This is a genomic window from Roseivivax sp. GX 12232 (assembly GCF_021272185.1).
Taxonomy (GTDB): Bacteria; Pseudomonadota; Alphaproteobacteria; order Rhodobacterales; family Rhodobacteraceae; genus Roseivivax.
Genome location: NZ_JAJSEC010000001.1, coordinates 56,891 through 172,233 on the forward strand (window position 1 = coordinate 56,891; position 115,343 = coordinate 172,233).

A 115,343-nucleotide genomic window follows, 5' to 3' on the forward strand; every position below is an offset into this window, starting at 1 on the left:
ATCTCGCGGGTGAGCCGGATCGCGGTGCGGAAGTCCTGCCAGTCCTTGTCGTGGCTCATGTAGTTGAACCGGATCTTCGGCGCCGCCTCGGGATCGGCGGAGCCCAGGCTGACCGAGCCGCGCGAGGGCGAGCGCATCGGGCCGACATGGGCCTGGAACCCATGCCCCTCGGAGGCCGCCTGCCCGTCGTAGCGCACCGCCAGCGGCAGGAAGTGATACTGGATGTCGGGGTAGTCGACACCCGGCGCGCTGCGGATGAAGGCCGCGCTTTCGAACTGGTTCGAGGCGCCGGGGCCGGACTTGTTCAGCAGCCAGCGCAGCCCGACGTAGGCCTTCCCGAAGAGGTTCCAGTAGCTGTAGAGGCTGACCGGCTTCTTCGAGGCCATCTGGATGTAGAGCTCGAGGTGGTCCTGCAGGTTCTGCCCGACGCCGGGACGGTCGGCGCGGACCTCGATGCCGTGTTCGGCCAGATGCGCCGCCGGGCCCACGCCCGAGAGCATCAGGAGCTTCGGCGAGTTCAGCGAGGAGGCGGCGAGGATCACCTCGCGGCTGGCGCGCACGGTCTCGACCGAAGCGCCGCGGGCGATCTCCACGCCGCTGGCGCGGCCCTCCTCGAAGGTGATCCGGCGGGCGAGGCCGCGCACCACCTGCGCGCCCATCTTCTCGGCCGGGCGCAGGTAGGCATGGGCGGCGGACCAGCGGCGGCCCTTGTGGATGGTGGCCTCCATCGGGCCGAAGCCTTCCTGCTTCTCGCCGTTGTAATCCTCGGTGGTCTCATAGCCCGCCTGGGCTCCGGCCTCGACGAAGGCGCGGGTCAGCGGGTTGTTGCGGGGCCCGCGGCTGACGTGCAGCGGCCCGTCGGTGCCGCGCCAGCCCTCCTGGCCGCCGTGGCTGGTTTCCATGCGCCGGAAATAGGGCAGCACGTCGGCATAGCCCCAGCCGTCGGCACCCTGGTCGCGCCAGTGGTCGTAGTCGCGCGCGTGGCCGCGCACGTAGACCATGCCGTTGATCGAGGAGGAGCCGCCCAGCACCTTGCCGCGCGGGCAGGCCAGCCGGCGCCCGCCGAGGTGCGGCTCGGGCTCGGACTGGTAGCCCCAGTCGTAGCGCGACATGTTCATCGGGTAGGAGAGCGCGCCCGGCATCTGGATGAAGGGGCCGCCGTCCCAGCCGCCGTGTTCGATCACGATGACCGACTTGCCGGCCTCGGCCAGCCGGTAGGCCATTGCACAACCGGCGCTGCCCGCGCCGACGATGACGTATTCCGCCTGCATGTTGAAACCTCCGTGGAAGCTGTCCCGGCGGCGCAAGGGGCCCTCCCCCTTCGCGCCGCCGGGGCGAAAGCCAGCGCCTAGAAGGGCGCCTCGACGCGGCCCATCCGCACGTAGACGGACTTGAGCTGCGAGTAATGGTCGATCGCCGCCTTGGCGTTCTCGCGGCCGACACCGGACATCTTCACGCCGCCGAAGGGCATCTCGACCGGCGCGTCGTTGTAGGAATTGATGTAGCAGGTGCCCGCCTCGAGCCGGGAGATGACCCGGTGCGCGCGGCTGATGTCGCGGGTGAAGACCCCCGCCGACAGCCCGAAGGCCGTGTCGTTGGCGCGGGCGACGGCCTCCTCTTCGGTCTCGAACTCGAAGACCGACAGGACCGGGCCGAAGATTTCCTCCTGCGCGATGGTCATCTCGTCGGTGACCCCGTCGAAGAGCGCCGGCGTCATCCAGTAGCCCGCGCGGTCGAGGGTCTCGCCGCCGCAGACCAGCCGGGCGCCTTCGGCTTTGCCCTTCTCGAGGTAGCCCTGCACGATCTCGAGCTGGCGGGCGCTGACGAGCGGGCCGAAGTTGGTGTCTTCGTCCATCGGGTCGCCGATCACCGCGCCGCCGAGGCGCTCCTGCATGCGGGCGATGAAGCGGTCCTTCAGGCCCTTCTGGACGAAGACCCGCGTCCCGTTCGAGCAGATCTGCCCCGAGGAGTAGAAGTTGCCCATGATCGCGCCGCCGACCGCGTCGTCGAGATCGGCGTCATCGAAGACCACCATGGGGGACTTGCCGCCCAGTTCCATGGTCACATGCTTCAGGCTGTTGGCGGCGGCGGCATAGACCTTGCGGCCGGTCGGCACCGAGCCCGTGAGCGAGACCTTGTCGACCTTGGGGTGGGTGGTCAGAGCCGCGCCGACCGAGCCCGCGCCCTGCACCACGTTGAAGAGGCCCGCGGGCAGGCCCGCCTCGATCAGGATCTCGGCGACCTTGAGCGCCGAGAGCGGCGTGGTCTCGGAGGGCTTGAAGATCATCGCGTTGCCGCAGGCCAGCGCCGGCGCGGCCTTCCAGCAGGCGATCTGGGTGGGATAGTTCCAGGCGCCGATGCCGACGCAGAGGCCCAGCGGCTCGCGCATGGTATAGGCCCAGTCCTCGCCCAGCGGGATATGCTCGCCGGTCAGCCCCGCGGAGATGCCGCCGAAATACTCCAGCGCATCGGCGCCCGAGGTCGCATCGGCCACCAGCGTCTCCTGCAGGGGCTTGCCGGTGTCCTGGGTCTCGAGGACCGAAAGCGCACGGTTGCGCTCGCGCATCAGCGCGGCGGCGCGGGCCAGCACCCGGCCGCGCTCGCGCGGCGGGGTCGCGGCCCATTCGGCCTGCGCCCGGCGGCCGCTTTCCACGGCCTTGGCGATCACCGCCTCGGTGGCCTCATGCACGCGGGCGATCACCTCGCCGGTGGCCGGATAGACCACCTCGATCTCGGCGCCGGCGGTGTCCTCGACATAGGCGCCGTCCACGAAGTGGCTGGCTTTCGGTTGGGGGTCGTATCTCAGCTCGTCCATCACTTATTCGCCTCTCGGAAAGCGTTGATTTTCCTCGACAACATTGAGGTCCATGTGGTTGCGCATGTAGCGGTCCGAGGCCTCTCGGAGGGGTTGGTAATCCCAGGGGTAATAGCCGCCCTCGCGCAGGGCCTCGTAGACCACGCGGCGCCGGGCCTGGCTTTCGCGCACCTCGGCGTCGAAGGTCTCGAGGTCCCAGCGCAGCGCCGCGGCCTTGCGGAACTCCTCGAGCACCTCGGCGTGTTCCGGCGCCTCGGCCAGGTTCTCCTGTTCGTGCGGGTCGGCCTCGAGGTCGAAGAGCTGCTCGGGGTCGAGCGCGCAATTGGTGTATTTCCACCGCCCCGCGCGCAGCGCGACCAGCGGCGAATAGGAAGCCTCGGCGGCATATTCCATCGCCACCGGCGAGCGGCGCGCGCCGCCCTTGCCCAGGGGCACCAGGCTTTCGCCGGTGGTCCAGGGCATGACCTCCTCCATCGAGACGCCGGCCAGCTCGCAGAGCGTCGGGCAGAGGTCGATGGTGGAGACCGGCGCAGTGACCTGGCCCGGGGTCATCCCGGGCGCGGAGACCATGAGCGGCACCCGCGCGGAGCCCTCGAAGAGGCTCATCTTGAACCAGAGGCCGCGCTCACCCAGCATGTCGCCGTGATCCGAGACCAGGACCACGATGGCCTCCTGCCGGGTGCGCTCGAGCACGTCGAGGATGCCGCCGATCTTGTCGTCCAGGTAGGAGATATTGGCGAAATAGGCCCGGCGCGAGCGGCGCACGTCCTCGCGGGTGATCTCGAAGCTGCGCCAGTCGTTGGCGTCGAAGATGCGCTGGGAATGCGGGTCGTGGTCCTCGTAGGGCAGCGCCGGCACCTCGGGGTCGAGATGGTCGCAGTCCTCGTAGAGGTCCCAGTATTTCTTCCGCGCGACATAGGGGTCGTGCGGATGGGTGAAGCTGACGGTCAGCATCCAGGGCCGCGCGTCATGCCCGCGCGACAAGTCGTAGAGCTTCTGCTCGGCCTGGAAGGCGACGTCGTCGTCGTATTCCATCTGGTTGGAAATCTCGGCCACGCCCGCGCCGGTGACGGAGCCGAGGTTGTGATACCACCAGTCGATGCGCTCGCCGGGGCGGCGGTAGTCCGGGGTCCAGCCGAAATCGGCGGGGTAGATGTCGGTGGTCAGCCGGCTCTCGAAACCGTGCAGCTGGTCGGGGCCGACGAAATGCATCTTGCCCGAGAGGCAGGTCTGGTAGCCCGCCCGGCGCAGGTGGTGGGCATAGGTCGGAATCGCCGAGGGGAACTCGGCGGCATTGTCATAGACCCCGGTCTCCGAGGGCAGCTGCCCGGACATGAAGGCCGCCCGCCCCGGCGCGCAGAGTGGCGAGGCGGTATAGGCATTGGCAAAGCGCGTCGAACGCGCCGCCAGCCGCTTGAGGTTGGGCGCGTGCAGCCAGTCGGCCGGGCCGTCGGGAAACAGCGTGCCGTTCAGCTGGTCGACCATCAGGACAAGTATGTTCGGACGGGACATGGGTCGCCTCTTCCTTCCACGGGATGCCGGGTGCGGGAGAGAAGCTAGGCATTTCTGATTGACTCGTCAATCAATACCCGGGGCGGAATGCCGCCGAAGACAAAGAAAAAGCCCGGTCGCGGATGCGGCCGGGCGTCAGAAATCGTGGTATGTCATGTGGTTGTTCAGTCCTCGATATGGCCGATCACGCACATCTGCGGCAGGCGCGCGACCTCGTATCCGGCCTCGGTCTGGCGCAGGTTGTAGCCGAACCCGCGCATCCGGAAGCGCCATTCGGTGTCCGAGACCACCTTGCACCGCTCCTGCAGGGCGAAGTGGCGGATGTCGTCGAAGTTCTCGGTCAGTGTGTTCTCTGCAAACATGGGTCAACTCCGTATCCAAAACACTGGGAACAAGCCCGATGCCCCGAGGATCGGCGCGAATTGGGGCAATACGGTGCCCAAGGCGTGATTATTTATGGAACGGAAACAGTCAAAGCGGGGCTAATGTTTTGTCGCATGGATCGGCGGGGTGACCCCCTGCCGCTTCAGCTGCGCCTCGCGCCAGGTGATGAAGCTCACCGCCGCGATGATGATGCCGCCGCCGAAGATCACCCAAGGATCGGGCGGCTCGGCGAAGAACAGCGCCCCAAGCGCCACCGACCAGACGAGCTGCAGGAAGGTCACCGGCTGGGTCACCGTGACCGGTGCCGCCGCGAAGGCCAGCGTCATGGTGTAATGCCCCGCCGTGGCGAAGGCCGCGACGGCGAAGAGAAAGCCCAGCTCGGTCCAGCTGGGCCAGACCCAGTTCAGAAGCGCAAAGGGCATCAGCGCCAGCATCACCGTGACCGACAGGAAGGCCACCACCACCGGGGCCTCGGTCTCGTCCGAGAGGATCTTGGCCAGGAGGTAGCTGCCCGAGAAGGTGCCCGCGGTGATTAGCATGGCAAAATGCCCGGGGTCGAGCTCGCGGAAGCCCGGGCGCAGGATGAAGAGCGCGCCCGCCAGTGCCGCGCAGATCGCCAGGATGCGCCGCGCGGCGATCTTTTCGCCCAGAAGCAGCACCGCCAGCACGCTCACCCCGATCGGGTTGAGGTAATTTAGCGCCGTCACCTCGGCGATGGGAATGCGGGTCATGGCGAAGAACCAGCAGATCACCCCCGCCGCATGGGCCGCGCCGCGCAGGGTGAAGAGCCCCAGCTGCCGCTTGGTGAGCCGCGTCGCCGCCAGCACCCGCCAGAGCGGCAAGAGGAAGACCAGCCCCATGAGATAGCGCAGGAAGGCCATCTCGGCCGCCGGGATGCGCGGGCCGAGGGTCTTCACGAGCGCGGTGACCATCACGAAGCAGAAGCCCGTCACGACCATCCAGAAGATGCCTCGGAGCGGGCTTTGGGGCTTTTCCGTCATGCGGTGCATCAAGCGCGCGGGCGCGGCGGATTGCAAGGGCGCGCGCTACCCAAGAAGCAGCGAAGCCGCGATTGCGAACATCGTGCAGCCGACCAGCGCATCGAGCACCCGCCAGGCCCGGGGCCGCGCGAAGACCGGCGCGAGAAGCCGCGCGCCGAAGCCCAGAAGGAAGAAGAAGGTGAAGGAGGCGGTGACCGCGCCGGCCCCGAAGAGCACCGGCGCCGCGTATTGCGCCGAGATCGCGCCCAGCAGCACCACCGTGTCGAGGTAGACATGCGGGTTCAGCCAGGTCAGCGCCAGGCAGGTCAGGAGCGAGGCCCGGAGGCTCGGCGCGGCGTCGCCCGCGCGCATCCCCTGCCCGCCCCGCCAGGCCGCCCTCAGCGCCAGGGCGCCATAGACCACCAGGAAGGCCGCGCCGCCGTAGCGCATGACGCCCACGAGCCAGGGCGCGCGGTCGACCAGCACCCCGAAGCCCGCGACCCCCGCGGTCACAAGCAGCGCGTCCGAGATCGCGCAGGTCAGCACCACCGGCAGGACGTGCTGGCGCAACAGCCCCTGGCGCAGAACGAAGGCGTTCTGCGCGCCGATGGCGAGGATCAGGGAGAAGCCGAGCGTGAAGCCCGCGAAGGCAGCCTGCATGGCGCCCAGTTCTGGCCGCTCGGGCCCGGCGAGACAAGCGGTTTTGCGCCCTTGCCCCCTGCCCCCGGTAGCCCGTATATGTCCCCAGATTTTCAGACATCACCCGAATGAGGCAATCATGGCCGGCCATTCCAAATGGGCGAACATCCAGCACCGCAAGGGACGGCAGGACGCCGCCCGTTCGAAGCTCTTCTCCAAGCTCTCCAAGGAGATCACCGTCGCCGCCAAGATGGGCGACCCGGACCCCGAGAAGAACCCGCGCCTGCGCATGGCGGTGAAGGAAGCCAAGGGCCAGTCGATGCCCAAGGACAACATCGAGCGCGCGATCAAGAAGGCGACCGGCGGTGACGGGGATTCCTACGAGGAGATCCGCTACGAGGGCTACGGCCCGAACGGCGTCGCGGTGATCGTCGAGACGATGACCGACAACCGCAACCGCACCGCCTCGAACATCCGCTCCACCTTCTCGAAGAACGGCGGCAACATGGGCGAGACCGGCTCGGTCGGCTTCATGTTCGAGCGCAAGGGCGAGGTGGTCTATCCCGCCGAGGTCGGCAACGCCGAAGAGGTGCTCGAGGCGGCGATCATGGCCGGGGCCGAGGACGTGGAAAGCTCCGAGGACGGGCATATCGTCTGGTGCACCGACACCGACCTCAACGATGTCTCCAACGCGCTGGAAGAGGCGCTGGGGGAATCCGAGACCACCCGGCTGGTCTGGAAGCCGTCCAACACCACCGAGCTCGACCTGGAGGGGATGCAGTCCCTGATGAAGCTGGTCGACGCGCTGGAGGACGACGACGACGTGCAGCGCGTCACCACCAACTTCGAAGCCTCCGACGAAGTCATGGCGCAGCTCTGAGCCGCGCCTGCCCGAGACATGAAAAACCGGCGCGGGGGGGCCCGCGCCGGTTTTTTCTTTGGTGGGGTTTGGTGGTCGGGCCGCTTTGCCGGGGTTCTGGTGACCGGGCCGTCATGTCGGGCCAACGCCCGCGCGGCTATTTCTGAGAAAGGGATGGCGCCCGGGCCCACGCCCCGCAGCTCTCCGATCTCCATAGGGCCGGTCGCGCCCGCCCGCCCCGCTCAGAGGTCGAAGCGCCCCTGCTCCACGTTCTTGTCGAGCCGCTCGGCCGGGAAGACCCGGCCGTTCATCACGCCCCAGACACCGGGGCCGAGGATCTGCGCGGCCACCACCGCGCCGCCGAGGTTGAACTCCCCGTCCGAGGCATAAAGCGAGAAGGGCCGCATCGCGCCGGTGAGCACCACGGTCTTGCCCGTGCCCTCGATCTGCGGCGCAAGATCGCGCGCCGTCTCGCCCATGGTGCCGGTGCCATGGGTCACGACCAGCGCGGGCTCGGGCGCGCGCAGCACCGCCTCGGCGATGGCGGCGCGGTCGGCGGCGTCGAAATAGAGGCTGTCCTTCAGGAGCACCTTCTCGACCTCGGCGAAATGGCACCGCCCGATGCGCAGCATCTCGGGCAGATGCGTGGCCCCGTCGGGCGAGAAGCCCAGGCCCTCGGTCCGGGGGTCATGCACCTTGTCGATCGTCCCGCCGGTCACGAGGACGCGCAGCGCACGGGCCTCGGGCGCACCGCTCACTGGCTCTCGCTCGCGCGTTCGGCCTCGATGGCGCGCCAGCGCGCGACGTTGTCGTTGTGCTCGGCCAGGGTCTGGGCGAAGGCATGCCCGCCGGTGCCGTCGGCCACGAAGAACAGGTAGTCCGTCAAAGCCGGGTTCAGCGCCGCCCGGATCGACGCCCGGCCCGGGTTGGCGATGGGCGTCGGCGGCAGCCCGTCGATCACATAGGTGTTGTAGGGCGTCTCGCCGCGCAGCTCGGACTGGCGCAGCCCGCGGCCCAGCACGCCCTCGCCGTTGGTGAGCCCGTAGATCACCGTCGGGTCGGTCTGCAGGCGCATGCCCTCCTCGAGCCGGTTCACGAAGACCGAGGCGACCTGCGGGCGCTCTTCGGGCACGCCGGTCTCCTTCTCGACGATGGAAGCCAGGATCAGCGCCTCCTCCGGGGTCTCGATCGGCAGGCCGTCGGCGCGGTTGGCCCATTCCTCTTCGATGATGATCTCCTGCGCGCGGCGCATCCGGTCGATCAACTCGGCCCGGCTGTCGCCCTCGGAGACCTCGTAGCTGTCGGGCGCGAGCGAGCCCTCGGGCGGCACCTCGACCTCGCCGTCGAGCACGTCGACGGATTTCAGCTCCTCGACCACCTGCCAGGAGGTCACCCCCTCGGCCAGCGCGATGCGGTAGCGGGTGTCGGCGCGGCCGCGCACCTCGGTATAGGCCTCGGGCGCGGGAGCCTCGGCGGCGGGGTCGAACTCGGCCAGCTCCACGAAGCGCCCGGTGGCGGGATCGAGCTCGCGCACCTCGACCTCGGCCGAGGTCACGCCGATGCGGTAGACCACTTCGGTGCCGCAGGTGGAGGCGCCGCCGCGGGTCACGATGTCGACGATCTCGCGCATCGAGGAATTTTCCGGCACCAGGTAGCTGCCGGCCTTCAGCTCGGCGGTCTTGTCGCTGTAGTCGGCGCCCAGGCGGAAGATCGTGGGCGAGCTGACCGCGCCGCGTTCGGCGAGGTTCTGCGAGACCCGGGACATGTTGGTGCCGCGCGGCACCTCGAGGCAGATCGGCTCGGACAGGGGGCCCGCGCCGTCATACTGCTGCTGTCCCCAGATCAGCACGCCGCCGAAAAGGAAGATGATCACGACCAGGAAGGTCAGCGCGTTGGAGGCGATGTTGCGCCACATGGGTCTCTGCCTGCTCTCGTTCTTGTCACCACGCCGCCCCGGCCCGGCCAGGGGCGGCACGGCGCGTTTATCGCCCGGATGGCGCCGCCGGGAAAGTCCGGCGGGCTGCTCTGCGGGCGGGAATCAGCCGACCTTGCCGAAGATCACGCTGGCGTTGGTGCCGCCGAAGCCGAAGGAGTTCGACAGCGCATAGGTGATCTCGCGCTCGCGCTTGGCGTTGGGCGCGAGGTCGACCTTGGCCTCGACTGCGGGGGTGTCGAGGTTGATCGTCGGCGGCGCCACCTGGTCGCGGATCGCCAGGATCGAGAAGATCGCCTCGATCGCGCCGGCGGCGCCCAGAAGGTGCCCGGTCGCCGATTTGGTCGAGGACATGGTGACCCGCGGGGCGGCCTCGCCCAGGAGCCGCTCGACCGCGCCCAGTTCGATCACATCGGCCATGGTCGAGGTGCCATGGGCGTTGATGTAGTCGATCTCGCCGGGTTCGAGGCCCGCGTTCTTCAGCGCGGCGCGCATGGAACGCTCGCCGCCCTCGCCGTCCTCGGCCGGCGCGGTGATGTGATAGGCGTCGCCCGAGAGGCCGTAGCCCTTGACCTCGGCGTAGATCTTGGCGCCGCGCGCGACGGCGTGGTCGTAGTCTTCCAGCACCACGACGCCCGCGCCCTCGCCCATGACGAACCCGTCGCGGTCGGCGTCATAGGGGCGGCTCGCGGTCTCGGGCGCATCACCGCGCTTGGTCGAGAGCGCCTTGCAGGCGTTGAAGCCCGCGATGCCGATCTCGGAGATCGCCGCCTCGGCGCCGCCGGCCACCATGACGTCGGCATCGCCGTGCTGGATCAGCCGCGAGGCGTCGCCGATGGCATGGGCGCCGGTCGAGCAGGCGGTCACCACCGAGTGGTTCGGCCCCTTGAAGCCGTAGCGGATCGAGACCTGGCCCGAGATCAGGTTGATCAGCGCGCCGGGGATGAAGAAGGGCGAGACCCGCCGCGGACCCTTCTCGCGGATCAGAATGGCGGTCTCGGCGATGGAGTTGAGCCCGCCGATGCCCGAGCCGATCATCACGCCGGTGCGCAGGCGGTCCTCTTCCTCCTCGGGCATCCAGCCCGAATCCTTCACCGCCTGGTCGGCGGCGGCCATGCCGAAGAGGATGAACTCGTCGACCTTGCGCTGCTCTTTCTTCTCCATGAAGGCATCGGGATTGAAGGTCCCGTCAGAGCCGTCCCCGTAGGGCACTTCGCAGGCATAGGTGGTGGCCAGATGCGAGGCATCGAACTTGGAGATCGTGCCCGCGCCGGACTTGCCGGCCAGGAGCCGCGACCAGCTCTCCTCCATGCCCGAGGCCAGGGGTGTGACGAGGCCCATTCCGGTGACGACGACTCGACGCATGGCGTGCCCTTTTCACTTCAGCATTCCTGTTCGGGCAGGCTCTTACCGGTTGGCCCGTTTCGGGGCAAGGGCGGCGTCCCCGGCGCTCACGCCCAATCGGGGCCGAGATCCGCCGCCGCGCGGTCGATCCAATGCTCGCGCAGCCAGTCGCAGGGCTTGGAATAGCGGATCAGCGAGCCGCGGTAGCCCTCGATCGCCTCGTCCATCTTGGGATGGCCGTGGAAGCAGACGACGCGCGCCGCCTCGGGCAGGCGCGGGGCGTTCAGGTAATTGCCCGGGAAAGGGTTGCAGTCGTATTTGAACGAGACGACCCAGTCCTCGGGGATATATTCGAAGACCCCGCGGTCCATGGCCTTGTGGCTGGTGTAGCGCTGCTCCGAGCCGCGCGCGGCCTCGACCTCGGCATAGGGGTTTGCGGCGATCTCCTCGTAGAGAAAGCCGTGATGCGCCGGGTCGTAGCGGAAGACCGAGCCATGCCCGGTGGGCCTTCCCTTGCGCTTCTCGGTCCAGTCGTGGCGCATGGCGACCTTGCCGGGGGCGAGATCGAGCAGGGGATCGAGCGGCCCGGTGATCACCACGTCGAGATCGAAGCCGAGGATCGGGCCTTCGAGGTCCGGCACCAGCCCTTCGCGGAAGAGCGAGACCTTGCGCATGGCGCCCTGCCGGTTGGCCACCGCGAGCGCCCGGTCCATCTCGCCCCGGAAGGGTTCCTCGGGCAGCGGCAGCACCTCGATGTCGGGGTGCAGGCCCTCGGCGTGTTCGGTCATGCAGAGAAAGCGCACCGGCCGGTCGAGGTTGCGGCGCACCCCCGAGTAGAGCCGGTTCACGTATTCGGGCCCGAAGAGCGTGCCCCATTTGATGCAGGAGATGGTCGCGCGGCGCATGGCCGGGCTCTAGCAGGTGCGGCAAGCGGGGGGAAGATGGGTTGGTGGGGGGATGGGCGAGTGCGTGCGCTGGGGCGCGCGCCTTGACGACAGGCCCAATTTCAACCCAGAGCTTATATGGACCACCCCTCATCACCCGAGAAATCTGAGGTCACATGCTTCTGTTGAAAATGTCATTCTGGGGGACATTGGCTGGCAGCGTGATCCTTGTGGTGATGGCCGCCGCCTCCGCTCAATGGTCGCTTCTCGCATTGGCCTTCGGTGCCTTCGTCTCGGCCTCAGTGATTGCTGGGCTCGACCGGATCGTGGAGCTTCTGACGCCAGCTCAGGCTGACCAGCCAGAGGCTTCTGCGGTCGACTCCCAAGGCACGGTCGAGGCGAGTCCCACTGCTATCGACGCGCTAGAGAAACGGCTGGCGGCTGCGAAGCGGAGCTGACGGCGGGCGAGTGGACGGGCCGAGCGGATCGGGCTTCGGTCGAAGACGCCGAATGAGTGGATGCGGCGCAAATTTCCCCGCGAGGTCTTCTGCGCACCGCCAACCAACCGCGCGCAACCTGCGCCCGAACAGCACCGAAGGTGCCGGGCGCGCGCCGGACCGGCCCCTTGGGCCGGCGCTCCTTGGGGTGGCGTGCATAGCTCACAGTGAGCGATGACCTTGCTGCCATAAAGCGCCTCGCTCGAAGGGCAGCAGCGCCGGCCCCCGGTCCGGCGCGCGCCCTCTGGTGCGAGGGGTGAGAGGGGGACAGGGAGCTGCAGTGGGGATCGGGTTGCAGGGTGCGATCTTCCGGGGGCGTGGGCGGCTTCGCTAGAGGCGGCCTCGGTTCAGCGACGCGGGGGCGTTGCGCTTCCTGGCAGGTTTCAGGGCCTCGGTTCCGGGGTGTCGCCCCTCTTCTTAGGTTTCAGGGCCTCAGCTCCGGGGCACCAAGGCGTCGCGCCTGCTCGCAGGTGTCAGGGTCCCGGCGCGTCCTGCCCGGCGCCGCGCACTAGGGTGCACCCTGCCCCGCGGCACACCACCTTCACAGGTCCAACCACCCTCACAGAACCAACCGCCCTCACACCACCAACAACCGCACCCCGCCCCTCACAGCGACGGCCCCTGCTTCTCCATCTCCGTGCGGATCCGCCGGATCATCCACCAGACCGCGCCGACCACGGGCAGCACGGCGGCGGCGGTCAGCACGCCGCGGGAGACCCCGGCGAGCTCGGCGGCGGGATAAAGCAGATAGGCCACCAGCGAGACCGCGTAATAGCTGATCGCCACCACCGAGAGACCCTCGACCGTCTTTTGCAGCCGCAGCTGCATGTCGGCGCGCTGGTTCATCGATTCGAGCAGGTCCTGGTTCTGCGCCGAGCGCTGCACCTCGACCCGGGTGCGCAGGAGGTCCCCGGCCCGCATCGCCCGTTCCGCCATGGTGCCGAGCCGCCGCTCGGAGGATTTCACCGTCCGCATCGCCGGATCGTAGCGCCGGGTCATGAACTCCTCGAAGGTCTGCCGCCCGCGCCAGCGCTCCTCGCGCAGGACCTCGATGCGCTGGCCGACGATGGCCTCGTAGGCGCCGGTGGCCCCGAGCCGGAAGGAGGTCTGGGCCGAGAGGCTCTCGAGCTCGGCCGAAACCGCCAGAAGCGCCTTCAGCGTCTCCTCGGCCGGGCCCTCGCCATGGGTCATGGCCTCCATCAGCCGGGTCAGCTCGCTGTCGATCTCGCCCATGCGCGGGCTGATCGCCCGGACCCGGGTGAAGCCCAGCATGGACATCGACTTGTAGGTCTCGATCTCGGTCAGCCGCTGGACGATGCGGCCGACCCGGCGCTCGCCGACATGCGGCCGGGCGAAGACCGCGAAGCGCATGTGCCCCGAGGGGTCGATGCGGAAGTCGCCGGCGATCACCGCCTCGTCGTCGATCACCGAGGAAACCGCGAGGCTCTCGGGCACGAACCAATCGGCCAGTTCCTCCTCGAAGCCGTCGCCCTCGGGGCGCACGCAGCAGCGGATCAGGCAGGAGGTCACCCGCACCCCCGGCGCGGCATCGAGCCATTCGCTGGGGAAGACCTCGAAATCCGAGGGGTCATAGGGCCGCTCGCCCAGCCCCTCGAGGAAGACGGTATAGGTGACGAACTCGGTGTGCTGTTCCCATTTCAGCATGTGCCGCCCGATCCGGCCCTGGAAATGCGTGGCCCCGGGCTGGGGATGCGGCGCGCCGTAGCGGTCGAGCAGGTCGGTCAGATGCGCGAGATCGAGCGAGCGGTCCCGCGAGGCCGCGCCCCGGGGCTTCTTGATCGCCAGGAAGACCGCCCGGCAGGGCGGCGTCAGCGCGGGAAAGGGGCGCGCGTGCAGCTCGTTGGCGAGCTTGTAGCGCAGCGGATGATCCTGGATCGGCGGCATGGGCACTTCTTCTGACGGCTGGGTCTGAGTGTAAGGCTTAGTCCGCTCCGGTCGCGCAGCAAAGGTATTTTTTATTCATTTTCAATAGCTTGCGCGGATGCAACGGTATACAGCGGGGGTTGGGGTGGGTTTTCCTGCGTGATTTCAAGCGGTTGGGGTTGAGGGTAGCGCGGCGGGGTGTGTGCGCTGCGGCAATGGGTGGCGGGGGTGGTTCGGGTGTGGCGGTTGCTCTGGAGGGTGTGCCGGCGGTGGGTCGGCAGGGCTGGCGCGTGGCGGGTCGGCCTGCTGGCGCGTGTTGAAGACGGTCATGTGCCCGCTTTGGATGCGCTCACCACTTGGGGATCGATCACCTCCCCGCAGTGAGAGGGCGCGTCTCCCCCCCCTCCCCACTAGCCCCGACAGAGGGCGCGCGCCGGACCGGGGGCCGGCGCTGCCGACCTTTGAGCGAGGCGCTTTATCCACGCAAGGTCAGGACTAGGGCTGATCTATGCACGCCACTCCAATGAGCGCCGGCCCATCGGGCCGGTCCGGCGCGCGCCCGGCACCTTCGGTGCTGTTCGGGCGCAAGGAGGGGCGCGGCAGGATACGCGGGGTGTGGCACCCGCCGCGTTTCGGCCTTGGAGAAAACGAAAGAGGCGCCCCGGTGTCGCGGGGCGCCTCTTCTTTTTTCAATGCCGGTTGGCTTTGGGCGGGGTGCGGGCGTCTGGCGCCTGGCCGTTCTCAGGGCCTCCCAGCCCTCAGCGCCCACCAGACGCACCCCCAATCACCCACGCGCCGCCGACCCGCTTTCAACCGCCGGCCGGCGCCGCGCCACCTGCCCTCCTCAGCCGAGCTTGCTCAGAAGGTCGGTGATCGTCGCCTTCGCGTCACCGTAGAACATCCGCGTGTTGTCCTTGAAGAACAGCGGGTTCTCGATGCCCGAATAGCCCGTGCCCTGGCCGCGCTTGCAGACGAAGACGTTCTTCGCCTTCCAGACCTCGAGCACCGGCATCCCGGCGATCGGCGAGTTGGGATCGTCCTGCGCCGCCGGGTTCACGATGTCGTTCGAGCCGATCACGATGACCACGTCGGTGTCGGGGAAGTCGTCGTTGATCTCCTCCATCTCGAGCACGATGTCATAGGGCACCTTGGCCTCGGCCAGGAGCACGTTCATGTGCCCCGGCAGACGCCCGGCGACGGGGTGGATGGCGAAGCGCACCTCCTTGCCCTTGCCGCGCAGCGACTTGGTAAGGTCGGAGACCGCGTTCTGCGCCTGCGCCACCGCCATGCCGTAGCCCGGCACGATGACCACGCTGTCGGCCTCGTCGAGCGCCTGGGCCACGCCGTCGGCGTCGATCGCCACCTGTTCGCCCTCGACCGCCATCTGCTCGCCCGAGCTGCCGCCGAAGCCGCCCAGGATCACCGAGACGAAGCTGCGGTTCATGCCCTTGCACATGATGTAGGACAGGATCGCACCCGAGGAGCCGACCAGCGCGCCGACCACGATCAGAAGATCGTTGCCCAGCGAGAAGCCGATCGCCGCCGCGGCCCAGCCCGAGTAGGAGTTCAGCATCGAGACCACCACCGGCATGTCGGCGCCGCCGATGCCCATGATCAGGTGGTAGCCGATGAAGAAGGCCAGGAGCGCCATGATGAAGAGCGTCCAGGAGCCCGATCCGCCGAGGTAGAGCACCAGCATCAGGACCGAGCCGATCAGCGCGGCGAGGTTCAGAAGATGCCCGCCGGGCAGCTGCTTGGCGGCGCTGTCGACGCGGCCGGCGAGCTTGCCGTAGGCGATGATCGAGCCGGTGAAGGTCACCGCGCCGATCCAGATGCCGAGCGAGAGCTCGACCATCAGGATGCCGATCTCGACCGGGGTCTTCTTGGCGACGAGCTCGGCGAAATTGCCCTCGACGCCCTCACCCGCGGCCTTGGCCGCCTCGACCATGTTGATGGTGAAATCGGCGTTGAAGCCGACGAAGACCGCCGCGAGGCCGACCAGCGAATGCATCGCCGCGACCAGCTCGGGCATCTGCGTCATCTGCACCCGCGTGGCGAGCTGCCAGCCGATCACGCCGCCCATGGCGATCAGGATGACCGAGACCACCCAGAGGCCCGAGCCGGGCCCGATCAGCGTCGCGATCACCGCCAGCCCCATGCCGACGATGCCGTACCAGATGGCGCGTTTCGCGCTTTCCTGCCCGCTCAGACCGCCGAGCGAGAGGATGAAAAGAACCGCCGCGACCACATAGGCCGCCGTCGTGAATCCGAAGTCCATTGTCCTGCCTCCCGCTTACGATTTCTGGAACATGGCGAGCATGCGCCGGGTCACGAGGAAACCGCCGAAGATGTTGATCCCGGCCATGAAGACCGAGACGGCGGCGAGGAGGATCACCAGGAAGGAGCTCGATCCGATCTGCATCAGAGCCCCGAGAATGATGATCGAGGAGATCGCGTTGGTCACCGCCATGAGCGGCGTGTGCAGCGAATGGCTGACGCCCCAGATGACCTGGAAGCCGACGAAGACCGACAGGACGAAGACGATGAAATGCTGCATGAAGCTGGCCGGCGCGATCAGGCCCACCGAGAGGATCGCCGCGGCGCCGATGCCGAGCAGCGTGATCTGCTGGGTGGTCTGCTTCTTGAAGGCGGCCAGTTCCTCGGCGCGCTTCTCTTCTGGCGTCAGCTCCTTTTCCTTGGGCTTGGGCTTCTGCGCCGCGATCGCCTTGGTCTTGGGCGGCGGCGGCGGGAAGGTGACCTCCTTGCCATGCGCGATGGTCGCGCCGCGGATCACGTCGTCTTCCATGTCATGGTTGACCGTGCCGTCCTTCTCGGGCGTCAGATCGGTCATCATGTGCCGGATGTTGGTGGCGTAGAGCATCGAGCTCTGCTTGGCCATCCGGCTGGGGAAGTCGGTGTAGCCGATGATCGTCACGTCGTTGTCGGTGACGATCTTCTTGTCCTTCTGGGTGAGCTTGCAGTTGCCGCCCTTCTCAGCGGCGAGGTCGACGATCACCGAGCCGGGCTTCATCGCCTTGACCATGTCCTCGGTCCAGAGCTCGGGCGCCTCGCGGTTGGGGATCAGCGCCGTGGTGATGACGATGTCCACATCCGGGGCCAGCTCGCGGAACTTCGCCAGCTGCGCCTCGCGGAACTCCGGGCTCGAGGGCTTGGCGTAGCCGCCCGATTCCGCGCCGTCGGTCTGTTCCTCGTCGAAGTCGAGGTAGACGAACTCCGCGCCCATCGACTCGACCTGTTCGGCCACCTCGGGGCGGACGTCGAAGGCCAGGGTGATCGCGCCGAGCGAGGTCGAGGTGCCGATCGCGGCCAGACCCGCGACACCGGCGCCCACGACCAGCACCTTGGCCGGCGGCACCTTGCCCGCCGCCGTCACCTGGCCGGTGAAGAAGCGGCCGAAGTTGTTGCCGGCCTCGATCACCGCGCGGTAGCCCGCGATATTCGCCATCGAGGAGAGCGCGTCCATCTTCTGCGCGCGCGAGATGCGCGGCACCATGTCCATGGCGATGACCGAGGCGCCCTTGTCGGCGGCGGATTTCATCAGCTCTTCGTTCTGGCCGGGCCAGAAGAAGGAGATCAGGAGCTTGCTCTCGCTCAGGTGGCCGATCTCGGCCTCGCTGGGCGGCTGCACCTTGGCGACGACATCCGCGCCGCTCCACAGCGCCTCGGCGCTGGCCACGATCTCGACGCCGGCCTCTTCGTAGGTCGCATCGGGATAGCCGGCCTTCTCGCCGGCGCCGGTCTCGATGGCGCAGTCATAGCCGAGCTTCTGGAGCATCTTGGCGCTGTCGGGCGTCATCGCGACCCGCGCCTCGCCCTCCAACACCTCTTTTGGCGTACCAATCTTCACGGTCTCAAGTCCCCTTTCGGTCCGTCGTTCATGCGCATGTCAGCAGCCCCGCGATCCCCGAGCCCGGGGTCGCGCGTTGCTGCGCATTTGCAGACCGTAGAGCATAGCTTCACGCGGAGTTAAAGCCACCTGTTCGTTTGTTGCGCGCGAGCGAGGGATTGCGACATAAAACTGTCGCGGAAATGCGCAGGCCGGGCATGGGTGTTTCACGGGCGGCGCGCGGCGGGGTGGATCGGCGGTTTGCGCGGCACGGGCCGAAGCCGCGATTTCACACGCTTTTCCAAAGGCTTGCCCCTGCGTCAGCCGACCGCTCGCGCGGCACGTCCCCCGCCCCGCACCCTGCCCCGGCGCGCCCGACCGCTGACGCCGCGTCGACCGAGGCGCCGCCTCTTGTGGCCCCCGTGCGGCTCACCCTAGGCTCGCGGCAATCGAGAGGAGGACGTCCATGCATCTTCAGGGCAAACACGCGCTTGTCACCGGCGGCGGCACCGGCATCGGGCTGGCCATCGCCCAGGCCCTGGCCGAGGCCGGGGCCGAGGTCACCATCACCGGCCGCCGCGAGGCCCCGCTGCGCGCCGCCGAGGGCCCGCGCATCGCCGGCCAGGTCATGGATGTCTCCGAGGAGACCTCGGTCGAGGAGGGCGTCGCCGCTGCCGTGGCCGCGCGCGGGCCGGTGCAGATCTGCGTCGCCAATGCCGGCATCGCCGAGGGCCGCGCCCTGCACAAGACCGACCTCGCCTTCTGGCGGCAGATGATGGGCATCAACCTCGACGGCTGTTTCCTGACCATCCGCGCCTGCCTCGCCTCGATGCGCCAGACCGACTGGGGCCGGGTCATCGCGGTCTCCTCCATCGCGGGCATCCGCGGGCTGAAGGGCGCCCCGGCCTATTCGGCCTCGAAACACGGGATGGTGGGGCTGATGCGCGGGCTGGCCGCCGATTACGCGGGCAAGCCGATCACCTTCAACGCGCTCTGCCCGGCCTATGTCGACACCAATATCGTCTCCTCCAACGTCGAGAAGATCATGCAGCGCACCGGCATGTCCCAGGAGGACGCGACCCAGGCCATGGTCGGTGTGAACCCGCATGGGCGGCTGATCACCCCCGCCGAGGTCGCCGAGGCGGCGCTGTTCCTCTGCGGGCCGAACTCGGGCAGCATGAACGGCCAGGCGCTGCAGGTCGCGGGCGGCGAGATGTGAGCGGGGGCGGGCACAAGAAGTTGCCCCATTTAACCCCAAGTTAGGCCATCCCGGCCTTCTATGGCGAAAGTCCCGGCGCCGGGCATGTCTCCGGCGGCGGGGGCGTGCCCGCGACCCGCGGCGCGCCACGGGTGCAAACATAGCGCGGCGGGCCCTGACGGGGCCTTTCCCCCCGCGCCTTTTCGACCGGAGTTGCTGATCGATGCCCAGCTACGACGTGCGCTTCTACACGATCAACGCCTTCGGAACCGTGCCCACCGGCCGGGGGTCGAGCTTTACCTGGAACGGGCCCGCCACGCCCGAGGGCCGCGCCCGCATCACCGACGAGGAATCGGGCATCGAGGGGCGCACCCTCGACGACGATTCCGCGGGCTCGGAAAGCGCGCGCGCCGATGTGCAGACCCCTTCGGGCAGCTCCAGCGGCAGCCGCGTCGACGCCGAGGCCGTCTGGACGGTGATCGACACCGTCACCGGCGAAAGCTTCCAGATCGTCGCCTTCGACGTCGAACAGGGCAGCGCCGCGGGCGACTACATGCTGAGCGAGGTGCCCCTGGTCCAGGGCCGCAGCTACCGGGTCGAAAGCTACGACAGCAACCCCAACGCCGCCTCGGGCGACGCCGCCTTCAGCTACGCCGATTACACCGAGGAAAACGGCGTCGTCGAAGGCACCGAGGGCGGCGATGTGATCGACGCCTCCTACCGCGACTACGGCGGAGAGGGCATCGACCATGGCGCCTCGCCCGACGATTCGATCCTGGGCTTCGGCGGCGACGACACGATCTACGGCGGCGCGGGCGGCGACACGATCGACGGCGGCAGCGGCGCGGATGTGATCTACGGCGGCAGCGGCAAAAGCGACGGCGGCCCCGCGCCCGAGCGCCTCTCCGAGATGCTGCGCTGGAACGAGCAAGGCGGCAGCGGCACCAATGTCGCGGGCGGCTTCACCCAGAACACCGGCGCGGTCGATGTCTCGCTCTCCTTCCGCAGCGACGGCAACAACGACCCGAGCTTCCTGATCGACAACGGCACCACGCAATACGGCGGGCCCGAGGATTTCGCCGCCAATTCCTCGCTCCGGCTCTACGGGCGCGGCGACGGGGAGACCTCGACCTCGACGATCTCCTTCTCCTCGGCGCGCGACGGCTATGCCGACACGGTCGAGAATGTCTCCTTCCGGATCAACGACATCGACTGGGGCCGCGACAACCACACCGATATCGTCACGGTCAACGCCTATGACGCGGCCGGCAATCCCATCGACGTGGTGCTGACGCCCGGCGGCGGCGACCGGGTGGACGGCAACACCGTGACCGCCAATACCGTCGCCAACAGCGCCGCCCAGGCCGACGGCTCGGTGCTGGTGGAAGTGGCCGGGCCGGTCGCCTCGATCGAGGTCAGCTATGCCAACGGCCAGGGCAACACCCAGGCGATCTGGCTCACCGACATGCGCTTCGACGCGGTTCCCGTCGAGGATGGCGGCGACCTGATCTCGGGCGGCACCGGCGCCGACCGGATCTTCGGCGAGGCGGGCGACGACACGATCTCCGGCGGTGCCGATGGCGACACGATCGAGGGCGGGACCGGCAGTGACAGCCTCGCGGGCGACGGCGGAGCGGACAGCCTTTCCGGCGGCGACGGGGCCGATACGCTCTCGGGCGGTGACGGCGGCGACACGCTGGCAGGCGGCGCCGGGGCGGACAGCCTCGACGGCGGCGCGGGCGCGGATGCCCTCGACGGCGGCGGCGGCGCGGATACGCTCTCGGGTGGCGCGGGCGATGACACACTCGCAGGAGGCGCGGAGGCCGACCGCCTCGACGGCGGCGAGGGCGACGACAGCCTCTCGGGCGGCACCGGCTCCGACACGCTTTCGGGTGGCGCGGGCGCCGACGATCTGACCGCCGCCCAGGGCGATCAGGTCTCGGGCGGCGCCGGCGACGACCGGATTTCGCTCGCCGATCTGAACGAGGACGGCCGCGGCGAGATTTCCATCGACGGCGGCACCGAGGACCAGCGCGCGGGCGACACGCTCGACCTCGCAGGCCTCGCCGACCGCAGCACCCTGCGCTTCACCACCGACGAGACCACCGGCGAAAGCACCGGCAGCGTCCAGATGCGCGACGGCACCACGGTCAAGTTCCGCAACATCGACCGGATCGTCTGTTTCACCCCCGGCACGCTGATCCGCACCGCCGCGGGCTGGCGCCGGGTCGAGGTGCTGGAGCCGGGCGACCTGCTCGAGACCCGCGACCGGGGCCTCGCGCCGCTGCGCTGGGTCGGCCGCGAGCGCGTCACCGGCCAGGGCGCCACCGCCCCGGTCGAGATCCCGGCGGGCGCCCTGCCCGGCCTCCGCCGCCTGATCCGGGTCTCGCCGCAGCACCGCTTCGTGCTGGGCGGCAAGGCGGCCGAGCTGCTTTTCGGCACGCGCGAGGTTTTCGTGACGGCGCTGCATCTCGCCGGCTGGCGCGGCATCCGGCAGCGCGCCTGCCGCCGGGTCGACTATTTCCACCTGGCGCTTGACCGTCACGAGGTGATCTTCGCCGAGGGCGTCCCGACCGAGAGCTTCTTCCTCGGCCCGACGGGCCTTGCCACCCTGCGGCCCGAGACCCGCAAGAGCCTGCAAGCCGCCCTGCCCGCGCTGGTCCATCATCCGCAGGACTTCGGCGAGACCGCCCGCCCCTGCCTGCGCGCCCATGAGACCCGCGCGCTTCTGCGCGCGCTCGACGGAGAGGTGACGGAGGGCGCTTCCAGGCGTCGGAGCCCTCAGCCCGTGGGGTGATTGCAGGTCGAGCCCTCTCCGGGGGGGGCTCACGCCCAAGCTAAAGGCACAGGGACGGGCTCAAGCCCAGGCACAGCACAGGCACAGGCACAGGCACAGGCACAGGCACAGGAAAACTGCCCCGCTCCCGGTCGGCGCACCATCCAAATTCTCGGAAAATCGACGCCAGCCGGCCCCGCCAGTCACGCCGGGCCGTGCAGCCTCACATGGCACCTGTCCTCAACCAGAGCCGCAGCGCCCCGTGTGCTACACCCACCGCTCAATCCGACCGGCGCAGCGCCCCGCCCCTCAGGCCGAGACCCGCAGCCCGGCCCGGCGCGAGGCCGCCCAGTCGCGCGCCGCGGCCCCGAAGGCGCGGAAGAGCGGCCGCGAGACAGGATCGTTGCAGGCATCCCACTCCGGGTGCCATTGCACCGCCAGGGTGAAGCCCGAGGCGCCCTCGATATAGGTGGCCTCCGGCGTGCCGTCCGGCGCATGGCCGTCGATCCGCACCCGGTGGCCGGGCGTCTTGATGCCCTGGCCGTGCAGCGTGTTGGTCATCACCTCGCGCGCGCCCAGCACCCGGTGGAAAGGCCCACCCTCGGTGAAGGTCACCTTGTGGCGCAGGGCGAACTTCTCTTCCAGCGTGCCGTCGGGCGGCATCCGGTGGTTCATCCGCCCCGGAAGGTCGCGGATCTCGGGGTAGAGCGTGCCGCCCATGGCGACATTGACCTCCTGGAAGCCCCGGCAGACGCCGAAGACCGGCTGGCCGCGCTCCACGCAGGCGCGCACGAGCGGCAGCGCGATGGCGTCGCGATCGCGGTCGAAGGCGCCATGGGCCTCGGTCGGCTCCTCGCCGTATTCCTCGGGATGCACGTTGGGCCGCCCGCCGGTCAGAAGGAAGCCGTCGCAGGCCTCCAAGAGCTCGGGCACGGTCACCACCCGCGGATCGGCCGGGATCAAGAGAGGCAGCGCCTCGGCGACCTGCGCCACCGCCTCGGAGTTCATCGACCCGCCGGCATGGGCGGGATACTCATCGTTGATGAGGTGGTGGTTGGTGATAATCCCGACGACCGGACGGGTCATGGCGGCCTCTTTTTCCAGCGTGCTCCGCAGATATCTAGGTCAAAGCGGCGCCGAGGTGAAGCCCGCTCAGACCTTGGGCACCAGCCCCGCGGCCTCGATGCCCGCCGCGCCGGCCTTGGCGTCGTTGTCCGAGGTATCGCCGGTCACGCCGACGCTGCCGAGCGTCCGGCCCCGGCTGTCCTGGACCAGGATGCCGCCCGGCACCGGCACCAGCGCGCCGCCCAGCGCGCCATTGGCGCAGGCGATGAAATAGGCCTGGTCTTCGGCCCGCTGCATCTGCGCCGAACCCGGCATGCCCAGCATGACCGCGCCATAGGCCTTGCCATGGGCGATCTGGTAGCGCCCCGGGCTCGCGCCGTCGCCGCGCTCGAAGGCGATAGGGTTGCCGCCGGCGTCGAGCACGATGACCGACAGCGGCTTCATCCCCGCCTCCTTGCCGTGCTCGAGGGTCTTGCGGATGATGGTGCGCGCGCGGCGCAGCGAAATCTCGGCCATTCAGAAAATCCTTTCCTCTCCTGTCACGTCGTCAGTTGAAACCGGCCCCGGGACCGAAGCGCCCCCGCCCCTGGCATGACCGGGCCCCAAATACTCCGGGAGCGCGAGGGCAGCGCCCTCGCTCCGGTCGGCCCGGCCGCAAGGCCGGGGCGATCGGACCCTCCCGACCCAAGCCACCGTGCCCAGACCAAGCCCCCCGAAGCGCCCCGCCCCTCGCATGACCGGGCCCAAAATACTCCGGGAGCGCGAGGGCAGCGCCCTCGCCCGGGCCGGCCGCACAGGCCGGACCGGACCCAAAGCCAAAACCTCAGCCCGCCGCCTTAAGCTCCAGGCGGCGACGGTGCAGCACCGGCTCGGTGTAGCCCGAAGGCTGGGCGCGGCCCTCGAAGACCAGCTCGCAGGCCGCCTGGAAGGCGATGCCGTCGAAGCCCGGGCCCATCGCGCGATAGGCCGGGTCATCGGCGTTCTGCACGTCGACCACCTCGGCCATGCGCTGCATGACGCCCATGACCTCGTCTTTCGAGACCACCCCGTGATGCAGCCAGTTGGCGATATGCTGGGCCGAGATCCGGCAGGTCGCGCGGTCCTCCATGAGGCCCACGTTCTCGATGTCGGGCACCTTGGAGCAGCCGACGCCCTGGTCGACCCAGCGCACCACGTAGCCCAGGATGCCCTGGGCGTTGTTCTCGATCTCGCGGGTCACGGCGTCGGCGTCCCAGTTGCGCCCCTCGGCGACCGGGATGGTCAGGAGCGGCTCGAGCCCCGCGCGCGGCCCGCCCTGGGCGATCTCGTCCTGGCGGGCGGCCACGTCGACCTGGTGGTAATGCGTCGCATGCAGCGTCGCCGCCGTCGGCGAGGGCACCCAGGCGCAGGTCGCGCCGGACTTGGGGTGGCCCACCTTCTGCTCGAGCATGGCCGCCATGCGGTCGGGCATGGCCCACATGCCCTTGCCGATCTGCGCCCGGCCGCGCAGCCCGCAGGCGAGGCCGATGTCGACGTTGCGGTCCTCGTAGGCGGCGATCCAGTCGGTGCCCTTCATCTCGCCCTTGGGCACCATGGGGCCGGCTTCCATGGCGGTGTGGATCTCGTCGCCGGTGCGGTCGAGGAAGCCGGTGTTGATGAAGGCCACGCGCTTGCGCGCGGCGCGGATGCATTCCTTGAGGTTGGCCGAGGTGCGGCGCTCCTCGTCCATGATGCCGAGCTTCACGGTGTTGGGCGCGATGCCCAGCGCCGCCTCGACTTCCGAGAAGACCTTGTCGGCAAAGGCCACTTCGGCGGGCCCGTGCATCTTCGGCTTGACCACATAGACCGAGCCTGCGCGGGAATTGCCGCGACCGGCGTCCTGCAGGTCGTGCTTGGCGATGAGCGTGGTGACCATGGCGTCCATCAGGCCCTCGAAGACCTCGGCGCCCTCGGCATCGAGGATCGCGGGGCTGGTCATCAGGTGGCCGACGTTGCGCACCAGCATGAGCGCCCGGCCCGGCACGGTCAGGGTGCCGCCGTCGGGCGCCTGGTAGTCGCGGTCCTCGGCGAGGCGCCGGGTCACGGTCTTGCCGCCCTTCTCGAAGCTCTCCTCGAGGTCGCGCTTCATCAGCCCCAGCCAGTTGCCATAGGCCAGGGTCTTGTCGGGCCCGTCGACGCAGGCGACCGAATCCTCGCAGTCCATGATCGCCGAGACGGCGCTTTCGAGCTCCACGTCGGCGAGGTTCGCCGGGTCGGTGCTGCCGATCTGGTGGTCGGGGTCGATCACCAGTTCGATCTTCAGCCCGTTGTGCTCGAGCAGGTGGCGCGTCGCGCCGCCGGTCTCGCGGCTGCCGCGATAGGCGGCGGGTTCGGCCAGCGGGCCCTTGTCGGTCACCAGCGCGCCGCCCTCGATGCGGTAGGCGGTGACATCCCCATGCGAGCCCTGGGCCAGCGGCACCGCGCGGTCGAGGAAGTCCTTGGCCCAGGCGATCACCCGCGCGCCGCGCTTCGGGTCATAGCCGCCGCCCTCGGGCAGGTCGCCCAGCGCGTCGGTGCCGTAGAGCGCGTCATAGAGCGAGCCCCAGCGCGCGTTGGCGGCATTGAGCGCGAAGCGCGCGTTGGTGATCGGCACCACCAGCTGCGGGCCCGCGATGGTGGCGATCTCGGGATCGGTATCGGCGGTCTCGATCTGGAAGTCATCGCCCTCCTCCACGAGGTAGCCGATCTCGCGCAGGAAGGATTCGTAGACTGCGGGGTCCGAGATCGTCCCGGGGTGCTCGCGGTGCCAGGCGTCGAGCTTGGCCTGCGTCTCCTCGCGCTCGGCCAGGAGCCGGCGGTTCTCCGGCGTCATCTCGGCCAGAAGGGCGGCAAAGCGGGTCCAGAAGTCCTCGGGCGCGATGCCTGTGCCCGGCAGGGCCTTTGTCTCGATGAAGTCGCAGAGCCCCTTTTCGACCTGCAATCCCTGCCGCTCGCTGCGCTCGACCATTCCGTGCCTCCCGGTTTCCTAGATTCGGCGCAGAACCTAGCAAGAGGTTTCCGATAGGCAACATGCGTTTCTTGGGAGGAGGGGTGGTGTGGGGGGCGGCGGGTCGTTTTGCGTGGTGTGCCGGGTGGGCTAAGGAGGGTCGATGCGGTTTTCTGCGGAATGAGGGGTCTGGGGAATGAGGGTTCTGGGGAATTTCTGCGAATGGGCGGGTTCGATCGCTCCGCGGCGGCATGGGCTTGGGACGGCTGTCGGGCCGACGGGCGTGGGTTCGGCTCGCTGCTCAAGCCAAGACGGCGCCCGGCCCCGCTCCACGCAAGAGACACCCCGGCACCGGAGCGCCCAAGCCCCGCCACAACAAGCGCCCAAGCTCACTTGCCCGACACCAACCGCGCCACAAGCCCCTCTCCCGCCGCAACCTCACGCAACGGAGGGCGCGCGCCGGACCGGGGGCCGGCGCTGCTGACATCTGAGCTGCGCGCTTTATGGCAGCAAGGTCTGGACTAGGGGTAAGTTAGGCGCACCACCCCAAGGAGCGCCGGCCCAAGGGGCCGGTCCGGCGCGCGCCCGGCATCTTCGATGCTATTCGGGCGCAAGTTGGGCGTGGGTGGTTGGTGGGTGGGCGTTACCCCGGCCGATCAGGCGCCGCGCCTCTGCATGATCGGGCAGGCAATCTCGGCCCAGTGCGCCCCTCCAAACTTCACTCCCCCGCATAGGCACAAAGCGCATGCACCTCCATGCCCAGCGCTTCGAGCCGGGCGCGGCCGCCGAGGTCGGGCAGATCCACGATGAAGGCGCAGCCGATGACCTCGGCCCCGAGCCGCTCGCAGAGCTTGATCCCGGCCTCCGCCGTGCCGCCGGTCGCCAGGAGGTCGTCGACGATCAGCACCTTCTCGCCGGGGCTCAGCGCGTCGTCATGCACTTCGACCACCGCCTCGCCGTATTCCAGCGTGTAGCTCTCCGAGATCACCCGCCCCGGCAGTTTGCCCTTCTTGCGCACCGGCACGAAGCCGGTCGAGAGCTGATGCGCCACCGCGCCGCCGAGGATGAAGCCCCGCGCCTCGAGGCCCACCACCTTGTCGAAGCGCAGCCCCGCATAGGGATGCAGGAGCTGGTCGATCGCCATGCGAAAGCCGCGCGGGTCGGCAAACAGCGTGGTGACATCGCGGAACATGATGCCTTCATGGGGAAAATCCGCGATCGTGCGGATGTAGTCTTCGACCTTGGTCATCGGGATCGGGCCTCTTCGAGGGTCGCTGGGTCAGGGAAAATTCAAGGGCTCAGAGCACGCGCCCGGCCACCGCGTCGAGCTTGGCCAGAAGCGCGGGGTCGCGGGCCTCGGGGGCGGTCAGGATGGCGTGGTCGAGCGCATGGTCGCAGCCCTCGGGACAGGGCGCGGGCCGCTCAGAGAGCCGCCCCGGCAGCGCCTTGACCAGCGCGCGGGCATTGGCGGCATTGGCCTTCAGCACCTTGACCACCTCGGCGACCGAGACCGCTCCGTGCCCGGGGTGCCAGCAGTCGTAATCGGTGACCATGGCGACCGAGGCGTAGCAGATCTCGGCCTCACGGGCGAGCTTGGCCTCGGGCAGATTGGTCATGCCGATGACATCGGCGCCCCAGGCCTCGCGGTAGAGCCGGCTCTCGGCATAGGTCGAGAACTGCGGCCCCTCCATGGCGAGATAGGTGCCGCCGTCATGCACGGTGACGCCCGCCGCGCGGGCGGCCCCGGCGGCGGCCGCGGAAAGCCGCGCGCAGGTCGGATGGGCGAAGGAGACATGCGCCACGCAGCCCGAGCCGAAGAAGGAGTTCACCCGCGCGAAGGTCCGGTCGATGAACTGCTCGACCACGACGAAATCGCCCGGGCGCATTTCCTCGCGGAAGGAGCCGCAGGCCGAGACCGAGACGAGGTCGGTCACCCCCAGCCGCTTCAGCGCGTCGATATTGGCGCGGTAGGGCACATCGGTCGGCGCATGCACATGGCCCCGCCCGTGGCGCGGCAGAAAGGCCATGGGCTGGCCCTGAAGCGTGCCGGTGAGGATCCGGTCCGAGGTCGGCCCCCAGGGGGTCTCGACCTGCACCCAGTCGGCATCTTCCAGGCCGTCGATCTCGTAGACGCCCGATCCGCCAATGATTCCAAGCCGTTCGACCAAATGCGCCTCCCCCTGCACACGCCGGGCACATGGAAGCAGCTTGCCCGCGCTTTGGCAATGCCGGCGCGGGACGGCGGGGCCCGGGGGCGGCCTATCTGCCGATGCGCCGGCGCAATTCGCCCACAAGTTCGGCGCGGTCGCGCCCGCTGCGCTCGGAAAGCGCCTTCAGCCCGAAATGCACATGCGCCATTTCCTGGTAGTAGCTCGTGTAGGCGTAGTTGGTGGCCGCCCCCGCCGCGGCGCCGAGCACCGGCACGGTCTGTGCGGCGAGCTTCTGGCCCAGCACGGTGGCGAGCCGCGGCGCGACCCGGGCGATGATCCCGTGCACCGTGGCGCCGGTCAGCGTGACCCGGGCCGAGAGGAAGGCCATGTCGGCGCCGTCGTCGGCCTCGAGCGGGCCTGCCGAGCCGAAAACCAGGAGGCACTCCTTGCGGATCTCGGGCGCGTCGGGGTCGAAGCCGTGTTCGGTGGCGATGCCCTGGATCGCACGCAGAAGCACCGTGGTGGTGACCGGCAGTTCCGCCAGCGCCGTCGGCAGCCCGCCCGCGCCGCCCGCGGCCCCCATGGCGGTGGTCAGCGCGGTGTTGAGCCAGCCTTGCTGGTCCGGCAGATGCGTCCGCGAGCGCGCCGCCGCCTGCAGCGCGGTCTCGAGCGCGCGTTCGGTGGCGCCTTCGAGCCGGTCCTTCACCCGGTCCGGCAGGCGCTCGATCAGGTTCTCGGCCAGGCTGCCGAGGATGTTGAGGAGCTGCAGCCCCACCCCGCCCGCGCGCCGGTGCCGCCGCGCCAGCGCGTCGAGATCGGCGGAGAGGTCGGCGGGCACGAGGTCGGTGGTGGTCATGGGCAAAAGATCGGCGCGGTCGGGCGGGGTTTCAAGGCGGCTGGGCGGGGTTGAGCGGTGAGGCGCGGGTTGGGGGAGGAGGCGCGGGTTGAGGGTGAGGCTCTTTTGGCGGGACGGCATAGGCCGCGCAGACATAGGACCGCTCACGCGCCCCTCCCCGCCGCCGCCCGGCACCACTAGCCCCCAGCCTCGCACCTTTGGGCGCTCCCTCCCCTCCGCACCGCTGGCACCGCCCCCAAAGGGCGCCCCCTCCCCCCTCTCCACAAGCCCCGCCAGAGGGCGCGCACCGGACCGGGGGCCGGCGCTGCTGCCCTCTGAGCGAGGCGCTTTATCCCAGCAAGGTCAGGGCTAGGACTGAGCTAGGCACACCGCCCCAAGGAGCGCCGGCCCATCGGGCCGGTCCGGCGCGCGCCCGGCATCTTCGATGCTGTTCGGGCGCAAGGCGCGATGGGTGGACCCGAGGGCTTTTGTGCAACCGCCTGCGCGGTTCACCTTGCGCAGAAGAGGCGCCTTCGACCCTCTCCACAAGCACCGCCAGAGGGCGCGCGCCGGACCGGGGGGCCGGCGCTGCTGACCTCCAAGCGAGGCGCTTTATCCCGGCAAGGTCAGGACTAGGGGATAGCTATGCGCGCCATCCCAAGGAGCGCCGGCCCATCGGGCCGGTCCGGCGCGCGCCCGGCATCTTCGGTGCTATTCGGGCGCAAGAAGAGCGCTCAAATTTCAGGCTCGGTGCAAGCATTCGAACCGGGGACCAGCCAGCCCCCTCACACCGCCTTCGACACCTCGCCCGCGACCCCGTCCCAGGCGCCGGGCTCGAGCGCCAGGCCGAGCACCCGGTCGGGGTTCGTCGGCGGCGGCATCCGCACCGCGTCGAGACGTTCGAAGCCGAACCGCCCGTAGTAGGGCGCATCGCCCACCAGCAGCACGCGGGGGCAGATCTCCCGGGCCCGCTCGACGGTGTCGCGGATCAGCGCGCCGCCCATGCCCTCGCCCTGGGCGGTGGGATGCACGGCCACGGGGCCCAGAAGCAGCACCTCCGCCCCGCCCACGCGCACCGGCCAGTAACGGATCGCCCCGCCGATCGCGCCGCCGCCCTCCCAGACCGCGACGCGGCAGAGCGTGGCGACCGGCGCCACGTCCTCGCGCAGGCGATAGGAGGACAGCGCCGTCCGCCCGGGCGCGAAGCTCAGGTCGTAGAGCGCCTCGATTTCCCACCAGTCGCCCGGTTCTTCCTCTCGGAGGCTGTACAAGGTCCGCCCCAGCTGCCCGATCTACCGACGCCCCGCCTAGCACGGCCCGCGAGGGGCGGCAAACCTGCCGCGCGGCTTGCCCTCGGCGGCGCGACGCGCTCTATCTGCGGCACGGACGACGCCAAGGAGGTTCCATGTTCTACCGCCCCGAAGACGGCCACGGCCTGCCCCACAATCCCTTCAACGCGGTGGTCACCCCCCGTCCCATCGGCTGGATCTCGACCCGTGCCTCGGACGGTTCGGAGAACCTCGCGCCCTATTCCTTCTTCAACGCGGTCGCCTATGTGCCGCCGCAGGTGATGTTCGCCTCGACCTCGGCCAAGGCAGACCGCGGCGACACCAAGGACAGCGTCGCCAATATCCGCGACACCGGGGTCTTCTGCGTGAACATCGTGGAATATGCCCTGCGCGAGGCGATGAACACGACCTCGGGCCCCTGGGACAAGGAAAAGGACGAGTTCGAGCTCGCGGGCCTCGAGAAGGCCGAATGCGACACCATCGCCTGTTCCCGGGTGGCCGCGGCGCCGGCGAACCTCGAGTGCAAGCTGACGCAGATCCTCGAGCTGCCGGGCGAGGCCAATTTCGCCGTCTTCGGCGAGGTCACCGGCGTGCACCTGCGCGACGACTGCCTGGTCGACGGGATCTTCGACGTCCTGCGCTTCAACCCGCTGAGCCGCATGGGCTACCGCGACTACACCGTGGTGCGCGAGAAATTCTCGCTGAAGCGCCCCGGCGAATAAGGCGGCTCGACGGCGCGCACGAAAGCTGGCACTAAGGGCGGGCACGTAAGGGAGGGAGCGATGGACCAGCACCTTTGATCGAGAACCCGAGTTTTTGTTCCGTCGAAGGAGGCTCTCCATGCCTGCCCGTCTGCCCGACCCGCGCGCCGCGCATCCCATCACCCTGCCCGATGGCACCCTGCACCGGGGCACCGTCTTCCTGAACCAGGTGATCGACCATCCCCGGATGGAGATCGGCGATTACACCTATGCCTCGGATTTCGACCCGCCGCCCGAGGGCGGCTGGGCTTCGCGGCTCGCCCCTTATCTCTTCGATTTCGCCGAGGAGCATCTGCGGATCGGCCGGTTCTGCCAGATCGCCCACGGGGTGCGCTTCGTCGGCGCCTCGGCCAACCACGAGACCCGGGCGCTCTCGAGCTTTCCCTTCCAGGTCTTCGACCCCGAGGCCATGCACGGCTATGCGCCCGACCGCCGGGACACCGAGGTCGGCCATGACGTCTGGCTCGGCTACGGCGCGCTCGTCTGCCCCGGCGCGCGGATCGGCAACGGCGTCTTCGTCGGCGCGGGCGCGGTGGTCCGGGGGGAGGTGCCCGACTACGCGGTGGTGACCGGCAACCCCGCGCGGGTGGTGCGGATGCGCTACTCCGAGGGTGAGGTCGCCACGCTCAACCGCCTGGCCTGGTGGGACTGGCCCGCCGCGCGCATCGCTAAAGCCCTGCCTGCGCTGACCGCGGGCGACGTGGCCGCGCTGGAGCGGGTGGCGGAGGCGAACGGGTGAGGATGAGGGGCGTGGGGCAGAGACCTAGGTTTTTGCCGCGCGCCCCTCACACCCCTCGCACCAGAGGGCGCGCGCCGGACCGGGGGCCGGCGCTGCTGTCCTCTGAGCTGCGTGCTTTATCCCAGCAAGGTCAGGACGAGAGACGATCTAAGCGCGCCACCCATAGGAGCGCCGGCCCATCGGGCCGGGCCGGCGCGCGCCCGGCACCTTCGGTGCCGTTCGGGCGCAAGAAGGCGCGGGCTTTGCCTCCCGCGCCAACCGGAAGCCCTCAGTGCCCCCCGATGATCCCCGTCCGCACGCCGTAATGCGCGGCGATGCCGTAGTCGGGGTCGTCCTCCGCCGGCACGATCAGGTGGCCCGAGCGCTTCAACAGCCAGCGGCAGTCGCGCGAGAGGTGCCGCAGCTCGATCCGCTTGCCCAGGGCCTCGTATTTGCCCGCGACGGCCTCGATGGCCTGCAGCGCGGACTGGTCGGCCACCCGGCTCTCGGCGAAATCGACGATCACAAGGCTGGGGTCCTTCTCGGTGTCGAAGAGCTCGATGAAGCCCTCGGCGGAGCCGAAGAAGAGCGGGCCCTGCACCTGGTAGACCTTGGCGCCCTCGGGGGTGTCGTAGCTCTTGGCGTGGATGCGCCGGGCATTGGTCCAGGCGTATTCGAGCGCCGAGGCGATCACGCCGACGACCACCGCCACCGCGAGGTCCTCGAGCACGGTGACCACGGTCACCAGCAGGATCACGAAGGCGTCCATCTTGGGCACCCGGGTCAGGATCTTCAGCGAGTTCCAGGCGAAGGTGCCGATCACCACCATGAACATCACGCCCACCAGTGCCGCCAGCGGGATGAGCTCGATCAGCGGCGCGGCGAAGAGGATGAAGACCAGCAGGAACAGCGCCGCAGCGACGCCCGCGATGCGGGTCCGGCCGCCGGATTTCACGTTGATCATCGACTGGCCGATCATCGCGCAGCCGCCCATGCCGCCGAAGAAGCCGGTCAGCGTGTTGGCCGCGCCCTGGGCGATGCACTCCTGGCTGGCGCCGCCCTTCTGGCCGGTCATCTCGCCCACGAGGTTCAGGGTCAGGAGGCTCTCGATCAGGCCGATGGCAGCCAGGATCACCGCGTAGGGCAGGATGATCTCGAAGGTCTCGAGGGTCAGCGGCACCGCGGGGATGTGGAAGCTCGGCAGCCCGCCCTGGATCGAGGCCAGGTCACCGACCCGCGGCACATCGATGCCGAAACCGATCACGATGGCCGCGGTGACCGCGATGCCGGCAAGCGGCGCGGGCACCACGCGGCTGATCTTCGGCAGGCCCCAGATGATGCCCATGGTCAGCGCCACGAGCCCCAGCATCGGCACCATCTGCGTCATCGGCAGCCAGGCCCCGCCCGAGGCACCATGGCCCGAGACCTCCGCGGTGCCGGGCACCTGGAACTGCGAGAGCTGCGCGAGGAAGATCACGATGGCGAGCCCGTTCACGAAGCCCAGCATCACCGGATGCGGCACCAGCCGGATGAACTTGCCCCAACCGAGCGCCCCCGCCGTGACCTGGATGATGCCCATCAGGACCACGGTGGCGAAGAGATATTCCACCCCGTGCTGGGCGACGAGCGCCACCATGACCACCGCCAGCGCGCCGGTCGCGCCCGAGATCATGCCCGGCCTGCCGCCGATCAGCGCGGTCACGAGGCCCACGAGGAAGGCCGCGTAGAGGCCCACCAGCGGGTGCACGCCGGCGACGAAGGCGAAGGCAACCGCCTCGGGCACCAGCGCCAGCGCCACGGTCAGACCCGAGAGGATCTCGGTCTTGAGCTGACCGGCAGAGGCCTGCGCGATGGGCTTGTAGTGAAGCTCGGTGGAGGTGAGCGTATCGGCGAAGCGGGCCAGGAGAGCGCGGGTCATCGGAGCCTCGTGCGGTTCGGAACATCTGCAGCGAAAGGCGCGCGTTTAGACCATTTCCGCCGCGCGGGAAACCGCCGAGAGAGGTTTTCCCGCGAATGCCGCCATGCGGTGGGTGCATGGCGGATATAGTTTGGCGTGGGAGGTGGGGGGTGGAGGGGGCGTGAGCGGGAGTATTGGTGCGAGGTGTTGGCGCGGCGGCTTACACAACCTTTCCAGCACCTTACACCTCAAACTTGAAGCGAGCTCAGTGCCGCCACTACGACCCGCTCTGCCCCCGAAATGCACCACTTCCTGACCGCACAAACCCCAACCTCAAAAATCCTTCCTCCCGCTCTATCGAAGTGCCCCCGCATCAAATCGCGCCACCCTCACCACCCCAACAACACGCCCCGCCAGAGGGCGCGCGCCGGACCGGGGGCCGGCGCTGCCGACCTCTGAGCAAGGCACTTTATCCCAGCAAGGTCAGGACTGGCTTTGAACTAAGCACGCCATCCCAAGGAGCGCCGGCCCAAGGGGCCGGTCCGGCGCGCGCCCGGCATCTTCGATGCTGTTCGGGCGCAAGGAGGATCGCCGGGGCCCGCGCGGCGTCTCGACCCGAGGCGCGCCCGGCACCTTCGGTGTCATTCGGGCGCAAGGGGCATCGCAGGGGGCCGCGCGGCGTCTCGAACCGAAGCGCGCCCGGCATCTTCGATGCTATTCGGGCGCAAGGGGGATCGCCGGGTGCAGCGCGGCGTTTCGAACCGAAGCGCGCCCGGCATCTTCGATGCTGTTCCGGCGCAAAAAGGTGCGCGAGGGAACAAATGTCGGGCAGGACAGCCCCGCCCCGCCCTAATCCAACTCCCGCAGGTGCTCCATCACCGCCGGGCGCACGCTCTGCGCGCCGCCGTCGCGGGCATCGTCGATCACGGATTTCAGCGCCTTCAGGTCCACCCGCATCATCAGGTGCTTCACCGGCCCGATGGAAGCCGGGCGCATCGACAGGGTCTCGACCCCGATGGCGGCGAGGCAGAGCGCCTCGATCGGCCGGCCGGCGTCCTCGCCGCAGAAGGACAGCGGCGTGCCGATCTCGCGGCAGCGCGTCACGATGCCCTCGACGAAGGTCAGGAAGGAGGTGTTCAGCGTGTCGTAGCGCCGCCGCACCCGCTCGTTCTCGCGGTCGGCGGCAAAGAAGAACTGCTTGAGATCGTTGCCCCCGATCGAGAGGAAATCCACCTCCTCGAAGAACTTGCGCGGCGCGTAAGCCAGGCTCGGGGTCTCGAGCATGGCGCCGACCTCGATGTGCTCGGGGATCGGATGGCCCAAGCGCCGCTCGCGGGCGATGGCCTTGTCCATCTCGGCCCGACCGGCGCGGAACTCGTCGAACTGCGCGATGAAGGGGAACATCACCGTCAGCGGCCGCCCGTCCGCGGCGCGCAGAAGCGCCTGCAGCTGCATCCGCATCACCCCGGGCCGGTCGAGCCCGACCCGGATCGCCCGCCAGCCCAGCGCCGGGTTCGGCTCGTCGTTGGGCTTCATGTAGGGCAGCACCTTGTCCGAGCCGATGTCGAGGGTGCGGAAGTTCACCCGCTTGCCCTTGGCCGCGTCGAGCACCCGGGCGTAAAGCGCGGCGAGCTCGGTGCGCTTCGGCATCTGGTTGCGGACCAGGAATTGCAGTTCGGTGCGGAAGAGGCCCACGCCCTCGGCGCCCGAGCCCTCGAGGCTCGGCAGATCGGCCATGAGGCCCGCGTTCATGTTCAGATGCACCCGGGTGCCGCAGGCCGCCACGCAGGGCGTGTCGCGGATCGAGGCGTAGCGCTCCAGCGCCTTGGCCTGCATCGCCATCTTGTCGCGGAAGGCGCCGACCACGGTGTCGTCGGGGCGCAGGTGCACCAGCCCCTGGTCGCCGTCGACCATGATGTGATCGCCGTTCAGCGCCTCGGTGGTGACGCCGCCGGCATGGATCACCAGCGGGATCGCCAGGGCCCGGGCGACGATGGCGGCATGGCTGCCGACCGAGCCCTCCTCGAGGACGATGCCCTTGAGCGCGCGGCCGTATTCCAGAAGCTCGCCGGGGCCGATGTTGCGCGCCACCAGGATCGGGTCGGCGGGCATCTCGGCGCCGGTCTCGTTGCCCTGCCCGGTCAGGATGCGCAAAAGCCGGTTCGACAGGTCGTCGAGGTCCTGCAGCCGCTCGCGCAGGTAGGGATCGGGCGCCTGCGCCAGCCGCGCGCGGGCCAGAGACTGCTGCTTCTCCACCGCCGATTCCGCCGAGAGGCCGCGGTCGATGTCCTCTTCCATGCGGCGCATCCAGCCCTTGGAGGCGGCGAACATCCGGTAGGCTTCCAGCACCGCGCGCTGTTCGGGATCGACCGCCGAGGCCAAGAGGTCATCGACCGAGACCTGCAGGGATTGCACCGCCTCCTCGAGCCGGGCGCGTTCCTTGGTGGGATCGTCGGCGACAAGGTTGGTGACCACCACGCGGGGCTCGTGCAGCCAGACATGGCCCTCGGCGGCGCCCTCCTGGCCCATGGTGCCGCGCATCAGCCGCGGCTCGGTGTGCCGGGCGGCCAGCGCCGCGCCCTCGCCCACGAAGGCGCCCAGCTCGGCCATCTCGGCCAGCACCATGGCGACCACCTCGAGGGCATAGACCTCGTCCGAGGTGAACTCCCGCGCGGTGCGGGACTGCACCACGAGCACGCCGAGCTTCTCGCCCAGCCGTTGAATCGGCACGCCGAGGAAGGAGGAATAGATCTCCTCGCCGGTCTCGGGCATGTAGCGGAAGCCGCGCGCGGCGGGCGCATCGGCGGTGTTGACCACCTTGCCGGCCTTGGCGACCCGGCCCACGAGGCCCTCGCCGAGCTTCATCCTCGTTTGGTGGACCGCAGCCTCCTTCAGGCCCTCGGTCGCGCAGAGCTCCAGCGTGACCTCGTCGCGGAAGAGGTAGATCGAGCAGACCTCGGTCCCCATGGAATCGGCGGTCAGATGGGTGATCTTGTCGAGCCGCGCCTGGCCCGCCGCCTCTTCGGCCATGGTATCGCGCAGACGGCGCAGGAGCTTCCGGCTCTCGCTTTCTCCGACCCCGCGATCTGGCATGTCATAAACCCATGAAGAAAAATCCGCCCACCACTCATAGGGCATGCGGCGCGGAAAGGAAAAGGGGACTCCCGCGTAAGGCGAGCGGGTCGCCCCGCCCTGCCCTGTCTTTGGGCGTCAGGCCTCAGCCAGCTCGAAGGCGTCGTGCAGGGCCTGCACGGCAAGCTCCATGTACTTGCGCTCGACCAGCACCGAGATCTTGATCTCGGAGGTACCGATGACCTTGATGTTGATGCCTTCCTGGGCCAGCGTCTCAAACATCTTGGCGGCCACGCCGGCGTGGCTGCGCATGCCGATGCCCACCACCGAGACCTTGGCGACCTCGGTTTCGGTCTCCAGCCGCTCGAAGGTGATCCGGCCTTCGCTGCGCGCCGCCTCCAGCGCCTTCTCGGCGCGGGCGAGCTGGTCGTTCGGGCAGGAGAAGGTCATGTCGGTCACGCCTTCCTTCAGCCCCTGGTAGCCGGTCTCGGAGACGTTCTGCACGATCATGTCGACGTTCACCCCGGCATCGGCCAGCGTGCCGAAGATCGAGGCCGCGATGCCGGGCACATCGGCGATGGTGACCAGCGTGACCTTCGCCTCCTCGCGGGAATAGGCGACACCCGAGACGACCTTGCTTTCCATGATCAATTCCTCCGGACAAACGAGGGTCCCCGCCTCGTCGGACTGTTCCTCGAAGCTCGAGAGCACCCTGAGCTTCACATTGTAGCGCATCGCCAGCTCGACCGAGCGGGTCTGCAGCACCTTGGCGCCGAGCGAGGCCAGCTCCAGCATCTCCTCGAAGGCGATGCGGTCGAGCTTGCGGGCCTTCTCGCAGATCCGCGGATCGGTGGTATAGACCCCGTCGACGTCGGTGTAGATGTCGCAGCGCTCGGCCCCGAAGGCGGCGGCGAAGGCCACCGCGGTGGTGTCCGAGCCGCCCCGGCCCAGCGTGGTGATCCGGCCCTCGGGGCTGACGCCCTGGAAGCCCGCGACCACGGCCACGCGCATGCCCTCGCCGAACTTGGCGGTAATATTGTCGGTCGGGATCTCCTCGATCCGCGCCGCGCCATGCGCCGAGGTGGTCTTGAGCGGCACCTGCCAGCCCTGCCAGGAGCGCGCGGGCACGTCCATCTCCTGCAGCGTCAGCGCCATGAGGCCCGCGGTCACCGCCTCGCCCGAGCTGACCACGGCGTCATATTCGCGCGCGTCGTAGAAGGGCGAGGTCTCGTTGACGTAGCCCACGAGCTTGTTGGTCTCTCCGGCCATGGCCGAGACGATGACGATGACGTCATAGCCCTTGGCGACCTCCACGCCGACGCGCTTGGCGGCGCGGCGGATGCGGTCGGGGGTGGCGACGGAGGTGCCGCCGAACTTCATCACGAGAACGGGCATGGAGGGCTCCCGGTGGTCGATTCGTCCGGCGGTGTAATCGCGGGGGATAAGCCGCGCAAGAGAGCGCGATGGCCTGCGCCTCAACCTGATGTGCGGTAGTCGACAGCCCCGAGCCCGTCGCGGTTCACATGGGTCTCGGCGCCGGGGGCGATGTCGGTGTTTTGGGCGGCCAGGGCGATCCAGCCCTCTTCGCGGCGTTCGAGCACGAAACTGAGGATCGTGGCACGCGGCCCCGCCGGGCTGCCGTCGGGCGCGGTCTGTCCGGTCAGCCGGAAGCGGCACTGCACCAGCGCGTGATCGGGGCCGAGCGCGCGCACCCGGGTCGCCCCGGCGCTGAGCGTGGTCTCGGCGAAGAAGCTTTTCAGCGCGTAGTCATGCGCCCGGGCGATGGCCTCCCGGTCGTGCCACCAAAGGCCCACGACGTTCACGAACTCCGCGTCATGGGCAAACAGCGCGCCGATCTCCGCGCCCTCGCGGCTGGCCCAGGCTTGGGCGAAGGCCTTGGGGAAGTCCTCGGGCGCTTCGGGCAGCATCAGAAAGGATGCAGCCGACCGTCCCAGGTCTCGAACCGGCCGGTGGTGTCGAGGGAGAGCCCGTCGATGCGGTCGGCGAGCCCCCGCGCGCTGTCCTCCACGGAGATCTCGGCGGTCTCGCCGCCCATGTCGGTGCGGACCCATCCGGGGTGGTAGATGCCGACGGCCACGCCTTCCTCCTGCAGGTCGGCGGCGAGGTTCCGCCCGAGGTTCACCGCCGCCGCCTTGCTGGCGCGGTAGATGTAGCTGCCGCCGGGCGCCCGCTCCGACGAGCCCATCTGCGAGGAGATGATCGCCACCCTCCCCGCCTTGGCGCGGCGCAGCGCCGGCAGGAAGGCCTGCACGCTCTGGAAGACGCCGAAGACATTGGTGGCGAAGGCGTCCTCCCACATCTCGCGGGGGTAGCCCTCGGCCAGGTCCTCGCCCTTGTCGGGGTAGATGCCGGCGTTGCAGACCAGGACGTCGAGCTCTTCGCCCTCGAGCCGGGCGGCGACGTCGCGGACCGAGACCGGATCGGTCACGTCGAGGCCGATCTGCCCGCCCGATCCCCTCGCGGTGGCCAGGACCTCGGCGCCTCGGTCGGTGAATTCGGCACAGAGAGCCGATCCGATTCCACGATTTGAACCGGTTACCAGGATGCGCGTCATATGGGCCTCAGTTGCTTTTGCGGCTGGGTGTGAAGGGCAGCGGCGCCACCTGCACCCCGTCCTCGACCAGGCGGCGGGCCTCCTCGGCGCGGGCCTCGCCCCAGATCGGGCGCTGCGGCTTCTCGCCGTCGTGGATCGCGCGGGCCTCGCGCACGAAGTCGCGCCCGACGTAATCGTGGTTCTTCTCCACATGCGCCTTGAGCGCGGCCAGCGCCTTCTCGGCCTGCGACCGCGGCTCGGAAAGCGCGCGCTTGGGCTGCGGCTCGGGCGTGCCGCGCGCCTCGGACTTCGAGAGCGCGGGCGCCATGAGCGCCTTTTCCACCTGTTCGGAGCCGCAGACCGCGCAAACCACATGGCCCTGCGCCGCCAGGGCGTCGAAGGCCTTGGCCGAGGCGAACCAGCTGTCGAAGCTGTGTCCCTCGGCGCATTTCAGGGTGTAGTTGATCATCCTGCTGCCCGTAAGCGTTTATACTGTAATATTTATTGCGGAGGGGCCTTTGATCAAGACGCCCTCCCCGCCGCGTTACCGCGGCAAAACCGCCGTGATCCGCGCCATCAGCCGCTCGAGGTCCTCCTCGGGGCGCAGGGCGCTGCGGGCGGCCTCGCCGGCGCGGGCCTGGTCCTCGGGGTCGGCCAGGGCGGTCAGCGCCTGGGCGAGGTCCTCGGCCTCCTCGACCTCGACGGCGGCGGCCTCGGAGAGGAGCCGCGCGAAGGGCCGGGCGAAATTGGCCACGTCGGGCCCGTGCAGGAGCGCCGCGCCGAACCAGGCGGGCTCGAAGGGCGTGTGGCCGCCCCGGTCGGTCAGCGTGCCGCCGATGAAGACCCGGCCGGCCAGCCGATACCAGCGCGGCATCTCGCCCAGGGTGTCGACCAGGAGCACCTCGGCCGGCGCATCTCCGCGCGAGCGCAGCGCGTAATCAAGCCCCGCCGCGCGCAGAAGCGCCGCCACCTCGCCCGCCCGATGCGGGTGGCGCAGCGCCAGGATCAACCGCAGCCCCGGCTCGGATTTCCGCGCCTCGAGGTGGGCGGCGATCACGGCCTCCTCCTCGCCCTTGTGGGTCGAGGCGGCAAGCCAGGTCCGCCCGCGTGGATAGGCCGCCTCGAGCGCGGGATCGGGCGGGCCCTCGGCGGGCGGGTCGTAGAGCGCCTTCAGCTCGGTCACCGGGCCCGCCGCCGCCTCGGGCAGGCCCAGCGACAGGAAGCGGTCGCGCGAGGCGCGGTCCTGCGCCGAGAGAAAGGCGATGCGCCCGAGGAGCCGCGCGGCGAGCTTCGGCAGCCGCGCCCAGTTCTCGGCGGTCTTGGCGCTCATCCGCCCGCCCAGCACGAGGACCGGTCCGGGGGTCAGCAGGACGCGGTTCGGCCAGAGCTCGGATTCGAGCGCCAGATGCGCCACCACGCCCCAGCCCTTCAGGAAGGCGCGGGTGGTGCTGACCAGGTCCACCGGCGCCAGCCGCGCCTCGAGCCCCATCTCGCGCGCCAGCGCCACGCCGCTGTCGGAATTGCAGGTCACCACCAGCCCCAGGTCGGGCCGCGCCTGCCCCAGCGCGCGGATCACCGGGCGGACCGAGGAAAGCTCTCCGTTCGAGGCCGCGTGCAGCCAGATCCGCCGCGCCCCGTCGCGCGGACCGCCGCGCCCGAGCCGCGCCGCCAGCGCCGCGCGCCCCTGGCGCAGCGCCGCGCGGGTCAGCACGACCGCCGCGAAAAGCGTGATGAGAATCCGGTAGATCAGCATGGAGCCGCGCCTTCTGTCGCTCCCTCGGTGCTTAGCCCGGGGTGCGGGGCGCTGTGAAGCCCGGCCCCGCCGCAAGCGTGTCGCGGATCGTCGTCTCGAGCTTGGCCAGAAGCCGGTCGTTGTCGAAGCGCGCCTCGGCCACGGCGCGGGCCCTTGCCGCCATTTCCGCCCGGTCGGGCGCGGTGAAGGCGCGGGCCATGGCGCGGGTGAAGCCCTCGGCGTCGTGTTCCTCGACCAGGAAGCCGGTCTCGCCCTCGTCGATCGCCTCGGGGATGCCGGCGTGGCGGGTCGAGACGGTGATGCAGCCCGCCGCCATGGCCTCCTGGATGGCGGTGGGCAGCCCTTCGGTATTGCCGTCGGCGGCGGTCACGGAATGCTGCAGGAAGAACTCGGTCTCCGAGAGTTTCTGACGGACAAACTCATGCGGTTGCGCGCCGTGGAAGGTGACCTGGCCGCTCACGCCGAGCCGCGCGGCCTCGTCCCGGGCGGCCTGGTAGAGCGGCCCGTCGCCGACGAAATCGAGCCGCGCCTCGGGCAGATCGCGCGTCGCCTCGGCGAAGCTCTGCAGGGTGGTGAGCGGCGCCTTCTTCTCGACGAAACGCCCGACCGCCAGGCAGGAGAGCGGCCGCACCTCGCCCGGCGTGAAGCGCCGCACGTCGACGCCCGAGGGGATCACATGGGCGTTGGGGTGCCTCACCCCATGGGCCGCAAGGTTGTCGAGCAGGAACTGGCTGACCGAGATCACCCCCGCAAGCCGCGGCATCATCAGCCGGTAGGCCGCCTGCATCCGCGCGGGCCTGAGCGCCTTCGAAGCATCGGTGCCCCGAAAATAGGAAAAGATCGGCAGGCCCATCTCGTTGGCCAGGGGCGCCAGCGCCAGTGCCTGGGTGCCGAACTCGGCCAGGATCACCTCGACCTTCTGGTCGCGCAGGAACTGCGCCAGCGCGCGCTTCTGCGCCCCGAAGGGCAGCCGCGTGGTCTTGTGGCGCAGCCGGTTCCAGCCGGTCCAGAAGGGCATCTGCGCGAGGTCGCCCGCCGCCATCCGCGCGCGGCGCTCGAAGACCGGCTTGTCGTAGGGGTTGGCGCCGTCCCAGCGCCCGGCGATCACGCAGGTGTCGCCGCCGAAGAGATGGGCGATATGGCGGTTGATGAAGGTCTCGCCGGGGACATGGTAGTCGCTGGTGCCGATCGCTGCGCGCATGGGGTCTCCTTGGGGGCCTGCGCCCTGCCGATCCTCTGCGCCTAGCAACAGCGCCACAGCACGGCAAGCCTTGCGTCGAATCGCCGTCCCAGGCGGCGGAAGTCTTTGCGATTCGGGCCGTCTTGCGATAATGCAAAAGCGATATACCGGAAATGGAGCAGGCCATGACCGACGAGGAAGAGCAGATCCGCGCGCTGGTCCGTGACTGGTACCTGGATCTGTCCGATTTCGCCTTCGACGACATGGGCCGCCTGCCCGACCGGACGGAATATGCCGCCTTCGAGCTTTGGGCCTTTCTGGAGAACCGCGAAGACCTGCTGGGCCTCTGCGAGACCCGGTTCGGGCGCGAGGCGCTCGTGGGCTGGTTTCTCGACGAGGTGCACCGGCAGGCCGCGGCCAATACCGACGCGGCGCTGCCTTCGGCGCGCCGCGCGCAGGGCTGATCCCTAGGGGGCTAGAGAGCCCGCGAACGGAGGCGCCAGCGCCCCGCAACACTTGCCCGAAACGCAGAACGGCCCGCCGTCTCCGGGGGGCCGCATCGCGGGTGTCAGTTTTCTTCGGAGAGAAAATGGTGCGGTCGAGAAGACTCGAACTTCCACGGGTTTTACCCCACAGCGACCTCAACGCTGCGCGTCTACCAATTCCGCCACGACCGCACTGTCTGTGACTTGGTAGCGGGGCGTATAGACGAGCGATTCCAGCTTGTGAAGGGGGGCCCGCGCGATTTTTTCGCCCGGGCGAAATCCGCGGCTCAGAGGCTTTGCCAGAGGCCGTTTTCCTTGCGGAATCGATGCGCCGAAAGCCGGGTGAAGCCGGTCTCCCGCGCGCCCGCGCCGTAGCGGTCGAGCGCGAGACCTTCGGCGTCGATGTCCATGACGTTGAAATCATTGGGCTCGCCCCGCCCCCGGGTCGACAGCCCGGTGCCGACCTGCAGAATCAAGAGCCCCGCGCTTTGCCGCGCGGGCCGCGCGCGCCAGACGTGCAGGTGCCCGCAGAGCACCACGTCGGCGCCCATCTCCGAGAGCCGGTGCAGCCCGCGCCGCGCGCCCTTCATCGGGCGCTTGCGGTCGCCTTCCAGCTGCTCGGGCGGATGGTGCATCATCACCAGCCCCGTGCGCCCCGTCTCGCGCGCCTCGGAGAGCGCGCCGCGGATCCGCGACAACCCGCGCCCGGCGAGCCGCCCGCGCTGCCAAGCCTTGGGGTCGGCGGTGTTCAGCCCCGCCACCACGCAGTCGGCCCCGCGCCATTCCGGTTCGGTCTGCCGCGAGAGATAGCGCCGCCAGCGGCTCCAGGGCCGGGCGAAGCGCAAAAGCGGATTGTCGAGCGGCGTGTCGTGATTGCCGGGCACCGCGATCCAGGGCATCGGCAGGAGGTCGAGAAAGCGCCGCGCGGCGCGAAACTGGCCGGGGCGCGCGCGCTGGGTCAGATCGCCCGAGACGCAGACGAGGTCCGGCCCGGCGCGGTCGATGGCCTCGAGGAGCGGGCGCAGAAGCTCGGGCCGGTCGCGCCCGAAGTGCAGGTCGGAGATATGCACGAGCCGGGTCACGCCGCGGCGCTCCCGCTGCCGCCTCCCCCGGGGGCCGGATCGCTGGCCTGCCCTGCGCTGTCGCCGGTGGCCTCGGCGGGATCGGGGGCCACCACGCGCAGCGCGTCGGGGCGCATGGTGAAGCGGAAGGGCCCGGTGATCCGCCGCCGCTCACCGTCCATGGCGACCGAGCGTGCGCTGCTGCCGGTGGAAATCTCGATGTCGGTGCCGGTGAAAAGCTCGAAGTCGCGATTCAGCACCATGCCCTTGGAGGCCAGCCGGAGCGCCCGCATGAGCAGCTGCCAGCGGGTGCTCTCGGGCGCGAGATAGAGCGCGAAGGCGCCGTCCCGCACCGCCTCGGCGCCTTCGAGCCCGTAGTGCTCGAGCTGGAAGGCCGAGCGGCCGATAAAGGCCAGGGGCGTGCGCCGGCGCACCTCCTTGCCGCCGATCGAGACCCGCATGCGCAGGGGGCGGCGGAAGGTCAGGAAGGTGACGAGCACCGACCAATGCGCCGCCAGCCGCGAGCGGCCCCAGCGGCGGTAGGTGCCCTCGCGCTCCTTCAGGACCTGCGGGTAGACCCCGAGCGAGGCGTTGTTCACGAAGAGATGCCCGTTGAGATCACCCAGCGGAAAGGGCCGCGTTGTGCCCCGGGCCAGAAGCGCCACGGCCTCTTCGAGGTCCTCGGGGATGCCGAGCCCGCGGGCGACGAAGTTGAAGGTGCCCTGGGGGATGATGCCGAGGTGGTGGTCGGAGCCCGCCAGCTCCTGCGCGACGCCCGAGATCGTGCCATCGCCGCCCGCGGCCACCACGGTGCCGAAGCCCTCGCGCATGGCGCGGCGGCACTCGGGGATCAGCTCGCTGCCCTTGTCGAAGGCAAACAGCGCGAAGAGGTCGCCATGCGGGGCGAAGGCCTTTTTGAGGCGGGCCTCGACGTCGCCCTTGTCCTCGGCGCCCGAGGCCCGGTTCAGAAGCACCGCGATGCGGTGGGTGTTGCTGTGGGTCCCGGTCATCGGCGCGGCCTTCCTGTCATCCTCGCCTCAACCGGGCCGGGGCCGCCCGGGTTCCACCCGCCGCCGCTTGGCGCTAAGGGAGGCAGCAGGGGCGACGGGCCCGGCACGAGGAAGGGGCGCGAGACATGGTCGAATGGCGCATCAGCGAGGGGCTGACCGGCTACGAGGAGGCCGTGGCCTTCATGGAGGCCCGCGCCGAGGCGATCGCCGCGGGCACAGCCGAAGAGCTGGTCTGGCTGGTCGAACATCCGCCGCTCTACACCGCCGGGACCTCGGCGCGGATCGAGGACCTGCGCGAGCCCGAGCGGTTTCCGGTGCACGCCAGCAAGCGCGGCGGGCAATATACCTACCACGGGCCGGGGCAGCGGGTCGCCTATGTGATGCTCGACGTCGGGCGCCGGGGTCGCGACGTGCGCCGCTTCGTGGCCGAGCTCGAGGCCTGGGTGATCGGCGCTTTGGGCGAGTTTGGGCTGACCGGCCATATCCGCGAGGGCCGCGTCGGGGTCTGGATCGAACGCCCCGAGAAGCCGCGGCTCGCGGACGGGCGCCTCGCCGAGGACAAGATCGCCGCGATCGGCATCCGCCTGCGCCGCTGGGTCAGCTTCCACGGCCTGTCGATCAACGTGGAGCCGGAGCTGGAGCACTTCGAGGGCATCGTGCCCTGCGGGATCACGGACTACGGGGTGACGAGCCTGGTGGATCTCGGCCTGCCGGTGAGCATGGCGGATGTGGACGTGGCGCTTCGGAAGAGTTTCGAGGAGGTGTTCGGGGAGGTTTGAGCGGGGGGTTGGCTGGAGGGGCTGGTTGCGGTCGGGTTCTGCTGAGAAGGTCGACGCCCCGCTGTTACAAACCTCGGACAATTGCCCCAGCCTGATCGCCTGTTCCGATCCATCCGGCGCACGCACCTCGTCGCGAAATCAATCCGTCCCTGCCCGGCCCGTCTTCCGCCCAGACCTCACTGAAAGTGCAAGGCACCAGCAAGCCCAGTCTGGGCTTCCTCCCACCGCAAGACACCCCGCGCCTCTTGCGCCCGAACAGCACCGCAGGTGTCGCGTTTGGGCCAAAGCGCTCTCTTGCGCCCGAATAGCACCGAAGGTGCCGGGCGCGCGCCGGACCGGCCCCTTGGGCCGGCGCTCCTTGGGGTGGCGTGCTTAGCTCTCAGTGAACAATGACCTTGTTAGTATAAAGTGCTGAGCTCAGAGGTCAGCAGCGCCGGCCCCCGGTCCGGCGCGCGCCCTCTGCTGTGAGGGGTGGCAGGCGGGGCCGGTTGCGGGGGCTGCGGTTCAGTTCCGCAGGCTCGCTTGAGTTGGACATGCAGAAAGAGTCTGCACTTGTCTCGGGCACGCCAATGGAACTGCGGCCCCCTGAATGGAACTGCGGACCCCTGCGCGGAATGCCTGTTCGTCGCCATTTCTTCAGCGAAATGGAGCGACAGAGCTTGCCCGGCCTCGCTGCCCTCACCCCCACCCCCCACCCAAAAAACCGCCCGCAAACCCAGCGCCCTCCCCTTCCACCACCAAAAATCCGCCCTCTCCCCCGGATCCCCGCTTGATCTTCCGTCACATCTCGCCAGTTTCGCGGCCAATCACAGTGCGACCCCAAGACCGACCAGAGGACAGGCATCATGCGTGAATGGTGGAAAGACGGCGTCATCTACCAGATCTACCCCCGCTCCTTCCAGGACACGACCGGCACCGGCGTGGGCGATCTCAAGGGCATCGAATCCCGGCTCGACTACCTCGAAAGGCTCGGGATCGACGCGATCTGGATCTCGCCGATCTTCCCCTCGCCGATGAAGGACGCGGGCTATGACGTCTCGGATTACACCGGGATCGACCCGACCTTCGGCACGCTCGAGGACTTTGAGAGCCTGACCGCCGCCGCCCACGCCCGCGGCATGAAGGTGCTTCTCGATTTCGTGCCGAGCCACACCTCGGACCAGCACCCCTGGTTCCAGGAGGCCCGCGCCTCCAAGGACAGCCCCAAGCGCGACTGGTACGTCTGGCGCGACCCGGGCCCGGACGGCGGCCCGCCGACCAACTGGATCAGCGAGTTCGCCGGCCCCGCCTGGACGCTCGACGAGGCCACGGGCCAGTATTACCTGCATATCTTCCTGACCGAGCAGCCCTCGCTCAACTGGCGCAACCCCGAGCTGCGGGCGGCCATGTACGACGTGATGCGCGTCTGGTTCGACCGCGGCGTCGACGGCTTCCGGGTCGACGCGGTCGAGAACATGGCCCCCGACCCCGAGGCGGGCGACAACCCGCCCAACCCCGAGTGGGTCGAGAGCATGGGCCCCGCGCGCTCGCATCTCGGCACCAACACCAAGCACCTGCCGGTGATCTTCGAGATCGCCCGCGAGATGCGCGCCGTGGCCGAGGAATACGACCCGCCGCGGCTTCTCGTGGGCGAGGCCTACGGCGAGATCCCACAGGTGATGAAATACTACGGAGATGCGCTCGACGCCTTCCAGCAGCCCTTCAACTTCCTCCTGATCGAGGCGCCCTGGGAGGCCGAGACCCTCGCGGGACTGATCGCCGATTACGAGGCCGCCCTGCCCGAGGGCGCCTGGCCGAACTGGGTGCTTGGCAACCATGACCGGGCCCGGATCGCCAGCCGCGTCGGCCCCGCCCAGGCCCGCAACGCCATGCTGATGCTGCTGACCCTGCGCGGCACGCCGACGATCTACCAGGGCGACGAGCTGGGCATGGAGAACGTCGCGATCCCGCCCGATCGCGTCCAGGATCCCTGGGAGAAAAACGTGCCCGGCCAGGGACTTGGCCGCGACCCGGTGCGCACGCCCATCGCCTGGGAAGAGGCCCCCTTCGGCGGCTTCTCGACGGTCGAACCCTGGCTGCCGATGGACCTCGGCGCGGCCCGCATCGTCGCCCGCCAGGAGGAGGACGAAGCCAGCATGCTGGCCTTCACCCGGGCGCTCCTGGCGCTCCGCAAGGAGACCCCGGCGCTGACCCGCGGCAGCCTCGAGGAGGTCCGGGCCGAGGGCGCGGTCCTGCGCTACACCCGGCGGCTCGGCGAGACGCGCCTCGAGGTGGCGCTCAACACCGGCACGACCCCGGCCGAGATCGACTTGGCGGGGGCGCTTCTGGTCTCCACCCATCCCGGCGCCGAGGCCGGCGGCCCGCTCCGGCCCGGCGAGGGACGCGTCACGCGGGCGGGCTGAAGGGCCCCCCGCCGGACAAAGGCGCGGCAAACGTGCGACAAATTTATCCCCGCTGCGACGAAAGCGGTCATTGCCGCCCGGCAGCGATTTGCCTAAAACGACCCGCGATTAAGGGGGCGCGCCGCGCGCCCCCCATTCCGTCACGCTGAGGAGGCTTATATGGCAGACGCCGCCATTCACGGCCATGAACACGAAGACAACCGGGGCTTCTTCACCCGGTGGTTCATGTCCACCAACCACAAGGACATCGGGATCCTCTATCTCGTGACCGCCGCGCTGGCGGGCTTCATTTCCGTCGCCTTCACCGTCTACATGCGGATGGAGCTCATGGAGCCCGGCGTGCAGTACATGTGCATGGAAGGCGCCCGCCTCCTGCCTGCCGCCGCGGGCGAATGCACGCCCAACGGCCACCTCTGGAACGTGATGATCACCGGCCACGGCATCCTGATGATGTTCTTCGTGGTGATCCCGGCGCTCTTCGGCGGCTTCGGCAACTACTTCATGCCGCTGCAGATCGGCGCGCCGGACATGGCGTTTCCGCGTCTGAACAACCTCAGCTACTGGCTCTACGTGGCCGGCACCACGCTGGCGGTCTGCTCGGTCTTCTCGCCGGGCGGCAACGGCCAGCTGGGCTCGGGCGTTGGCTGGGTGCTCTACCCGCCGCTCTCGGTGCGGGAAGGCGGCCTGTCGATGGACCTGGCGATCTTCGCCGTGCACGTCTCGGGGGCCTCCTCGATCCTCGGCGCGATCAACGTGATCACCACCTTCCTGAACATGCGCGCGCCGGGCATGAGCCTCTTCAAGGTGCCGCTCTTCGCCTGGTCGGTCTTCGTCACCGCCTGGCTGATCCTGCTGGCGCTGCCGGTCCTGGCCGGTGCAATCACCATGCTGCTGACCGACCGCAACTTCGGGACCACCTTCTTCGATCCCGCGGGCGGCGGCGACCCGGTGCTCTACCAGCACATCCTGTGGTTCTTCGGCCACCCGGAAGTCTACATCGTGGTCTTGCCCGGCTTCGGCATCATCAGCCACGTGATCGCGACCTTCTCGCGCAAGCCGATCTTCGGCTACCTGCCGATGGTCTGGGCGATCATCGCGATCGGCGCGCTCGGCTTCGTGGTCTGGGCCCACCACATGTACACCGTGGGCATGTCGCTGACCCAGCAGAGCTACTTCATGCTGGCGACCATGGTCATCGCGGTGCCGACGGGGGTGAAGATCTTCTCCTGGATCGCGACGATGTGGGGCGGCTCGATCGAGTTCAAGACGCCGATGCTCTGGGCCTTCGGCTTCCTGTTCCTCTTCACGCTCGGTGGCGTCACCGGCATTGTGCTGAGCCAGGCCGCCGTCGACCGTGCCTATCACGACACCTACTACGTGGTCGCGCACTTCCACTACGTGATGTCGCTGGGCGCCGTCTTCGCCATCTTCGCGGGGATCTACTTCTACTTCCCCAAGATGACCGGCAAGATGTACCCCGAGTGGGCCGGCAAGCTGCACTTCTGGACCTTCTTCATCGGTGCCAACATCACCTTCTTCCCGCAGCACTTCCTGGGCCGCCAGGGGATGCCCCGCCGCTACATCGACTATCCCGAGGCCTATGCCCTCTGGAACTACGTCTCGAGCTGGGGTGCCTTCCTCTCCTTCGCGTCCTTCCTGTTCTTCTTCGGCGTGATCTTCTACGCGCTGTTCAAGGGCAAGGAAGCCAAGGAGGCGAACCCCTGGAACGAATACGCGGACACGCTCGAGTGGACCCTGCCCTCGCCGCCGCCGGAGCACACCTTCGAGCAGCTGCCGAAGCAGGAGGACTGGGACAAGGGCCACGCCCACTGATCCTTCCTTCGGGTTGAGTTTGAGAATGAGGGGCTCCGCTGCGGCGGGGCCCCTTTTGTTTGGGGGGGGTGTGGGGGTCCGGTTTGGGTTTGGAGGGTGTTTCTGAACAGAGCGCGCGCATGGGCTCGGGTGGTCACGTGTGATCAGGAGACAGACGCTGAAGGCGGGCGAGTTCCAGAGCCTTCCGATGGAAGTTGGCCTTCCCTCCTCCCGACCAGCGATGAACGAAGTCTTGAGACGCAACGCCTCGAAACGCGGTCCCGGGACCAACAGACGGTCTCTCTCAAACTCACCAAAGGCCGCACCCGCCCCCCTCCCACCCCGCCCGAACAGAGGGCGCGCGCCGGACCGGGGGCCGGCGCTGCCGACCTCCGAGCGAGGCGCTTTATCCCAACAAGCTCAGGGCTAGCGATGAACGAAGCGCGCCACCCACAAGGGCGCCGGCCCATCGGGCCCGTCCGGCGCGCGCCCGGCATCTTCGATGCTGTTCGGGCGCAAGAAGGCGCAGATGGTCGGCGTTGTGCTGGGAGCCCAAGTGTTCCAGAGAAAGCAGGGTGACGTCGCAGCTGCCCACGTCCTATCCAGGATGGAACAAGAGCCTGAGACGCAGCGCTTCGAAGCGCGGGCCCGGCACGAACCTACGGCGCCACGTGCATTCATCAATGACCGCACCCGCCCCCCTCTCAACCCGCCCGAACAGAGGGCGCGCGCCGGACCGGGGGCCGGCGCTGCCGACCTCCGAGCGAGGCGCTTTATCCCAACAAGGTCAGGGCTAGAGGCGAACGAAGCGCACCACCCCAAGGAGCGCCGGCCCATCGGGCCGGTCCGGCGCGCGCCCGGCACCTTCGGTGCTATTCGGGCGCAAGAAGGCGCAGATGATCGGCGTTGTGCGGAGTGTCAGTGGATTTGAGAGAATGTGTGGTGAGGTCTAACCCGCCCGCCCTCTCAACCAGTCCGAACAGAAGGCTCGCACCGAACCTCCTGAACAGCATGTTTTGCAGTTTCTGGAAAACTGCGAGACGCCGCGGGCAGCACCAGCGACCCTGCGCACCACCCGAGGCGCCCCACCAGACCACGCCCCACCGCAATCCATCCCCCCATCCCGCGACAAATCACCGTTCGACACCCACGCGCGGGGTGCTAAAACCCGGCCATGCCCTACCGCTGGACCCATGACGACGCCTTGGCCCCGACCGGAGAGCTCACGCTCTGGCCGCATAACTCGCTGCCGCCCAAGGGCTTCGCGGCCTTCGTCCTCGCGACCTTCACCATGGCCACCCTGCCGCTCTACGGGCTCCTCGGCACGGCGCTTCTCTGGGGGCTCCTGCCCTTCTTGCTCCTGGCCACGGCGGGGCTCTACTACGCGCTGAGCCGCAACGCGGCGGACCGGCGGATCCTGGAGATCCTGAAGATCACGCCAGAAGAGCTGCAACTCGTGCGCTACGATCCCAAGGGCGACGCGCGCGACTGGGCCTGCAATCCCTATTGGGCGCGGGTGGCGCTGCATCAGACCGGTGGGCCGGTGCCGAACTACGTCACCCTGACCGGCGGCGGCCGCGAGGTGGAGATCGGCGCCTTCCTCTCGGAGGACGAACGCAAGGCGCTTTTTGCAGAGCTGAGCGAGCGGCTCGGCCGGATCGGGCTCGCCTGATGGCCCAGGTGCCCGCGACCCCCAAGACCATGCGCTGGCAGCGGCTGACCGCGGCGCGGCTTTTCGGGCCGAAGGCGGTGGCGCGGTCGGGCGGGCTGCAGGCCTCGGAACGCGCGGCGCTGGCGCTGCGCGCGGCCCGCGACGGCACGCCCCGGCGCCCGGCGCAGAAGGTGATCTTCCTCATCCCGCTGGTCGCGCCCGCCCAGGTCGGCGACTGGGCGGCGGTGACCGCGCGGCTCGCGGGCACGATGCAAAGCTTCCGCGCCCAGGACAACCCGAACTGGGAGGCGGTGATCTGCTGCCAGGTGGCCCCGCCCCTGCCCGAGGACGCCCGCATCCGCCACCTGCCCTTCGACGACCCCACACCCGGGAACGACAAGTGGCGCAAGCTCGCGGCGCTGGCCCGCGACCTCGGCCAAAACGCCGGTGCCCCGGCCTTCGCCATGAGCTTCGACGCCGACGACCTTCTGCGCCAGGGCACGGTCGCGCGGATGCTCGAGGGCCAGGGGCCGGGCTGGCTGGTCGAGACGGGCTTTGTCCGCGATGTCGCCACGGGCGAGGTCGCGGTGGCCCGCCCGGCGAGCCTCGCGGCCCCGCGCCAGCGCGCCTTCTGGAAGCTCTGCGGCTCCTGCGCGGCGCTGCATCACGACCCCGAACTGCCACAAAGCGCGGAATTCCTCGGGGCGATGTGGCAGCACGAACACCGGATGTTCCCCTATCTCGCGCGGCTCGCGGGGCTGCCGCTCCGCGCGCTGCCGGCACCGGCGGTGCTCTATGAGTTGAACCACGGGGAAAACTTCGGGGCCCGGCGCGGGCGGGTCTCCTTCAAGACCCGCTTCGTGGCGAAATACGCCACCCGCGCGGCGGCCCATCGGCGCGCCGTCGCGGAGGAGTTCGGCTGAGCCTCAGCCCGCCAGCCGGTCCTTGACCCGGGCGCCCACGGCGCCGAAGTCCATCTGGCCCGAGTAGCGCTGCTTCAGCTCGCCCATGACCCGGCCCATGTCGCGGATCGAGGAGGCGCCGGTGTCGCGCACCACCTTGTCGATGGCGGCATCGACCTCGGTCTCGTTGAGCCGGCGCGGCAGATATTCCTCGATCACCGCGATCTCGGCCTCTTCGCGGGCGGCGAGGTCGAGCCTCCCGCCCTCTTCGTAGGTCTTCACGCTCTCGCGGCGCTGCTTGACCATCTTCGAGAGGATCGACAGCACCTCCTCGTCGCCGACGCCGTCCTCGCGGCCCTCGCCACGGGCGGCGATGTCGCGGTCCTTGATCGCGGCGTTGATCAGGCGCAGCGTGGAAAGACGGGCGGCATCCTTGTCTCTCATCGCCTGTTTCATCGCGGCGGTGATGCGTGTGCGCAGGTCCATCGGGTGAGCTGTCCTTCGAAGTTATGCCAAAGGCTGAACCTACTGATTTCCCGCTCCGCGCGCAACATCGCGGGCCGCAATGCCAAACCATTGAAAACGCTTGACTTTGCCAAAATTCCGCGCACTTGACCGCATGCGCGGCTCTCCTTAGATACGGGTCAATTTACCGACACAGCAGGAGCGCCCCCATGACCAAGCCCACAGCCTGCCTCGCCCTGGCCGATGGAACGCTGTTCTACGGTCACGGGTTCGGCGCCACCGGGGACACGGTGGCCGAGCTCTGCTTCAATACCGCGATGACCGGCTACCAGGAGATCATGACCGATCCCTCTTATGCCGGGCAGATCGTGACCTTCACCTTCCCGCATATCGGCAACACCGGCGTCACGCCCGAGGACGACGAGACCCGCGACCCGGTGGCCGCCGGCATGGTGGTGAAATGGATGCCGACGCAAAGCTCGAACTGGCGCGCCGCGCAGGAGCTCGGCGACTGGCTCGCCAGCCGCGGCCGGATCGCCATCGGCGGCGTCGACACCCGGCGGCTGACCCGGGCGATCCGCCAGCAGGGCGCGCCGCATGTGGCGCTGGCCCATGACCCCGAGGGCAACTTCGACACCGAGGCGCTGGTCGCCAAGGCGCGCGGCTTCGCCGGGCTCGAGGGGCAGGACCTGGCGCGCGACGTGACCTGCGCCCAGAGCTACCGCTGGGACGAGATGCGCTGGGCCTGGCCCGAGGGCTACCAGCGCCAGGAGGCGCCCAAGCACAAGGTCGTCGCCATCGACTATGGCGCCAAGCGCAACATCCTGCGGTGCCTCGCGAGCGCCGGCTGCGACGTCACCGTCCTGCCCGCCACCGCCAGCGCCGAAGAGGTCCTGGCGCTGAACCCCGACGGCGTCTTCCTGTCGAACGGCCCGGGCGACCCGGCGGCGACCGGGGAATACGCGGTGCCGATGATCCGCGGCGTCCTGGAGAAGGAGCTGCCGGTCTTCGGGATCTGCCTCGGCCACCAGATGCTGGCGCTGGCGCTTGGCGCCAAGACGGTGAAGATGAACCACGGCCACCACGGCGCCAACCACCCGGTCAAGGACCACGAGACCGGCAAGGTCGAGATCACCTCGATGAACCACGGCTTCGCGGTCGACAGCCAGTCCCTGCCCGCCGGGGTGGAAGAGACGCATGTCTCGCTCTTCGACGGGTCGAACTGCGGCATCCGCCTTTCCGGCAAGCCGGTCTTCTCGGTCCAGCATCACCCCGAGGCGAGCCCCGGCCCGCAGGACAGCTTCTACCTCTTCGAGCGTTTCGCCACCTCCATGGCCGCGCGCAAACCCGAAGCCGCGCAGGTTTGAGCCGAATTTTATCGGCCCCGTTAAGGGGTCGTTAAGCCTGGGCGCGCCTATGCTGCCCCCGTGACTTGTCGCGGGGGCGCATGTGCAGGTTCAACGGCAGACAGAGTTTCGACAGGACCATGACCGGGCGGTTGGCGCCACGGCGCCGGGGCTTCTGCTGGCGCGCGGGCGGATTTCGGCCCGGGACTTGGTCTCGGCCCTGCAGGAGGCCGCGCGCACCGAGGTGGCGCTGTCGCAGGTGCTCCTGGCGCGCGGGCTCGCCTCCGCCGCCGAGCTGGCGCAAAGCCGCGGCGCGGCGGCCGGGGCGCCTTACCTCGACCCGCTGCGCGACCCGCCCGACCCAGAGCTGGCCGGGCTTCTGCCGGTGGATATCGCGCTTTCGGCCTCGGCCCTGCCCTGGCGGCTGCGCGGCAAGACGCTGCTGATCGCCGCGGCCAGCGAAGAGGGTTTCGCCGAGGCCGCCCGGGCGCTCGAACCGCTGGGTTTCGCCATGCGCATGGGCATGGCCGCCGAGGCCGACATCCTGGCCGAGATCGGCGCGCGCCACGGCGCCAAGCTGGTCGACCGGGCCGAGACGGCCCTGCCCGAGCCGCTCTCCTGCCGCGAGTTCGGCGCGACGGGCCCGGGCCGCCGGGCGCTGGCGCTCGGTATCGCGGCGCTGGCGGTGGGGCTTCTGTGGGTGGCGCCGCTGGCGCTTTTCGCGAGCCTCCTGGCGCTGGCGACGCTCTCGCTTCTGGCCAGCCAGGCGCTGCGGGTCGCGGCGCTGATCGCCAGCCGCCGCCCCGATCCGCCCGATCCCCCGGCCGAGCCGCCGCTGCCGCGGGTGGCGCTCCTGGTGCCGCTTTTCCACGAGTCGGACATCGCCCCGGCGCTCGCCCAGCGGATCGGGCGGCTCACCTACCCGCGAAGCGCGCTCGAGGTGCTCCTGGTGCTCGAGGACAGCGACCGGATGACCGCGGAGGCGCTGGCGCGGGCCGATCTGCCGGGCTGGTGCCGGATCGTGACGGTGCCCGAGGGGCGGCTGCGCACCAAGCCGAGGGCGCTGAACTACGCGCTGAACTTCACCCGGGCCGAGATCATCGGCGTCCTCGACGCCGAGGACGCGCCGGCCCCCGACCAGGTCGAGCGCATCGTCGCCCGCTTCCGCGCCCGCGGCCCCGAGGTCGCCTGCCTGCAGGGCGTGCTGGATTTCTACAACCCCAAGGCCAACTGGCTCTCGCGCTGCTTCGCCATCGAATACGCGAGCTGGTTCCGCATGCAGCTTCCGGGTCTCGCGCGGCTCGGGGTGCCGGTGCCGCTGGGCGGCACGACGGTCTATTTCCGCCGCGCCGCGCTCGAAGCGGTGGGCGGCTGGGACGCCTTCAACGTGACCGAGGACGCCGACCTCGGCATCCGGCTCGCGCGGCAGGGCTTCCGCACCGAGATCGTGCCGACGGTGACCCGCGAGGAGGCCAACAACCGCCCCCTGCCCTGGGTCAAGCAGCGCTCGCGCTGGCTCAAGGGCTACGCGATGACCTGGGCGGCGCACAGCCGTGCGCCGGGGCGGCTCGTGCGGGACCTCGGGCCCTGGCGCGCGGGCGGGGTGCAGATCCTGTTCCTCGGCGCGCTCCTGCAGTTCCTTCTGGCGCCGGCGCTCTGGTCCTTCTGGCTGATCCTCGCGGGGCTGCCGCATCCCGCCCAGGCGGTGCTGGCGCCCGAGGCGCTCGGCGCGCTTTTCGCGCTGTTCATCACCGCCGAGGGCGTCTCGGTCCTGGCGAGCCTGATCGCCGTCTCGCGCACGCCGCACACCGGGCTGATGCCCTGGGTGCCGAGCCTGATCCTCTATTACCCGCTGGGCACCGCGGCGGCCTGGAAGGCGATCTGGGAGGTCATCTGGCGGCCCTTCTACTGGGACAAGACCCAGCACGGCGCCTCGGCGCCCGATGCCCCCGGCGCGGATGTGCCGAAGGGGTGAGGCTGAAGGGCTGGGGTGTCGGGCGTTAGGTGCGGCTCAGCGCGCGCGGGTGCTACGGGTAGGTTGCGGCGCACGAGCGTTACGGGCAGGTCGCGGCGCGCTGGCGCTACGGGCAGGCCATGACGTTCGGGCCGCGCGCGATGCGCTGCCGCCCCGCCGCAGCCCCCGCTCAGCCGTCGCGCGCGGCGTCGAGCTTCAGCCGGGTCACGAAGGCCACCGATATATGATCCCGAAGCGCCCGGTAGGCGGCATCCTCGTCGCGCCGACGGATCGCGTCGACGATGCTGGCGTGTTCGGCCAGCGCCTTCTCACCCCGCCCCTCGGCGGCCAGCGACGTGGTCGCCATCAGCGCCATGGAGCGATGCACCAGGTCGAGCTGCTGCACCAGGAAGCGGTTGTGCGAGGCCAGGTGGATCTGCTTGTGAAACCGCCGGTTGGCGCGCGACAGCGCCGAAGGATCGGAAAGCCGCGCGCGGTCCTCCTCGACCATGCCGCCCAGCACCTCGATCTCTTCCTCGGTGGCGTGGCGCGCCGCGAGCCGCGCGGCCAGCCCCTCGAGCTCGGTGCGCACGGCGTAAAGCTCGGACATCTGGTTGTGATCGAGCGAGGCCACGATCAGCGAGCGCCCGTCGCGGGTCAGGAGCGACTGCGTCTCGAGCCGCTGCAGCGCCTCGCGGATCGGCGTGCGGGAGACGCCGAAGCGCTCCGCCAGGTCGCTCTCGACCAGCCGGTCCCCGGGGCGGAAGGTGCCCATGTCGATGGCTTCGAGGATCAGCGAATAGGCGTCGCGCTGGGGCAAGGGTTTGTCTCGCATGATGAATTTGTGAACCGAACCGGGTGACGATAGGCCCCGGCGCGCCCCGCTGGCAATGCCCGCCATTGCGCATCCCCGCGCATCGGCTTAGCTCGGAGGCCATGAAGTCACGCTTTTCCCACGTCGAGACCTGGATCTTCGACCTCGACAACACGCTCTATCCGCCCGAGGCGCGCCTGTTCGACCAGATCGAGGTGCGCATGACCGACTGGATGATGCGCGAGATCAACGTCACCCGCGACGAGGCCAACCGCCTGCGCAAGCGCTACTGGGCGGATTACGGCACCACGCTGGCCGGGCTCATGGCGCTGCACGGCGTCTCGCCCGAGGGCTACCTGGTCGATGTGCACGACATCTCCTTCGACGGGCTGACGCCCGATCCGGGCCTCGCCGCGGGGATCGCCGCGCTGCCCGGGCGGCGCATCGTCTATACCAACGGCACCGCGCCCTATGCCCGCCGGGTGATCGAGGCGCGCGGGCTCGAGGGGCTCTTCGACGCGGTCTACGGCGTCGAACACGCGGATTTCGCCCCGAAGCCCGAGCGCCGCGCCTTCGAGGCGATCCTGGCGCGCGACGGCATCGAGCCGACCCGCGCGGCGATGTTCGAGGACGACCCGCGCAACCTCGCCGCGCCGCATGCCATGGGGATGCGCACGGTGCATGTCGCCCCCGAGCCCGCCCCGGCGGAGCACATCCAGTTCCACACCGACGACCTCGCGGGGTTCCTCGGGCGGGTGGTGTGAATTCGGGCGGGCGGGTCTCAGCCTGCGCGGGTGGCCTGAAGGCGCCTGCACGTTGTGCATTCGCAAGCCTGGCGTGACGGAACGGCTATCCGGCGCGGCTGCGGCAAAGGCCCGCGCGGGTCTGGTCCCCGCCGCGCGCCGCGCCTAACTTTCCGCAAAACGAAAGGCATGGGCATGGACGTCGACATCCTGATCTCGGGCGGAGGCATCGCCGGGCTGACCGCCGCCTCGGCCTTCGGGCGGGCGGGCTTTTCGGTCTGCGTGGTCGATCCCGCGCCGCCGGTGACCGACCGCGCCGCCGAGGGCGCCGACCTGCGCACCACCGCCTTCCTGCAGCCCGCGCGGGCCTTCCTCGAACGCGCCGGGCTCTGGGAGCGGCTCGCGGATCACGCCACGCCCCTGCAGATCATGCGCATCGCCGACGCCAGCCAGGACCCGGTGATGACCCGCGATTTCGACGCCGGCGACATCTCCGAGGCGCCCTTTGGCTGGAACCTGCCGAACTGGCTGTTGCGCCGCGAGATGGCCGCGGCGCTGGAGGATCTGCCCGGGGTCGACTACCGGCCCGGCACCGCGACCGAGCGGCTCTTCACCCGCACCCGCGAGGCGCGGGTCGGGCTGTCGGACGGCACCCGTGTCCGGGCCCGGCTGGTCGTGGCCGCCGACGGGCGCGGCTCGCCCATGCGCGAGGCCGCGGGCATCGGCGTCTCGACCACGCGCTTCGGGCAGAAGGCGCTGGCCTTCGCGGTCACCCATGAGGCGCCGCATGGCAATGTCTCGACCGAGATCCACCGCGAGGGCGGGCCCTTCACCCTGGTGCCGCTGCCGGATTTCGAGGGGCGCCCCTCCTCGGCGGTGGTCTGGATGACCGGCGCGGGCGAAGCCGAGCGGCTGGCGGGGCTCGAGACCGCGGAGTTCGAGGCCGAAATGACCGCGCGGTCGGCGGCGATGTATGGCCCCCTGCGCCTGGCTTCGCGGCGCACGCTCTGGCCCATCGTGATCCAGTCCGCCGAGCGGCTCGCGGGCGAGCGGCTGGCACTGGTCGCCGAGGCCGCCCATGTGATGCCGCCGATCGGCGCGCAGGGGCTGAACATGTCGCTGAAAGATCTCGCGACGCTGCTGGAGTTGGCCGAGGCCCGGCCCGAAGGGCTGGGCGATGCCGCCATGCTCTCCGATTATGCCCGGCGGCGGGCGCCGGATATCAAGCTGCGGATGCAGGGGATCGCGGTGCTGAACCGCGCCTCGCAGCAGGGCCTGCCGATGCTGCAGGCGGCGCGCGCCAAGGGCCTGGGGCTGTTGCACGACGCAGCACCCCTGCGGCGGGCGCTGATGGAGCTGGGGCTCGGCGCGAAGGGGGCGTGAGCCGGGGGCGTGGTGGCTGCGGGTGATGTGGGGCGGTATCGGGAGGCTTGGTGCTGCGGGGGATGTGGGGCGATAGCGGGAGGCTTGGTGCTGCGGGTGATGTGGGCGAAGTGGCGCGGTATAGGTTGCGTTCGCTTTCGAGCGTGAGTGGGCCTGCGGACGTGGAAGCTGCCTGCGCGCGGTGGTGCGGATTGCGGCTCGGGACATGACCTGACTTTGGAGGGCCGCGCTTAAGGCACAGAACAGACCGATGCCTTCTCCGCGGCACTCCCCTCCCCCAAAACCACGAATGACGCCTCAAACCCCAGCCCACCCCCTTGCGCCCGAATAGCACCGAAGGTGCCGGGCGCGCGCCGGACCGGCCCCTTGGGCCGGCGCTCCTTCGGGTGGCGCGCTTAGCTATCCCCTAGTCCTGACCTTGCGTGGATAAAGCGCCTCGCTCAAAACTCAGCAGCGCCGGCCCCCGGTCCGGTGCGCGCCCTCGCTGAGAGGACGGGATCGGGCGTGGTTGATCCCTGCGTGCCTCGCTGACAGGGCGGGATCGGGCGCGTTGGAGACCTACGCGCTTTCGTGGAGAGGGTGGGACCGGGCGCAGTGGAGACCTGCGCGCCCTTCTTGAGAGCGCGAGATCCGGCGTAGTGGAGACCCGCGCGCCCTCGCTGAGAGGGCGGCGGGATCGGGCGCGGTCCAGACCTGCGCACCCCACCGCGCCGCCCATAGCCTACCACTCAAGCCCCACAGGGCCCGAAGCCCCGCGCAGCCCCTCAATGATAGGACAGCTCGCCCACCACGCTGCGCCACTCTCCCGGCGCGATCATCTTGCGGTGGGTGAAGCGCACCGAATGCAGCGGGCCCTCGATGCGGTCCTGCCAGAACTCGATGAAGCCGAAGAGCTTGGGGTGATCCGGCGCCAGGTCGTATTCCTGCCAGACGAAGGTGTTCAGCACGTTCTTGTAGTCGGGCATGCGGTAGAATATCTCCGCCGTCGTCAGCCCGTAGCCCTGCAGCATGAGTTCGGTCTCGCTCGCAGCCATTTTTTTCTCCTCGTTGACCTCTGGGAGAAGAATCCTTGCCACGAAGCGCTGAAAAATCAACAAAAACAGGTTGTTAGCATCACTCCCTGCCGGCTGCCAACACATGCGGAAATCGCGCGGCGCATTGCACCTTTCTGTTGCGGTCTGTTATACAGAGATCAACAACATATAGAATACTCACAGGCAGACCGCATCCGTGACCGATACCCCCGAACCGCCTGAAAACGAAGGCCAGACGCCGCCCGAGCCGGCGGCCCCGAGCGGGCCCTCGATCTCCATTCTCGACGAGATGAAGTCGTCCTACCTCGATTACGCCATGAGCGTGATCGTGAGCCGGGCGATCCCGGATCTGCGCGACGGGCTGAAGCCGGTGCACCGGCGGATCCTCTATGCCATGCACGAGACCGGCAACACCCACGACAAGGCCTACCGCAAGTCGGCCCGTCCCGTGGGCGACGTCATGGGTAAATACCACCCGCATGGCGACAGCGCGATCTACGACGCGCTGGTGCGCATGGCGCAGGACTTCTCGATGTCGCTGCCGCTTCTCGACGGCCAGGGCAACTTCGGCTCCATGGACGGCGACAACCCGGCAGCCATGCGCTACACCGAGGTGCGCATGGACAAGCCGGCAAGCTACCTGCTGGCCGACATCGACAAGGACACGGTCGACTTCCAGGACAACTACGACGGCAAGGACCGCGAGCCCACCGTCCTGCCGGCGCGCTTCCCGAACATGCTGGTCAACGGCGCGGGCGGCATCGCCGTCGGCATGGCAACCAACATCCCGCCGCACAACCTCGGCGAAGTGGTCGAGGCGACGCTGGCGCTGATCGACGAGCCGGACCTCTCGACCGAGCAGCTGATCCAGTATGTCCCCGGCCCCGATTTCCCGACCGGCGGGCTGATGCTGGGCCGCTCGGGCGCGCGGAAGGCCTATCTCGAAGGCCGCGGCTCGGTGATCATCCGCGCCAAGACCCGCGTCGAGGAGCTGCGCCGCGACCGCTATGCGATCGTCATCGACGAGATCCCCTACCAGGTGAACAAATCGGCGATGATCGAGAAGATCGCCGAGGCCGCGCGCGACAAGAAGATCGAGGGCATCGCCCACGTCCAGGACGAGAGCGACCGCTCGGGCGTCCGCGTGGTGGTCGAGCTGAAGCGCGACGCGACCCCGGACGTGGTCCTGAACCAGCTCTTCCGCTTCACGCCGATGCAGACCTCCTTCGGCTGCAACATGCTGGCGCTGAACGGCGGCAAGCCCGAGCAGCTCACCCTGCGCAAGTTCCTGACCTCCTTCATCGATTTCCGCGAGGAAGTGGTCGCCCGGCGCACCGCCTACCTGCTGCGCAAGGCGCGCGAACGCAGCCATATCCTCTGCGGTCTGGCGGTCGCGGTCTCGAATGTCGACGAGGTGGTCGCCACGATCCGCGCCTCGCAGGACGCCGCCGAGGCCCGCGAGAAGCTGATGACCCGGCGCTGGCCCGCCGAGGAGATCGCCACCTACATCCGGCTGATCGACGACCCGACGCATACGATGAACGACGACGGGACCTACAACCTCTCCGAGGCGCAGGCCCGCGCGATCCTCGAGCTGCGCCTGCAGCGCCTGACCCAGCTCGGCGTCAAGGAGGTCACCGACGAGCTCGAGGAGCTGGCCGGCAAGATCAAGGAATACCTCGAGATCCTCGGCTCGCGCGAGCGCATCATGGGCATCATCTCCGACGAGCTGCGCGAGGTCCGCGACCTCTTCGCCGTGCCGCGCCGCACCGAGATCGTCGAATGGTCCGGCGACATGGAGGACGAGGACCTCATCGAGCGCGAGGACATGGTCGTCACCGTGACCCAGGGCGGCTACATCAAGCGCACGCCGCTGGCCGATTTCCGCAGCCAGAAGCGCGGCGGCAAGGGCCTCTCGGGCGGCCAGCTGAAGGAAGACGACGCGGTCACCACGCTCTTCGTCGCCAATACCCACACCCAGCTGCTGTTCTTCACCACCGACGGGATGGTCTACAAGCTCAAGACCTGGCGGCTGCCGCTCGGCGGGCGGACCTCGAAGGGCAAGGCGATCGTCAACATCCTGCCGATCCCGACGGGCGTCTCGATCGCGGCGATCATGCCGGTCGACCGCCCCGAGGAGGAATGGGCCGACCTGCAGATCGTCTTCGCCACCTCGGCGGGCGACGTGCGCCGCAACGCCCTGTCGGATTTCACCAATGTCATGCGCAACGGCAAGATCGCCATGGATCTGCCCGAGGACGTGAGCCTGGTGAACGCGCGCATCGCCTCGGAAGAGGACGACGTGATGCTGGTCACCGACAGCGGCCGGGCGATCCGCTTCCCGACCACCGCCGTGCGGGTCTTCAAGGGCCGCAAGTCCACCGGCGTCCGGGGCATCCGGCTGACCAACGGCGACCACGTGGTCTCCATGGCGGTGATCCGGCACTTCGAGGCGGATTCCGACGAACGCGCCGCCTACCTCAAGATGCGCCGCCTGATGGCCGGCGTCACCGAGGAGGGCGAGGCCGACGAGGACGAGAACGGCAATGCCGACAGCCCGCTGCCGCAGGAGCGTTACGCCGAGATGTCGGCGGCTGAGAACCTGATCCTGACGATCACCGCGGGCGGCACCGGCAAGCTCTCGTCGAGCCATGACTACCCGGTGCGCGGGCGTGGCGGCATGGGCGTGCAGGCCATGGACAAGAACATGCGCGGCGGCCCGGTCGTGGCGGCCTTCCCGGTCGAGATCGACGACCAGATCATGCTCGCCACCTCGCGCGGGCAGTCGATCCGGGTGCCGATCGAGGGCATCTCCTTCCGGTCGCGCTCGGCCGGCGGGGTGAAGGTCTTCAACACCGGCAAGGACGAGACCGTGGTCTCCGTGGCCTGGATCGCCGAACAGGACGAAGAGGCCGAGGGCGACGGCGACGGCGCGGCGGGCTCCGAGGAGAGCTGACGGGCCGGGCCGCGCGGGCCCACTGGACAGGCAGACAAGCAGGCCCGGCCGCAAGGTCGGGCCGCTTTTGTCTCGGGGCCGGGGTTCCCGCGCGGCACTAGGCCCCGGAAAACCCGACCCGAAACCCAGACTTAACGCTTTTTGCAATTGCGCGATTGCGATCTCCCTGCGATATTGCAACCGCAGAAACACCTCGATCCAATCGGTGTGCCGCGTCGGTTGAACGCGGTCTCTCTGCCCCGGAGGACGCCGCGGCGCACCCCGGGCACGGCAGGCAGTTTGGGGATCCGCGCGATCATGGACAACTGGGACGACCTCCGATTTCTCGTGGCGCTGGCGCGCACCGGCACGATGACCGCCGCCGCCAAGATGCTGGGCACCAACACGGCCACCGTCTCGCGCCGGATCGAACGGCTCTCCGAGACGCTGGGCGAAGCGGCCTTTGTGAAGACCGCCCATGGCTGGCAGCCCTCCTCCTCGGTGGAGAAGCTGATCGAACTGGCCCAGACCTTCGACGGAGAGCTGCAGACCGCGCTCAACGCCCGCGCCTCGGCGGGCAGCGACCACGTGGTGCCGATCACCATCGGCTCGCCGCCGGTGATCACCTCGCAGGTGCTGATCCCCTTCATCCAGGAGCGCGCGGCGGACCTCGCCGGGATCGAGATCACCTTCAACGACCGGCTCATCCGCGAGGGACTGGGCGAACATGACGTGGTGGTGCAGTTCGGCGCGCCCGAGGCCGGGCGGATCATCACCCGCAAGGCCGGGGCGCTGAACTTCAACCTCTTCCGCACCGTCGCCGGCCCGCAGGAGGGCAAGGGCTGGATCGGCCTTGCCGAGGCTTTCGACGAGACCCCGGTGCAGAAGATGGCGCTCGATGCCATGGGCTGCGACCCGGTGGTGCGGACCGAGAATTTCGGCGCGCTCTACGGGCTGATCAAGGTCACCGGGCTCTGCGGCCCCCTGCCCGACGTCATGGCGCTGAACGACCCGGACCTGACCTATGCGGACCCGACGCTGCCCTCCTACGAGGCGGAGTTCTGGGTGATGTATCACGAGACCCGCCGCTCGGACCCGGTGATGCGCCGGGTGGTCGACTGGATCATGTATTGCTTCAGCCAGATCGAAGGCACGCAGCGCACGTTCCGCCGCAGCGCCTGACCTCCCATTTCTGCAAGCGCGGGTTTGATGGCCCGCATCTTGCCGGGAATGGCAAAGACGGTAACTCTTTTCGCTAGAGTTCAGTTTCCCGGTAACCAGTTCCGCTTGTGCTGCGGGGTCTCGCGTCCTCCATGACGCGCCGTTTTGCGTGGTCCGCTTATTTCGGCGGGCAGCCCTTCAGGCCACAGGCACCACACTTGCACACCGTAGACCTGACGCGGCCCCCAAGGGGGCCGTTTTTTTGTGTCACGCGGGGGGTGTCGCCGGGGTGCGGCGCGGGCCCGAAGGCCCGCCCCTTACAGATCGTAAAGGTCGCCGAACTTCGCCTCGAGGTAGTCCAGAAGCGGGCCTTCCTCGGGCTCGGCGCCAGTGGCGTTGCCGATCGTCTCGCGCGGGGTGAAGCGCCCGCCGTGCACCTGAACCTTGTCGCGCAGCCAGTTGGTGGCGCTCGACAAATCGCCTTTGGCCAGATCGCCGTCGAGGCCCGGCACCGCCTGCCGCAGCGCCTGGTGCAGGCAGCCCGCGTAGACATTGCCCAGCGTGTAGGTCGGGAAGTAGCCGATCAGCCCGACCGACCAATGCACGTCCTGCAGGACGCCGTTCGAGGCGCGGTCGACCTTGTAGCCGAAGTCCGCCTCGAAACGGTCGTTCCAGGCCACCTCGAGGTCCGCCACCTCGAGATCGCGCGAGATCAGCGCGCGTTCGAGATCGTAGCGCAGCAGCACATGCAGGTTGTATTGCACCTCGTCCGCCTCGGTGCGGATGTAGCCGTTGTGCACCCGGTTCACCGCCCGGTAGAAGCCGCGCGCGTCCTCGACGCCCAGCGGGCCGAAAGCCTCGGTCATCCGCGCGTGCAGCCAGGAGCAGAAGGCCTCGCAGCGGCCGAGCTGGTTCTCGTAGATCCGGCTCTGGCTTTCGTGCACCCCCATGGAGGCGCCCTGCCCGATCGGCGTCAAGAGATGCGCGGGGTCGATGTTCTGCTCGTAGCTGCCGTGGCCGACCTCGTGGATGGTCGAATACAGGCAGTTGAACGGATCGTCTTCGGCGGTGCGGGTGGTGATCCGCACGTCCATGCCCGAGCCCGAGGAGAAGGGATGCACCGCCTTGTCGACGCGGCCCCGGCTCATGTCGTAGCCGAAGACCTTGGCGATCTGGCGCGACAGCTGCATCTGGCGGCTCTCGTCGAACTGCCCGCTTAGCGCCTGCGGCTGCGGCGCGCCCAGGACCTTTTCGCGCAGCGCCACGAGACGCGGGCGCAGCGCGCCGAACATCGCGTCGAGGCTCTCCGCCGTCGCCCCGGGCTCGTAATCGTCGAGAAGCGCGTCGTAGACATGGCCGCCATCGGCCAGGGCCGCGCCCTCTTCGCGCTTCAGCGCCAGGACGTTTTTCAGCGTCGGCGCAAAGGCTTGGAAGTCGTCCTTCGCGCGGGCTTCGGCCCAGACGCCCTGGGCGACCGAGGTCACCCGGGCCAGTTCCGCGGCCAGTTTCGCGGGCACCTTGGCGGTGCGGACATGGGCGCGGCGGATCTCGCGCAGGTTGGCGCGGGCCACCTCGTCGAGCGCGCCCTCCTCGATCCGGTCCAGCCATTCGGGGATGCGCGGGTCGATGCGGCGGGCGTGCAGCATGGCCTCCATGGCGGCCATCTCCTCGGCCCGCTGGTCGGCGGCGCCCCGGGGCATCACGGTCTCCTGGTCCCAGCCGAGCCGCCCGGCCACCTGGGCCAGGGCCTCGGTCTCGCGCTGGAATGCCATGAGATCGGAATAGGCGGTCATGCTTGGCCTCGCAGGGATTGCGGTTTCGGGTAACCCGCGCCGAAGCGCGCGCGGATGATCAGCACCCAGAGCGCCACGGCGCCGAGCTGGTGCACGATGGCGATCTCGAGCGGCGCGCCGTAAAGCACGGTGACCACGCCCAGCACCATCTGAAGGGTCATCATCGCCATGACCGCGTTGAAGCGGAAGCGCGTGTCGGCATTGGGCGAGCGGCGTGCGCGCAGCCAGGCGACCACGCCGAAGATGAACAGCAGGTAGCCCGCGACGCGGTGCATGAATTGCACGGTGCCCGCGTTCTCGAAGAAGTTGCGCCAGATCGGCTCGATCTCGAAGGGCGTGGGCGGGAAGATCCCGCCGGCCATGAGCGGCCAATCGGTGTAGTTGCGGCCCGCGTCGATGCCCGCGACCAGCGCGCCCAGGAGGATCTGCAGGAAGGCGAAATGCATGAGCCCGGTGCCCATGGAGAAGAGCTTGCCCTCGCGGTTGCGGCGGCGCTGGAGCAGCTCGCGCTCGGGCTGGCCGAGCTGGAAGACCTGCCAGGAGATCACCCCGAGGATCACGAAGGCGAGCCCGAGATGCGTCGCCAGCCGGTAGCTCGCCACGTCGATCCGGTCGCCCGAAAGCCCCGAGGAGACCATCCACCAGCCGATCGCGCCTTGCGCGCCGCCGAGGACGCCCAGCAGGAAGAGCCGCCCGGTCCAGCCCGGCGGGATGCTGCGGGTCGCCAGGAAACCCAGGAAACCGACCGCCCAGACCAGGCCCACGACCCGGCCGAGCTGCCGGTGACCCCATTCCCACCAGTAGATGAACTTGAACTCCTGCAACGTCATTCCGACGTTTTGCAGGCGATACTCCGGTATCTGCTTATACTTTTCGAACTTTTGATCCCAGGTGGCCGCATCCATGGGCGGCAGCGCCCCGGCGACGGGCGCCCATTCGGTGATCGACAGCCCGCTGTCGGTCAGCCGGGTCAGACCGCCGATCAGGATCATCAGCGCGACCAGGCCGAAGAGCATCATCAGCCAGATGCGGATCGCGCCCCGCGCGCCGCGCCGGCCCTTGTCGATCAGGCCGGTCTCGCGCGGGCGGTCCTTGGCGCTTTCCGCGCCGACTTCCTCAAACAGCTTGCGGGATTTGCTCATGGAAAAGGCCCTCGAGATGTCGGCTGGACAGTAGGCCCGGGGACATGGGGCTTCAAGTCAGCCCCCCCGGTCTTTCCACCGCACCATTTGACGCAGGATGCCGTGCAGGGTCTGCACGTCCGAGCGGGTCAGCGGCATGCGGCTCCAGAGGTTGCGAAGGTTGAGCTTCATGCCCTCGGCCTTGTGCTCGGGGAAGAAGAAGCCCGCCGCGTCCATGCGCTCCTCGTAGTGCCGCGCGAGTGCGGCGACCTCGGCCTGGTTGGCCCAGTCTGTGCCCGCCAACGCGGTGGCGCGCGGGGTGACCTCGGCGGTGGCGCGGCGCCATTCGTAGGCGGTCAGCAGCACGCATTGCGCCAGGTTGAGTGAAGGGAACTCGGGGTTCACCGGCACCGAGACGATGCCGTTGGCCAGCGCGATGTCGGCGTTCTCGAGCCCCGCGCGCTCGGGCCCGAAAAGCACCGCCACCCGCTCGCCGCGGGCGGTGCGCTCGGCGGTCTCGGCCAGGGCCGCCTCGGGGGAATAGACCGGCTTCGTCAGCCCGCGCGGCCGGGCGGTGGTGGCCAGGACAAAATCGGCGTCGGCCACGGCCTCGGCGGTGCTGGGATAGACCTGCGCCTCGTCCAGAAGCCGCCCGGCGCCGCTGGCCATGGCGTCCGCGGCGGGGTTGGGCCAGCCGTCGCGCGGGGCGACGAGCCGCATCCGGTCGAGCCCGAAGTTCCACATCGCCCGCGCCGCCGCGCCGATGTTTTCGCCCATCTGCGGGCGCACGAGAACGTAGTCGGGTTGGGGCGTCGGGCTGGGCATGGCGCGCCTATAGCCGCGCCGCCGCGCCCCCGCAAGCATCGCCGCCCTGCCCCCTTTGGCTGAAACGCCGCGCGCGTCACGTCTGGTCAGCCGCTTTGGCTTTCGATAAGAGGTCGCGGCAGTCTGAAGGAGCGCGCGCCATGGCCGAGACCGATCGCCCGCAAATCTACCTGGTCACCCCGCCGGAGATCGACCTCTTCGCCTTTCCCGAGGCGCTGTCGCGGGTGCTCGACGCCGAGGAGGTCGCCTGCCTGCGGCTTTCGCTGGCGACCCGCGACGAGGACATCCTGACCCGCGCCGCCGACCAGGTGCGCGAGGTGGCCCATGCCCATGACATCGCCCTGGTGATCGATACCCATATCGTGCTGGCCGAAAGGCTCGGGCTCGACGGGGTGCATCTGACCGACGGGGCGCGCTCGGTCCGGGCCGCGCGCAAGGAGCTGGGCAGCGACGCCATCGTAGGGGCCCATTGCGGCACCTCGCGGCACGACGGCATGACCGCCGGTGAGGCCGGGGCGGATTACGTCAGCTTCGGCCCGGTGGCGGGGACCGCGCTTGGCGACGGGCGGCTTGCCGAACGGGAAATCTTCGAGTGGTGGTCGCAGATGATCGAGATCCCGGTGGTGGCCGAGGGCGGGCTCTCGCCCGAGACCGCGCAGGGGCTGGCCCCGGTGGTCGACTTCATCTCGGTCGGCGAGGAGATCTGGCGCGCCGAGGATCCGGCGCAGGCGCTGAGCGCCATCGTGGCGGCCATGGCCCCGCGTTAAGCGCGGGGCGCAAGCCTTTCGGGAAAAACGGTTTTACGCGATGCGCGCCGCCCCTTCCGGGCGGCGCTTTCGTTTCCCGCTCAGGGGTAGCAGGGCGCCAGCATCAGGCCCGTCGTCTCGGGCAGGCCCAGCATCAGGTTGGCGTTCTGAAGCGCCTGGCCCGAGGAGCCCTTGGTCAGGTTGTCGAGCGCCGCGACCACCAGCGCGCGGCCCGGGATGCGGTCGGCGACCACGCCCAGGTGGCAGAAGTTCGAGCCCCGCACGTGGTGGGTCGAGGGTGTCTCGCCCAGGGGCAGCACCTCGAGGAAGGGCTCTTGGGCATAGGCCTCGGTCAGCGCGGCATGGATCGCCTCGGCCTCGCCCTTGAGGTAGGCGGTGGCGAGGATCCCGCGGTTCATCGGAATGAGATGCGGGGTGAAGCGGATCTTCACCTCGCGGCCCGCAATGTCGGAGAACTCCTGGTCGAACTCGCCCAGGTGCCGGTGGGTGCCGCCGGTGGCATAGGCATTGGTCCCCTCGGAGAGCTCGGCGTGCAGGAGGTTCTCTTTCAGCGACCGCCCGGCCCCGGAGACGCCGCACTTCAGGTCGAGGATGATGTCGTCGAGGTCCACCACCCCCGCGGCGATCAGCGGGCGCAGCACGTATTGCCCGGTCGCGGCGTTGCAGCCGGTGCCCGCGACCAGCCGGGCCTCGGCGATCTGCGACCGGTAGAACTCGGTCAGCCCGTAGACCGCCTCGGCCTGCAGCTCGGGCGCGGCGTGGTCGTTGCCATACCAGCGCTTGTAGGCTTCGGGGTCGCGCAGACGGAAGTCGGCGGAAAGATCGACGATCTTCAGATGCCCGGGCAGCGCGGCGATGACCTCCTGGCTGGTCTTGTGCGGCAGGGCGCAGAAGCAGAGGTCGATGCCCGAGAAGTCGATCTCTTCCCAGGTCACCAGGTCCGGCAGGTCGAGATGGCGCAGATGCGGGAAGACCTGGGCCATGCTCTGGCCCGCCTTGGAGTTGGCGGCGAGGGCCCGGATCTTCAGTTCGGGATGGGTGGCGATCAGCCGGACAAGTTCGGCCCCGGTGTAGCCCGAGGCCCCGATGATGGCGATGTTCTTGGTCATTCTGGCGTCTTTTCTGGCGGTGTGGCGGAATCAGGCGGCGTCGAAGGCGATCTCGCGTCGGAGAAAGCGCGTGGCCTGGCCCGAGACCCGGCGCGCGTCGCCGGTGGTCAGGTAGCGCGGGGCGCTGCCGCGCCCGCCCATCTCGGGGTGCCGCGCGAGGTAGTCGGCGAGGCTCTCGGCCACCACAGAGGGCTGGGAATAGACCGAGACCTCGGGGCCCAGCGCGTCGCGGAAGACCTCTTCCAGAAGCGGGTAATGGGTGCAGCCCAGCACCGCCGCCTGCGGGTCGGGCATCTTGCGCTTGAGCGCGTCGACATGGCTGCGCACCAGCGCCTCGGCCAGGATCATGTCGCCTTCCTCGATGGCGTCGACCAGCCCGCCGCAGGCCTGGGCCTCGACGTCGACGCCGACCGCGCGGAAGGACAGCTCGCGCTGGAAGGCGCGGCTGCGCACGGTGGCGGGCGTGGCGAAAAGCGCGACCGAGTTCACCGCCACCTCGCGCGGGGGCGAGTTGTCGCCCCACTGCCGTTCGGTCAGCGCCTCGATCAGCGGCACGAAGACCCCCAGCACGCGCTTGTCGCGGGGCACCCAGGTCTCCTGCATGCGGCGCAGCGCGGCCGCCGAGGCGGTGTTGCAGGCCAGGATCACCAGGTCGCAGCCCTCGTCCCAGAGCCGTTCGACCCCGCGGGTGGTCAGCTCGTAGATGTCCTGCGCCTCGCGGGTGCCATAAGGCGTGTTGGCGTTGTCGCCGTAGTAGACGAAGGGCTGGTCGGGCAGCCTCCGGGTCACGGCCTCGAGCACGGTGAGGCCGCCGAGCCCCGAATCGAACACGCCAATCGCCATCGTCACGTCCTGCCCTCTGGGCCGCGCGCGCCCTTCAGGGATTGGGCCGCGGGCGGTGTCTGCTCTCGAACTCGTAGCCCGCAAGATCGGGCCGGAGCGGTGTCGGGGACAGCTCATATGTGGATTTGCGAAGGAAATCCATCATCGCCCGCGCATCGCCCGCCCGGGCGGCGATCTCGGCGCGCGGGATCGGCGCGCCGACCACCAGCCGCACCGGCTTGTCGACCCGCCGGCGGAACTCGCGGATCAGAAGCCCCATGCGCAGCGTGTAGTGCAGATGGCTCGCGAGCTGGAAAAGCCGCGAGTTCTGCCCGTCGAAATAGACCGGCACCACGGTGGCGCCGGATTTGGCAATCATCCGGGCGGTGAAGCTGCGCCAGCCCGGGTCCATCGGCCGGGCAAAGGGCGTGAGCCCGGTCGAGACGGTGCCGCCCGGGAAGACCCCGATCGCCCCGCCCTGCCCGAGGTAGTCCAGCGCCTCGCGCCGCACGGCGAGGTTCTCGGCCACGGCCTCCTTGGTGTCGTCGAAGTTGACCGGCAGGATCACCCGGTCGAGGTCGGCGGCCTTCTGGAAGACCTTGTGGGCGAGGATGCGGAAATCGCCCCGCTGCGCCGAGAGGAGATGCCCCAGCATCAGCCCGTCGAGGATGCCGTAGGGATGGTTCGCCACGAGGACCAGCGGGCCCTCGCGCGGGATGTTGTCGAGGCTGCCGCCCGCCACTTCGAGGCTCAGCCCGTAGCGCGCCACCATGACCTGCCAGAAGTCCGCGCCACCCGCGACGTCGCGCTCGTAGCCCGCCGCGCGGCGGATCATCCGGGGCCGGCCGGTGGCGTTTTCCATGAAGCGGATCAGCGCCCTGCCGCCGCGGCTGCGGGCGGAATGGGCGTAGCTGATGTCGCGGGCGACCTGGGGATCGGGCATGATCACGCGCGCTGTCCTTCCAAGCGGGGATGAGGCTGGCGGCGGGTTTGCGACATTCACGTAACAGCCCGATGACAGGGATGCTTGCGGGCCGCGCGAGGATGACCCCCGCGCGGCCCGAGGGCGGGGTTACTCCGCCGCCTTGGCAAAATCGGCCCCGCCGGCCCGGAGCGCGGCCAGGATCTCTTCGCGGCGCTTCTCGGCGCGGGCGAGATTATCCGCCTTGACCGGGCCGAAGCCGCGGATCGAGAGCGGCAGTTCGGCCAGGGCCACCAGCGCCTCCATGCGCTTGTCGTCGGCCTGCGGCAGCCATTCGGCCATGTCGGCCTCATACTGCTTGATCAGCGCGCGCTCGCTGCGGCGCTCCTCGGAGTGGCCGAAGGGATCGAGCGGCGTGCCGCGCAGCATCTTCATCCGCGCCATGATGCCGAACCAACGCAGCATGCCCTCGCCGTACTGCTTCTTCTGCGGGCGCCCGTCGCTGCCCTCCTTCGACAGAAGCGGCGGCGCGAGGTGGAAGGACATCTTGAAGTCGCCGCCGAACTCCTGGCGGGCCTTCTCGCGGGTCGCGAGATGCAGCCGGGCGACCTCGTATTCGTCCTTGTAGGCCAGGACCTTGTGGTAGCCCTTGGCGACCGCCTCCTTGAGGCGCGGGTCGGAGATGCCCTCGAGCCGCGCGCGGTAGCGCTTGGCCAGCCGCTTGCCCTGGTAGTCGACCAGGTGGCGGGCACGGGCCTCGATGCGCTCGTCCAGCGTCTTTGGCTTGGCGACGACCTTGGGGGCCGAGATGCTGTCGGCCTCCTCGGGGTGCAGCGCCGCCCAGCGGCCGATCTCGAAGGCGCGCAGGTTGCCCTCGACCGCGGCGCCGTTCAGCTCGATCGCCTGCTTGATCGCCTCATGCGGCAGCGGGATGCGCCCGAGCTGCCAGGCCGCGCCCAGAAGCATGGTGTTCGAGAAGATCGAGTCGCCCATGACCGCGCGGGCCAGCTCCGAGGCGTCGAAGAAGACCACGTCGTCGCGCAGGCGCCGCTCGACCGCGAGGCGCAGCTGGTCGGCCGGCAGGGTGAACTCGGTGTTGCGGGTGAAATCGCCGGTGATGATCTCGTGGCTGTTGACCACGCCGCCGGTGCGGCCCGTGGCCGTCAGCCCCAGCGTCTTGGAGCCCGCCGAGACCACCAGGTCGCCGCCAATCAGCGTGTCGGCCTCGCCGGTGGCGACGCGGATCGCGCTGATGTCGTCGGGCGACCGGGCCAGCCGCAGGTGGATATGCACCGCGCCGCCCTTCTGGGCGAGACCGGCCATCTCCATCATGCCGGCACCCTTGCCGTCGATCTGGGCGGCCTGGGCCAGCACCGCGCCCACGGTCACCACGCCGGTGCCGCCGACGCCGGTGATCACCATGTTCCAGGTCTTGCCGATCTCGGGCAGCTGGGGCTCGGGCAGATGCGGCAGGTCGATGTCGGTGCCCGCCTCCTTCTTCCGGCGCGCGCCGGTCAGGGTCACGAAGGAGGGGCAGAAGCCGCGCAGGCAGGAGTAATCCTTGTTGCAGGACGACTGGTCGATCGCGCGCTTGCGGCCGAACTCGGTCTCCTTCGGGACGATGGAGACGCAGTTCGACTGCACGCCGCAGTCGCCGCAGCCCTCGCAGACCTCCTCGTTGATGAAGACCCGGGTGTCGGGATCGGGGAAAAGCCCGCGCTTGCGGCGGCGGCGCTTCTCGGCGGCGCAGGTCTGCACGTAGATGATCGCCGAGACGCCCTCGACCTCGCGCAGGGTCTTCTGGACGTGCTCCATGTCGGCGCGGGGGTGCCAGCCGACCGAGCCGGGGAAGTCCGAGCGTTCGGGCTCTTCCTTCTCGTCGTAGACCACCTCGATCCGTGAGACGCCCATGGCGTCGAGCTCGCGGGCGATGCGGTCGGGCGTCAGCCCGCCCTCGTTCTTCTGCCCGCCGGTCATCGCCACGGCGTCGTTGTAGAGGATCTTGTAGGTGATGTTCGTGCCCGCGGCGAGCGCGGCGCGGATCGCCTGCACGCCCGAGTGGTTGTAGGTGCCGTCGCCGAGGTTCTGGAAGACATGCGGCGTCTTGGAAAAGGGCGCCTCGCCGATCCAGTTCGCCCCTTCGGCGCCCATATGGGTGAAGCCCTCGGTGTTGCGGTCCATCCACTGCACCATGTAGTGGCAGCCGATCCCGGCGTAGCCGCGCGAGCCCTCGGGCACCTTGGTGGAGGTGTTGTGCGGACAGCCCGAGCAGTAATAGGGCAGCCGCGCCGCGATTTCCTGCACGTTGTCGGCCTTGCGCGCCTCGGCGAGCTTGGCGAGGCCGGCCTGCACGCTGTCGGTGCCGCGCCCCTCCTCGATCAGGATCTCGCCCAGCTTCTCGGCGATCCAGACCGGATCGAGCGCGCCGCGGGTCGGGAAGAGCTCCTCGCGGTGCATCCCGCCGGCGCCGCCCTTGTACCAGCCGTAGACGCGGCGGCCGCGGCGGTCGTCGAAGATCGCCTCCTTGACCTGCACCTCGATCAGCTTGCGCTTCTCCTCGACGATGACGATCAGCTCGAGGTCCTCGGCCCAGTCGTGGAAACCCTTCATGTCGAGCGGGAAGGTCTGGCCGATCTTGTAGGTCGTCAGCCCCAGACGCTCGGCCTCGGCGGCGTCGATGCCCAGAAGGCTCATGGCATGGGTCAGGTCGAGCCAGTTCTTGCCCGCCGCGACGAAGCCGATCTTGGCGCCCGGCTTGCCCCAGACCCGCTGGTCCATCTTGTTGGCATGGCTGAAGGCCTCGGCGGCGTAGCGCTTGAAGTCGATCATCCGCGCCTCTTGCAGGTGCGGCGTGTCGCCGAGGCGGATGTTCAGCCCGCCCTCGGGCATGGCGAAATCGGTGGGCGGCAGGGCGCGCACCCGGTCGATGCGGCCATCGACCACGGCGGTGGCCTCGACCGTGTCCTTCATGGTCTTGAGCCCGACCCAGAGGCCCGCGTAGCGCGACAGCGCGTAGCCGTAGACGCCGTAATCGAGGATCTCCTGCACGCCCGCGGGCGAGACCACGGGCATATAGGCGTCGACCAGCGCCCATTCGGACTGGTGCAGCACGGTCGAGCTTTCGCCGGTGTGGTCGTCCCCCATGGCCATGAGCACGCCGCCATGCTTGGAGGTGCCGGCCATGTTGGCGTGGCGCATCACGTCGCCCGAGCGGTCGACGCCGGGGCCCTTGCCGTACCAGAGCCCGAAGACGCCGTCGTATTTGCCCTCTCCGCGCAGCTCGGCCTGCTGGCTGCCCCAGAGCTGGGTCGCGGCCAGGTCCTCGTTCAGCCCTTCCTGGAAAAGCACGTTGGCGCCGGCCAGATGCTTGGCCGCGCGGTTCATCTGCAGGTCCACCGCGCCCAAGGGCGAGCCGCGGTAGCCGGTGACGTAGCCCGCCGTGTTCAGCCCCGCCGCCCGGTCGCGGGCGGACTGGGTGAGCATCAGCCGCACCAGCGCCTGGGTGCCGTTCAGGAGCACCTGATCGGCCTCCAGGTTGAACCGGTCCTCGAGGGAAATCTCTTGCTTCGACATTGCGTGCCTCCCGTCACTTAATGTAGCTGCATTTGAGGCGATTTTAGGTCACTATCGCTGACCTGAACAGCGTTTTGACGTGCATTTGCACGAATTCGCGCGTTGCAATGTTTATATTTTGCAATGTTTTCCGTAGAGGGTCAGCGTGGGTCAAAGAGATAAGCCATGGATTGGGACAAGCTCAGAATATTTCACGCGGTGGCGGACGCCGGCAGCCTGACACATGCCGGAGATGCCCTGCACCTGTCGCAATCGGCGGTCTCGCGGCAGATCCGGGCGCTCGAAGAGGCGCTGGATACCACCCTGTTTCACCGTCACGCGCGGGGACTGATTCTCACCGAACAGGGGGAGCTTCTCTTCGACGCGACCGTGGCCATGGCCAAGCGCATCGAGGCGGCGACCGCACGCATCCGCGACAGCGAGGAAGAGGTCTTCGGCGAGTTGCGGGTGACGACCACCACCGGCTTCGGCTCGCTCTGGCTCGCGCCGCGGCTCTCGAAGCTCTATGACAAGTATCCCGAGCTGAACATCGACCTGATGCTCGAGGAGCGCGTGCTCGACCTGCCCATGCGCGAGGCCGACGTGGCGATCCGCATGAAGGAGCCCTCGCAGGCCGACCTGATCCGCAAGCGGCTGATGAACATCCGCATGCGGCTTTACGCGTCGCCGGAATACCTCGAACAGCACGGCACGCCGAAGACGCTCGAGGATATGGCCGACCACCGGCTGATCTGCCAGAACACCCGCTCCGCGCAGGTCCAGGCGGGTCTGCACCTGGTCCAGGAGCTGCTGACCTACGACGTCCAGACCACGCTTTCGGTGAACAATTACTTCGGCGTCCTGCAGGCGGTGATCTCGAACCTCGGGATCGGCGTGTTGCCGGATTACATCATCGAGGATTTCCCCACCGTCGTGCGCGTCCTGCCGGACGTCGAAAGCAACGATGTGCCGGTGTTTTTGGCCTACCCGGAAGAACTTCGGCATTCCAAACGGATAGAAGCCTTCCGTGACTTCGTGCAGGACGAAATCATCGCCCACAGGCGCACGCGGCAGGCGATGGGCACCGAGTGACAGCCCCGGTTATGTCGAGACCGCATAGCGGCCATGATGCAGCTGCGGCATAATTTGAGTTGAACGACTCAAAACCGATTACTAATTCATCAGCATGTCGATGGCGCGGTCAGCCGCGCATCATCTTCATACCTCCCTGTTGGACTTCGGCCGAGCTTTGTGCTCGGCCTTTTTTTTGCGCGGGGCCCCGGGGGCCACCGCGCCATGCGCCGCGCATGGCGGGCTCTCAGCGTTTTGGCGGCAGCGAATAGGTCAGATTCGCGCGGGCCACCGGCTCGGGCGTGCCTTCCGAGAACAGGAGCACGTCGCAGACCGACAGCGCCTTGCCGAGCTTCAGCACCCGGCATTCGGCCAGCACATCCGCGCCCGAGACCGGCTTGCGCATGAAATCGATCGAACAGTTGGTGGTGACCGCCAGCGCCTCGCGGCCGATGCGCGCCATGGTGGCCACATAGGCCGAGACATCCGCCAGACCGAACATCGCCGGGCCCGAGACCGTGCCGCCGGGGCGCAGGTGGCGGTCATCGGCGAAGAGCCGCATGACCAGAAGTTCCTCGTCGAGCCGGTCGATCCCGAACATGCCACGCACCTGCGGGAAGACCTCGTCGAGGAAGGGCGCCATCTCCTCCTTCGATACCTTGATTGTCATCGCCTGCTTTTCTCCCTCCTGCTCCGCCCGTAAGCTGCCGCGAGGGCAAGGGGAGGACAAGATGCCGGTGCTGTTACGTGACGACAGAGAGGGCGTGGCGCACCTCACGCTCAACGCGCCCGAGCGGCTGAACCCGCTGTCGGACGCGATGATCGCCGCGCTGAGTGAGGAGCTGGCGCGCATCGCCGAGGACCGCGACATCCGCGTGGTGGTGCTGCGCGGCGCGGGCCGGGCCTTCTGCGCGGGCCACGACCTGAAAGAGATGACCGCCGCCCGCGCCGCGCCCGACGGCGGCGCCGCGGCCTTCAAGGATCTCTTCGACCGCTGCGCGGCGATGATGATGGCGGTGACCGCCCTGCCCCAGCCGGTGATCGCCGAGGTCCAGGGCCTGGCCACCGCCGCCGGCTGCCAGCTCGTCGCGAGCTGCGACATGGCCGTGGCCGCCGAAAGCGCGCGCTTCGGGGTGAACGGGGTGAACATCGGGCTTTTCTGCTCGACGCCCATGGTGGCGCTGACCCGCAACGTCTCGCGCAAGCAGGCCTTCGAGATGCTGACCACCGGCGCCTTCATCGCGGCCCCGCGCGCCGAGGCGCTGGGGCTGGTGAACCGCGTGGTGCCCGACAACGCGCTGTCCGAGGCCACCGACGAACTGGCCCGGACCGTCGCCGCCAAGCTCGGCAGCGCGGTGCGCACCGGCAAGTCGGCCTTCTACCGCCAGCTCGAGATGCCGCTTTCGGAGGCCTATGCCTATACCGGCGCCGTCATGGTCGAGAACATGCTCGACCGCGACACCGAGGAAGGCATCCAGGCCTTCCTCGAAAAACGCGCGCCGGACTGGGCGCAGGAGTGACAAAAGCCGCGGGATTTCCTATCTGCCACTCATGACCGAGACATTGCATATCGTGGGCGGCGGCATGGCCGGCTCTGAAGCCGCATGGCAGGCCGCCAATCTGGGCGTTCGCGTGGTGATCCACGAGATGCGCCCCAAGGTGGGCACCTTCGCCCATAAGACCGGCAAGCTGGGCGAGATGGTCTGTTCCAACTCCTTCCGCTCGGACGATCACGAACAGAACGCCGTGGGGCTGCTTCATTGGGAGATGAAGGCCGCGGGCGGGCTGGTGATCTCGACCGCCTATGACCACCGGCTGCCCGCCGGCGGCGCGCTGGCGGTCGACCGGGAGCCCTTTTCCGAAGAGATCACCCGCGCGCTCAAGGCGCATCCCAACATCGAGGTGAGCTACGAGGAGGTCTCCGAGCTGCCCCAGGACGGCCAGTGGATCTTCGCCACCGGGCCGCTGACCTCGGACAGCCTGGGCCAGTCCATCGCGCGGGCGACCGGCACCGAGAGCCTCGCCTTCTTCGACGCCATCGCGCCGATCGTCTATGCCGACACGATCGACATGTCGCAGGCCTGGATGCAGTCGCGCTACGACAAGGGCGAGACCGAGGCGGAGCAGCGCGCCTATCTCAATTGCCCGATGACGCGCGAGCAATACGAGGCCTTCATCGACGCGCTGATCGCCGCCGACAAGACCGAGTTCCACGAGGGCGAGACCGCGGGCTACTTCGACGGCTGCCTGCCGATCGAGGTCATGGCCGAGCGCGGTCGCGAGACCCTGCGCCACGGGCCGATGAAGCCGGTGGGCCTGACCAACCCGCACAAGCCGGACGAAAAGCCCTGGGCGGTGGTGCAGCTGCGCCGCGACAACGCGCTGGGGACGCTCTTCAACATCGTCGGCTTCCAGACCAAGATGAAATACGGTGCCCAGAAAGAGGTGCTGCGGATGATCCCCGGCCTCGAGGAGGCGCGCTTTGCGCGGCTGGGCGGCATCCACCGCAACACCTTCCTGAACTCGCCGACGCTGCTGGACGACCGGATGCGGCTCCGCGCCCAGCCCAACGTGCGGTTCGCCGGCCAGATCACCGGGGTCGAGGGCTACGTCGAATCCGCCGCCATGGGGCTTCTGGCCGGGCGCATGGCCGCGGCCGAGATCCTCGGCGAGGACCTCGCCACCGTGCCCCAGGACAGCGCCCATGGCGCGCTGGTGCATCACATCACCGGCGGCGCCGAGGCCAAGACCTTCCAGCCGATGAACGTGAACTTCGGCCTCTTCCGCCCGCTCGAGGGTGTGAAGGGCGGGCGCCGGGGCCGGCGCGACCGCTACAAGGCCTATACCGACCGCGCCAAGGCCGCCTGGACCGACTGGCTCGGCCTGCAGGGCAGCGCCGCGGCGGCGGAGTGAGCCGATGAACTACGTTCTGGCCCTGCTCCTGCCGCCCTTGTCGATCCTGCTGACCGGGCGGATCTTCACGGCCATCGTGGTCTTCATCATCTGGATCCCGGCGATCCTCTTCTCGGGCGGGCTGACCCACCCGATGTTCATTTTGCTCGCCTGGATCCTGATCTACCAATCCGCAGAAGAGCGGCGCGCAAGCCGCCGAGGCGACGACTGACCCAACCGACAGGAGGCCCCCTTGAGCGAGAAAAGCTACCTCGACCGCGTCTATGAAGCCCAAAGCCAGGACGAGCGGCGGCAGATCTACGACGTCTGGGCCAAGGAATATGACGCCGATCTCGCGGGGGCCGATTACGCCACCCCCGGCCGCTGCGCCGCGGCGCTGGCCCGCTTCGCCCCCGACCCGGGCCAGCCGCTTCTGGACGTGGGCTGCGGCACCGGGCTCTCCGGCGCGGCCCTGCAGGAGGGCGGCTTCGCGCTCCTCGACGGGGTGGATGTCTCGGGCGGGATGCTCGACGTGGCCCGCGACAAGGGCCTCTACCGCAACCTCACCCGCATCGCCCCCGGCGCGCCCCTGCCCTCGGGCTACGGGCTCATGGCGGCGATCGGGGTGATCGGCGCGGGCGCCGGCCCGATGTCGATCCTCGACCTGATGATCGAGGCGCTGGAGCCCGGCGGCCTGCTGGTCGCCTCCTTCAACGAGAAGACCCTGGCCGAACCCGAGGCCCAGGCGCATATCGACCGCGTCCGCGCCAGCGGCCTGGTCAAGGAGCACCTGGCCGAGATGGGCCCGCATGTGCGCTCGAAGAACCTGCAGGCGCTGGTCGTGGTGTTCGAGAAGGCGTGATCACGCGCTTCGCCCCGTCGCCCACCGGCCCGCTGCACCTGGGCCATGCCTATTCCGCGCTCCTGGCCTGGGAGAGGGCCCGGGCCGCGGGCGGGCGGTTCCTGTTGCGCATCGAGGACATCGACCAGGGCCGCGCCCGCGCCCATTGGGAGACGCAGATCTACGAGGATCTGCGCTGGCTCGGGCTCGACTGGGAGGTGCCGGTGCTGCGCCAGTCAGAGAACCTGCCCGCCTATCGCGCGGCGCTCGCAGCGCTCTGGGCGCGCGGGCTTCTCTACCCCTGCCGCTGCCGACGGCGCGACATCCTCGAGGCCGCCTCGGCCCCGCAGGAGGGCGGCGCGCCGCTGACCGGGCCGGACGGCATCCTCTACCCCGGCACCTGCCGCGACCGGCCCGGCGCGCGCCAGGGCCCGCTGCCCCAGGACGTGGCGCTGCGTCTCGACATGGCGCGGGCGTTGGAGGCGCTGGGGGAGACACCGCTTGCCTTCACCGAGACCGGCGCCGGGCCCGACGGCGCGCAGGGGGAGATCGCGCTCTCGCCGCGCCAGCTCATCGAGACCGTCGGCGACGTGGTGCTCTCGCGCCGCGAGATGGGCACCTCCTATCACCTGGCCGTGGTCATCGACGATGCGGCCCAGGGCGTGAGCGAGGTCACCCGCGGGCGCGATCTCTTCGAGGCGACGGCCATCCACGTGGTCCTTCAGCGCCTCCTGGACCTGCCGAGCCCGCGCTACCACCATCACCGGCTGATCCGCGACGAGGACGGGCGGCGGCTCGCCAAGCGCGACGACGCCCGCGCCATCGCCGCCTACCGCGCCGAGGGGGTCAGCCCCGCGGAGCTGCGCGACATGGTCGGCTTATGAGCCCTCGGGGCTGAGGATCTCCACCGGCGCACCCTCGCGGATCGCGGTGTAGAAGCAGGACCGCCGCCCGGTGTGACAGGCCGGCCCGGTCTGGTTCACGCGCACCAGCAGGCAGTCGCTGTCGCAATCGACGCGCATCTCGACCAGCTCCTGCACGTGGCCCGAGGTCTCGCCCTTGACCCAGAAGCTCTGGCGCGAGCGCGACCAATAGGTCACGCGGCCGGTCTCGAGCGTCCGCGCCACCGCCTCGGCGTTCATCCAGGCCAGCATGAGCACCTCGTCGCTCTGATGATCCTGGGCGATCACCGGCAGGAGGCCGCGGGCATCATAGACCAAGGTCGCGGGATCGAAGGACATCGGCAGAAACCTTTTTGCACTCGGGGGACGAGCCCCTATCTATGGGGACAGGCGAAAAAGGGAAACCCATGTCGGCCGAACAGGACCTCATCAAGCTTTACTCCGACCGCATCCTGGCGCTGGCCGCGGAGATTCCGCGCACCGCGCGGCTCGCGGCGCCGGAGGCCACGGTCAAGAAGCGCTCGCCGCTCTGCGGCTCGACCGTCACGGTGGACATCGTGATGCGCGACGGGCGGGTGGCCGACTACGGGCAGGACGTGAAGGCCTGCGCCCTGGGCCAGGCCGCCGCCTCGGTCGTGGGCGGCGCGATCATCGGCCAGGACGCGGGCCAGATCACCGCGGCGCGCGACGCGCTGAGGGCCATGCTGAAGGAAGACGGCCCGACCCCGCCCGCGCCTTTCGACGGGCTCGAGGTGCTGCGCCCGGCGGCGGCCTACAAGAACCGCCACGCCTCGATCCTTCTGGCGCTCGACGCGGCCTCGGAGGCCGCAAGCGAGGCCGAGGCGCATCAGTCGGCCTGAGGGGCCCGCGGGTTCTTCAAATTTGAATGACTTAAAGAGCGGTGCGCGCGGCGCGCCGTTTTTCATGCGCGTCTCACCCCCCGCGTTCCGCAGCCAGTTTCACCCGGCTGACGACAGGCGGCGGGCTGACCAAAAGCGCGCCGCGCCCCTACCCTAAGCCCCCGCCCCCAAAAGAAAAAGCCGCCATGCGTTCGGGGCGCATGGCGGCAAGTGGCGTGTCTTGCGGGTTTCCGGGGACGCGAGGGGCGCGCGCGACGGGACAGTCGGTCAGGCGCCGCATCGGGACAGTCGATGCTGGGGACGGCGTCCGGCACAAGCTACGCAGGCAGAAAGGCGGTGCGGGTCAGATATGCAGCCCCGCGATCAGAAGGACGATCAGCGACATGACCCCCAGGGCATCGGTCCAGAGCGTGTCCTGCGAACGGCGAAGCGTGGTGCGGATCTGGTCGAGCATGAGGTCCTCCTAACCTTGTGTTAGTACTTTGTTCTCATGTTTGGGGGTGTGAGTCCAGAACTTTATGAGAACAAACCAGAACAAAAGGGGACAAGGCACCGGAACAGATGAAGAAATTGCCGTTGCACCCGGGCGCGTGGTCAGGCCTTAGCCGACGCTGATCAGCCGGATCGCCCGGTCCTGCCGCATCAGCCACAGGAGATGCCGCGCCGCCTGCCCCCGCGGCGAGGTCAGCGCCGGGTCTTCGGCCAGAAGCTTGCGCGCGTCGCTCTGGGCGATCTGCATGAGGCCCGCCTGCGCCTCCATGTCGGCCACGCGGAAACGCGGCAGGCCGGACTGCGCGGTGCCGATCAGGTCGCCCGCCCCCCGCATCTCGAGGTCGACCTCGGCGATGCGGAAGCCGTCCTCGGTCTCGCGCAGGGTGGTCAGGCGCTTCTCGCCGCCCTCGCTCAGGGGCGGGCGATACATCAGGAGGCAGGTCGAGGCCGCCTCGCCCCGCCCCACGCGGCCGCGCAGCTGGTGCAGCTGCGCGAGCCCGAACCACTCGGCCCGTTCGATCACCATGATCGAGGCATTGGGCACATTGACGCCGACCTCGATCACCGTGGTCGCGACCAGGACCTTGGTCTCGCCCACAACGAAACGGGCCATGGCGGCATCCTTCTCGGCCGCGGGCATCTGGCCGTGCACCAGCCCCACCTGCCCCTCGCCCAGGGCGGCGCGGAGGTGGCGAAAGCGGTCCTCGGCGGCGGTCAGGTCGATGGATTCGCTCTCGTCGACCAGCGGGCAGACCCAATAGGCCTGCCGCCCCTCGGCGATGGCCTGCGACAGATGCGCCACGACCTCCTCCATCCGCTCGGCAGAGGTCAGCGCGGTGCGGATCGGTTTACGCCCCGGCGGCTTCTCGTCGAGGACCGAGACATCCATGTCGCCGAACTGCGCCAGCGACAGCGACCGCGGGATCGGCGTCGCGGTCATCACCAGCACATCCGCCCGCGGCCCCTTCTCGCCCAAGGACAGCCGCTGGTTCACGCCGAAACGGTGCTGTTCGTCGACCACCGCCAGCCGAAGGTCCTGAAAGACCACGTCGTCCTGGAAGACCGCATGGGTGCCGACCAGGATCTGCACCTCGCCCGAGGCCAGCGCGGCCAGCTTCTCGCGCCGCTCGCGGCCCTTGTCGCGGCCGGTCAGCACCTCGACCCGCACGCCTGCCGAGGCGGCAAGCGGCTGCAATCCTTCAAGATGTTGGCGCGCCAGGATCTCGGTCGGGGCCATCATCACCCCCTGCCCGCCGGCCTCCACCGCGACCAGCAGCGCGAGCAGCGCGACCAGCGTCTTGCCCGAGCCGACATCCCCCTGCAGGAGCCGGTTCATCCGCTCGGGCGCGCCCATGTCACCCGCGATCTCGGAAATCGCGCGGGTCTGGGCACCGGTCGGCGCATAGGGCAGCGCCGTCAGCACCCGGTCGCGCAGCGCCCCGTCGCCGCGCGTCTCGCGCCCCGGCTGCGCCCGGCGCGAGGCCCGCGCCAGCGCCAGCGTCAGCTGATGCGCGAAGAACTCGTCATAGGCCAGCCGCACCCGCGCCGGCGCCTCGGGCGCGAGGTCGCGCGGCCCCGTCGGGCGGTGCACCGCTTGCAATGCCGCGCGCCAATCCGGCCAGTCCTCCTTGGCCTTCTGCGCCGCGTCGATCCATTCCGGCAGCTCCGGCGCCCGCTCGAGCGCCGCCGAGAGCGCCCGCCAGAGAAGCTTCTGCGTGACCCCGGCGGTCAGCGGGTAGACCGGCTCGAAGGCGGGCAGATCCGCCTCTTCGCCCGGGGCCAGCACGTGGTCGGGATGCACCATCTGGGCGCGCCCCTCGAAAAGCTCGACCCGGCCCGAGACCACCCGCCGCGCGCCGCTCGGCAGGAGCCGTTTGAGGTAGTCGCCGCCGCGGAAATAGACCAGCTCGAAGCTGTGCTGCGCGTCGGTGACCTCGATCCGGTAGGCGCCGGTGCGGCTCCGCGGCGGGCGATGCGCGCCGATCTCGACGCTGACCGTCAGCGTCGCGGGCAGATCCTTGCCCTGCACGGTGTCGCGCAAGCGCCGGTCGATGCCGGAATACGGCAGCAGGAACAACAGGTCGCGCGGCGCCTCCACGTCCAGCGCGGCCAGCGCCTGGGCGGTCTTCTCGCCGATCCCCGGCAGCGCGGTCAGCGCGCCGAAAAGCGGAAAGAGCCGCTCGGGACGGCCGCTCATGCCGGCCCGATCAAGGACAGCCAGCCGTCTTCGTCGAGGATCTCGACCTCGAGCTCGCGGGCCTTCTTCTCCTTCGAGCCGGCGCCGGGGCCCGCGACCAGGATGTCGGTCTTGCCCGAGACCGAGCCCGAGACCTTGGCGCCCAGAGCCTCGGCCCGGGCCTTGGCCTCGGCGCGGGTCATCTTCTCGAGCGTGCCTGTGAAGACCACGGTCTTGCCGGCGACGGGGCTGCCCTCGGTCGCCGGGCGTTGCGCCTCCTCGACCTCGAGATAGGCGGCGAGCCGGTCGATTGAGGCGCGTTCCTCGGTCTGGGCGAAGGCCGAGACCAGCGAGACCGCGAGCGTCGCGCCGATGCCGTCGATGCCGACCAGGTCCTCCCAGGCGGCGCGGGCGGGCTGCGGCACCTCGGGCGGCTCGGCCCAGACGGCCTCGCGGGTGCGGGTGATCTCGGCGCGGCGGCCTTCCTCGGCGGCGGCGCGGCGTTCGGCGGTCACCGCGGCCTCGGCGGCGCGGTGGCGGCGTTCGGCGGGCCGCGCGGTATCCAGCGCCTCGACCAGCGCGCCCCAGCTCAGGTAGTGGCGCGCCAGATCGGCGGCGGCGACCTCGCCGACATGCCGGATGCCGAGCGCAAAGATCAGCCGGTTCAAGGGGATACGCTGTTTTTCGCGGATCGCGTCGAAGAGCTTCTGCGCGCTTTTCTCGCCCCAGCCCTCGCGGTTCTTGAGCTGCTGCATGCCCGCGCCGTAACGTTCGGGCAGCGCGAAGATGTCGGCGGGCTCGGCGATCCAGCCGTCGGTGTGGAACTGTTCGACTTGCTTGGCGCCCAATCCCTCAATGTCGAAGGCGGCGCGGCTGACGAAATGCTTCAGCCGTTCGACCGCCTGGGCCGGGCAGATCAGCCCGCCCGAGCAGCGCCGAACGGCGTCGCCTTCTTCGCGGATCGCCTCGGAGCCGCAGCGCGGGCAGACCGTCGGGAAGTCGTAGGGGGCGGCCTCCGCGGGGCGTTTGTCGAGGTCCACATCCGCGATTTTCGGGATCACGTCGCCGGCGCGGTAGACCTGCACCCAGTCGCCTTCGCGGATGTCGCGGCCGCCGCGGATCGGCGCGCCGGTGGCGTCGCGCCCGGCGATGTAATCCTCGTTGTGCAGCGTGGCGTTGGAGACCACGACGCCGCCGACGGTGACCGGCGTGAGCCGCGCGACGGGGGACAGCGCGCCGGTGCGGCCGACCTGGATCTCGATCTTCTCGAGCCGGGTCCAGGCCAGTTCGGCGGGAAACTTATGCGCCAGCGCCCAGCGGGGCGTGGTCGAGCGGAAGCCGAGGCGGCCTTGCAGGCCGAGGTCGTCGACCTTGTAGACCACGCCGTCGATGTCATAGCCGAGCGTGGCGCGGCGTTCCTCGATCTCGCGGTACTGCGCGAGCATCTCCTCGGGGCCGGCGCAGCGGCGGGTCAGCGGGTTGGTGGAAAAGCCCAGTTCGGCCAGCCGGGCGAGCGCGCCACGCTGACTGGCCGAGAGCGGTTCCGACAGCTCCCCCCAGCCATAGGCGAAGAACTTCAGCGGCCGGGCGCGGGTGATCGCGGGGTCGAGCTGGCGCAGGCTGCCGGCGGCGGCGTTGCGCGGGTTGGCGAAGGTCTTGCCGCCGCGCGCTTCCTGGCCCTCGTTGAGGGCGGCGAAATCGGCGTGGCTCATGTAGACCTCGCCGCGCACCTCGAGCACCTCGGGCGCGCCGGTCAGCTTCTCGGGGATGTCGGAGATGGTGCGGGCATTGGCGGTGACATTCTCGCCGGTGGTGCCGTCGCCGCGGGTGGCCGCGCGGATCAGCCGCCCGCCCTCGTAGCGCAGGCTGAGCGAGAGCCCGTCGATCTTGGGCTCGGCGGTATAGGCGAGGTCGTCCTCGGGCCCGAGGTTCAGGTAGCGCCGGATGCGGGCGTCGAAATCTGCGATTTCGGCATCCTCGAAGGCATTGCCGAGCGACATCATGCGCTGGCTGTGGGTGACCTTCTCGAAGCCCTCGGCGGGGGCGGCGCCGACCTGGTCGGAGGGCGAATCCGCGCGCTTGAGGTCGGGAAACCGCTCTTCGATCCGGGTGTTGCGGCGCTTCAGCGCGTCGTAGTCGGCATCGGTCAGCTCGGGCGCGTCGCGGGTGTGGTAATCCTCGTTGGCCTTGGCGAGGAGCGCGGCGAGCCGGCCCAGCTCCTCCTCGGCGGCGGCGCGGTCCAGGTCGGTCACCGGCGTGTCGGAGAAGTCTTTCTGCCCGGTCATGGTCCCGCTCCGTCGAAGGCTCGTTCGGGCCAAGTGATAGGCGTCCCGGCGGGCAGGGTCCAGTGGGCGGATCGGGCGGTGGCGTCCTGCGGCCGGGGGCCTTGGTGCGGTCGGGCCGGGCCTAGGGGGTGGCGGCTGAGGGGCGCGGTGGGAGGCTGGGGGTTTGGCAAATGCCTTGTTGGGGCCGGGTTGGATGCTCGAAAGCGCCGCAAGGGGCCTCCGGTGCTGATCCTTGTCGGGTCAGTCTATTGGCGCGGGGCGGCGGGCATCCGTCGGTTGGCGCCCTGCCCCGCGGGTCATTTCTCTTGGGCCTTGCCCTGTGAGCCGTTCCTTCGAGCTATGCCCGTTGGGCCTTTCCTTTAAGCCTCACGCGACCGCGAAAGCCCCGCTTCAAAAGCCCAAACCAGCACGCCCTGCCCCGTCGCAGTCGCTTCCCGCTCAGGCGCGGGCGGCGAGCGGGGCGGCTTCCTCCTCGGGCACCGGGTCGCGCAGCACGTAGCCGCGGCCCCAGACCGTCTCGATGCAGGAGGGCTCGCCCGTCGCCTCGGCCAGCTTCTTGCGCAGCTTGCAGATGAAGACGTCGATGATCTTCAACTCGGGCTCGTCCATGCCGCCGTAGAGGTGATTGAGGAACATCTCCTTGGTCAGGGTCGTGCCCTTGCGCAGGCTCAGAAGCTCGAGCATCTGGTATTCCTTGCCGGTCAGATGCACCTGACGCCCCTCGACCGAGACGGTCTTGGCGTCGAGGTTCACCGCGATGCGGCCGGTCAGGATGGTCGACTGGGAATGGCCCTTCGAGCGGCGAATGATCGCATGGATTCGCGCCACCAGTTCCTCGCGGTGGAAGGGTTTGCAGAGGTAGTCGTCCGCCCCGAAGCCGAAGGATTTCAGCTTGCTCTCGGTGTTGCTGTCGCCCGAGAGGATCAGGATCGGCGTCGAGACCCGGGCCGTGCGCAGCTGGCGCAGCACGTCGTGGCCGGTCATGTCGGGCAGATTGATGTCCAGAAGGATTAGGTCGTAGTCGTAGAGCTTCGCCAGGTCGATGCCTTCCTCCCCGAGGTTGGTGGCATAGACGTTGAGGTTGGCATGGGTGAGCATCATCTCGATGCTCTTCAGGGTCGTGGGGTCATCTTCGACAAGCAGCACACGCATGAGGAGTCTCCGTCCACATTCAGGTCACCTCATGGTGTCGCTGAAAAACATTAACCGGACCTGAACGTATCTGAAATTCCACAAATTGCAACCATTAGTTGTATTTTATACCTGCTTTCGCTTCTGCAGGCAGGTGGTCTTCAATCCTTCCTTGCCCCAGGTCTTCACCGCGACCATCCATTCGCCCAGCTCGTCCTCGGAGAGCTTGTACGTCTCGATCGCCTGGGCGGCGGTCAGAAGCCCGTAGCGCACCGCCTTGACGACCGCGAGCTTGCGCGAGGCGACCCAGCGCACGGTTTCCGGCGGCGGCAGATCCGCCCGGGTCATGGTGCTTCCATCCGGCAGCCGCACCGCGCGCGGCCCTTCGACTTTTTTCAGATACATCGCCCGCTCCGTTAAAGGCGCCCGCAAAGGCGCGCGTGGCAGGGGCGAGACTGCGCAAGCGCGTTTAACGGGCGGTGAAACGGCCCCTTGAGAATGCGTCGGATTTTCCTATATTCCGCCGGTCCCGGTGCGCGGCACTATGCAGAACGTTGGGAACGCCCATGCCCCTCGATACGACCAAGCTCAACTCGCTCGGCTTCGCCAAGCCCCCCGCGGAAACCCGCGTCGTCGTCGCCATGTCCGGCGGCGTCGACAGTTCGGTGGTGGCCGCCAAACTCGCGGAGGAAGGCTACGACGTGGTCGGCGTGACGCTGCAGCTCTACGACCACGGCGCGGCGCTGGCCAAGAAGGGCGCCTGCTGCGCCGGCATCGACATCCACGATGCCCGCCGCGTGGCCGAGGAGATGGGCTTCCCGCATTACGTCCTCGACTACGAGAACATCTTCCGCGACGCGGTGATCGACGAGTTCGCCGACAGCTACCTGGGCGGCGCGACGCCGGTGCCATGCATCCGCTGCAACGAGCGGGTGAAGTTCAAGGACCTGCTCGAGACCGCCAAGGACCTCGATGCCGACTGCATGGCCACGGGCCATTACATCCAGCGCAAGATGGGCGACCAGGGCCCCGAGCTGCACAGCGCCGCGGATGCCAACCGCGACCAGAGCTACTTCCTGTTCTCGACCACGCCGGAGCAGCTCGATTACCTGCGCTTCCCGCTGGGGCACCTGCCCTCGAAAGAGGCGACCCGGGAGCTGGCGCAGAAATACGGGCTAACCGTGGCCGACAAGCCCGACAGCCAGGACATCTGCTTCGTGCCGGACGGCAATTACGCCAGCGTCATCGAGAAGCTGCGCCCCGGCGCGGCCGAGCCCGGCGAGATCGTGCATGCCGACGGGCGGGTGCTCGGCGAGCACCGCGGCGTGATCCATTACACCATCGGCCAGCGCCGGGGCTTGGGGATCGGCGGGCTCGACGAGCCGCTCTACGTGGTGAAGCTCGACGTGGAGAACCAGCGCGTGGTGGTCGGCCCGAAGGAGATGCTGGCGACCCGCACCGTGCCGGTGCGCGAGATCAACTGGCTGGGCGATGCGCCCTTTACGAGCCAGGCGGAATGGCATGTCTCGGTCAAGGTGCGCTCCACCCGGCCGCCGCGCGAGGCGGTGATCCGGCCGATCTCGGAGACCGAGGCGGAGGTCGAGCTGCTGACCCCCGAGGAGGGTGTGTCGCCCGGCCAGGCCTGCGTGTTCTACCAGACCGGGGACAGCCGCATTCTGGGCGGCGGCTGGATCTGGCGGGGGTATTGAGGCGGGGGGCTTGGTGCGTTGCGCTGTGTGTCGATTGACCTCGGGCAATCCGCCTGACTAGGAGCGCCTGCGCCTCACCCCCGCGCCCTCTTGCGCCCAAATAGCACCGAAGGTGCCGGGCGCGCGCCGGACCGGCCCGATGGGCCGGCGCTCCTTGGGATGGCGCACGTAGCTCGCCTTTAGTCCTGACCTTGCTGGGATAAAGTGCTCAGCTCGGAGCTAAGCAGCGCCGGCCCCCGGTCCGGCGCGCGCCCTCTGCTTCATCGTGGGTCTCGGGTGGGGGCGGTGTTGGCTGCGCCGGTGCGCCAAAGATCGCCACAAGCGGACAGGAAAAAGCCCCGCCTGAACCCGGGCGGGGCTGTTCTTTGGCGTTACTCAAAGGCAGATAATTTCGTCACCGCCCTCTCAGATTCGCGCAGGGGCCACTCGACCGCGCACCGCGCCCTCGGATGAGCCCGCAGGCGCATCAGCACGTCACCAAGCCGTCGGCCTAGCTCCAAAGCCTCTCAGCCCCCTCACCGCACCTTCAGCGTCGCGAGGCCGATCGCGGCGAGGATCAGCGAGATGATCCAGAAGCGGATCACGATCTGCGGCTCCGCCCAGCCCTTCTTCTCGTAGTGGTGATGGATCGGGGCCATCAGGAAGACCCGCTTTCCGGTGCGCTTGAAATACAGCACCTGGATGATCACCGAGAGCGCCTCGACCACGAAGAGCCCGCCGACGATCGCCAGCACGATCTCGTGCTTGGTGGCCACCGCGATGGCGCCGAGCGCGCCGCCCAAGGCCAGCGAGCCGGTGTCGCCCATGAAGACCGCCGCGGGGGGCGCGTTGTACCACAGGAACCCCAAGCCCCCGCCGAAGATGCTGGCGGTGAAGATCAGAAGCTCCCCGGTGCCCGGCACGTAGTGCACGTCGAGGTAGTCGGTCACATCGACCCGGCCCACCGCGTAGGCGATGATCCCGAGCGTCCCGGCAGCGATCATCACCGGCATGATCGCCAGCCCGTCGAGCCCGTCGGTCAGGTTCACCGCGTTCGCCGCGCCGACGATCACCAGGATCGCGAAGGGCACGAAGAAGAGCCCCAGGTCCAGGAGGTAATTCTTGAAGAAGGGGAAGGCGAGCTGCCCGGTCAGCTCGGCGGGATGGTAGATCGAGGCCCAGATCGCCGCGGTGGCCGCGATGATGAAGCCCAGGAGCAGCCGCACCTTGCCGGAGACCCCCGCCGAGGTCTGCTTCTTCACCTTGGAGTAGTCATCCGCGAAGCCGATCGCCGCGTAGGACATGGTCACAAAAAGCACCAGCCAGACGAAGGCGTTGTCGAGCCGCGCCCAGAGCAGCGTCGAGGTCAAAAGCGCCCCGACGATCAGGAGCCCGCCCATGGTCGGCGTGCCGGCCTTCGACAGATGCGCCTCGGGGCCGTCGGTGCGGATCGGCTGGCCCTTGCCCTGGGCGCGGCGCAGCACGTTGATCAGCGGCGGCCCGAAAAGGAAGCCGAAGACCAGCGCGGTCAGGAAGGCCGCCCCGGCGCGGAAGGTGATGTAGCGGAACAGGTTGAAGGCACCGCCCCCGTCCGACAATTCGGCCAGCCAATAGAGCATGAACTCGGATCCTTTCTACGCGTGTCCGGGCGCGGGGTTTGGGGATGTCAGGATGGCTCCGCGCCTTGGCGCATTTTCCGTATCGCGTCAACCAGCCGCCCCAGCCCCATGGAGAGCGAGGCCTTGACCAGCACCACGTCGCCGGCATCGAGGTCGCGGGCGAGCTGGGCCTGCATTTCCTCGGCGGTCTCGGTGGCGCGGCCGCGTTTCTCGGGCGGCAGCGCCTCCCAAAGGGCGCGCATGAGCGGGCCCACGCAATGCACCCGGTCGATCTTGGCCATGGCGGGCAGATCGGCGAGCGCGGCGTGCAAGGCCACCTCCGAGGGGCCGAGCTCCTTCATGTCGCCCAGGTAGGCGATCCGCCGCCCGCGCCCGAGCCGGCCCAGTCCGTCGCGGGGCTCGGCCCCGGCCAGCACCTCGAGGGCGGCGCCCATGGAGGCAGGATTGGCGTTGTAGCTGTCGTCGATCAGCTCGAGCAGCGCCTCGCTTTGCGCGATGTCGAGCTGGATCTCCTCGCGGTGGCCGCGGCCCGCGCCGGGCGTCCAGGTGCCGAGGTCGATCAAGGCCCGCGCCCGGTCGAGGTCCAGCGCCCAGACCGCCGCCAGGACCGCCGCGGCATTGACCGCGAAGTGCCGGCCCGGGACGGCCACCTTGTAGAGCACCTTCTCGCGCCAGGCGCGCAGATGCGCCACGGTCGAGACATCGCCGACGCGCACGTCGGTCACCCGGTGGTGGCAGCCGCCGCTCTCGCCGAAGCTCAGGCTGCGGGCGGCAAAACGCTCGGCGCTTTCGGCCAGGATCGGCGCGGTCTCCACGTCGCCATTGTAGATCGCGGTTCCGCCGGACTCGAGCCCCTCGAAGATCGCGCCCTTCTCGCGGGCGATGCCCTCGATGTTGTCGAAGGCGGCCAGATGGGCCGGGGCGACGATGGTCACGATGGCCACATGCGGGCGGGCCAGCCGCGCCAGGGGGGCGATCTCGCCGGGGTGGTTCATGCCGATCTCGATCACCGCGTATTCGGTGTCGCGCGGCATCCGCGCCAGGGTCAGCGGCACGCCCCAGTGGTTGTTGTAGGAGGCCTCGGCGGCATGGGTCCGGCCCTGGGCCGAGAGCACCCGGCGCAGCATGTCCTTGGTCGAGGTTTTGCCGACCGAGCCGGTGACCGCGACGACCCGCGCGGCGCTGCGCGCCCGGCCCGCGCGGCCCAACGCCTCGAGCCCCTCCAGCACATCCGGCACGATCAGGAGCGGCGCATCCTCGGGCAGCCCCTCGGGCACATGGTCGACCAGCGCCGCCGAGGCGCCCTTGGCCAGGGCGTCGGCCACGAAGTCATGGCCGTCGCGCGCGGCGCGCAGCGCCACGAAAAGATCGCCGGGCTTCAGCGTGCGGGTGTCGATCGAGACGCCGCGCGCTTGCCAGTCGGCGGTGGCGCGCCCGCCCGTGGCCTCGGCGGCCTCGGCGCTGGTCCAGAGGCTCACGGCTGCCCCCCGTCGAGCGCGGTCACCGCGACGCTGGCCTGTTCGGCGTCGTCGAAGGGATAGACCGTGTCGCCGACCACCTGGCCGGTCTCGTGGCCCTTGCCGCAGATCAAAAGCGCGTCGCCCGGCCCCAGCGCGTCGACGCCGCGCAGGATCGCCTCGGCCCGGTCGCCGACCTCGAGCGCGCCGGGCGCGCCCTGCATGACCTGCGCGCGGATCGCGGCGGGATCCTCGGAGCGGGGGTTGTCGTCGGTCACGATCACCAGGTCGGCGTGATCCGCCGCCGCCTGCCCCATCAGCGGCCGCTTGCCCGCGTCGCGGTCGCCGCCGGCGCCGACGATCGCGATGAGCCGGCCCATGACATGCGGGCGCAGCGCCTGGATCGCGGTTTCCACCGCGCCGGGGGTATGGGCGTAGTCCACGAAAACCGCGGCACCATTGGCGCGGGTGGCGGCCAGCTGCATCCGCCCGCGCACGGTGACGAGGCGCGGCAGCACCTCGAAGACCCGCTCGGCGGGCTCGCCGCAGGCGATCACGAGGCCGGCGGCGACCAGCACGTTCTCGGCCTGGAAGCCGCCCATGAGGTTCAGCCGGAGCTGGCGCACCACGCCCTCGTGGCGGATGCGGACCTCCTGGCCGGTGGCGTCGAAGCGCTGCGCCATGAGGCAGAGGTCGGCGCCCTCGTCGCGGCCCACGGTGACCAGCTCCTGGCCGCGCGCATGGGCGATGGCGGCCATGTCGACGCCGCGCGCATCCTCGATGTTGACGACCGCGGTGCCGTCCTCGGGCAACACGCGGGCGAAAAGCCCGGCCTTGGCGTCGAAGTAATCCTCGAAGCTGGCGTGGTAGTCGAGATGGTCCTGGCTGAAGTTGGTGAAACCCGCGGCCTTGAGCTGCACCCCGTCGAGCCGGCGCTGTTCGAGCCCGTGCGAGGAAGCCTCCATGGCGGCGTGATCGACCCCCGCGGCGGCGGCTTCCGAGAGCGCGCGGTGCAGGGTGATCGGCTCGGGCGTGGTGTGCTTCAGGGGCGCGTGCCAGTCGCCCTCGACCCCGGTGGTGCCGAGGTTGACCGCGCGCAGGCCCAGCTCCTGCCAGATCATCCGCGCGAAGGCCGCGACGCTGGTCTTGCCGTTGGTGCCGGTCACCGCGACCATGGTCTCGGGCTGGGCGCCGAACCAGAGCGCCGCCGAATAGGCCAGCGCCTGGCGCGGCTCGGCGGCGACGACCAGCGCCGCCTCGGAGCCCGCCAGCGCCTCGGCGGCGATCTCGGCGCCCTCGGCATCGGTCAGGACCGCCGCGGCGCCCATGCGCAGGGCATACTGGATGAACTCAGCCCCGTGCACGCGGGTGCCGGGCAGCGCGGCGAAAAGCGCGCCCTCGCGCACCTCGCGGCTGTCGACGGTCAGCCCGGTGATCCGGGCCTCGCGGCCGCCGCGGGCGGTCAGGCCCAGCTCTCCCAAGGTCTTGAAGGTCGCGCTCACAGACAAGTCCCCCTCCTTCCGCGCTCGGGTTCGGGCCAGGGGCGCGGATGCGCGCCCCCTGCTTTCCTGTTGCCCCGTTTTGCGGGCCGGGTTCAAGGCCCGAGAGGGGTCAATTGGCGGTAAGCTGCAGAAGCTCGCGCGGGGCGTAATCGGGCCGCAGGCCCAGCAAGGGCGCGATCCGGCCGATCATCTCGGCGGTGACCGGCACGGCGGTCCAGCCGGCGGTGCGGCGCGGCTTCTCGCCCATGGTCTCGACCGGCTCGTCGAGGGTGACGATCAGCACGTATTTGGGGTCATGGGCGGGGAACATCGTGGCGAAGGTGGCGATCACCTTGTCCTCGTAATAACCGCCGCCGCGCTCCTTGGGCTTGTCCGCGGTGCCGGTCTTGCCGCCGACGTGGTAGCCCGGCACCTCGCCGAAGCTGGCGGTGCCGTCGGTGACGACCCGGCGCAGCATCTTGCGCGATTCCTCGGCGGCATAATCCGACATGACGCGGGGCCCGTGCCGGGGGCCGCTTTGCTTGAGAAGCGTGGGCTTCACCGCGAAACCGCCGTTGGCGATTGCCGCATAGGCCGAGGCCAGGTGCAGGGGCGAGGCGGAGAGCCCGTGCCCGTAGGAGATGGTCACGCTCGACAGGTCGGTCCAGCGGCTCGGCAGGAGCGGCTTGCCGCCCTCGGCCTCGGTGATCTCGAGCGGGGTCGGCTTGAAGAAGCCCAGCGTGTCGAGGAACTGCTGCTGGCGCTCGATGCCGATGTCCAGCGCCATCTTCGCGGTGCCCCGGTTGGAGCTTTTCACGATGACCTCGGAGACCGTCAGGTCGCCGTAATTCTTGTTGCGGAACTCGCCGATGCCATGGCCGCCGATGCGCATCGGCGGGCGGGTGTCGATCACCGTGTCGGGGCGGACCAGGTTCAGCTCCATCGCCTGGGCGGCGGCGAAAATCTTGAAGGTCGAGCCCAGCTCGTAGACCCCCTGCACCGCGCGGTTGAAGAGCGGGCTGTCCGCCGGCGTGCCCTCGGTCGGCGGCGCCGGGCGGTCGTTGGGGTCGAAGGTCGGCAGCGAGGCGATGGAGACCACCTCGCCGGTGTCCACATCCATCAGCACCGCCGCCGCACCCTTGGCGTTCATCAGCATCATGCCGCCCGCCAGCACCCGCTCCATGGCGCTTTGCACGGTGACGTCGATCGACAGCTCCAAGGGCGCGCCCTTGCGCGCGGGGTCGCGCAGCTCCTTGTCGAAGTAGCGCTCGATCCCGGCGCTGCCGATGACCTCGGCGGAATGCACGCCCTCCTGCCCGAAGCGCGCGCCGCCAAGCACATGGGCGGCCAGCGTGCCGTTGGGATAAAGCCGCATCTCGCGCGGCCCGAAGAGGAGCCCCGGCTCGCCGATGTCATGCACCGCCTGCTTCTGCTCGGGGCTCAGCTTCTTGCGCACCCAGACGAACTTGCGCTTGCCGGTGAAGTCCTTGACCAGCCGCTCGCGGTCGAGCTCGGGGAAGATCCGCGCCAGCTCCTCGGCGGCGCGCTCGGGCTCGATCATCTGCTGGGGATGGGCGTAGAGCGAATGGGTCTCCATGTTGGTGGCCAGGATCCGGCCCTTGCGGTCGACGATATCGGCCCGCTGCGAGACGATCGAGGCGCCCTGGGTATAGGCCCGCGGCTCGGCGGGCTCCGAGGCCGCCAGCGTCGCCATGCGCGCGCCGGTCACCGCGAAGGCGCAGAAGAAGGCCACCCCCAGCACCAGGAGCCGCCCCTCGGCGCGCACCCGCGAGCGGTCGCGCATCTGCTCGTGGCGGATGCGCAGGTTCTCGCGCTCGATGGCATCGGGGTTCTCGCCCTTCTGGCGGGCGTCGAGGATCCGCGCGAGCGGACGCAGGGGCGTGCGGATCATGGCCGGTCGTCTCCGTCGCTGGACAGCTCGATGGGCGTGCTGAGATCGAGGATCGGCGGCGCGGGATAGGCGATCTGGTCGACCCGGCCGAACTGGTCGGGGCGGAACTGCAGAAGCCGCAGCCGCTCGAAGTTGACCTCGGAGAGGTCGCGCAGCCGGTCGGGCCGGTTGAGATAGGCCCATTCGGCCTTCAGCACCGCCAGCCGCTCGCGGGCGCCGCCGATGTCGCGGCGCAGGTCCTGCACCTCGGTCAGCGCCTCCTGGGTCTTGTAGTTCTCGCGGTAGGCCCAGAAGGCCAGGCCGATCACCGACAGGAAGGTCAGGATATACAGGAAGGTGCGCATCAGCCTCCCCCTTTCTTGAGTTCCGGCATGGCCAGGGATTTCGCATCGACCCGGCCCGCCGGGGCCTCGGTGCGATGCGCCACGCGCAGCTTGGCCGAGCGCGCGCGGGGGTTGGCCTCGAGCTCCTCGGCGTCGGGGCCGATGGCCTTCTTCGACACCAGCGTGAACTGCGGGTCGGGCGGGGTCAGCTCGGGCTGGAAGCGGTTGGCGCGGCCGGTCTGGCCGGCGCGCATCTGCAGGAAGCGCTTGACCATGCGGTCCTCGACCGAATGGAAGGTCACGACGGCCAGCGCGCCGCCGGGCGCCAGCGCCCGCTCGGCGGCCATGAGCCCTTCGTAGAGCGCGGCATATTCGTCATTCACCGCGATGCGCAGCGCCTGGAAGCTGCGGGTGGCGGGATGGGACTGGCCGGGCTTGGGGCGCGGCAGGCAGCCCTCGACGATCTCGGCCAGACGCCCGGTGGTGGTGATCGGCGCCTCGGCGCGGGCCCGCAGGATCGCCTTGGCGATGCGCCGCGAGGCGCGCTCCTCGCCGAAGGTGAAGAGGATCTCTGCCAGGGCCACCTCGCCCGCCTCGTTGACGATGTCGGCCGCCGAGGGCCCGTCCTGGGACATCCGCATGTCGAGCGGGCCGTCCTTCATGAAGGAGAAGCCGCGTTCGGCCTCGTCGAGCTGCATGGAGGAGACCCCGAGGTCGAGCACCACGCCGTCGACGCCGCTGGCGATCTCGTCCATCTCGGCGAAATTAGCGCGTTCCAGCACGATCCGGCCGTCATATTCGCCGATCCAGCCCGCCGCCATCTCATGCGCCTGGGGGTCGCGGTCGATGCCGATCACGCGCTCGGCGCCGGCTTCGATCAGCCCGCGGGCATAGCCGCCCGCGCCGAAGGTGCCGTCGATCCAGGTGCCGCGAACCGGGGCGCAGGCCGCCAGCAGGGGACGCAGCAGAACGGGGATGTGCGGGGCATCAGGATTGGCAGCCGAGCCCTGGCTCATCTCAGTCCTCCCGCTTTCGCTTTTCGGGCAGCAGCGTGAGCGGATCCACATCCGGCGGCAGCGCGTCGAGATATTCGTCGACGCGCGATTTCTCGACCTCGTCGTAGGTGGTCGGGTTCCAGATCTGGAAGGTGTCGCCCGAGGCGATGAAGAAGGCCTCGGAATCCGCCGGCACGCCGATCTTCTCGCGCAGCATCTGGGTCAGCACGATGCGGCCGGTGTCATCGACTGTCGCGGTGGTGCTGAGACCGGTGAAGATGCGTTCGAGGATACGACGCTCCTGGGAGCCGCGCGGCAGTTCCTCGATCTGCTCCTCGACCTCTTCGATGGCCGCGATGGTGTAGCATTCGAGGTAGTCGCGCCGGTGGTCGCCGTAGACGATGACGAATTCGGGGGTCTGGCCGGACATCCAGTTGGGGTCGCCGGCCTCGAGGACACGTCGGAAAGAGGCCGGGATGGAGACCCGCCCCTTCTTGTCCACCTTCTGGTGGCCCGATCCTCTGAACCTCAGCCTGCGGCCCACTGCCCGGCCCCTTCACCTTGCCCCCGAACGAAAATGGCGGGTTGATCCGCTGCCATCGATCAACCCGCCACCTTGGTCCCGCTTGGGCGGGAGGATCCCGATCGCGCGCGCCACCTGGGGGGATGTCTGCTCGCCCGCGCGCCGGAATTCCGTTTTGTCCGACGAGAGCGAGGTGCCTGTATGAAACCCGCTCTGTTTTGTTTTTCGGGAGAAGTCTTTGCGGCTCTTTTGTCGTCCGCTGTCTTCCCTGCCCTCGTCGATGAATTATGGATGGCATGGGAATTTGTGGGACGCAACGATTTTTTTACGCTGCCACCACCGAATGTTGTCCACAGGGCATGTGGAAAACTAGATATTGCGGTGGGAAATCACGCAAATTTTAGTATATCTAGGCGGGAACCTGCCAATCAGCACCACATCTAGCGCGGATTTGGGCTGTCGCATATGGCCCATGATTTCCCGGATTTTTTTGCGCACCTCTGGAACTCGGGGCCAAAATCCCGGCGTTGGACCCCTTCCGCCTCTCGAATCACGAATGCGGGGACACGGCAAGCGCCTTGAATCCTTGAGATCAGAGGGCGCGCGCGGTTGCGACACCCCAAGCGCGGCCAGAGGCTGCCCATGAATTCCCAAAATGCGCCGATATTCAGCCCCGCGCCCAGCCGCACCCATGGTTTCCCAAGGCGATCCCGGGGCGATCCCGGGGCGGTGCCGCGTCCTGCGCCCCGCCCGACCGATTATCTTCGCGCGCGCGCACGCGCACGCGCGCACACGCGTGAGCAGGCTAGAGACCGGCAGGTCAGGCCGCCCGCGCGGCCTCTGGGGCGCGGGCTAGACCAGACCCTCCGCGCGCCCCGCCCGCGGGTGGCAGAGGAGCACCCTGCCCGGCCACCCAGCCCCACGCGCGACACCCGTCCTTGCCCCGCGCGCGACACCCGCCTTCACCACCGCCAAGACCATTCAGAGAGTCGCATATGTGCTGCGCTGCGGCGCCACTCAGGGCTCAAAGCGCTTGCGTTACCGCTGCCATCCCCCGAAGTGACGCCGCGTTACATTTTCGGAACAAAAAGCTTCGTCACGCAACCGCCTGTTTTTGCGCCATTTTAATGTTGCACATGATGCATAGCAGCTTTGAGCATATGGCCATTGTGCATCTGCAGCATCAGGCCCAATTAAGGGTCAACGAAGCGACGATAGACAGATGGACACAGACTGATGGCATACGCAGTCACGCAAAACACTCCCGCCGCCGGCGGCTTTTTCGCCCGCCTGAACGCAGACATCCGTGAGCGCCTCGAGCGCCGCCGGATCTACCGCCAGACCGTCAACGAACTGTCGGTCCTGAGCGATCGCGAGCTGGGCGATCTCGGCATCGCACGCTCGATGATCCGCGGTGTCGCATGGCAGGCGGCCTACGACCGCTAAGGCACGGCAGGGCGCGCAAGCCGCGCCCGCTCCGCAACGGCGCGAATAAAATATTCGGCGCCTTGCAACCAAACAAGGGGACAGGCGTTCCCAGACGAGTTTGAGGGCCCTCCTCCTCCCTGGCCCTCATGCGACCGCGGCGACACCGACCTCCTCCCTGGTGTCGCCGCAAAGTTTCCGGGGATCGGGTCACCAGACCCTACTCCCCACCAGAGCTGAAGGTCCTTCTCCTCCTCCCTTGGGGCCTTCGGATAAGGCGGCGGCCCTCATCTCCTCCTCCCTTGGGGGTCGTCGCCACCGAGATACCGCGGCGCGGACCCAGAGCGTCCTGCACCGCACCAGAGCTGAAGGTCCTTCTCCTCCTCCCTTGGGGCCTTCGGATTAGGCGGCGGCCCTCTCTCCTCCTCCCTTGGGGGTCGTCGCCACCGAGATACCGCGGCGCGGACCCAAAGCGTCCCGCACCGCACCAGAGCTGAAGGTCCTTCTCCTCCTCCCTTGGGGCCTTCGGATTAGGCGGCGGCCCTCCTTTCCTCCTCCCTTGGAGGGTCGTCGCCCCGAAATACGCGGCACGGGCGCCAGACGCCCCCGCCGCGACAGAGCTGAAGGTCCTCTCCTCCTCCCTTGGGACCTTCGGATCGGGCGGCGCGCCTTCTCTCCTCCTCCCTTGGAGGCGCGTCGTCCCCAAAATACGGGCCCGACGGCCCGGACAGAGCACAAAGGTCTCTCCTCCTCCCTGACCTTTGGCCTATGCGGCGGTGTCCCCCTCCTCCTCCCTGGGGCACCGCCGCTTTTCGTTCCGGCACCCGGTTTTTGCGCGGCCTTGCGCTTTCCCTTCCCGCCCTGCCGCGCTAGAGCGTGGCGCCAGTGACGAAGGAGGCCCGAGGCATCATGGCGATGGACAAGACGTTCGACGCGAAAACCGCCGAAACCCGCATCTATGACGGCTGGGAAGAGACCGGCGCCTTCCGCGCGGGCGCCAATGCCAAGCCCGGCGCCGAGGCCTTCTCGGTGGTGATCCCGCCGCCGAATGTGACCGGCAGCCTGCACATGGGCCATGCCTTCAACAACACGCTGCAGGACATCCTGGTGCGCTGGCACCGGATGCGCGGGCACGACACGCTCTGGCAGCCCGGCACCGACCACGCGGGCATCGCCACGCAGATGGTCACCGAACGCGAGATGGCCGCCAACGGCGAGCCCTCGCGCCGCGAGATGGGCCGCGACGCCTTCCTCGAGCGGGTCTGGGAACAGAAGATCAAGTCGCGCGGCACGATCATCGGCCAGCTCAAGCGGCTCGGCGCCTCCTGCGACTGGTCGCGCGAGGCCTTCACCATGTCCGGCGCGCCGAACGCCCCCGAGGGCGAGGACGGCAACTTCCACGACGCGGTGATCCGGGTCTTCGTCGACATGTACGAGAAGGGCCTGATCTACCGCGGCAAGCGGCTGGTGAACTGGGACCCGCATTTCGAGACCGCGATCTCGGACCTCGAGGTCGAGAACGTCGAGACCCAGGGCCAGATGTGGCACTTCAAGTATCCGCTCGCCGACGGCCGGACCTATACCTACGTCGAGAAGGACGAGGACGGGACCGTGCTCTTCGAGGAAGAGCGCGACTACATCTCCATCGCCACCACCCGCCCCGAGACCATGCTGGGCGACGGCGCGGTGGCGGTGCATCCCTCGGACAGCCGCTACGCGCCCATCGTCGGCGCCTTCTGCGAGATCCCGGTCGGCCCCAAGGAACACCGCCGGCTGATCCCGATCATCACCGACGAATACCCCGACCCCGATTTCGGCTCGGGCGCGGTGAAGATCACCGGCGCGCATGACTTCAACGACTACGCGGTGGCCAAGCGCGGCGGCATCCCCTGCTACCGGCTGATGGACATGGGCGCGCAGATGCGTGCCGACGGCGCGGCCTACGCCGAGGCCGCCGAGACCGCCATGGCCGTGGCGCGCGGCGAGACCACCCTGAGCGAGAGCGAGGTCGACGCGATCAACCTCGTGCCCGACGACCTGCGCGGGCACGACCGCTTCGAGGCGCGCCGCCGCGTGGTCGAACAGATCACCGAGGAGGGGCTCGCCGTCATGGTCCCCGCCCATGACCCCCGGCTCGGCAAGAAGGCCGCCCGCAAGGCCCAGCCCGAGGAAGGCGGCACGCCGCCCGAAGAGGCGCTGGTCCCGCTGATCGAGGAAAAGCTGATCATGCAGCCCTTCGGCGACCGCTCGAAGGTGGTGATCGAGCCGATGCTGACCGACCAGTGGTTCGTCGACGCCGAGGCCGTGGTGGGCCCGGCGCTCGAGGCGGTGCGCGACGGCACCGTCGAGATCCTGCCCGAGCGCGACAAGAAGGTCTATTTCCACTGGCTCGAGAACATCGAGCCCTGGTGCATCTCGCGCCAGCTCTGGTGGGGCCACCAGATCCCGGTCTGGCACACCCCCGGCTTCGGCGACGAATGGCGCTCCTTCTGCGCGGCAACCGAGGAAGAGGCGCTGCAGCAGATGCACGCCACCTTCGGCGATGACGCCGAGTTCATCATGGTCGAGGACGAGGCCGCCGCCACCGAGATGCTGGCCGGCTACTTCCAGAACATGACCGACACCACCGGCGTCGACCAGCGCCGGCGCCCGCAGGCGATCCCGGTCTTCCGCGACCCCGACGTGCTGGACACCTGGTTCTCCTCGGGGCTCTGGCCGATCGGCACGCTGGGCTGGCCCGAGGACACCGAGGAGCTGAAGCGCTACTTCCCGACCTCGGTGCTGATCACCGGCTTCGACATCATCTTCTTCTGGGTCGCCCGGATGATGATGATGCAATACGCCGTGGTCGGCGAACGGCCCTTCGACACCGTCTATGTTCATGCCCTCGTCCGCGACGAGAAGGGCAAGAAGATGTCGAAGTCGCTGGGCAACGTGCTCGACCCGCTCGACCTGATCGAGGAATACGGCGCCGACGCGGTGCGCTTCACCCTGGCCGCCATGGCCGCCATGGGCCGCGACCTGAAGCTCTCCAAGGACCGGATCGCGGGCTACCGCAACTTCGGCACCAAGCTCTGGAACGCCTGCCGCTTCGCCGAGATGAACGGCGTCTTCGAGGGCCGCGAGGCCAGCGCCACGCCGCCCCAGGCACGCGAGACGGTGAACCGCTGGATCATCGGCGAGACCGCCCGCGTCCGCGAGACCGTGGACGAGGCGCTCGAGGGCTACCGTTTCAACGACGCGGCCAACACGCTTTACAGCTTCGTCTGGGGCGTGGTCTGCGACTGGTATGTCGAGTTCTCCAAGCCGCTCTTCGACAAGGACCCCGAGGTCGTGGCCGAGACCCGCGCCACCATGGGCTGGGTGCTCGATCAATGCATGGTGCTGCTGCATCCCTTCATGCCCTTCGTCACCGAAGAGCTCTGGGGGCTGTCGGCCAAGCGCGACGGCATGCTGGTCCATGCCGACTGGCCCGACTACCGCGCCGCCGATCTGATCGACGCCGAGGCCGAGACCGAGATGCGCTGGGTCATCGCGCTGATCGAGGGCACGCGCTCGGCCCGGACCCAGATGCGGGTGCCGGTGGGGCTCTATGCGCCGATGCTGGTCGCCGATCTCGGCGAGAAGGAGCGCGGCGCCTGGGACCGCAACGCCGACCTGATCAAGCGGCTGGCGCGAATCGAGCGGCTCGACGAGGTCGAGAGCTTCCCGCGCGGCACGGTGACGATCCCGGTGGGCGCCACCTCCTTCGGGCTGCCGCTCGAGGGTCTGATCGACGTCGGCGAAGAGATCGCCCGGCTCGAGAAGGCGCGCGGCAAGCTCGAGAAAGAGGCCAACGGCCTGCGGGGACGGCTGAAAAACCCCAAGTTCGTCGAAAGCGCCCCCGAGGAAGTGGTCGAGGAAACCCAGGCCAACCTGGTGGCCCGCGACGAGGATCTCGCGGCGATCGACGCGGCCCTCGCAAGGCTCAAGGAAATCGGCTAGAGAGGTCCAGCCGCGGCGGGCGGCTCGAAATCGCCGAAGCTCTGGAAATCTCTCGGGCTTCGGCGCAATGATATCGGACAGATGACCCTGTCCGGAACATCGAGGCCCGTATGCCGCAGGACAATGTGGCCCCGCCCCAGGGGTGCCGCAGGATCAGCCCCAGCCGCGCCTTGCGCAGCGCCACCGGCACGGCGCATGACGCCGTCGAAGCGGGCTTCGCCCCTTTCATGGCGCGCCCGGCCCGGCATCTGACCGCCTTTCTCCGCGCCCAGGAGGCCGCCTTTCTCGCGCTCGACGCCGCGCGGGCGGGCCCGCCCCTGCCCGAGGAGGCGGTCGTGCTGGCGCCCATGCTCGCGGGGCTCCGCGCCGATCTGGCCGACCACCCGCCGCTGGCCCTGCCCGTCCCCGCGCCGATCTCGCCCATGGCCACCGCCTATCTGACGCTGGGCTCGCGGCTCGGAACCGAGGTCATCAAGCGCCATCTCGCGGCGCATGGCCTGCCCTGCCCGCAGGCCTTCCGCGCCGCGCCCCCCGCCGAGGGCTGGCGCGCCTTCCGCGACCGGCTTGCGCATTGGGACGCCGCCTCGCCCGCCTTCGCGACCCTGGCCGAGGACGCGCGCCGCGGCTTCGCCCTTTTTTCCGCCGCCGCGCAACGCGCCGGCCTGACCCCGCTGCAGGAGGCCGGATGAGCCCAGACCCCGCCAACAGCGCCCGCGCCACGGCGCCCGAAATCGACCTCAGCACCTGCGACCGCGAGGAGATCCACCTTCTCGGCCGCGTGCAGTCCTACGGCGCGCTGATCGCCGTCTCCTCGGACTGGATCGTGCAGCACGCCTCGGAGAACCTGGCCCGTGTCCTGGGCCCCGAGGCCGAGGCGGCCCTGGGCCGGCCCTTCGCCGAGGTCATCTCGGAGGCCGCGCAGCGCCAGATCCGCGACAAGCTGCGCCAGCAGGGCGGCGGCCAGGGCACGCTGCGGCTCTTCGGCATGGCGCTCGGGGCAGCGCGCTTCGACCTCTCGGTGCACCAGAGCGGGCGGCACCTGGTGCTGGAGTTCGAACCCGCGGGCGCGCGGTCGGAAAGCGATGCCCTCTCCGAGACCTATCCGCTGCTCGACCGGGTGCGCCAGGCGCAGGATTTCGAGACCATGTGCGCCGAGGGCGCGCGGGCGATCCAGGCGCTCTGTGGCTTCGATTCGGTCATGGTCTACCGCTTCGAGCCCGACCGCTCGGGCCGGGTGGTGGCCGAAAGCCAGCGCGGCAACGGCCCGAGCTATCTGGGACTGCGCTTCCCGGCCTCGGACATCCCGAGCCAGGCGCGGGCGCTTTACACCAAGTCGCTGCTGCGCCTCATCGCCGATGTCTCGGACCCCGGCGCGGCGATCGTGCCGCCCCGCGCCCCCGAGGGCGCGCCGCTCGACCTGTCGCTGGCGGTGACCCGCGCGGTCTCGCCGGTGCACATCCAGTATCTGAAGAACATGGGCGTGAAGGCCTCCATGTCGGTCTCGATCCTGAAGGACGGCGAATTGTGGGGGCTCTTTGCCTGCCACAACCGCAGCCCGCGCTTCGTGCCCTTCGAGACCCGCACCGCGATCGAGCTTTTCGCCCATCTCTTCGCCTACGAGCTGGTGCGCCTCGAGGAGGCCGAGCGCCGCCGCGCCCGGGACGAGGTGCAGGCGCTGCAATCGAAGCTGCTTCTGCGGATGACCGAGGGGCATGGCCTGGCCGAGAGCCTGCGCGCGCTCTCGGAGGAGCTGGCCGCCGCGATCCCGCATGACGGCGCGGTCTTGGTGACCGAGGGCAAGGCGACGTTCTGGGGCAGCACCCCGCCCGAAGAGGCGGTGGGCGAGATCACCCGCTACCTCAACACCGCCGCCGCCTCGCGGGTCTACGCGAGCGACCGGCTGGGCGACGACCTGCCCGCCGCCGCGGATTACGCCAGGGATTGCGCCGGCGTCCTCGCGATCCCGATCTCGCGCAGCCCGCGCGACTACCTGATGCTCTGCCGGCGCGAGCTGAAAAGCACAGTGCATTGGGCCGGCAACCCGGAAAAACCCGCCGAGCCCGGCCCCACCGGCCTGCAGATCAACCCGCGCCGCAGCTTCGAGGTCTGGAAAGAGACGGTCGAAGGCCAATCCGCCCCCTGGAGCGCAGAGGACCACCAGAACGCCGAGGACCTGCGCACGCTGCTTCTAGAGATCTTCCTGAAGATCAGCGACCAGCAGGCCGCCGACCGCGCCCGCGCGCAGGAGCGCCAGGAACTGCTGATCTCCGAGCTGAACCACCGGGTGCGCAACATCCTCAACTTGATGCGCGGGCTGATCACCCAATCGGGCAAGGACAACCTGAGCGTCGCGGATTTCTCCAAGAACCTCGACGCCCGCATCCACGCGCTGGCCCGCGCGCACGACCAGCTCACCCGCGAGGACTGGGCCCCGGCGGCGCTCTCGGAGCTGCTGCACCACGAGTTCGCGGCCTACCTGGGCGACAGCTCGGTGCAGGTGCGCATCAGCGGGCCGGACGTGCTTCTGGCCTCGGAGGCCTATACCGGCCTCGCGCTGGTGGTGCACGAGATGGTCACCAACTCGGTCAAATACGGCGCGCTGTCGGACACCGCGGGCCATATCGCGCTGGAGCTGTCGCGCCCCGAGGACGGCGGGCTCGAGATCCGCTGGCGCGAGGTCGACGGGCCGAAGGTCACCCGGCCCGAGCGGCGCGGCTTCGGCTCGGCGATCATCGAGCGCAGCCTGCCCTATGAGCTCGGCGGCGAGGCCGAGATCGCCTACCCGGAGACCGGGGTGGAGGCGCGCTTCCGCATCCCCGCCTCCTATCTCGCCGAGCCCGAACGGGTAGTGCCGCTCGACAGCCGCCGCGACAGCGCCCCGCCGCGCGCCGCGGCCCTTTCCGGCGCGGCGCTGGTGGTCGAGGATTCGATGATCGTCGCCATGGACGCGGGCGACATCCTGGCCGAGTTCGGCGCCACCCAGGTCGAGACCGCCGGCACCGTGAAGGATGCCCTGGCCATCATCGCCGGGACCGAGCTGCAGGTCGCGCTTCTGGACGTGAACCTCGGCGCCGAGCAGTCGCTGCCCGTGGCCGAGAAGCTGGCCGAGATGGGCGTGCCCTTCGTGCTAACCACCGGCTACGGCGACAGCGCCGCGCTCGAGGACAGCTACCCGCCCTGCGAGGTGGTGCAGAAGCCCTTCTCCAACGAGACCATCGCCGCGGCGCTGGTGGACCTGGGGCTGGTGGCGGAGTGAAGGGGCCTCTCGGGCCTGCCTGTGCGGCCCGAGAAGGACATCGCTCCGCGCGGTAGGCATGGTCAAACCGCCTTGGCGGGCGTTTTGCTCTGAGGGGAGGAGTGGTGCCGGCAGAGGGACTCGAACCCCCGACCCACTGATTACAAATCAGTTGCTCTACCAGCTGAGCTATACCGGCGTGATCCGGGGGGACGCAAAGCGCGCCCGGATCGTGGCCGTCTCGTAGCGCAGGGGCGCGGCGGGGCGCAAGTGGTCAAAACCGGGGCGCGCGCCGGGGCCGTCACACGGCCCGGCCCAAACAAGGTGCGCCGGACGCACCAAATACAGCCTCAGATTGCATTTCCCGCATGGATTGCGGCCCCCGCGCCGCAATCCCGGCCCGTCGCGCGGCCTTGCTGCGGCGCGGCTTGACTTGGCGGCGACCGCCGACCTTTCATATTCGCCATGCTGAATGGCCCCGGCTTTGCCGGCGGTGCGAGAGGGCCGGAAGACGCCCCCGCCCGCCTTGGTCGGCCAGCGGCCCAAGCGCGGATGAGGCCCGCGCGATCCTCGGCTGAGAACGAGTAACATCGAGCGGTGAGACCATGCGAACCTATCCGATCCCCTTCAACGAAGAGGCGCGCCTCTGCGCGATGCACAAGATCCCCGGGCTTTCGCCCGAGAACGAGGCCCTCTTCGACCATCTCTGCGACGCCACGCGCAAGCTTTTCGACTGTCCGATCGCCCATATCAGCGTGATCGAGGACGAGACCCAATGGTACAAATCCGTGGTCGGCATGGAGCTGCCGACCATGCCCAAGGACCAGTCCTTCTGCACCCATGCGATCATGTCCGACGAGGTCATGGTGATCCCCGACCTCAGCGCCGATCCGAAGTTCGAACGCCACCCGATGGTGGCCGAGGGCGGCCCGGGCGCGCGGTTCTACGCGGGCGTGCCGCTGGTGCTGTCCTCGGGCTACCGGATCGGCAGCCTCTGCGCGCTGGACCTCAAGCCGCACGAGATGCCCAGCGACAACCAGATCGAGCTTCTGAAGGCGCTGGGTAAGGCCGCCGAGGCGGCGCTCGAGAAGACCCCGGCGGTGCAGGCGGTGAGCGACATCGACCGCGGGCAATCGGCCTTTGTCACGCTGGTCAGCCACGAGCTGAAGACGCCGCTCACGGTGCTTCTGGGCGGGCTGCGGCTGATCGAGATGCGCGCCGAGGACCCCGCCAGCCAGAAGCTCGCGCGGTCGGCGCATCGCTCAGCCGCGCATCTGTCGCAGCTCGTCGAGTCGATCATGCGCTACAGCAATGCCGCGACCGGCGAGATCCACCTCAACGAGACCGAGACCGACCTCTCCGAGGTCCTGCGCGAGGCGGTGGAGATCCACCTGCCCGGCGCCCAGGATGCAGGCAAGGGCGCCGAGCTGGGAACGCTGGAGGTGACGGGCCCGGTCCTGGCCGATGCCGAACACCTGAAGCTCGCGCTGACCGCCCTGGCGTTGAACGCGCTTTTTCACGGCGGGCAGAACATGCGGCTCTCCACCCGCCACGACGCTCAGGGCAACATCGAGATCCGGGTCAGCGACGACGGCGCGCTCGACGAGAAGCTCGACCTGGCGGAGCTCTACAAACCCTTCGTGGTGGGCGACGAGATGTCGGCGCGGGGCACCCGCGGCGGGCTCGGGCTGGGGCTGCCGCTGACCCGCAAGCTGATCGAGCTGCACGGTGGCGAGTTCCTGGTCGAGGCCGAGCCCGCGCAGACCACCGCGGTGATCCGCCTGCCCCATTGGCGCGCGCTGGCGGGGGCCAAGGTGGTCGATACCGCGGGCTGAGCACCCACCCGCTGAGGTAGATCACGACGCGCGCTGCGGGCCCTCGCCCCGGCGCGTTTTTCGTGGCAGGGCGCGGATGCGGCCCCTGGCCCGGAGCGTCGAGCCGCCGCGTCATTATGGCAACAGCCTGCGGGATTTGCGCATATTGGCGGGCCTTTGAGCCCAAACCCCGCAAGTTTTGCCCGCGCCTGAGTCGCCAAGAGATTCGCGCCGCACCCCCCGATCGCGCCCGAAGACCCCCGCCTTCCCCGCGCCGGATCCCCGGCGCAAGGGGGTGATCGGCGGAAATCCCGCGTCCGTCCCGAAGTTTTGATCAAACAACGGCAAATACTTGCCGGGATCTGCGGTTTCGACGTGGGGTCAGAGGCTTCGCACGCATTGCGGGCACGGCTCGTGAAGTTATGCTCCGGAAATTCCCGGTGCGGCTGCGCCCGGCGCGGCGCATCGGTCAGCACGACCCCGCGGGTTTCCCGCGGGTACCAAATACAGGGAGACAACCTTGACCCGCTTTACGCGACTGACCCTGACGGCGCTCCTGTCGAGCACCGTCCTTACCGCGGCAAGCCTTTCGGCAGCGACCGCGGCAACGCATCCCGAAACCGGCGAGGAACTTGCCGAGGACCAGACCTTCACCTACCGCCTGCTCGACGACGTCAGCTCGCTCGATCCGCAGATCGTCGAGGACGTGAACGGCTCCGACGTGGTGCGCGACCTCTTCGAGGGCCTGATGAACCAGGATGCCGAGGGCAACCTGATCCCGGGCGTCGCCACCGGCTACGAGCTGAGCGAGGACAAGCGCACCTATACCTTCACGCTGCGCGACGAGGCGACCTGGTCGAACGGCGAGTCGGTCACCGCCGGTGACTTCGTCTACGCCTGGCGCCGCGCGGTCGATCCCGAGACCGCCTCGCCCTACCAGTGGTTCATGGAGCTGATGTCCATCGAGGGCGCCTCCGAGATCATCGCGGGCGATGCCGCGCCGGACACCCTGGGCGTGCGCGCGGTGGACGAGAAGACCTTCGAGGTCACGCTCTCGACCCCGCTGCCCTACTTCCCGCAGATGACCACGCATTCGACCACCTTCCCGAGCCCGCAGGCGGTGATCGAAGAGCATGGCAGCAGCTGGACCCAGCCCGGCAACATCGTCTCGAACGGCGCCTATGTGCTGACCGAATACAGCCCCGGCGAGCGCATCGTCCGCGAGCGCAACACCGAGTATTGGGACAACGAGAACACCATTCTCGACAAGACCGTCGCGCTGGTGATCAACGACGAGAACGTCGCGCTGACCCGCTACATGGCCGGTGAGCTCGACCGGACCGAAGTGCCCGCCGGCCAGTTCCCGCGGCTGAAGGAAGAGAACCCCGAGGAGGCGATCAGCTTCCCGCGGCTCTGCAACTATTACTACACCTTCAACCTCAGCGACAGCGGTCCCGAGGCCTTCAAGGACCCCAACGTCCGCAAGGCGCTGGCCCTGGCCGTCGACCGCGACGTGATCGTGGAGAACATCAAGGCGGGCGGCGAACCCCCGGCCTATACCTTCACCCCCGAGGCGGTCGCGGGCTTCACCCCGCCGCAGACCGAGATGGCCGAGATGTCGCAGGAAGACCGCGACGCCATGGCCAAGGAGCTGATGGCGGAAGCGGGCTACGGCCCCGACAACCCGCTGAGCTTCGACATGATCTACAACACCGACCAGGCGCACGAGAAGATCGCCGTGGTGCTGAGCCAGATGTGGAAGCAGAAGCTCGGTGTGCAGACCAACCTGTCGAACATGGAGTGGAAGGTCTTCCTCGACACCCGCGGCAACCAGGACTTCGAACTGGCGCGCGGCGCATGGTGCGGGGACTACAACGAGGCCTCGACCTTCCTCGACCTGCTGCAGACCAGCTCGGGCTACAACGACGGCAAATACGCCAACGAGGAGTATGACGCGCTTCTCAAGGAGGCGAAGACCGCCGAGGACACCACCCCGCTTTACACCGAGGCGGAGCAGATCATCGCCCGCGACATGCCGGTGATCCCGATCTACCACTACGCGGGCGTCTACATGCTCGACAGCGATGTCGGCGGCTGGCCCGTCGATAACGTGGAACAGAACTGGTATTCGCGCGACCTCTACAAGACCGCGGAATAACCAGACGCAACCCAGCGCCGCTCCTGCCCAGACCCGGGCGGGAGCGGCTTTAATTTCAGGTCACCCATCATGGCTCTCTACGTCCTTCGCCGCCTCCTGGTCGCGATCCCGACAATCATGTTGCTGGTCGTCGCCTCCTTCCTGATGATGCATGTCGCCCCCGGCGGCCCCTTCACCTCCGAGCGGCCGCTGCCGCCCGAGGTCCTGGCCAATATCGAGGCGCAATACGGGCTCGATCAGCCGCTCTGGAAGCAGCTCTGGGACTATTTCTACAACATCGTGGTGCATTTCGACTTCGGGCCCTCCTTCGTGCAGAAGGACCGCTCGGTGAACGAGATCATCGCCAACGGTTTCCCGATCTCGCTGACCTATGGCGCGCTGTCCTTCCTGGCGGCGACCCTGGTGGGCGTGAGCCTCGGCATCACTGCCGCGATCCGGCACAACACCTGGATCGACTACGTGGCCGTGTCGCTGGGCATCGCCGCGCAGGCGCTGCCGAACTTCATCATGGGCCCGATCCTGATCCTGACCTTCACGCTCTGGCTGGGGCTCTTGCCCGGCGGCGGCTGGAACGGCGGTCAGTGGGAATACCTGATCATGCCGGTGATCGCCCTCTCCACCTCCTACATGGGGTCGATCGCGCGGATCACGCGCTCCTCCATGCTCGAGGTGATGAACTCCAACTTCATCCGCACCGCCCGCGCCAAGGGGCTGCCCGACCGGGCGATCATCTGGCGCCACGCGATGAAGCCGACGCTCCTGCCGGTGATCTCCTACCTCGGGCCGGTCTTCGTCTACGTGCTAACCGGCTCGGTCTTCGTCGACCTCTACTTCTCGACCGGGGGCCTGGGGCAGTCCTACGTCAGCTCGGCGCTGACCCGCGACTACGCGGTGCTTCTGGGGATCACCATCCTCTACGGCGCGCTGACCGTGATCGTGAACCTTCTCACCGACCTCGCCTATGCGTGGTTCGACCCGAAAATCCGTTACTGAGGGGGCCAGACGATGTTCGCACGCTCCGAAAAGACGGCCGAGCTCGCCGCCGACATCACCGATTTCACGGCCGTGCGCGGGCGCTCGCTGTTCCGCGACGCCATGGGCCGCTTCGTCCGCAACAAGGCGGCCATGGCCTCGGTCTTCGTGCTGGGCCTGATCGTGCTCTTCGTGGTCTTCGGGCCGCTGATCGCGGTCTGGGACAACGAAGAGATCGACTGGGCCAACATGGGGGACATCCTGCGCAATGGCGCGCCCTCGATCGCATCCGGGCATTTCTTCGGCCTCGACGAGCTGGGCCGCGACCTCTACTCGCGCACCATCCAGGCGACGCGCACCTCGCTTCTCGTGGGGCTGATCGGGGCCGCCATGGCGCTGCTCGTGGGCACCGCCTGGGGGGTCATCGCGGGCTTCTACGGCGGCCGGCTCGACACCGCGATGATGCGGGTGGTCGACATCCTGCTGGCGATCCCGCTGACGCTGATCCTGATCCTCATCCTGGTGGTCGCGGGGCGGAACTTCGTGACGCTCTTCATCGCGCTCGGCGCGGTCTCCTGGCTGACCATGGCGCGCATCGTGCGCGGCCAGACGCTGACCCTGAAGACCCGCGAGTTCATCGAGGCGGCCCGCGCCGGCGGCGTCAGCGAGGGGCAGATCATCTTCCGCCACATCCTGCCGAACCTGATCGGCGTGGTGATCGTCTATGCCTCGCTCCTGGTGCCGGAGATGATCCTGGCGGAGAGCTTCATCTCCTTCCTGGGCCTCGGCATCTCCGAGCCCATGACCTCGCTCGGGCGGCTGATCGCCGAGGGCGCCGGGACCATGGCCCATGGCACGATCTGGCAGCTCGCCTTCCCGCTTTTCTTCTACGTCACCATCATCATCACGATGTTCTTCATCGGCGATGGCCTGCGTGACGCGCTCGACCCGAAGGACCGCTGAGATGACCATCCTCTCCGTGAACGACCTCAAAGTCGATTTCGACACGCCCGATGGCACCGTCAATGCGGTCAAGGGCGTCTCCTTCGACATCCGCGCCGGCGAATGCCTGGGCATCGTGGGCGAATCCGGCTCGGGCAAGAGCCAGAGCTTCATGGCCGCCATGGGCCTGATGCCGCCGAACGGCCGCGCCACCGGCGGGGTCGAGCTGCAGGGCGAGCAGATCCTGAACCTGCCGGTCTCCAAGCTGAACCGCATCCGCGGCGCCGATGTGGGCATGATCTTCCAGGACCCGCTGACCGCGCTGACGCCGCATCTGAAGATCGGCGAGCAGATGGCCGAGGTCCTGAAGGTCCACAAGGGGCTCTCGGGGCGCGAGGCCCGCGCTCAGTGCCTCGACTGGCTCGACCGGGTGCGCATCCCCGAGGCGCGGCGGCGGCTGAAGCAATATCCGCACGAGCTTTCGGGCGGCATGCGCCAGCGGGTGATGATCGCCCAGGCGATGCTCTGCGAGCCGAAGCTGCTGATCGCCGACGAGCCGACGACCGCGCTCGACGTGACGGTGCAGGCCGAGGTGCTCGACCTGATGGACCGGCTGAAGGACGAGCTGGGCACCGCCATCGCGCTCATCACCCATGACATGGGTGTGGTGGCGCGCATGTGCGACCGGATCAAGGTCATGCGGCTCGGCGAGTTCGTCGAGGAAGGCGAGGCCAAGGCGATCTTCGACGCGCCGTCGCATGCCTATACCCAGCGCCTGCTCGAGGCGATGCCGCGCATCGACAAGGGCGAGGCCAACCGCACCGAGACCGGCGAGGAAATCCTCACCGTCGACGACATGAAGGTGCATTTCCCGATCCGCGTCGAGGGCGGGCTGTTCGGCCGCACGGTGCCCCTGAAGGCGGTGAACGGGGTGAGCTTCGGCCTTCGCGCCGGCGAGACCCTGGGCATCGTGGGCGAGTCGGGCTGCGGCAAGTCCACCCTCGCCCGCGCTGTGCTGCGCCTGGTCGAGCCCACCGACGGGACCGTGAGCTGGTTCGGCAAGCCCTTGAACCAACTCGACAAGAAGGCGCTGAAGAACGAGCGCAAGGATCTGCAGATCGTCTTCCAGGACCCGCTGGCGAGCCTCGATCCGCGGATGACAATCGCCGATTCCATCGCCGAGCCGCTGAAGACCTTCCGGCCGGAGCTGTCCAAGAGCGAGCGCCAGGCCGAGGTGGTCGCGATGATGGAGCGCGTCGGTCTCGAGCGCGAGAAATACAACCGCTACCCGCACGAGCTGTCGGGCGGTCAGAACCAGCGGGTCGGCATCGCCCGGGCGATGATCAACCGGCCCAAGCTGATCATCTGCGACGAGGCGGTTTCGGCGCTGGACGTCTCGATCCAGGCGCAGATCGTGACGCTCCTGAAGGAGCTGCAGGCCGAGTTCGGCATGTCGATGCTCTTCATCAGCCACGACCTGTCGGTGGTGCGCGAGATCTCCAACCGGATCATGGTGCTCTACCTCGGCCGGGTGGTCGAGATGGGCGACGCGGACACGATCTGCACCGCGCCGGTGCATCCCTATACCCGGTCGCTGATCTCGGCGGTGCCGATCCCCGACCCGGTGGCCGAGCGCGAACGCGCGCGGATCCGGCTGCCGGGCGAGCTGCCCTCGCCGCTCGATCCCCGCGCGGCGCTGCGCTTCCTGCCCTCGAAACTCGCCGCCGGCGAGGAGGACTACGTGCCCCGGCTGACCGAGGTCGCGCCGGGCCATATGGTCGCCGAGCACGACGCGCTCGAGGACATCATGGCGCGGGAGAAGAAGGCCGCCGCCTGAGGCGGTGGCGGGGCTGGGCTTGGACTGCGGTTCAGACGGAGCCCCATTTGGATAAGCCGGAGTCGGCGCCTTCAGCGCCGGCTCCGGTGAAGCGCCCCGGCCAGCCCCCTCCCCACCCTCACAACAGAGGGCGCGCGCCGGGCTGGCGGCCGGCGCTACCGACCTCCGAGCTATGCGCTTGATCCCGGCAAGGTCAGGGCTAAAGGCAAGCTATACGCGCCACTCCAAGGAGCGCCGCCCAAGGGGCCGGTCCGACGCGCGCCCGGCACCTTCGGTGCTGTTCGGGCGCAAGGAGGTGCGTGGGATGTCAGGTCAGGAAGTTCGGCAGCCGCGGGGGTGGTGAGGGTCTTTGGCGCACCTGTCGTGACAGCACCTCTCCTGCCGTGCTGAGTGCCCCTCGAACCCCGCACAACAGAGGGCGCGCGCCGGACCGGGGGCCGGCGCTACCGACCTCCGAGCTATGCGCTTAATCCACGCAAGGTCAGGGCTAAAGGCAAGCTGAGCGCACCATTCACAGGAGCGCCGGCCCATAGGGCCGGTCCGGCGCGCGCCCGGCACCTTCGGTGCTGTTCGGGCCCAAGTGGGGGCCAGAATTTTCCTGTCAGGCGGGTCAGAGGGTCCGCCACCACCCCCCTACCCCGCCGGCGCCTCCAACGGCCATCCCGCCTCATCCAGGATCTTCGCCAACCCCGCGAAAGCCTCCGCCGCGGGCACCTTCCCGCCCTTGTCTTGGTTCAGGAACCCCTCCGCCGCCCGGGCCACCTTGATCGCGCGGTCGAGCTCGGCGTCGGTGCCGGTGCTATAGGCGCCAAGCCGGATCAGGTCCTCCATGTCGGAATAGCGTGAGATCGCGCGCTTCGCGGCGTTCAGCACGATGTTCTCCTGCGGGCTGTGACAGCCGGGCAGCATCCGCGAGAGGCTCTTCTCCACGTCCACCGCCGGGAACCGGCCCTGCTCGGAGATCCGCCGCGACAGCACGATATGCCCGTCGAGCGTGCCGCGCACCGCGTCGACGATCGGGTCGTTCAGATCGTCGCCATCGACCAGAACGGTGTAAAGCGCGGTGATCGCGCCCTGCCCCGGCCCGCCGGGGCCCGCGCGCTCCATCAGGCGGGGCAGCTCGGAGAAGACCGTCGGCGGATAGCCCCGCGCCGCCGGGGGCTCGCCGAGGCTGAGCCCGATCTCGCGGTGGGCATGGGCGAAGCGGGTCACGCTGTCGACCATCAGAAGCACGTTGCGGCCCGCGTCGCGGAAGGCCTCGGCGACGCTGGTCGCGGTCAGCGCCGCCTGACGGCGCATCAGCGGCGCCTGGTCGCCGGTGGCCACGACGAGGACCGAGCGCGCCATGCCCTCGGGCCCGAGGGCCGTCTCGATGAAGTCGCGCACCTCGCGGCCGCGTTCGCCCACGAGGGCCACGACGATCACATCGGCCTCGGCCTGTTTGGCGAGCATGGCCAGAAGGGTCGACTTGCCGACGCCCGAGCCCGCGAAGATGCCCATGCGCTGGCCCGCCGAGAGCGGCGCGAAGACGTCCAGCGCCTTGACCCCGGTCTCGATGCGCGCGCCGACCTCGCCCCGGGCGAAGGCCTCGGGCGCAGAGGCGTTGCGCGCGCGCTGGGGCGCATCGGTGGGCAGCGGCCCGCGTCCGTCGAGCGGCCGGCCAAGCGCATCGACCACCCGGCCGATCCAGCCCGGCCCGGGCCGGAAGGA

89 protein-coding genes, 2 tRNA genes and 1 pseudogene (2 of these 92 running past the window's edge) are annotated in these 115,343 nt (G+C 69.1%); 36 read left to right on the top strand and 56 right to left on the bottom strand.

What is annotated here, in order from left to right; genetic code table 11:
* From betA to LR948_RS00270, 6 genes are all read right to left on the bottom strand, one after another.
* Positions 1–1,271, bottom strand: the 5' portion of a protein-coding gene (gene betA / locus LR948_RS00245) for a choline dehydrogenase (protein ID WP_232752610.1). The gene continues 370 nt to the left of window position 1, outside the view; only the first 1,271 of its 1,641 coding nucleotides appear in the window; its start codon is at positions 1,269–1,271; its stop codon lies beyond the left edge, outside the window.
* Between the two features lie 77 nt (positions 1,272–1,348).
* Entirely contained in the window at positions 1,349–2,806 is a 1,458-nt protein-coding gene (gene betB / locus LR948_RS00250) for a betaine-aldehyde dehydrogenase (protein ID WP_232752611.1), read from the bottom strand.
* Positions 2,807–2,818: 12 nt separating this feature from the next.
* Positions 2,819–4,327: a choline-sulfatase gene (gene betC, locus LR948_RS00255; RefSeq protein WP_232751907.1), complete on the bottom strand. Its 1,509-nt coding sequence runs from the start codon at positions 4,325–4,327 to the stop codon at positions 2,819–2,821.
* Between the two features lie 164 nt (positions 4,328–4,491).
* A complete protein-coding gene (locus LR948_RS00260; RefSeq protein WP_232751908.1) occupies positions 4,492–4,689 on the bottom strand; it encodes a hypothetical protein in 198 nt (65 codons plus the stop codon).
* 120 nt (positions 4,690–4,809) lie between these two features.
* The gene (locus LR948_RS00265; RefSeq protein WP_232751909.1) at positions 4,810–5,712 is read right to left on the bottom strand and encodes a DMT family transporter; all 903 of its coding nucleotides are present in this window, start codon (positions 5,710–5,712) and stop codon (positions 4,810–4,812) included.
* 45 nt (positions 5,713–5,757) lie between these two features.
* Positions 5,758–6,351: a LysE/ArgO family amino acid transporter gene (locus LR948_RS00270; protein WP_232751910.1), complete on the bottom strand. Its 594-nt coding sequence runs from the start codon at positions 6,349–6,351 to the stop codon at positions 5,758–5,760.
* A gap of 118 nt (positions 6,352–6,469) precedes the next feature.
* Between LR948_RS00270 and LR948_RS00275 the strand changes: the two genes are divergently transcribed.
* Positions 6,470–7,210: a YebC/PmpR family DNA-binding transcriptional regulator gene (locus LR948_RS00275; protein WP_232751911.1), complete on the top strand. Its 741-nt coding sequence runs from the start codon at positions 6,470–6,472 to the stop codon at positions 7,208–7,210.
* Positions 7,211–7,431: 221 nt separating this feature from the next.
* Here the strand turns inward: LR948_RS00275 and LR948_RS00280 are convergent, their stop codons facing one another.
* The 4 genes from LR948_RS00280 to LR948_RS00295 all read right to left on the bottom strand — a co-directional run bounded on the left by LR948_RS00280 (position 7,432) and on the right by LR948_RS00295 (position 11,371).
* Positions 7,432–7,947 carry an asparaginase domain-containing protein gene (locus LR948_RS00280; protein WP_232751912.1) on the bottom strand — a complete coding sequence of 172 codons (516 nt, stop codon included), beginning with the start codon at positions 7,945–7,947 and terminating at the stop codon, positions 7,432–7,434.
* Complete coding sequence (mltG, locus tag LR948_RS00285) at positions 7,944–9,104, bottom strand: endolytic transglycosylase MltG (protein ID WP_232751913.1); 1,161 nt, start codon at positions 9,102–9,104, stop codon at positions 7,944–7,946. Before mltG ends, LR948_RS00280 begins: the two co-directional genes overlap by 4 nt.
* 123 nt (positions 9,105–9,227) lie before the next feature.
* Entirely contained in the window at positions 9,228–10,487 is a 1,260-nt protein-coding gene (gene fabF, locus LR948_RS00290; protein ID WP_232751914.1) for a beta-ketoacyl-ACP synthase II, read from the bottom strand.
* 86 nt (positions 10,488–10,573) lie between these two features.
* Positions 10,574–11,371, bottom strand: coding sequence for a glycosyl transferase (locus LR948_RS00295; RefSeq protein WP_232751915.1), 798 nt, complete (start codon positions 11,369–11,371; stop codon positions 10,574–10,576).
* A 155-nt stretch (positions 11,372–11,526) separates the two neighbouring features.
* Here LR948_RS00295 and LR948_RS00300 point away from each other — a divergent pair, with 155 nt between their 5' ends.
* The gene (locus LR948_RS00300) at positions 11,527–11,808 is read left to right on the top strand and encodes a hypothetical protein (protein ID WP_232751916.1); all 282 of its coding nucleotides are present in this window, start codon (positions 11,527–11,529) and stop codon (positions 11,806–11,808) included.
* A gap of 645 nt (positions 11,809–12,453) precedes the next feature.
* Here LR948_RS00300 and LR948_RS00305 read toward each other — a convergent pair.
* The 3 genes from LR948_RS00305 to LR948_RS00315 form a co-directional block, all read right to left on the bottom strand.
* A complete protein-coding gene (locus tag LR948_RS00305) occupies positions 12,454–13,752 on the bottom strand; it encodes a DUF3422 family protein (protein WP_232751917.1) in 1,299 nt (432 codons plus the stop codon).
* 823 nt (positions 13,753–14,575) lie between these two features.
* Positions 14,576–16,009, bottom strand: a complete 1,434-nt coding sequence (locus LR948_RS00310; protein ID WP_232751918.1) for an NAD(P)(+) transhydrogenase (Re/Si-specific) subunit beta — start codon at positions 16,007–16,009, stop codon at positions 14,576–14,578.
* 15 nt (positions 16,010–16,024) lie between these two features.
* The gene (locus LR948_RS00315; protein WP_232751919.1) at positions 16,025–17,599 is read right to left on the bottom strand and encodes a Re/Si-specific NAD(P)(+) transhydrogenase subunit alpha; all 1,575 of its coding nucleotides are present in this window, start codon (positions 17,597–17,599) and stop codon (positions 16,025–16,027) included.
* Positions 17,600–18,044: 445 nt separating this feature from the next.
* Between LR948_RS00315 and LR948_RS00320 the strand changes: the two genes are divergently transcribed.
* Entirely contained in the window at positions 18,045–18,797 is a 753-nt protein-coding gene (locus LR948_RS00320) for an SDR family NAD(P)-dependent oxidoreductase (protein ID WP_232751920.1), read from the top strand.
* 202 nt (positions 18,798–18,999) lie between these two features.
* Entirely contained in the window at positions 19,000–21,573 is a 2,574-nt protein-coding gene (locus LR948_RS00325) for a Hint domain-containing protein (protein WP_232751921.1), read from the top strand.
* 288 nt (positions 21,574–21,861) lie between these two features.
* On the opposite strand, the gene LR948_RS00330 is transcribed toward LR948_RS00325, so the two are convergent.
* From LR948_RS00330 to LR948_RS00360, 7 genes are all read right to left on the bottom strand, one after another.
* Positions 21,862–22,638, bottom strand: a complete 777-nt coding sequence (locus LR948_RS00330) for a gamma-glutamyl-gamma-aminobutyrate hydrolase family protein (RefSeq protein WP_232751922.1) — start codon at positions 22,636–22,638, stop codon at positions 21,862–21,864.
* 66 nt (positions 22,639–22,704) lie between these two features.
* Positions 22,705–23,133 (bottom strand): heme-binding protein, encoded by a 429-nt coding sequence (locus tag LR948_RS00335; RefSeq protein ID WP_232751923.1) that lies wholly within the window; start codon positions 23,131–23,133, stop codon positions 22,705–22,707.
* A gap of 307 nt (positions 23,134–23,440) precedes the next feature.
* A complete protein-coding gene (locus tag LR948_RS00340) occupies positions 23,441–25,582 on the bottom strand; it encodes a malate synthase G (protein WP_232751924.1) in 2,142 nt (713 codons plus the stop codon).
* A 697-nt stretch (positions 25,583–26,279) separates the two neighbouring features.
* Entirely contained in the window at positions 26,280–26,810 is a 531-nt protein-coding gene (locus LR948_RS00345; protein WP_232751925.1) for an adenine phosphoribosyltransferase, read from the bottom strand.
* A gap of 49 nt (positions 26,811–26,859) precedes the next feature.
* The gene (locus tag LR948_RS00350; protein ID WP_232751926.1) at positions 26,860–27,729 is read right to left on the bottom strand and encodes an S-methyl-5'-thioadenosine phosphorylase; all 870 of its coding nucleotides are present in this window, start codon (positions 27,727–27,729) and stop codon (positions 26,860–26,862) included.
* A 91-nt stretch (positions 27,730–27,820) separates the two neighbouring features.
* The gene (locus LR948_RS00355) at positions 27,821–28,567 is read right to left on the bottom strand and encodes an EcsC family protein (RefSeq protein WP_232751927.1); all 747 of its coding nucleotides are present in this window, start codon (positions 28,565–28,567) and stop codon (positions 27,821–27,823) included.
* Positions 28,568–29,331: 764 nt separating this feature from the next.
* Entirely contained in the window at positions 29,332–29,817 is a 486-nt protein-coding gene (locus tag LR948_RS00360) for a GNAT family N-acetyltransferase (protein ID WP_232751928.1), read from the bottom strand.
* Positions 29,818–29,951: 134 nt separating this feature from the next.
* On the opposite strand from LR948_RS00360, the gene LR948_RS00365 reads away from it, so the two are divergent.
* On the top strand, positions 29,952–30,557 hold the full coding sequence (locus tag LR948_RS00365) for a flavin reductase family protein (RefSeq protein WP_232751929.1): 606 nt from the start codon (positions 29,952–29,954) through the stop codon (positions 30,555–30,557).
* Positions 30,558–30,675: 118 nt separating this feature from the next.
* Positions 30,676–31,335, top strand: coding sequence for a CatB-related O-acetyltransferase (locus LR948_RS00370; protein ID WP_232751930.1), 660 nt, complete (start codon positions 30,676–30,678; stop codon positions 31,333–31,335).
* 268 nt (positions 31,336–31,603) lie between these two features.
* Here the strand turns inward: LR948_RS00370 and LR948_RS00375 are convergent, their stop codons facing one another.
* From LR948_RS00375 to LR948_RS00410, 8 genes are all read right to left on the bottom strand, one after another.
* Positions 31,604–33,232: a SulP family inorganic anion transporter gene (locus LR948_RS00375; RefSeq protein ID WP_232751931.1), complete on the bottom strand. Its 1,629-nt coding sequence runs from the start codon at positions 33,230–33,232 to the stop codon at positions 31,604–31,606.
* An 828-nt stretch (positions 33,233–34,060) separates the two neighbouring features.
* Positions 34,061–36,304, bottom strand: coding sequence for a phosphoenolpyruvate--protein phosphotransferase (ptsP, locus tag LR948_RS00380; protein ID WP_232751932.1), 2,244 nt, complete (start codon positions 36,302–36,304; stop codon positions 34,061–34,063).
* 117 nt (positions 36,305–36,421) lie between these two features.
* Positions 36,422–37,678: an aspartate kinase gene (locus LR948_RS00385; RefSeq protein ID WP_232751933.1), complete on the bottom strand. Its 1,257-nt coding sequence runs from the start codon at positions 37,676–37,678 to the stop codon at positions 36,422–36,424.
* A gap of 80 nt (positions 37,679–37,758) precedes the next feature.
* Positions 37,759–38,211 (bottom strand): SgcJ/EcaC family oxidoreductase, encoded by a 453-nt coding sequence (locus LR948_RS00390; protein WP_232751934.1) that lies wholly within the window; start codon positions 38,209–38,211, stop codon positions 37,759–37,761.
* Complete coding sequence (locus LR948_RS00395) at positions 38,211–38,858, bottom strand: SDR family oxidoreductase (RefSeq protein WP_232751935.1); 648 nt, start codon at positions 38,856–38,858, stop codon at positions 38,211–38,213. The genes LR948_RS00390 and LR948_RS00395 overlap by 1 nt, the downstream gene beginning before the upstream one ends.
* Positions 38,859–38,865: 7 nt before the next feature.
* Positions 38,866–39,306 carry a DUF1178 family protein gene (locus LR948_RS00400; protein WP_232751936.1) on the bottom strand — a complete coding sequence of 147 codons (441 nt, stop codon included), beginning with the start codon at positions 39,304–39,306 and terminating at the stop codon, positions 38,866–38,868.
* Positions 39,307–39,381: 75 nt separating this feature from the next.
* On the bottom strand, positions 39,382–40,590 hold the full coding sequence (locus tag LR948_RS00405; RefSeq protein ID WP_232751937.1) for a 3-deoxy-D-manno-octulosonic acid transferase: 1,209 nt from the start codon (positions 40,588–40,590) through the stop codon (positions 39,382–39,384).
* A gap of 31 nt (positions 40,591–40,621) precedes the next feature.
* Positions 40,622–41,791: a glycosyltransferase gene (locus LR948_RS00410; RefSeq protein WP_232751938.1), complete on the bottom strand. Its 1,170-nt coding sequence runs from the start codon at positions 41,789–41,791 to the stop codon at positions 40,622–40,624.
* 164 nt (positions 41,792–41,955) lie between these two features.
* Here LR948_RS00410 and LR948_RS00415 point away from each other — a divergent pair, with 164 nt between their 5' ends.
* On the top strand, positions 41,956–42,234 hold the full coding sequence (locus tag LR948_RS00415) for a hypothetical protein (RefSeq protein ID WP_232751939.1): 279 nt from the start codon (positions 41,956–41,958) through the stop codon (positions 42,232–42,234).
* A 126-nt stretch (positions 42,235–42,360) separates the two neighbouring features.
* Here LR948_RS00415 and LR948_RS00420 read toward each other — a convergent pair.
* The 3 genes from LR948_RS00420 to LR948_RS00430 all read right to left on the bottom strand — a co-directional run bounded on the left by LR948_RS00420 (position 42,361) and on the right by LR948_RS00430 (position 44,326).
* Positions 42,361–42,447, bottom strand: a tRNA-Leu gene (locus LR948_RS00420).
* 95 nt (positions 42,448–42,542) lie between these two features.
* Positions 42,543–43,337 carry a metallophosphoesterase gene (locus LR948_RS00425; RefSeq protein ID WP_232751940.1) on the bottom strand — a complete coding sequence of 265 codons (795 nt, stop codon included), beginning with the start codon at positions 43,335–43,337 and terminating at the stop codon, positions 42,543–42,545.
* A complete protein-coding gene (locus LR948_RS00430; protein ID WP_232751941.1) occupies positions 43,334–44,326 on the bottom strand; it encodes a diacylglycerol kinase family protein in 993 nt (330 codons plus the stop codon). The genes LR948_RS00425 and LR948_RS00430 overlap by 4 nt, the downstream gene beginning before the upstream one ends.
* 116 nt (positions 44,327–44,442) lie before the next feature.
* Here LR948_RS00430 and lipB point away from each other — a divergent pair.
* From lipB to LR948_RS00455, 5 genes and pseudogenes are all read left to right on the top strand, one after another.
* Positions 44,443–45,105, top strand: a pseudogene (gene lipB, locus LR948_RS00435) (lipoyl(octanoyl) transferase LipB); the annotation flags it as partial.
* Between the two features lie 845 nt (positions 45,106–45,950).
* On the top strand, positions 45,951–47,507 hold the full coding sequence (locus tag LR948_RS00440) for an alpha-amylase family glycosyl hydrolase (protein WP_232751943.1): 1,557 nt from the start codon (positions 45,951–45,953) through the stop codon (positions 47,505–47,507).
* Between the two features lie 159 nt (positions 47,508–47,666).
* Positions 47,667–49,340, top strand: a complete 1,674-nt coding sequence (ctaD, locus tag LR948_RS00445; RefSeq protein ID WP_232751944.1) for a cytochrome c oxidase subunit I — start codon at positions 47,667–47,669, stop codon at positions 49,338–49,340.
* A gap of 1,153 nt (positions 49,341–50,493) precedes the next feature.
* Positions 50,494–50,991: a DUF2244 domain-containing protein gene (locus LR948_RS00450; protein WP_232751945.1), complete on the top strand. Its 498-nt coding sequence runs from the start codon at positions 50,494–50,496 to the stop codon at positions 50,989–50,991.
* Positions 50,991–51,893: a hypothetical protein gene (locus LR948_RS00455; protein ID WP_232751946.1), complete on the top strand. Its 903-nt coding sequence runs from the start codon at positions 50,991–50,993 to the stop codon at positions 51,891–51,893. Before LR948_RS00450 ends, LR948_RS00455 begins: the two co-directional genes overlap by 1 nt.
* A gap of 3 nt (positions 51,894–51,896) precedes the next feature.
* On the opposite strand, the gene LR948_RS00460 is transcribed toward LR948_RS00455, so the two are convergent.
* Complete coding sequence (locus tag LR948_RS00460) at positions 51,897–52,358, bottom strand: GatB/YqeY domain-containing protein (protein ID WP_232751947.1); 462 nt, start codon at positions 52,356–52,358, stop codon at positions 51,897–51,899.
* Positions 52,359–52,546: 188 nt separating this feature from the next.
* Between LR948_RS00460 and carA the strand changes: the two genes are divergently transcribed.
* Positions 52,547–53,704 (top strand): glutamine-hydrolyzing carbamoyl-phosphate synthase small subunit, encoded by a 1,158-nt coding sequence (gene carA / locus LR948_RS00465; RefSeq protein WP_232751948.1) that lies wholly within the window; start codon positions 52,547–52,549, stop codon positions 53,702–53,704.
* 82 nt (positions 53,705–53,786) lie between these two features.
* Complete coding sequence (locus tag LR948_RS00470; protein WP_232751949.1) at positions 53,787–55,658, top strand: glycosyltransferase family 2 protein; 1,872 nt, start codon at positions 53,787–53,789, stop codon at positions 55,656–55,658.
* A gap of 169 nt (positions 55,659–55,827) precedes the next feature.
* Here the strand turns inward: LR948_RS00470 and LR948_RS00475 are convergent, their stop codons facing one another.
* On the bottom strand, positions 55,828–56,472 hold the full coding sequence (locus LR948_RS00475; protein ID WP_232751950.1) for a GntR family transcriptional regulator: 645 nt from the start codon (positions 56,470–56,472) through the stop codon (positions 55,828–55,830).
* Between the two features lie 101 nt (positions 56,473–56,573).
* Between LR948_RS00475 and LR948_RS00480 the strand changes: the two genes are divergently transcribed.
* Together LR948_RS00480 and LR948_RS00485 are read left to right on the top strand one after the other, a co-directional pair.
* Positions 56,574–57,215, top strand: a complete 642-nt coding sequence (locus LR948_RS00480) for a pyrimidine 5'-nucleotidase (protein WP_232751951.1) — start codon at positions 56,574–56,576, stop codon at positions 57,213–57,215.
* Positions 57,216–57,389: 174 nt separating this feature from the next.
* Positions 57,390–58,577, top strand: coding sequence for a UbiH/UbiF family hydroxylase (locus LR948_RS00485; RefSeq protein ID WP_232751952.1), 1,188 nt, complete (start codon positions 57,390–57,392; stop codon positions 58,575–58,577).
* 764 nt (positions 58,578–59,341) lie between these two features.
* Here the strand turns inward: LR948_RS00485 and LR948_RS00490 are convergent.
* Positions 59,342–59,611 (bottom strand): usg protein, encoded by a 270-nt coding sequence (locus LR948_RS00490; RefSeq protein ID WP_232751953.1) that lies wholly within the window; start codon positions 59,609–59,611, stop codon positions 59,342–59,344.
* A 196-nt stretch (positions 59,612–59,807) separates the two neighbouring features.
* On the opposite strand from LR948_RS00490, the gene gyrA reads away from it, so the two are divergent.
* Together gyrA and LR948_RS00500 are read left to right on the top strand one after the other, a co-directional pair.
* The gene (gene gyrA, locus LR948_RS00495) at positions 59,808–62,567 is read left to right on the top strand and encodes a DNA gyrase subunit A (RefSeq protein WP_232751954.1); all 2,760 of its coding nucleotides are present in this window, start codon (positions 59,808–59,810) and stop codon (positions 62,565–62,567) included.
* Positions 62,568–62,864: 297 nt separating this feature from the next.
* The gene (locus tag LR948_RS00500; protein ID WP_232751955.1) at positions 62,865–63,728 is read left to right on the top strand and encodes a LysR family transcriptional regulator; all 864 of its coding nucleotides are present in this window, start codon (positions 62,865–62,867) and stop codon (positions 63,726–63,728) included.
* 296 nt (positions 63,729–64,024) lie between these two features.
* On the opposite strand, the gene LR948_RS00505 is transcribed toward LR948_RS00500, so the two are convergent.
* From LR948_RS00505 to LR948_RS00515, 3 genes are read right to left on the bottom strand one after another with little or no spacing between them, the layout of a single operon-like run.
* The gene (locus tag LR948_RS00505) at positions 64,025–65,500 is read right to left on the bottom strand and encodes a carboxypeptidase M32 (protein WP_232751956.1); all 1,476 of its coding nucleotides are present in this window, start codon (positions 65,498–65,500) and stop codon (positions 64,025–64,027) included.
* Entirely contained in the window at positions 65,497–66,642 is a 1,146-nt protein-coding gene (gene ctaA, locus LR948_RS00510) for a heme A synthase (protein WP_232751957.1), read from the bottom strand. The genes LR948_RS00505 and ctaA overlap by 4 nt, the downstream gene beginning before the upstream one ends.
* A 57-nt stretch (positions 66,643–66,699) precedes the next feature.
* Entirely contained in the window at positions 66,700–67,446 is a 747-nt protein-coding gene (locus LR948_RS00515; protein WP_232751958.1) for an RNA methyltransferase, read from the bottom strand.
* A 140-nt stretch (positions 67,447–67,586) separates the two neighbouring features.
* On the opposite strand from LR948_RS00515, the gene LR948_RS00520 reads away from it, so the two are divergent.
* The gene (locus LR948_RS00520) at positions 67,587–68,213 is read left to right on the top strand and encodes a thiamine phosphate synthase (protein ID WP_232751959.1); all 627 of its coding nucleotides are present in this window, start codon (positions 67,587–67,589) and stop codon (positions 68,211–68,213) included.
* Between the two features lie 80 nt (positions 68,214–68,293).
* Here the strand turns inward: LR948_RS00520 and argC are convergent, their stop codons facing one another.
* The 4 genes from argC to LR948_RS00540 all read right to left on the bottom strand — a co-directional run bounded on the left by argC (position 68,294) and on the right by LR948_RS00540 (position 74,639).
* A complete protein-coding gene (gene argC, locus LR948_RS00525) occupies positions 68,294–69,322 on the bottom strand; it encodes an N-acetyl-gamma-glutamyl-phosphate reductase (protein ID WP_232751960.1) in 1,029 nt (342 codons plus the stop codon).
* A 30-nt stretch (positions 69,323–69,352) separates the two neighbouring features.
* Positions 69,353–70,165: a glutamate racemase gene (gene murI, locus LR948_RS00530; protein WP_232751961.1), complete on the bottom strand. Its 813-nt coding sequence runs from the start codon at positions 70,163–70,165 to the stop codon at positions 69,353–69,355.
* Positions 70,166–70,199: 34 nt separating this feature from the next.
* Positions 70,200–71,087: a lysophospholipid acyltransferase family protein gene (locus tag LR948_RS00535; protein WP_232752612.1), complete on the bottom strand. Its 888-nt coding sequence runs from the start codon at positions 71,085–71,087 to the stop codon at positions 70,200–70,202.
* 129 nt (positions 71,088–71,216) lie between these two features.
* Positions 71,217–74,639: an indolepyruvate ferredoxin oxidoreductase family protein gene (locus LR948_RS00540; RefSeq protein ID WP_232751962.1), complete on the bottom strand. Its 3,423-nt coding sequence runs from the start codon at positions 74,637–74,639 to the stop codon at positions 71,217–71,219.
* A gap of 165 nt (positions 74,640–74,804) precedes the next feature.
* Between LR948_RS00540 and LR948_RS00545 the strand changes: the two genes are divergently transcribed.
* The gene (locus LR948_RS00545) at positions 74,805–75,710 is read left to right on the top strand and encodes a LysR family transcriptional regulator (protein WP_232751963.1); all 906 of its coding nucleotides are present in this window, start codon (positions 74,805–74,807) and stop codon (positions 75,708–75,710) included.
* Between the two features lie 226 nt (positions 75,711–75,936).
* Here LR948_RS00545 and LR948_RS00550 read toward each other — a convergent pair whose 3' ends face one another.
* Positions 75,937–76,359: a PaaI family thioesterase gene (locus LR948_RS00550; RefSeq protein ID WP_232751964.1), complete on the bottom strand. Its 423-nt coding sequence runs from the start codon at positions 76,357–76,359 to the stop codon at positions 75,937–75,939.
* 61 nt (positions 76,360–76,420) lie between these two features.
* Here LR948_RS00550 and LR948_RS00555 point away from each other — a divergent pair, with 61 nt between their 5' ends.
* From LR948_RS00555 to gluQRS, 5 genes are read left to right on the top strand one after another with little or no spacing between them, the layout of a single operon-like run.
* A complete protein-coding gene (locus LR948_RS00555) occupies positions 76,421–77,209 on the top strand; it encodes an enoyl-CoA hydratase (protein WP_232751965.1) in 789 nt (262 codons plus the stop codon).
* Between the two features lie 31 nt (positions 77,210–77,240).
* Positions 77,241–78,602: a methylenetetrahydrofolate--tRNA-(uracil(54)-C(5))-methyltransferase (FADH(2)-oxidizing) TrmFO gene (gene trmFO, locus LR948_RS00560; protein ID WP_232751966.1), complete on the top strand. Its 1,362-nt coding sequence runs from the start codon at positions 77,241–77,243 to the stop codon at positions 78,600–78,602.
* A gap of 4 nt (positions 78,603–78,606) precedes the next feature.
* Positions 78,607–78,813 (top strand): hypothetical protein, encoded by a 207-nt coding sequence (locus LR948_RS00565; protein WP_232751967.1) that lies wholly within the window; start codon positions 78,607–78,609, stop codon positions 78,811–78,813.
* Between the two features lie 21 nt (positions 78,814–78,834).
* Positions 78,835–79,443: a class I SAM-dependent methyltransferase gene (locus LR948_RS00570; RefSeq protein ID WP_232751968.1), complete on the top strand. Its 609-nt coding sequence runs from the start codon at positions 78,835–78,837 to the stop codon at positions 79,441–79,443.
* Positions 79,440–80,306, top strand: coding sequence for a tRNA glutamyl-Q(34) synthetase GluQRS (gene gluQRS / locus LR948_RS00575; RefSeq protein WP_232751969.1), 867 nt, complete (start codon positions 79,440–79,442; stop codon positions 80,304–80,306). The genes LR948_RS00570 and gluQRS overlap by 4 nt, the downstream gene beginning before the upstream one ends.
* On the opposite strand, the gene hisI is transcribed toward gluQRS, so the two are convergent.
* Positions 80,301–80,663 (bottom strand): phosphoribosyl-AMP cyclohydrolase, encoded by a 363-nt coding sequence (gene hisI, locus LR948_RS00580; RefSeq protein WP_232751970.1) that lies wholly within the window; start codon positions 80,661–80,663, stop codon positions 80,301–80,303. The two genes, gluQRS and hisI, sit on opposite strands and share 6 nt — an antisense overlap.
* Positions 80,664–80,731: 68 nt before the next feature.
* Between hisI and LR948_RS00585 the strand changes: the two genes are divergently transcribed.
* Positions 80,732–81,184, top strand: coding sequence for an iron-sulfur cluster assembly scaffold protein (locus LR948_RS00585; protein WP_232751971.1), 453 nt, complete (start codon positions 80,732–80,734; stop codon positions 81,182–81,184).
* Between the two features lie 601 nt (positions 81,185–81,785).
* Here LR948_RS00585 and recG read toward each other — a convergent pair.
* The 4 genes from recG to LR948_RS00605 all read right to left on the bottom strand — a co-directional run bounded on the left by recG (position 81,786) and on the right by LR948_RS00605 (position 87,673).
* Entirely contained in the window at positions 81,786–83,873 is a 2,088-nt protein-coding gene (recG, locus tag LR948_RS00590) for an ATP-dependent DNA helicase RecG (RefSeq protein ID WP_232751972.1), read from the bottom strand.
* A complete protein-coding gene (gene ligA / locus LR948_RS00595; RefSeq protein ID WP_232751973.1) occupies positions 83,870–86,137 on the bottom strand; it encodes an NAD-dependent DNA ligase LigA in 2,268 nt (755 codons plus the stop codon). Before ligA ends, recG begins: the two co-directional genes overlap by 4 nt.
* A gap of 438 nt (positions 86,138–86,575) precedes the next feature.
* Positions 86,576–87,289: a response regulator transcription factor CtrA gene (gene ctrA, locus LR948_RS00600; RefSeq protein WP_232751974.1), complete on the bottom strand. Its 714-nt coding sequence runs from the start codon at positions 87,287–87,289 to the stop codon at positions 86,576–86,578.
* 105 nt (positions 87,290–87,394) lie between these two features.
* Positions 87,395–87,673, bottom strand: coding sequence for a DUF1153 domain-containing protein (locus LR948_RS00605; protein WP_232751975.1), 279 nt, complete (start codon positions 87,671–87,673; stop codon positions 87,395–87,397).
* 161 nt (positions 87,674–87,834) lie between these two features.
* Here LR948_RS00605 and mnmA point away from each other — a divergent pair, with 161 nt between their 5' ends.
* Complete coding sequence (gene mnmA / locus LR948_RS00610) at positions 87,835–88,977, top strand: tRNA 2-thiouridine(34) synthase MnmA (RefSeq protein WP_232751976.1); 1,143 nt, start codon at positions 87,835–87,837, stop codon at positions 88,975–88,977.
* A 515-nt stretch (positions 88,978–89,492) separates the two neighbouring features.
* Here mnmA and mraY read toward each other — a convergent pair.
* The 7 genes from mraY to mraZ form a co-directional block, all read right to left on the bottom strand.
* Positions 89,493–90,575: a phospho-N-acetylmuramoyl-pentapeptide-transferase gene (gene mraY, locus LR948_RS00615; RefSeq protein WP_232751977.1), complete on the bottom strand. Its 1,083-nt coding sequence runs from the start codon at positions 90,573–90,575 to the stop codon at positions 89,493–89,495.
* Positions 90,576–90,622: 47 nt separating this feature from the next.
* A complete protein-coding gene (gene murF / locus LR948_RS00620; RefSeq protein WP_232751978.1) occupies positions 90,623–92,053 on the bottom strand; it encodes a UDP-N-acetylmuramoyl-tripeptide--D-alanyl-D-alanine ligase in 1,431 nt (476 codons plus the stop codon).
* Entirely contained in the window at positions 92,050–93,534 is a 1,485-nt protein-coding gene (locus LR948_RS00625; RefSeq protein ID WP_232752613.1) for a UDP-N-acetylmuramoyl-L-alanyl-D-glutamate--2,6-diaminopimelate ligase, read from the bottom strand. Before LR948_RS00625 ends, murF begins: the two co-directional genes overlap by 4 nt.
* Before the next feature lie 109 nt (positions 93,535–93,643).
* Positions 93,644–95,425 carry a penicillin-binding protein 2 gene (locus LR948_RS00630; RefSeq protein ID WP_232751979.1) on the bottom strand — a complete coding sequence of 594 codons (1,782 nt, stop codon included), beginning with the start codon at positions 95,423–95,425 and terminating at the stop codon, positions 93,644–93,646.
* Positions 95,422–95,769 carry a cell division protein FtsL gene (locus LR948_RS00635; RefSeq protein ID WP_232751980.1) on the bottom strand — a complete coding sequence of 116 codons (348 nt, stop codon included), beginning with the start codon at positions 95,767–95,769 and terminating at the stop codon, positions 95,422–95,424. Before LR948_RS00635 ends, LR948_RS00630 begins: the two co-directional genes overlap by 4 nt.
* The gene (gene rsmH / locus LR948_RS00640; protein ID WP_232751981.1) at positions 95,769–96,764 is read right to left on the bottom strand and encodes a 16S rRNA (cytosine(1402)-N(4))-methyltransferase RsmH; all 996 of its coding nucleotides are present in this window, start codon (positions 96,762–96,764) and stop codon (positions 95,769–95,771) included. Before rsmH ends, LR948_RS00635 begins: the two co-directional genes overlap by 1 nt.
* A 1-nt stretch (position 96,765) precedes the next feature.
* Complete coding sequence (mraZ, locus tag LR948_RS00645) at positions 96,766–97,245, bottom strand: division/cell wall cluster transcriptional repressor MraZ (protein ID WP_232751982.1); 480 nt, start codon at positions 97,243–97,245, stop codon at positions 96,766–96,768.
* 1,257 nt (positions 97,246–98,502) lie between these two features.
* Here mraZ and LR948_RS00650 point away from each other — a divergent pair.
* From LR948_RS00650 to LR948_RS00665, 4 genes are all read left to right on the top strand, one after another.
* Entirely contained in the window at positions 98,503–98,712 is a 210-nt protein-coding gene (locus LR948_RS00650; RefSeq protein ID WP_232751983.1) for a DUF1127 domain-containing protein, read from the top strand.
* Positions 98,713–99,600: 888 nt separating this feature from the next.
* Entirely contained in the window at positions 99,601–102,675 is a 3,075-nt protein-coding gene (locus LR948_RS00655; protein WP_232751984.1) for a valine--tRNA ligase, read from the top strand.
* A 110-nt stretch (positions 102,676–102,785) separates the two neighbouring features.
* Entirely contained in the window at positions 102,786–103,364 is a 579-nt protein-coding gene (locus LR948_RS00660; protein ID WP_232751985.1) for a hypothetical protein, read from the top strand.
* Positions 103,361–105,931 (top strand): HWE histidine kinase domain-containing protein, encoded by a 2,571-nt coding sequence (locus LR948_RS00665; protein ID WP_232751986.1) that lies wholly within the window; start codon positions 103,361–103,363, stop codon positions 105,929–105,931. Before LR948_RS00660 ends, LR948_RS00665 begins: the two co-directional genes overlap by 4 nt.
* A gap of 102 nt (positions 105,932–106,033) precedes the next feature.
* Here LR948_RS00665 and LR948_RS00670 read toward each other — a convergent pair.
* Positions 106,034–106,109 (bottom strand) — tRNA-Thr (locus LR948_RS00670).
* A gap of 406 nt (positions 106,110–106,515) precedes the next feature.
* Between LR948_RS00670 and LR948_RS00675 the strand changes: the two genes are divergently transcribed.
* From LR948_RS00675 to LR948_RS00695, 5 genes are all read left to right on the top strand, one after another.
* Positions 106,516–107,745 carry a GAF domain-containing sensor histidine kinase gene (locus tag LR948_RS00675; protein ID WP_232751987.1) on the top strand — a complete coding sequence of 410 codons (1,230 nt, stop codon included), beginning with the start codon at positions 106,516–106,518 and terminating at the stop codon, positions 107,743–107,745.
* A 499-nt stretch (positions 107,746–108,244) separates the two neighbouring features.
* Complete coding sequence (locus tag LR948_RS00680) at positions 108,245–109,882, top strand: peptide ABC transporter substrate-binding protein (protein ID WP_232751988.1); 1,638 nt, start codon at positions 108,245–108,247, stop codon at positions 109,880–109,882.
* A gap of 69 nt (positions 109,883–109,951) precedes the next feature.
* Entirely contained in the window at positions 109,952–110,875 is a 924-nt protein-coding gene (gene oppB, locus LR948_RS00685) for an oligopeptide ABC transporter permease OppB (protein WP_232751989.1), read from the top strand.
* A gap of 12 nt (positions 110,876–110,887) precedes the next feature.
* Entirely contained in the window at positions 110,888–111,817 is a 930-nt protein-coding gene (locus tag LR948_RS00690) for an ABC transporter permease subunit (RefSeq protein WP_232751990.1), read from the top strand.
* A 1-nt stretch (position 111,818) separates the two neighbouring features.
* A complete protein-coding gene (locus tag LR948_RS00695; RefSeq protein WP_232751991.1) occupies positions 111,819–113,633 on the top strand; it encodes a dipeptide ABC transporter ATP-binding protein in 1,815 nt (604 codons plus the stop codon).
* Between the two features lie 633 nt (positions 113,634–114,266).
* Here the strand turns inward: LR948_RS00695 and LR948_RS00700 are convergent.
* Positions 114,267–115,343, bottom strand: the 3' portion of a protein-coding gene (locus LR948_RS00700) for a FliI/YscN family ATPase (RefSeq protein ID WP_255702728.1). It continues 270 nt past the right edge of the window; only the last 1,077 of its 1,347 coding nucleotides appear in the window; its start codon lies beyond the right edge, outside the window; the stop codon is at positions 114,267–114,269.

Bases quoted from the DNA above. Each gene is read 5' to 3' on its own strand.
- LR948_RS00265 (WP_232751909.1), bottom strand. From the start codon at position 5,712: ATGACGGAAAAGCCCCAAAGCCCGCTCCGAGGCATCTTCTGGATGGTC.
- LR948_RS00405 (WP_232751937.1), bottom strand. From the start codon at position 40,590: ATGCTGATCTACCGGATTCTCATCACGCTTTTCGCGGCGGTCGTGCTG.
- LR948_RS00320 (WP_232751920.1), top strand. From the start codon at position 18,045: ATGCATCTTCAGGGCAAACACGCGCTTGTCACCGGCGGCGGCACCGGC.
- LR948_RS00410 (WP_232751938.1), bottom strand. From the start codon at position 41,791: ATGCGCGCAGCGATCGGCACCAGCGACTACCATGTCCCCGGCGAGACC.
- ctaA (WP_232751957.1), bottom strand. From the start codon at position 66,642: ATGAGCAAATCCCGCAAGCTGTTTGAGGAAGTCGGCGCGGAAAGCGCC.
- LR948_RS00585 (WP_232751971.1), top strand. From the start codon at position 80,732: ATGTCGGCCGAACAGGACCTCATCAAGCTTTACTCCGACCGCATCCTG.
- LR948_RS00665 (WP_232751986.1), top strand. From the start codon at position 103,361: ATGAGCCCAGACCCCGCCAACAGCGCCCGCGCCACGGCGCCCGAAATC.
- LR948_RS00335 (WP_232751923.1), bottom strand. From the start codon at position 23,133: ATGGCCGAGATTTCGCTGCGCCGCGCGCGCACCATCATCCGCAAGACC.
- ctaD (WP_232751944.1), top strand. From the start codon at position 47,667: ATGGCAGACGCCGCCATTCACGGCCATGAACACGAAGACAACCGGGGC.
- ligA (WP_232751973.1), bottom strand. From the start codon at position 86,137: ATGACCGGGCAGAAAGACTTCTCCGACACGCCGGTGACCGACCTGGAC.
- LR948_RS00295 (WP_232751915.1), bottom strand. From the start codon at position 11,371: ATGCGCCGCGCGACCATCTCCTGCATCAAATGGGGCACGCTCTTCGGG.
- LR948_RS00340 (WP_232751924.1), bottom strand. From the start codon at position 25,582: ATGGTCGAGCGCAGCGAGCGGCAGGGATTGCAGGTCGAAAAGGGGCTC.
- LR948_RS00550 (WP_232751964.1), bottom strand. From the start codon at position 76,359: ATGACAATCAAGGTATCGAAGGAGGAGATGGCGCCCTTCCTCGACGAG.
- ctrA (WP_232751974.1), bottom strand. From the start codon at position 87,289: ATGCGTGTGCTGCTTGTCGAAGATGACCCCACGACCCTGAAGAGCATC.
- LR948_RS00485 (WP_232751952.1), top strand. From the start codon at position 57,390: ATGGACGTCGACATCCTGATCTCGGGCGGAGGCATCGCCGGGCTGACC.
- LR948_RS00260 (WP_232751908.1), bottom strand. From the start codon at position 4,689: ATGTTTGCAGAGAACACACTGACCGAGAACTTCGACGACATCCGCCAC.
- LR948_RS00370 (WP_232751930.1), top strand. From the start codon at position 30,676: ATGCCTGCCCGTCTGCCCGACCCGCGCGCCGCGCATCCCATCACCCTG.
- LR948_RS00490 (WP_232751953.1), bottom strand. From the start codon at position 59,611: ATGGCTGCGAGCGAGACCGAACTCATGCTGCAGGGCTACGGGCTGACG.
- LR948_RS00375 (WP_232751931.1), bottom strand. From the start codon at position 33,232: ATGACCCGCGCTCTCCTGGCCCGCTTCGCCGATACGCTCACCTCCACC.
- fabF (WP_232751914.1), bottom strand. From the start codon at position 10,487: ATGCGTCGAGTCGTCGTCACCGGAATGGGCCTCGTCACACCCCTGGCC.
- LR948_RS00450 (WP_232751945.1), top strand. From the start codon at position 50,494: ATGCCCTACCGCTGGACCCATGACGACGCCTTGGCCCCGACCGGAGAG.
- LR948_RS00270 (WP_232751910.1), bottom strand. From the start codon at position 6,351: ATGCAGGCTGCCTTCGCGGGCTTCACGCTCGGCTTCTCCCTGATCCTC.
- mltG (WP_232751913.1), bottom strand. From the start codon at position 9,104: ATGTGGCGCAACATCGCCTCCAACGCGCTGACCTTCCTGGTCGTGATC.
- LR948_RS00395 (WP_232751935.1), bottom strand. From the start codon at position 38,858: ATGACGCGCATCCTGGTAACCGGTTCAAATCGTGGAATCGGATCGGCT.
- LR948_RS00325 (WP_232751921.1), top strand. From the start codon at position 19,000: ATGCCCAGCTACGACGTGCGCTTCTACACGATCAACGCCTTCGGAACC.
- LR948_RS00480 (WP_232751951.1), top strand. From the start codon at position 56,574: ATGAAGTCACGCTTTTCCCACGTCGAGACCTGGATCTTCGACCTCGAC.
- LR948_RS00555 (WP_232751965.1), top strand. From the start codon at position 76,421: ATGCCGGTGCTGTTACGTGACGACAGAGAGGGCGTGGCGCACCTCACG.
- LR948_RS00300 (WP_232751916.1), top strand. From the start codon at position 11,527: ATGCTTCTGTTGAAAATGTCATTCTGGGGGACATTGGCTGGCAGCGTG.
- LR948_RS00415 (WP_232751939.1), top strand. From the start codon at position 41,956: ATGACCGACGAGGAAGAGCAGATCCGCGCGCTGGTCCGTGACTGGTAC.
- LR948_RS00275 (WP_232751911.1), top strand. From the start codon at position 6,470: ATGGCCGGCCATTCCAAATGGGCGAACATCCAGCACCGCAAGGGACGG.
- LR948_RS00345 (WP_232751925.1), bottom strand. From the start codon at position 26,810: ATGACCAAGGTCGAAGACTACATCCGCACGATCGCGGATTTTCCCCAT.
- LR948_RS00545 (WP_232751963.1), top strand. From the start codon at position 74,805: ATGGATTGGGACAAGCTCAGAATATTTCACGCGGTGGCGGACGCCGGC.
- LR948_RS00440 (WP_232751943.1), top strand. From the start codon at position 45,951: ATGCGTGAATGGTGGAAAGACGGCGTCATCTACCAGATCTACCCCCGC.
- LR948_RS00630 (WP_232751979.1), bottom strand. From the start codon at position 95,425: ATGATCCGCACGCCCCTGCGTCCGCTCGCGCGGATCCTCGACGCCCGC.
- LR948_RS00655 (WP_232751984.1), top strand. From the start codon at position 99,601: ATGGCGATGGACAAGACGTTCGACGCGAAAACCGCCGAAACCCGCATC.
- LR948_RS00475 (WP_232751950.1), bottom strand. From the start codon at position 56,472: ATGCGAGACAAACCCTTGCCCCAGCGCGACGCCTATTCGCTGATCCTC.
- LR948_RS00500 (WP_232751955.1), top strand. From the start codon at position 62,865: ATGGACAACTGGGACGACCTCCGATTTCTCGTGGCGCTGGCGCGCACC.
- LR948_RS00310 (WP_232751918.1), bottom strand. From the start codon at position 16,009: ATGGACTTCGGATTCACGACGGCGGCCTATGTGGTCGCGGCGGTTCTT.
- LR948_RS00385 (WP_232751933.1), bottom strand. From the start codon at position 37,678: ATGCCCGTTCTCGTGATGAAGTTCGGCGGCACCTCCGTCGCCACCCCC.
- LR948_RS00515 (WP_232751958.1), bottom strand. From the start codon at position 67,446: ATGCCCAGCCCGACGCCCCAACCCGACTACGTTCTCGTGCGCCCGCAG.
- LR948_RS00460 (WP_232751947.1), bottom strand. From the start codon at position 52,358: ATGGACCTGCGCACACGCATCACCGCCGCGATGAAACAGGCGATGAGA.
- betC (WP_232751907.1), bottom strand. From the start codon at position 4,327: ATGTCCCGTCCGAACATACTTGTCCTGATGGTCGACCAGCTGAACGGC.
- rsmH (WP_232751981.1), bottom strand. From the start codon at position 96,764: ATGAGCCAGGGCTCGGCTGCCAATCCTGATGCCCCGCACATCCCCGTT.
- LR948_RS00695 (WP_232751991.1), top strand. From the start codon at position 111,819: ATGACCATCCTCTCCGTGAACGACCTCAAAGTCGATTTCGACACGCCC.
- carA (WP_232751948.1), top strand. From the start codon at position 52,547: ATGACCAAGCCCACAGCCTGCCTCGCCCTGGCCGATGGAACGCTGTTC.
- LR948_RS00675 (WP_232751987.1), top strand. From the start codon at position 106,516: ATGCGAACCTATCCGATCCCCTTCAACGAAGAGGCGCGCCTCTGCGCG.
- LR948_RS00605 (WP_232751975.1), bottom strand. From the start codon at position 87,673: ATGTATCTGAAAAAAGTCGAAGGGCCGCGCGCGGTGCGGCTGCCGGAT.
- LR948_RS00430 (WP_232751941.1), bottom strand. From the start codon at position 44,326: ATGACCGGGACCCACAGCAACACCCACCGCATCGCGGTGCTTCTGAAC.
- LR948_RS00365 (WP_232751929.1), top strand. From the start codon at position 29,952: ATGTTCTACCGCCCCGAAGACGGCCACGGCCTGCCCCACAATCCCTTC.
- LR948_RS00520 (WP_232751959.1), top strand. From the start codon at position 67,587: ATGGCCGAGACCGATCGCCCGCAAATCTACCTGGTCACCCCGCCGGAG.
- LR948_RS00565 (WP_232751967.1), top strand. From the start codon at position 78,607: ATGAACTACGTTCTGGCCCTGCTCCTGCCGCCCTTGTCGATCCTGCTG.
- LR948_RS00505 (WP_232751956.1), bottom strand. From the start codon at position 65,500: ATGACCGCCTATTCCGATCTCATGGCATTCCAGCGCGAGACCGAGGCC.
- LR948_RS00305 (WP_232751917.1), bottom strand. From the start codon at position 13,752: ATGCCGCCGATCCAGGATCATCCGCTGCGCTACAAGCTCGCCAACGAG.
- LR948_RS00690 (WP_232751990.1), top strand. From the start codon at position 110,888: ATGTTCGCACGCTCCGAAAAGACGGCCGAGCTCGCCGCCGACATCACC.
- recG (WP_232751972.1), bottom strand. From the start codon at position 83,873: ATGAGCGGCCGTCCCGAGCGGCTCTTTCCGCTTTTCGGCGCGCTGACC.
- LR948_RS00660 (WP_232751985.1), top strand. From the start codon at position 102,786: ATGCCGCAGGACAATGTGGCCCCGCCCCAGGGGTGCCGCAGGATCAGC.
- LR948_RS00650 (WP_232751983.1), top strand. From the start codon at position 98,503: ATGGCATACGCAGTCACGCAAAACACTCCCGCCGCCGGCGGCTTTTTC.
- argC (WP_232751960.1), bottom strand. From the start codon at position 69,322: ATGACCAAGAACATCGCCATCATCGGGGCCTCGGGCTACACCGGGGCC.
- hisI (WP_232751970.1), bottom strand. From the start codon at position 80,663: ATGTCCTTCGATCCCGCGACCTTGGTCTATGATGCCCGCGGCCTCCTG.
- oppB (WP_232751989.1), top strand. From the start codon at position 109,952: ATGGCTCTCTACGTCCTTCGCCGCCTCCTGGTCGCGATCCCGACAATC.
- mraY (WP_232751977.1), bottom strand. From the start codon at position 90,575: ATGCTCTATTGGCTGGCCGAATTGTCGGACGGGGGCGGTGCCTTCAAC.
- LR948_RS00455 (WP_232751946.1), top strand. From the start codon at position 50,991: ATGGCCCAGGTGCCCGCGACCCCCAAGACCATGCGCTGGCAGCGGCTG.
- ptsP (WP_232751932.1), bottom strand. From the start codon at position 36,304: ATGCCAGATCGCGGGGTCGGAGAAAGCGAGAGCCGGAAGCTCCTGCGC.
- murI (WP_232751961.1), bottom strand. From the start codon at position 70,165: ATGGCGATTGGCGTGTTCGATTCGGGGCTCGGCGGCCTCACCGTGCTC.
- LR948_RS00330 (WP_232751922.1), bottom strand. From the start codon at position 22,638: ATGACCCGTCCGGTCGTCGGGATTATCACCAACCACCACCTCATCAAC.
- mnmA (WP_232751976.1), top strand. From the start codon at position 87,835: ATGCCCCTCGATACGACCAAGCTCAACTCGCTCGGCTTCGCCAAGCCC.
- LR948_RS00535 (WP_232752612.1), bottom strand. From the start codon at position 71,087: ATGCCCGATCCCCAGGTCGCCCGCGACATCAGCTACGCCCATTCCGCC.
- LR948_RS00355 (WP_232751927.1), bottom strand. From the start codon at position 28,567: ATGACCACCACCGACCTCGTGCCCGCCGACCTCTCCGCCGATCTCGAC.
- LR948_RS00540 (WP_232751962.1), bottom strand. From the start codon at position 74,639: ATGTCGAAGCAAGAGATTTCCCTCGAGGACCGGTTCAACCTGGAGGCC.
- trmFO (WP_232751966.1), top strand. From the start codon at position 77,241: ATGACCGAGACATTGCATATCGTGGGCGGCGGCATGGCCGGCTCTGAA.
- LR948_RS00635 (WP_232751980.1), bottom strand. From the start codon at position 95,769: ATGCGCACCTTCCTGTATATCCTGACCTTCCTGTCGGTGATCGGCCTG.
- LR948_RS00390 (WP_232751934.1), bottom strand. From the start codon at position 38,211: ATGCTGCCCGAAGCGCCCGAGGACTTCCCCAAGGCCTTCGCCCAAGCC.
- LR948_RS00400 (WP_232751936.1), bottom strand. From the start codon at position 39,306: ATGATCAACTACACCCTGAAATGCGCCGAGGGACACAGCTTCGACAGC.